Annotated in this window: 83 protein-coding genes and 1 pseudogene (1 of these 84 only partly in view); 29 read left to right on the plus strand and 55 right to left on the minus strand. The window is 62.7% G+C overall.

Going from position 1 to position 90,840, the window contains the following annotated elements:
* From ACTJKM_RS15900 to ACTJKM_RS15915, 4 genes are all read right to left on the minus strand, one after another.
* Positions 1 to 529, minus strand: partial view of a beta-N-acetylhexosaminidase gene (locus tag ACTJKM_RS15900; RefSeq protein WP_058326349.1) — the 5' end (the start) only. It extends 1,391 nt beyond the left edge of the window; 529 of the gene's 1,920 nt are visible here — the first part of the coding sequence; the start codon lies at positions 527 to 529; the stop codon falls past the left edge of the window.
* A 21-nt stretch (positions 530 to 550) separates the two neighbouring features.
* On the minus strand, positions 551 to 1,327 hold the full coding sequence (locus ACTJKM_RS15905; protein WP_058326350.1) for an SDR family oxidoreductase: 777 nt from the start codon (positions 1,325 to 1,327) through the stop codon (positions 551 to 553).
* Between the two features lie 21 nt (positions 1,328 to 1,348).
* The gene (locus ACTJKM_RS15910) at positions 1,349 to 2,212 is read right to left on the minus strand and encodes a MurR/RpiR family transcriptional regulator (protein WP_057249162.1); all 864 of its coding nucleotides are present in this window, start codon (positions 2,210 to 2,212) and stop codon (positions 1,349 to 1,351) included.
* An 87-nt stretch (positions 2,213 to 2,299) separates the two neighbouring features.
* On the minus strand, positions 2,300 to 2,689 hold the full coding sequence (locus tag ACTJKM_RS15915) for a RidA family protein (protein ID WP_058324990.1): 390 nt from the start codon (positions 2,687 to 2,689) through the stop codon (positions 2,300 to 2,302).
* Positions 2,690 to 2,802: 113 nt separating this feature from the next.
* On the opposite strand from ACTJKM_RS15915, the gene ACTJKM_RS15920 reads away from it, so the two are divergent.
* On the plus strand, positions 2,803 to 3,294 hold the full coding sequence (locus ACTJKM_RS15920) for a hypothetical protein (RefSeq protein WP_058325078.1): 492 nt from the start codon (positions 2,803 to 2,805) through the stop codon (positions 3,292 to 3,294).
* A gap of 26 nt (positions 3,295 to 3,320) precedes the next feature.
* A complete protein-coding gene (locus ACTJKM_RS15925) occupies positions 3,321 to 4,802 on the plus strand; it encodes a M81 family metallopeptidase (RefSeq protein WP_162764607.1) in 1,482 nt (493 codons plus the stop codon).
* A 109-nt stretch (positions 4,803 to 4,911) separates the two neighbouring features.
* On the opposite strand, the gene ACTJKM_RS15930 is transcribed toward ACTJKM_RS15925, so the two are convergent.
* From ACTJKM_RS15930 to osmF, 10 genes are all read right to left on the minus strand, one after another.
* The gene (locus ACTJKM_RS15930) at positions 4,912 to 6,045 is read right to left on the minus strand and encodes an ABC transporter ATP-binding protein (protein WP_058326351.1); all 1,134 of its coding nucleotides are present in this window, start codon (positions 6,043 to 6,045) and stop codon (positions 4,912 to 4,914) included.
* A gap of 95 nt (positions 6,046 to 6,140) precedes the next feature.
* Positions 6,141 to 7,370 (minus strand): ABC transporter substrate-binding protein, encoded by a 1,230-nt coding sequence (locus ACTJKM_RS15935; protein ID WP_058324992.1) that lies wholly within the window; start codon positions 7,368 to 7,370, stop codon positions 6,141 to 6,143.
* A gap of 37 nt (positions 7,371 to 7,407) precedes the next feature.
* Positions 7,408 to 8,265 (minus strand): carbohydrate ABC transporter permease, encoded by an 858-nt coding sequence (locus ACTJKM_RS15940; RefSeq protein WP_058324993.1) that lies wholly within the window; start codon positions 8,263 to 8,265, stop codon positions 7,408 to 7,410.
* A complete protein-coding gene (locus ACTJKM_RS15945; protein ID WP_058324994.1) occupies positions 8,262 to 9,146 on the minus strand; it encodes a carbohydrate ABC transporter permease in 885 nt (294 codons plus the stop codon). The genes ACTJKM_RS15940 and ACTJKM_RS15945 overlap by 4 nt, the downstream gene beginning before the upstream one ends.
* A gap of 12 nt (positions 9,147 to 9,158) precedes the next feature.
* Entirely contained in the window at positions 9,159 to 10,316 is a 1,158-nt protein-coding gene (locus ACTJKM_RS15950) for a Gfo/Idh/MocA family protein (RefSeq protein WP_058324995.1), read from the minus strand.
* 241 nt (positions 10,317 to 10,557) lie between these two features.
* On the minus strand, positions 10,558 to 11,370 hold the full coding sequence (locus tag ACTJKM_RS15955) for a pirin family protein (RefSeq protein ID WP_058326353.1): 813 nt from the start codon (positions 11,368 to 11,370) through the stop codon (positions 10,558 to 10,560).
* A gap of 77 nt (positions 11,371 to 11,447) precedes the next feature.
* Positions 11,448 to 12,185 carry an ABC transporter permease gene (locus ACTJKM_RS15960; RefSeq protein ID WP_058324997.1) on the minus strand — a complete coding sequence of 246 codons (738 nt, stop codon included), beginning with the start codon at positions 12,183 to 12,185 and terminating at the stop codon, positions 11,448 to 11,450.
* A complete protein-coding gene (locus ACTJKM_RS15965; protein ID WP_058324998.1) occupies positions 12,185 to 13,123 on the minus strand; it encodes an ABC transporter ATP-binding protein in 939 nt (312 codons plus the stop codon). The genes ACTJKM_RS15960 and ACTJKM_RS15965 overlap by 1 nt, the downstream gene beginning before the upstream one ends.
* Entirely contained in the window at positions 13,120 to 14,289 is a 1,170-nt protein-coding gene (locus ACTJKM_RS15970; RefSeq protein ID WP_440660592.1) for an ABC transporter permease, read from the minus strand. The genes ACTJKM_RS15965 and ACTJKM_RS15970 overlap by 4 nt, the downstream gene beginning before the upstream one ends.
* 98 nt (positions 14,290 to 14,387) lie before the next feature.
* Entirely contained in the window at positions 14,388 to 15,299 is a 912-nt protein-coding gene (osmF, locus tag ACTJKM_RS15975; RefSeq protein ID WP_058326355.1) for a glycine betaine ABC transporter substrate-binding protein OsmF, read from the minus strand.
* A gap of 338 nt (positions 15,300 to 15,637) precedes the next feature.
* Here osmF and ACTJKM_RS15980 point away from each other — a divergent pair, with 338 nt between their 5' ends.
* Positions 15,638 to 16,105, plus strand: a complete 468-nt coding sequence (locus ACTJKM_RS15980; RefSeq protein WP_058325001.1) for a hypothetical protein — start codon at positions 15,638 to 15,640, stop codon at positions 16,103 to 16,105.
* A complete protein-coding gene (locus ACTJKM_RS15985; RefSeq protein WP_440660593.1) occupies positions 16,102 to 17,478 on the plus strand; it encodes an FAD-containing oxidoreductase in 1,377 nt (458 codons plus the stop codon). The genes ACTJKM_RS15980 and ACTJKM_RS15985 overlap by 4 nt, the downstream gene beginning before the upstream one ends.
* 26 nt (positions 17,479 to 17,504) lie before the next feature.
* Here ACTJKM_RS15985 and ACTJKM_RS15990 read toward each other — a convergent pair whose 3' ends face one another.
* The 8 genes from ACTJKM_RS15990 to ACTJKM_RS16025 all read right to left on the minus strand — a co-directional run bounded on the left by ACTJKM_RS15990 (position 17,505) and on the right by ACTJKM_RS16025 (position 24,742).
* The gene (locus ACTJKM_RS15990) at positions 17,505 to 18,656 is read right to left on the minus strand and encodes a M20 aminoacylase family protein (protein WP_058326358.1); all 1,152 of its coding nucleotides are present in this window, start codon (positions 18,654 to 18,656) and stop codon (positions 17,505 to 17,507) included.
* Between the two features lie 10 nt (positions 18,657 to 18,666).
* Positions 18,667 to 19,431 (minus strand): ABC transporter ATP-binding protein, encoded by a 765-nt coding sequence (locus ACTJKM_RS15995; RefSeq protein WP_058326359.1) that lies wholly within the window; start codon positions 19,429 to 19,431, stop codon positions 18,667 to 18,669.
* Between the two features lie 15 nt (positions 19,432 to 19,446).
* Positions 19,447 to 20,148: an ABC transporter permease gene (locus ACTJKM_RS16000; RefSeq protein WP_057249177.1), complete on the minus strand. Its 702-nt coding sequence runs from the start codon at positions 20,146 to 20,148 to the stop codon at positions 19,447 to 19,449.
* Entirely contained in the window at positions 20,148 to 20,861 is a 714-nt protein-coding gene (locus ACTJKM_RS16005; protein WP_058326361.1) for an ABC transporter permease, read from the minus strand. The genes ACTJKM_RS16000 and ACTJKM_RS16005 overlap by 1 nt, the downstream gene beginning before the upstream one ends.
* A gap of 160 nt (positions 20,862 to 21,021) precedes the next feature.
* Positions 21,022 to 21,822, minus strand: coding sequence for a transporter substrate-binding domain-containing protein (locus ACTJKM_RS16010; protein ID WP_058325005.1), 801 nt, complete (start codon positions 21,820 to 21,822; stop codon positions 21,022 to 21,024).
* Positions 21,823 to 21,851: 29 nt separating this feature from the next.
* Positions 21,852 to 22,655, minus strand: a complete 804-nt coding sequence (locus ACTJKM_RS16015) for a dimethylarginine dimethylaminohydrolase family protein (RefSeq protein WP_058325006.1) — start codon at positions 22,653 to 22,655, stop codon at positions 21,852 to 21,854.
* 31 nt (positions 22,656 to 22,686) lie between these two features.
* The gene (gene ctlX, locus ACTJKM_RS16020) at positions 22,687 to 23,658 is read right to left on the minus strand and encodes a citrulline utilization hydrolase CtlX (protein WP_058326362.1); all 972 of its coding nucleotides are present in this window, start codon (positions 23,656 to 23,658) and stop codon (positions 22,687 to 22,689) included.
* A 1-nt stretch (position 23,659) separates the two neighbouring features.
* A complete protein-coding gene (locus ACTJKM_RS16025; protein ID WP_058326363.1) occupies positions 23,660 to 24,742 on the minus strand; it encodes an ornithine cyclodeaminase in 1,083 nt (360 codons plus the stop codon).
* 92 nt (positions 24,743 to 24,834) lie between these two features.
* Here ACTJKM_RS16025 and ACTJKM_RS16030 point away from each other — a divergent pair, with 92 nt between their 5' ends.
* The 5 genes from ACTJKM_RS16030 to ACTJKM_RS16050 all read left to right on the plus strand — a co-directional run bounded on the left by ACTJKM_RS16030 (position 24,835) and on the right by ACTJKM_RS16050 (position 28,289).
* Positions 24,835 to 25,260, plus strand: coding sequence for an Lrp/AsnC family transcriptional regulator (locus ACTJKM_RS16030; protein WP_057249183.1), 426 nt, complete (start codon positions 24,835 to 24,837; stop codon positions 25,258 to 25,260).
* Positions 25,261 to 25,314: 54 nt separating this feature from the next.
* Positions 25,315 to 25,836, plus strand: coding sequence for a hypothetical protein (locus ACTJKM_RS16035; RefSeq protein WP_058325009.1), 522 nt, complete (start codon positions 25,315 to 25,317; stop codon positions 25,834 to 25,836).
* Positions 25,837 to 26,058: 222 nt separating this feature from the next.
* Positions 26,059 to 26,415 carry a GNAT family N-acetyltransferase gene (locus tag ACTJKM_RS16040; RefSeq protein WP_440660627.1) on the plus strand — a complete coding sequence of 119 codons (357 nt, stop codon included), beginning with the start codon at positions 26,059 to 26,061 and terminating at the stop codon, positions 26,413 to 26,415.
* Positions 26,416 to 26,474: 59 nt separating this feature from the next.
* Complete coding sequence (locus tag ACTJKM_RS16045; RefSeq protein WP_058325010.1) at positions 26,475 to 26,870, plus strand: MarR family winged helix-turn-helix transcriptional regulator; 396 nt, start codon at positions 26,475 to 26,477, stop codon at positions 26,868 to 26,870.
* A gap of 123 nt (positions 26,871 to 26,993) precedes the next feature.
* Positions 26,994 to 28,289, plus strand: coding sequence for an MFS transporter (locus ACTJKM_RS16050; RefSeq protein ID WP_440660606.1), 1,296 nt, complete (start codon positions 26,994 to 26,996; stop codon positions 28,287 to 28,289).
* Positions 28,290 to 28,364: 75 nt separating this feature from the next.
* On the opposite strand, the gene ACTJKM_RS16055 is transcribed toward ACTJKM_RS16050, so the two are convergent.
* The 3 genes from ACTJKM_RS16055 to ACTJKM_RS16065 all read right to left on the minus strand — a co-directional run bounded on the left by ACTJKM_RS16055 (position 28,365) and on the right by ACTJKM_RS16065 (position 31,202).
* Positions 28,365 to 28,793 carry an OsmC family protein gene (locus ACTJKM_RS16055; protein ID WP_058326365.1) on the minus strand — a complete coding sequence of 143 codons (429 nt, stop codon included), beginning with the start codon at positions 28,791 to 28,793 and terminating at the stop codon, positions 28,365 to 28,367.
* A gap of 128 nt (positions 28,794 to 28,921) precedes the next feature.
* Positions 28,922 to 30,511: an ABC transporter substrate-binding protein gene (locus tag ACTJKM_RS16060; RefSeq protein WP_058326409.1), complete on the minus strand. Its 1,590-nt coding sequence runs from the start codon at positions 30,509 to 30,511 to the stop codon at positions 28,922 to 28,924.
* Between the two features lie 10 nt (positions 30,512 to 30,521).
* A complete protein-coding gene (locus ACTJKM_RS16065) occupies positions 30,522 to 31,202 on the minus strand; it encodes a helix-turn-helix domain-containing protein (protein WP_058325013.1) in 681 nt (226 codons plus the stop codon).
* Between the two features lie 115 nt (positions 31,203 to 31,317).
* Here ACTJKM_RS16065 and ACTJKM_RS16070 point away from each other — a divergent pair, with 115 nt between their 5' ends.
* From ACTJKM_RS16070 to ACTJKM_RS16090, 5 genes are all read left to right on the plus strand, one after another.
* Positions 31,318 to 32,391, plus strand: a complete 1,074-nt coding sequence (locus ACTJKM_RS16070) for an ABC transporter permease (RefSeq protein ID WP_440660609.1) — start codon at positions 31,318 to 31,320, stop codon at positions 32,389 to 32,391.
* A gap of 12 nt (positions 32,392 to 32,403) precedes the next feature.
* Positions 32,404 to 33,309, plus strand: a complete 906-nt coding sequence (locus tag ACTJKM_RS16075; RefSeq protein WP_058325015.1) for an ABC transporter permease — start codon at positions 32,404 to 32,406, stop codon at positions 33,307 to 33,309.
* Positions 33,309 to 34,142: an ABC transporter ATP-binding protein gene (locus tag ACTJKM_RS16080; protein WP_058325016.1), complete on the plus strand. Its 834-nt coding sequence runs from the start codon at positions 33,309 to 33,311 to the stop codon at positions 34,140 to 34,142. The genes ACTJKM_RS16075 and ACTJKM_RS16080 overlap by 1 nt, the downstream gene beginning before the upstream one ends.
* The gene (locus ACTJKM_RS16085) at positions 34,139 to 34,879 is read left to right on the plus strand and encodes an ABC transporter ATP-binding protein (protein ID WP_058326410.1); all 741 of its coding nucleotides are present in this window, start codon (positions 34,139 to 34,141) and stop codon (positions 34,877 to 34,879) included. The genes ACTJKM_RS16080 and ACTJKM_RS16085 overlap by 4 nt, the downstream gene beginning before the upstream one ends.
* A 75-nt stretch (positions 34,880 to 34,954) precedes the next feature.
* A complete protein-coding gene (locus ACTJKM_RS16090; protein WP_058325017.1) occupies positions 34,955 to 35,461 on the plus strand; it encodes a GAF domain-containing protein in 507 nt (168 codons plus the stop codon).
* Between the two features lie 44 nt (positions 35,462 to 35,505).
* Here ACTJKM_RS16090 and ACTJKM_RS16095 read toward each other — a convergent pair whose 3' ends face one another.
* From ACTJKM_RS16095 to ACTJKM_RS16165, 15 genes are all read right to left on the minus strand, one after another.
* Positions 35,506 to 36,597 carry an ABC transporter ATP-binding protein gene (locus ACTJKM_RS16095; RefSeq protein WP_440660610.1) on the minus strand — a complete coding sequence of 364 codons (1,092 nt, stop codon included), beginning with the start codon at positions 36,595 to 36,597 and terminating at the stop codon, positions 35,506 to 35,508.
* Positions 36,598 to 36,682: 85 nt separating this feature from the next.
* The gene (locus ACTJKM_RS16100; RefSeq protein WP_058325019.1) at positions 36,683 to 38,137 is read right to left on the minus strand and encodes an ABC transporter substrate-binding protein; all 1,455 of its coding nucleotides are present in this window, start codon (positions 38,135 to 38,137) and stop codon (positions 36,683 to 36,685) included.
* A gap of 41 nt (positions 38,138 to 38,178) precedes the next feature.
* Positions 38,179 to 39,207 (minus strand): carbohydrate ABC transporter permease, encoded by a 1,029-nt coding sequence (locus ACTJKM_RS16105; RefSeq protein WP_058325020.1) that lies wholly within the window; start codon positions 39,205 to 39,207, stop codon positions 38,179 to 38,181.
* Positions 39,204 to 40,079, minus strand: coding sequence for a carbohydrate ABC transporter permease (locus ACTJKM_RS16110; RefSeq protein ID WP_058325021.1), 876 nt, complete (start codon positions 40,077 to 40,079; stop codon positions 39,204 to 39,206). The genes ACTJKM_RS16105 and ACTJKM_RS16110 overlap by 4 nt, the downstream gene beginning before the upstream one ends.
* Complete coding sequence (rbsK, locus tag ACTJKM_RS16115) at positions 40,076 to 41,008, minus strand: ribokinase (RefSeq protein ID WP_058325022.1); 933 nt, start codon at positions 41,006 to 41,008, stop codon at positions 40,076 to 40,078. Before rbsK ends, ACTJKM_RS16110 begins: the two co-directional genes overlap by 4 nt.
* Positions 41,009 to 41,113: 105 nt before the next feature.
* Positions 41,114 to 41,566: an RbsD/FucU family protein gene (locus ACTJKM_RS16120; protein ID WP_058325023.1), complete on the minus strand. Its 453-nt coding sequence runs from the start codon at positions 41,564 to 41,566 to the stop codon at positions 41,114 to 41,116.
* A 134-nt stretch (positions 41,567 to 41,700) separates the two neighbouring features.
* On the minus strand, positions 41,701 to 44,085 hold the full coding sequence (locus tag ACTJKM_RS16125) for an aldehyde dehydrogenase family protein (RefSeq protein WP_440660612.1): 2,385 nt from the start codon (positions 44,083 to 44,085) through the stop codon (positions 41,701 to 41,703).
* Between the two features lie 5 nt (positions 44,086 to 44,090).
* A complete protein-coding gene (gene deoC, locus ACTJKM_RS16130) occupies positions 44,091 to 45,104 on the minus strand; it encodes a deoxyribose-phosphate aldolase (protein ID WP_110878876.1) in 1,014 nt (337 codons plus the stop codon).
* Positions 45,105 to 45,282: 178 nt separating this feature from the next.
* A complete protein-coding gene (locus ACTJKM_RS16135; RefSeq protein WP_113511546.1) occupies positions 45,283 to 46,014 on the minus strand; it encodes a DeoR family transcriptional regulator in 732 nt (243 codons plus the stop codon).
* Positions 46,015 to 46,245: 231 nt separating this feature from the next.
* Entirely contained in the window at positions 46,246 to 48,048 is a 1,803-nt protein-coding gene (locus tag ACTJKM_RS16140; RefSeq protein WP_113511544.1) for an aminopeptidase P family protein, read from the minus strand.
* 25 nt (positions 48,049 to 48,073) lie between these two features.
* On the minus strand, positions 48,074 to 49,090 hold the full coding sequence (locus ACTJKM_RS16145) for an ABC transporter ATP-binding protein (protein WP_058325028.1): 1,017 nt from the start codon (positions 49,088 to 49,090) through the stop codon (positions 48,074 to 48,076).
* Positions 49,087 to 50,100 (minus strand): ABC transporter ATP-binding protein, encoded by a 1,014-nt coding sequence (locus ACTJKM_RS16150; protein ID WP_058326373.1) that lies wholly within the window; start codon positions 50,098 to 50,100, stop codon positions 49,087 to 49,089. The genes ACTJKM_RS16145 and ACTJKM_RS16150 overlap by 4 nt, the downstream gene beginning before the upstream one ends.
* Position 50,101: 1 nt before the next feature.
* Positions 50,102 to 50,971: an ABC transporter permease gene (locus tag ACTJKM_RS16155; RefSeq protein ID WP_082663441.1), complete on the minus strand. Its 870-nt coding sequence runs from the start codon at positions 50,969 to 50,971 to the stop codon at positions 50,102 to 50,104.
* The gene (locus tag ACTJKM_RS16160; protein ID WP_440660614.1) at positions 50,968 to 51,909 is read right to left on the minus strand and encodes an ABC transporter permease; all 942 of its coding nucleotides are present in this window, start codon (positions 51,907 to 51,909) and stop codon (positions 50,968 to 50,970) included. The genes ACTJKM_RS16155 and ACTJKM_RS16160 overlap by 4 nt, the downstream gene beginning before the upstream one ends.
* A gap of 63 nt (positions 51,910 to 51,972) precedes the next feature.
* The gene (locus tag ACTJKM_RS16165; RefSeq protein WP_440660616.1) at positions 51,973 to 53,550 is read right to left on the minus strand and encodes an ABC transporter substrate-binding protein; all 1,578 of its coding nucleotides are present in this window, start codon (positions 53,548 to 53,550) and stop codon (positions 51,973 to 51,975) included.
* Positions 53,551 to 53,776: 226 nt separating this feature from the next.
* Between ACTJKM_RS16165 and ACTJKM_RS16170 the strand changes: the two genes are divergently transcribed.
* Positions 53,777 to 54,397 carry a helix-turn-helix domain-containing protein gene (locus tag ACTJKM_RS16170; RefSeq protein WP_058326375.1) on the plus strand — a complete coding sequence of 207 codons (621 nt, stop codon included), beginning with the start codon at positions 53,777 to 53,779 and terminating at the stop codon, positions 54,395 to 54,397.
* Positions 54,398 to 54,437: 40 nt separating this feature from the next.
* On the opposite strand, the gene ACTJKM_RS16175 is transcribed toward ACTJKM_RS16170, so the two are convergent.
* Positions 54,438 to 55,469: a trans-3-hydroxy-L-proline dehydratase gene (locus ACTJKM_RS16175; RefSeq protein ID WP_113511538.1), complete on the minus strand. Its 1,032-nt coding sequence runs from the start codon at positions 55,467 to 55,469 to the stop codon at positions 54,438 to 54,440.
* Positions 55,470 to 55,757: 288 nt separating this feature from the next.
* On the opposite strand from ACTJKM_RS16175, the gene ACTJKM_RS16180 reads away from it, so the two are divergent.
* The 5 genes from ACTJKM_RS16180 (at position 55,758) to hpaH (ending at position 65,251) form a co-directional block, all read left to right on the plus strand.
* Positions 55,758 to 56,423 carry a GntR family transcriptional regulator gene (locus ACTJKM_RS16180; RefSeq protein ID WP_058325998.1) on the plus strand — a complete coding sequence of 222 codons (666 nt, stop codon included), beginning with the start codon at positions 55,758 to 55,760 and terminating at the stop codon, positions 56,421 to 56,423.
* A gap of 211 nt (positions 56,424 to 56,634) precedes the next feature.
* On the plus strand, positions 56,635 to 62,091 hold the full coding sequence (locus tag ACTJKM_RS16185) for an MG2 domain-containing protein (protein WP_440660618.1): 5,457 nt from the start codon (positions 56,635 to 56,637) through the stop codon (positions 62,089 to 62,091).
* Positions 62,092 to 62,099: 8 nt separating this feature from the next.
* A complete protein-coding gene (gene pbpC / locus ACTJKM_RS16190) occupies positions 62,100 to 64,181 on the plus strand; it encodes a penicillin-binding protein 1C (RefSeq protein ID WP_440660620.1) in 2,082 nt (693 codons plus the stop codon).
* 53 nt (positions 64,182 to 64,234) lie between these two features.
* Positions 64,235 to 64,372 (plus strand): hypothetical protein, encoded by a 138-nt coding sequence (locus ACTJKM_RS16195; RefSeq protein ID WP_244495562.1) that lies wholly within the window; start codon positions 64,235 to 64,237, stop codon positions 64,370 to 64,372.
* A gap of 75 nt (positions 64,373 to 64,447) precedes the next feature.
* On the plus strand, positions 64,448 to 65,251 hold the full coding sequence (gene hpaH, locus ACTJKM_RS16200; protein WP_057249209.1) for a 2-oxo-hept-4-ene-1,7-dioate hydratase: 804 nt from the start codon (positions 64,448 to 64,450) through the stop codon (positions 65,249 to 65,251).
* A 32-nt stretch (positions 65,252 to 65,283) separates the two neighbouring features.
* Here the strand turns inward: hpaH and ACTJKM_RS16205 are convergent, their stop codons facing one another.
* The 4 genes from ACTJKM_RS16205 to gcl form a co-directional block, all read right to left on the minus strand.
* A complete protein-coding gene (locus ACTJKM_RS16205) occupies positions 65,284 to 66,552 on the minus strand; it encodes a glycerate kinase type-2 family protein (RefSeq protein WP_058325995.1) in 1,269 nt (422 codons plus the stop codon).
* A gap of 229 nt (positions 66,553 to 66,781) precedes the next feature.
* Positions 66,782 to 67,666: a 2-hydroxy-3-oxopropionate reductase gene (gene glxR, locus ACTJKM_RS16210; protein ID WP_113511533.1), complete on the minus strand. Its 885-nt coding sequence runs from the start codon at positions 67,664 to 67,666 to the stop codon at positions 66,782 to 66,784.
* Between the two features lie 5 nt (positions 67,667 to 67,671).
* Positions 67,672 to 68,487, minus strand: coding sequence for a hydroxypyruvate isomerase (hyi, locus tag ACTJKM_RS16215; protein WP_113511531.1), 816 nt, complete (start codon positions 68,485 to 68,487; stop codon positions 67,672 to 67,674).
* Positions 68,488 to 68,552: 65 nt separating this feature from the next.
* Positions 68,553 to 70,340, minus strand: coding sequence for a glyoxylate carboligase (gcl, locus tag ACTJKM_RS16220; RefSeq protein WP_058325993.1), 1,788 nt, complete (start codon positions 70,338 to 70,340; stop codon positions 68,553 to 68,555).
* A gap of 170 nt (positions 70,341 to 70,510) precedes the next feature.
* On the opposite strand from gcl, the gene ACTJKM_RS16225 reads away from it, so the two are divergent.
* Complete coding sequence (locus tag ACTJKM_RS16225; protein WP_058322583.1) at positions 70,511 to 71,332, plus strand: IclR family transcriptional regulator; 822 nt, start codon at positions 70,511 to 70,513, stop codon at positions 71,330 to 71,332.
* Between the two features lie 113 nt (positions 71,333 to 71,445).
* Here the strand turns inward: ACTJKM_RS16225 and guaD are convergent, their stop codons facing one another.
* On the minus strand, positions 71,446 to 72,798 hold the full coding sequence (gene guaD, locus ACTJKM_RS16230; RefSeq protein WP_113511529.1) for a guanine deaminase: 1,353 nt from the start codon (positions 72,796 to 72,798) through the stop codon (positions 71,446 to 71,448).
* A complete protein-coding gene (locus tag ACTJKM_RS16235) occupies positions 72,795 to 74,033 on the minus strand; it encodes a urate hydroxylase PuuD (protein ID WP_113511528.1) in 1,239 nt (412 codons plus the stop codon). The genes guaD and ACTJKM_RS16235 overlap by 4 nt, the downstream gene beginning before the upstream one ends.
* 147 nt (positions 74,034 to 74,180) lie before the next feature.
* On the opposite strand from ACTJKM_RS16235, the gene ACTJKM_RS16240 reads away from it, so the two are divergent.
* Positions 74,181 to 75,095: a LysR family transcriptional regulator gene (locus ACTJKM_RS16240; RefSeq protein WP_057249217.1), complete on the plus strand. Its 915-nt coding sequence runs from the start codon at positions 74,181 to 74,183 to the stop codon at positions 75,093 to 75,095.
* 3 nt (positions 75,096 to 75,098) lie between these two features.
* Here the strand turns inward: ACTJKM_RS16240 and ACTJKM_RS16245 are convergent, their stop codons facing one another.
* Positions 75,099 to 76,025 carry a LysR family transcriptional regulator gene (locus ACTJKM_RS16245; protein ID WP_058325989.1) on the minus strand — a complete coding sequence of 309 codons (927 nt, stop codon included), beginning with the start codon at positions 76,023 to 76,025 and terminating at the stop codon, positions 75,099 to 75,101.
* A 94-nt stretch (positions 76,026 to 76,119) separates the two neighbouring features.
* Here ACTJKM_RS16245 and ACTJKM_RS16250 point away from each other — a divergent pair, with 94 nt between their 5' ends.
* On the plus strand, positions 76,120 to 76,926 hold the full coding sequence (locus ACTJKM_RS16250; protein ID WP_058326139.1) for an NAD(P)H-dependent oxidoreductase: 807 nt from the start codon (positions 76,120 to 76,122) through the stop codon (positions 76,924 to 76,926).
* Positions 76,927 to 76,930: 4 nt separating this feature from the next.
* On the opposite strand, the gene xdhC is transcribed toward ACTJKM_RS16250, so the two are convergent.
* Genes xdhC through uraH form a run of 4 tightly spaced genes read right to left on the minus strand, consistent with a single transcriptional unit; the run spans position 76,931 to position 82,020 of the window.
* On the minus strand, positions 76,931 to 77,797 hold the full coding sequence (xdhC, locus tag ACTJKM_RS16255; RefSeq protein WP_440660628.1) for a xanthine dehydrogenase accessory protein XdhC: 867 nt from the start codon (positions 77,795 to 77,797) through the stop codon (positions 76,931 to 76,933).
* 18 nt (positions 77,798 to 77,815) lie between these two features.
* Positions 77,816 to 80,155: a xanthine dehydrogenase molybdopterin binding subunit gene (gene xdhB / locus ACTJKM_RS16260; protein ID WP_440660621.1), complete on the minus strand. Its 2,340-nt coding sequence runs from the start codon at positions 80,153 to 80,155 to the stop codon at positions 77,816 to 77,818.
* Between the two features lie 11 nt (positions 80,156 to 80,166).
* Entirely contained in the window at positions 80,167 to 81,645 is a 1,479-nt protein-coding gene (gene xdhA, locus ACTJKM_RS16265) for a xanthine dehydrogenase small subunit (protein WP_113511526.1), read from the minus strand.
* A 3-nt stretch (positions 81,646 to 81,648) separates the two neighbouring features.
* A complete protein-coding gene (gene uraH / locus ACTJKM_RS16270) occupies positions 81,649 to 82,020 on the minus strand; it encodes a hydroxyisourate hydrolase (protein WP_440660624.1) in 372 nt (123 codons plus the stop codon).
* A 172-nt stretch (positions 82,021 to 82,192) separates the two neighbouring features.
* Between uraH and puuE the strand changes: the two genes are divergently transcribed.
* The 3 genes from puuE (at position 82,193) to ACTJKM_RS16285 (ending at position 85,234) form a co-directional block, all read left to right on the plus strand.
* Positions 82,193 to 83,608 carry an allantoinase PuuE gene (gene puuE / locus ACTJKM_RS16275; protein WP_058325985.1) on the plus strand — a complete coding sequence of 472 codons (1,416 nt, stop codon included), beginning with the start codon at positions 82,193 to 82,195 and terminating at the stop codon, positions 83,606 to 83,608.
* A 10-nt stretch (positions 83,609 to 83,618) separates the two neighbouring features.
* A complete protein-coding gene (gene alc / locus ACTJKM_RS16280; RefSeq protein ID WP_058325984.1) occupies positions 83,619 to 84,641 on the plus strand; it encodes an allantoicase in 1,023 nt (340 codons plus the stop codon).
* 107 nt (positions 84,642 to 84,748) lie between these two features.
* Positions 84,749 to 85,234 (plus strand): ureidoglycolate lyase, encoded by a 486-nt coding sequence (locus tag ACTJKM_RS16285; RefSeq protein ID WP_058325983.1) that lies wholly within the window; start codon positions 84,749 to 84,751, stop codon positions 85,232 to 85,234.
* A gap of 98 nt (positions 85,235 to 85,332) precedes the next feature.
* On the opposite strand, the gene ACTJKM_RS16290 is transcribed toward ACTJKM_RS16285, so the two are convergent.
* Positions 85,333 to 86,181 (minus strand): helix-turn-helix transcriptional regulator, encoded by an 849-nt coding sequence (locus tag ACTJKM_RS16290; RefSeq protein ID WP_082663409.1) that lies wholly within the window; start codon positions 86,179 to 86,181, stop codon positions 85,333 to 85,335.
* A 112-nt stretch (positions 86,182 to 86,293) separates the two neighbouring features.
* On the opposite strand from ACTJKM_RS16290, the gene ACTJKM_RS16295 reads away from it, so the two are divergent.
* Complete coding sequence (locus tag ACTJKM_RS16295) at positions 86,294 to 87,547, plus strand: cytochrome P450 (RefSeq protein WP_058325982.1); 1,254 nt, start codon at positions 86,294 to 86,296, stop codon at positions 87,545 to 87,547.
* A gap of 39 nt (positions 87,548 to 87,586) precedes the next feature.
* Positions 87,587 to 87,907, plus strand: coding sequence for a 2Fe-2S iron-sulfur cluster-binding protein (locus ACTJKM_RS16300; protein ID WP_093232756.1), 321 nt, complete (start codon positions 87,587 to 87,589; stop codon positions 87,905 to 87,907).
* Positions 87,908 to 88,004: 97 nt separating this feature from the next.
* Here the strand turns inward: ACTJKM_RS16300 and ACTJKM_RS16305 are convergent, their stop codons facing one another.
* The gene (locus ACTJKM_RS16305; protein ID WP_113511524.1) at positions 88,005 to 89,297 is read right to left on the minus strand and encodes an NCS2 family permease; all 1,293 of its coding nucleotides are present in this window, start codon (positions 89,295 to 89,297) and stop codon (positions 88,005 to 88,007) included.
* A gap of 433 nt (positions 89,298 to 89,730) precedes the next feature.
* Here ACTJKM_RS16305 and ACTJKM_RS16310 point away from each other — a divergent pair, with 433 nt between their 5' ends.
* The gene (locus ACTJKM_RS16310) at positions 89,731 to 89,928 is read left to right on the plus strand and encodes a heavy-metal-associated domain-containing protein (RefSeq protein WP_058325980.1); all 198 of its coding nucleotides are present in this window, start codon (positions 89,731 to 89,733) and stop codon (positions 89,926 to 89,928) included.
* A gap of 571 nt (positions 89,929 to 90,499) precedes the next feature.
* Here ACTJKM_RS16310 and ACTJKM_RS16315 read toward each other — a convergent pair.
* Positions 90,500 to 90,840 (minus strand): annotated as a pseudogene (locus ACTJKM_RS16315) (LysR family transcriptional regulator); the annotation flags it as partial.

Below are 90,840 nucleotides of genomic sequence, written 5' to 3' on the forward strand. Positions count from 1 at the left end.
CCGCAATCTCGTCTTGCCCGGCCCCAGCGGCCGGATAGAGAACGACCGGAAAACCTGTTCCAGCCCGAAGCTCGAGCTTCGCCGGCCAAGGCTGCAGCGCATAGGGCTGGTCGAGTTCACCTTCCGGCAGCCGCACCGGCGGCGGCTCGCTGACGGCGTTCTCAAGAAGCAAATCCGAGACGGCGACCGGGACGTGGCGGCCATCGGCAAGCGTCAGATAGGCGGACTTGGCTCCGTCGGTGCAATGGCGTGCATTGCGATGCAGGCCGCTGACGGTGAAGGTCCAGCTTCCTCCGTTGTCGATCGTCAAACCCTCGGGCGGCGCAAACTCATGAAAATTGGCGTTGCGACGCAGGAACACCGCATTCTCGCAGGCCTTGGGATCAATGACCCGCGTCAGCGACGTATAGACGATCCTGAAACCGGACAGCGGCGAGCCGGAGAAATTGAACAGCGTGAAGGTGAACCGACCAAAGGGCCCGCCATCCGGCTGCCAAGACGCCTCGAGACGATAGGAAACCGGCTGCATGCTCTTCCTCCAAATGCAGTGTCAGTAGTGGCTTGATTGTGAAAACGTGCGGGCCAGTTCCGCCTGGCCGGCAGTGAGCCCGCAATCGACAGGCAGGCAGACGCCCGAAATGGCCGCAGCGAGCGGTCCCGCCAGGAAATGCACCGCATTGGCGACATCATCAGGGTTGACGATCCGCTGCAGCGGATACCAGCGACGTGCCTCCTCGAAGACATCCGGGTTTGACGCCGCCCTCGCCTCCCAGGCCTGGGTGCGCACTGTGCCGGGAGCAACGGCATTCGAGCGAATGCCGAACTTGCCGTATTCCACTGCGATGAGCCGCGTCAGATGCAGGAGGCCCGCTTTTGCCGCGCTATAGGCCGGGTGGCCGAAGACGTTCATGCCGTTGACCGAGGCAATATTGATCACCGATCCGCGGGTCTCTTTCAGCATATCCTCGACGGCGCGGAAGCACAGGAAGGCCGCTTCCAGATTCAGCGCATTGTCCATGCGCCAGATCTCCGGTGTCGTATCGTGCAGGCTGACGGCACGGGCCGCGCCGGCATTGTTGACGAGCGTGCGCACCGCTCCCCTTTCCTTTGCCGTCGCGGCCATCGCCGCAACGCTTGTCGCGTCGGTCACGTCGCAGGCAACGGCCACGAAGCGGTTGTCATCACCGAGCATGCGCGCCGCCCGTTCAGCGGCGTCCGCATCGATGTCGACGAGCAGGATCACATCGTGATCGTCGGAAAGCTTGCGCGCGATAGCGCGGCCGATATCGCCGGCTGCACCGGTTACGATCGCGAGGGATTGCGTCATACGCTGACCTTTCGCGGCACGTCAGTCTCCGAGAAGCTGGCGATCGTCACCGTCGCGGTGCGTGACCAGCTGCTGCTTGATGCGCCGAAGTGTGGTCGTCGCCTGGGGTTGCACCCGGTAGGCGACGAGGCTGGAGAGGATATCGAGCAGCGCCAGATAGGCGATGCGGGTGGATGTGGGGCGGTAGATGTTGTTGCCCTCGGGCAGATCGACCGGCACGGTGATGCTGGCGGCGGCCGCCACCGGACTGCCGCTCTGTGTCAGCGCGATGGTCGGCACCTTCAGTTCGCGGGCGAGCGTAAAAGCGCGCACGAGCTCGGCGTTGCGGCCGGAGAAGGACGAGCCGATGAGCACGTCGGTCGGCCGCGCCGCCGCCGTCATCATCAGCTGCATGCTGTGATCGGAGCTGGAGGTGATGCGAAGACCATAGCGGAACAGCCGGTTCTGCAACTCGCCGGCAATCATCGAGGAATTACCACCGGAACCGAAGGCGTAGATCATTTCCGCTGCGGCGATCCGCTCGACCGCCTGCTCGATCGCCGCCAGGTCAAGCGAGCGATGCAACAGAAACAACGCGTTCTGCGACTTGGTGATGATGTCCTGGGCGACGTCACCGGTCTCGCGGCTCTTCGGCTCCGGCTTCAGGTAGCGCATGCCGATATAGGCGGTGCGGGCAAGCTGCACCTTGAAATCGGAGAAGCTGTCGCAGCCGAGCCTTCGACAGAAGCGGGTGACGGTGGGCGGCGACACGTCCGCCTTGCTCGCCAATTCGATGATGGAGGCGTTCACCGCAAACTCGAAATCATTCAGGAGAATGTCGGCAATGCGGTTTTCCGATTGGGAGAGCCGCCCTTTTTCTTCCTGTAGTGTCGCGAAGATGTCCATCGCCTGCTTGCGCCTTGCTTCAGATCATGAATGGGAGCGGGATGCGGGCGGAAAACCGCATACACTTTTCCTCATCCCGCTCTAAGATCAGCCTTCCTTCGGCTTATAGGCGACGCAGTCGATCTCGACCTTGCAATCGACCATCATCGACGACTGGACGCAGGCCCGCGCCGGCGGATGAGCACCGAAATACTCTTGGTAGATCTTGTTGAATGTCCAGAAATCACGCGGATCGTCGAGCCAGACACCACAACGAACCACATGCTGCGGACCGTAGCCGGCTTCGGTCAGGATGGCCAGCACGTTGGCAATCGTCTTGTGGGTTTGCGGGATAATCCCACCCTCGATGATCTCGCCGTTTTCCATGGCAACCTGGCCGGAAACATAAAGCCAACCGTCCGCTTCGACCGCGCGTGCGAACGGCAAGGGCTTACCGCCAGCACCAACCTGTTCCGCACCATATCTCTTGATGGTCATGTCAGCCTTCGTGCAAATTATTTTCTTTGATCGTTGACAAGTGACCATAGAAAGCTGAATTTGACTAGCGAAAAACACCATTCATGAAAAGAATTTCAATCCAGGGCGCGAATATGCGGGATCCTTTCCTCAATCCATTCCCCTCCTCCGACACGGCACGCCACTCGATCTGGGAGATGCTCGTCTCGCGCGACATTACCGCCTTCCTGGCCGCAGACTGGTCGATGGTCGCAGGTGATTTCGTCGAGAACGGCTTCATCGGCATCGACGGCCGCCGCGAAACCAATCCCGACAATTGGCGGCTGACCTTCCCGTCGCTTGCGGCCTATCGCGAAGAGTGGCTGCGCCAGGCTAACGACTTTGCGACGCAGAGCTTCGCCGAAGATCCGCGCAATGCGATCTTCACGACGACGACTCTCGAAGACATCGAGATCAACGGCGACCAGGCGCTGGCGCGCAAGAAATTCGATGGCAGCCTCAAGAAGTCGGACGGCAGCGTCGACATCCTGAAATGGCAGACCGTCTATTATTGCCGCCTGCACGAGGGACGCTGGAAGATTGCCGGCTTCACCGGCTACCTGCCGAACCCGATGGGGCCGGCCTGAAAGACGCGATAGAAAAGGCAATGGCATTGCGGATCTTCACAGCGGCGCTTGCGACCGAAACCAACACCTTCTCCCCGATCTGCATCGACCGCCGGGCCTTTGAAGCCTCGCTCTACGCGCCGCCGGGAGAACACCCGGAAACACCGACGCTCTGCACCGCGCCGATCACGGTCGGCCGCCGCGTCGCCGCGGAGAAGGGCTGGCAACTGATCGAGGGCACCGCGACCTGGGCGGACCCGGCTGGCCTCGTCAACCGGGAGACATACGAAGGCCTGCGTGACGAAATTCTCGACCAGCTACGCGCTGCCATGCCCATCGACGCCGTAGTGCTCGGCCTGCATGGCGCCATGGTCGCGGACGGCTACGAAGATCCCGAGGGTGACCTGCTAACGCGCGTCCGGGAGATCGTTGGCCCCGACATCCTCGTCTGCGCCGAACTCGACCCCCATAGCCACCTGACGGCCAAGCGCGCAGCCGCCTCGAACTTCTTCGTCTACTTCAAGGAGTTTCCGCACACCGACTTCGTCGACCGTGCCGAAGATCTCTGGCGCATCGTCGTCGACACACTCGAAGGGCGTGTCACGCCCCTCATGTCGATCTTCGACTGCCGGATGATCGACGTATACCCGACCTCACGCGATCCGATGCGCTCCTTCGTCGACAAGCTGATGCGGATTGAAAGAGAAGACGCGGATGTTCTTTCGCTCTCCGTGATCCACGGCTTCATGGCGGGCGACGTTCCGGAAATGGGCACCAAGTTGCTTGCCGTCACCAACGGCAAAAGGGAGAAGGGCGCAAACCTCGCGCGGGAACTGGGTCTCGAACTCTTTTCCCACCGCGGAACCTTCATCATGCCGCAGATCGACGAGAAGCAGGCCGTTTCTGAGGCACTCGCTGCATCGAAGGGGCCTGTCGTGATTGCCGATGTCTGGGACAATCCAGGCGGCGGCACCGCCGGCGACGCAACGGTGCTTCTCGAAGAGCTTCTGGCGCGCGACGCAACCGACGTTGCGGTCGGGACGATCTGGGATCCGATGGCAGTGCAGATCTGCATGGCCGCCGGCGAAGGCGCCGAGATCCCGCTGCGCTTCGGCGCCAAGTCGGCTCCCGGAACCGGTCATCCGATCGATGGCACGGTCAAGGTGGTCAAGCTGGTGCGCGACGCCGAGATGCGCTTCGGTGAGAGTTTTGCCCCGTTCGGCGATGCCGCCCATATCGTCTTCAACGGCATCGACATCATCCTCAATTCGACGCGCGCGCAGAGCTTCGATCCAAGCCTCTTCTCGGTGATGGGCATCGACCCGAAGGCCAAGAAAATCCTGGTCATCAAGTCGACCAATCACTTCTACGCCTCGTTCTCGAAGATCGCGTCTGAGATCCTCTATTGCTCGGCCGGCACGCCCTATCCGAACAACCCTGCGAAGACCGAGTACAAGCGGGCACCGACGAACATCTGGCCGAAGGTCGCCGATCCGCACGCAGAAGGGAACGGCCTGAACCGCGCCTAGAGTGCGGCCATCGCGTCTCGCCGACACCGGTACGACGGGCTTAGTGCGAAGACAAAAAAGACCGCTGTCTTTCGCAAGACAGCGGTCTTTCTTCCTTGGTCCTGAATGATCAGGCAGCTGCCGGATCGAGCACGCCCAAGTCGATGTCGGTCAGTTCGACGCGACGTTCGAGCGCAAGGCCCGCCTCGTCGAACAGGTGGCAATCCGCAACCTTGATACCGGTCTGGATCGTCTCCTCCGGCCGGATCGCGGCCGTTCCCGGCAACATGGCGCAGAAGTTTTCGCCCTCGCCGCCGATCGCCGCATAGGCGACCGTATGGGCGCCGAGGCGTTCGATGACCGTTGGCGTGACCTTGAGGGTCAGGTCTCCGGTTCCCAGCGTGATATGCTCCGGCCGAACACCAAGCGTCAGTGTCCGCCCGGCAAGGCCGCTCTGCGGGTTGACGGGAATGACCACCGTCTGCCCCTTGTAGTCGACCTCGACGCCGGCGTCGCTGACACCTTTGCAGGTGACCGGCAGGAAGTTCATCTTCGGATTGCCGATGAAGCCGGCAACGAAGGTATTGGCTGGCTTATGATAGAGCTCGAGCGGGGCGCCCGTCTGGGCGATCTGCCCGGCATTGAGGACGACGATCCGGTCCGCCATCGTCATCGCCTCGACCTGGTCGTGCGTGACGTAGATCATCGTTGCCTGCAATTGCCGGTGCAGTTTCGCCAGTTCGATGCGCATGTCCGCCCGAAGCGCCGCGTCGAGGTTCGAAAGCGGCTCGTCGAAGAGGAAGATCTTCGGCTCGCGCACGATCGCCCGCCCGATCGCGACACGCTGACGCTGGCCTCCGGAAAGCATCCCGGGCTTCTGCTGCAGGCGCTGATCAAGGTGCAGGATGCGTGCTGCATGCTCCACCTTCGCCTTCAACTTCTCCTCGGCCATTTTTTCCACGCGAAGCGGAAAGGCGATGTTCTCGAAGACGGTCATGTGCGGATAGAGCGCGTAGGACTGGAAGACCATGGCGATACCACGCTTGACCGGCGGCAGGTCGTTGACGCGTTTGCCCTCGATCAGGATGTCCCCCGAGCTGGCCTCATCGAGACCGGCTATCATCCTGAGCAAGGTCGACTTGCCGCAACCGGAGGGTCCGACGAAAACGACGAACTCACCGTTCCTGACTTCGAGATCGATGCCTTTCAGCACCTCGAAAGTCCCGTAGAATTTCTGAATCCGATTGAGATTGAGCTGTCCCAAGAAACTGTCTCCGGCCACCGGCGAGAAGCGGCTCATTTATAGCAGAGTTAGGTGGGGCCGCGAACCGATCCCATCGGCGCGCGACCCCGGTGGCCTTACTTGTATTCTTCGAGGTCCGCGGCCGCCTTCTTCAAGGCGTCGGCCGGCTCGGCCTTGCCGGTCACGACCGACTGGACCATCTCGATGATGACGTTCTGGAAGCCCTTGTAGTCGGTAAAGAGCGGTTCCGGACCACCATAGGTGATGCCGTCGATGAACGGCTTCCAGTAGGGATCCTTCTTGACGAACTCGTCGACCATCGGCGACGGACGCAGCGGCGTCAGGCCGGCGCCACCCTGAAGCTCATATTCCCCTTGCGGACCGGGCGAGGTGATGAACTTGGCGAATTCGATCGCCTTCTCCTCGACGCCCGAGCCCTTGAAGATCGCCAGGCTGTCGGTGATGAGCAGCGTGCCCTCGCCCTTGGCCTCAGGACCGAGCGGCAGCGGCGCGACGCCCCAGTTGACCTTGGTTTCCTTCAGGCGCGTTGCAGCACCTGAGCCCGCCTGGATCATGCCGACCTTGCCATCGAGGAAGATGGCGCGGACCTCGTTCTGCTCGTAGGCGGTAGCGCCTTCAACGGAATAGGGCGTGATGTCCTTGTAAGCCTGAAGTGCTGCCAGCACCTGCGGGCTATCGATGACGACCTTGTCGCCGTCGATCACCTTGCCGTTGTTGGTGTACACCCAGTGCATGAACTGGTGCATCGTGTTGTCGAAGGTCTTGGCCGGAAGGCCGTAGCCAGCGATGCCGGTCTTCTCCTTGATCGCCTTGGCAAACTCGATTTCTTCAGCCCAAGTCTTCGGCGGCTTCTCCGGATCGAGACCGGCCTGCTTGAACAGGTCCTTGTTCCAGTAAAGCGCCTTGGTCGAGAATGCGATCGGAACGCCCCACTGGTTGTCGTCGAAGGTCACGGTGTCGACGATGTTGGGGTAGTAGGTCTTCTTCTCGTCTTCCGTCATCGGCACGGGAACGATGAGCTCGTTCTGCGCGAATTCCTTCAGCGTGCGCGAGCCGACATAGGCCATGGCAACGGGCGTGCCGGCGGCGGCGAGCGTCGTGGCTTTGTCCTGGCATTGGGCCCAGCCGACGACCTCAGGCGTGACTTTCCAGCCCGGATTCTTTTCTTCCCACTGCTTGATGTATTTCGCGTGTACCGCGTCCATGGTGTCGCCGCAGTAGATCCAGCTGATCTCCTGGTCGGCCGCCTTCGCGGTGACAGCGCCGAGCGCGGTCGACCCGAGCAGCGCCAGGGCAAGTACCCCTGTCTTGAAATGAATAGACACGTTTTATGCTCCCGTTCTCTGGTGGTTGACTTAAGTCTTATTGTTTCACCGCGCCCGCGGTCAGGCCGCTGACGAGATACCGTTGTAGGAGGAAGATCACGACGACAGCCGGCGCGATGCCGACGAAGCTCGCGGCCATGAGCTCGTTCCAGACCACCTCCTGGCGACCGAAATAGGCGAAGAGGCCGACCGGCAGCGGCATGTACTCGCTCTTGGAGTTGAAGGTCAGGGCATAGATGAACTGTTGGGCATAGGCGCCGATGAAGGTCGTGATCGCCACTACGGTGATACCCGGCATGGCGATCGGCAGGATCACCCGGCGCAGCGTATAGAAGTGGCTGGCGCCGTCGACGAAAGCGGCCTCGTCCAGTTCACGCGGGATGCGCGTCATGTAGGTGCGCAAGAGCCAGATCGCCGAGGGGATCAGGAAGGCAACGCCCGGCACGATCATCGCGAGATAGGTGTTGAGCACGCCCAAGGTGCGCATCAGACGGAACAGCGGGATGAGCAGCACTGCGCCCGAAAACATGTTGACAGCGAGGAAGGCACCGAGCAGCAGCCCGGCGCCGCGAAAATTGAAGCGGGCAAAGGCATAGGCCGCGGGGATCACCAGTATCAGCACGATGGCGGTCACGATGGTGGAGATGAAGAAGGAGTTGAAGATGTAGCGGGCAAAACCGGGCACGCTGACCCACATGGTCGAGTAGGCGGCAAACGAGCCGTTTTGCGGCCAGAAGCGATAGGGCGAGGAGAACAGCAGCCCGAGCGGCTTCAACGACACCAGGAACCCTTCGACGAAGGGCGCCAGAATGAAGCACAGGAAGACGAAGATACCGGCATAGATGCCAAGGAGCTCGTACCAGCGATAACGGTTGATCATGGCAGGCTGGCTCATTTCTGCTCCCCCGCGGCAAGACGGCTGGTGACCCGGAAATAGGCGAAGCAGAAGATCGACAGGAAGATGCAGATCAGCACGGCGCGCGCGGCGCCTTCACCGTATTTCTTCGACCCGATGGCGGTACGGTAGGTATCGATGATCATCGTGGTGGTCTCACCGTTGGGACCACCCTGGGTGAGGATCCAGATGATGTCGAAGGAATTGAAGGTCGCGATCAGCGACAGCATCGACATCGTGATCAGCGACGGAACCAAAAGCGGCAGCGTGATGCGGCGGAAGCGATAGAGGCGCCCTGCTCCGTCCGTCCAGGCGGCTTCATAGAGATCCTGCGGGATCGCCTGCATCGCCGCCAGCATATAGAGCGTCACCAGCGGCACGCCGATCCATACGTCGGTGATGATCGTCGCCCAGAAGGCGGTGGAACCGTGGGCAAGGAAGGCGATGGGCCCGTTGGACAGCCCCAGGTTCTGCAGCACGCCCGAGATCATGCCGAACTGCCCATTGTACATCCAGCCCCACATGAAAATGCCGATCGCCATCGGCACGATCCATGGCGGCATGGTGAGCAGGCGGAAGAGCGCACGGCCGGGCACGGCGGCGTTCAGCATCGTCGCGCCGAAGACGCCGATGATCATCTTGATCGAGACCGAGAAGAAGGTCCAGATGAAGGTCCGGAAGATGACTTCGGCGAAAGTCTCGTTGAAGATCTTATCGTAGTTGGCCCAGCCGACCCAGTTGGTCGTCTTCTTCAGCGACGCGTCCGTGAACGACAGGATGAAGGTGTCGACCAGTGGATAGGCGACGATCACCGTGACGTAGAGGACAGCCGGAAGAAGCAGGATCCAGGCGAAGATGACCGTGCTGCGTTGAACACTCATCCCCACCTCCCCTTACGCAGCGCGCGAATGCAGTGCTTCGTCGAAACGGTCCCAGATGGGCCGGAGATCTATGACGCTCTTCCTGCGTCGCGCCTCGTCCATCGAAAGCGCCAGGATACCCGCTTCAAGCGCATCGAGGGTCGAGACCGGCAGCGGCCGGCCGTCACGAACGTGGCCGATGATATCGGTCGCCATCTGCTCGTCGGCACCGTAGTGCTGCGACAGTTCCGTGGCGGCGTATTTGTTTTCGATGACCTTCTTACCGGTCAGCATCTCGTGAACGTCGAAATAGCCACGGATGAAATCGCCCTCGGCCATGCCACGCGAGCCCATGATGCAGAAGCGGCGGAATTGGTCCGGCACGTTGAGATTGGTGTGGAAGTTCATGCCGACGCCGTTAGCGTATTCGACGATCGCCACCTGGTAGTCGATGATGTCGCCGTCGCTGTCGAAGACCTTGTCGGAGCCCATCCAGCCGCTCGGTTTGCGATGGAAGAGTTCCAGGTCGTTGATACCTTCGCGTGCGGGATCGTTGGCGGGAATGAAGCTCTTGCGGCCGCCGAAGCTCGCGACCCGTTCCGGCCGCGCGCCGACGACACCATTGTAAAGATCAAGGTCATGGCAGCATTTTTCCAGCATGAAACTGCCGGAATAGCGCTCGTAGCGGCGCCAGTCGCGCATGAAGAAGGCGCCGTGATAGGGTTCGATATGCTCGGACGCCTCAATCGAGACGACCTGGCCGAGCGTGCCTTCGGCAAGCGCTGCGCGCAGGTCGCGATACATGGGCGCGTAACGCAACACCAGACCGACCATCAGGCGCTCATGGCCGAACTTCGCCATCAGCCCCGCGAGTTCGAGGCTCTCCTGGACCGTCGTGACGATCGGCTTCTCGCTGAACACCTTGAGACCGGCCTCGAGACCAATCCGGATATGATCGAGGTGCATGTGGTTCGGCGAGCCGATCATCAAGAGATCGAGCTTCTCGTTGGCGATCAGCTCTTCGGGGGTCGCGTAAGCCTTGCCGGCCGAGATGCCTTTTTCGGTGAGCGTGGACAGACCAGCCGGGTTCGGATCGACGTAGCCGGCGATCTCGAAGTTCTCGTCCATGGCTTTGAAGACATAGCCCAGATAACCCAAACGGAATCCGAGTCCGATGATGCCGACTTTCATGCTCGTCCTGTTCCCCTGCCTTTTGGCGTAATTTATTTTCGCAGACTGGGACAGTTTTTTCAGGCAGTCAACTCAAATCCGCATATTTTGTAAAATTGTGAAATTCATTTTCATACGACAGGCAAATGCCGAGAAAGCAGGCAATTCATGGACAACTAAAAAGGGTGCGTATCCCGCAACTCTACGGCAGGAAGAAAGCGGTCCAGACCACTGCACGTTGCGTGGTTGACTTCTGATCAGTTCAGCCCTTTCCGACCAGCCGGTTTCGCCAGTGCAGCAGCCGCAGTAAAGGTCGAGCCAGATAAGGTCGCGGTATCTTGGGATGGTCGCCAACCGTCCCCTGCCGTGCGGCGCGCGCGCTCGGCTCGATCAGGAACGCAACGATCAGCGAGCTGCGAGTGGCGTATAGCTCCAGGGCGTCGTCCGACAGGAATATCCCCTGATCCCCCTCACCGAAGGCGATATCTCCTACCTTTATCGAGCCCGAAAAGAGATAAAAGTAAAGGTGTCGCCCCTTCGCCCGCGGAAACGCAGTCTTTGTCTCAGCCTCGAGCCGGAGATCGAAAAAGTCGACTTTGTTGCGCACGAAAAACGGTGCTGTGCCACCTTCCGGCCCGACAAGATGCCTCCATTGATTGACAGGTGCCACTGCAATGGGGCCGTGCTGGATGGCCGGTGGGAGATCTAAACCGTGAGGGCGCACAAGGATCTGGAGCATCCGCAACGGTGGATCGCTCGGCAGGGTCTCCTCCGAATGCCAGAAGCTCTTTCCCGCGTTCATCACCATAAGGTGCCCGCTGTCCGTGACCAGTCTCCCGGTAGCGCGGTCATCGTGGCGCATGACACCCTCCGGCACCCATGAAAGGATTTCATCGTTCTGGTGCTCGTGCATGGCGATCAGCCTGCCCGGCTCCAGGATCGACTCAACAACCATTGCCAGAGGGCCGTAGCCGTGATCACGCGGCCGTGGCAGCAGCCAACCGGGCATGTTGAGCCTGGCCTTGAACCCGCCCATATCCCTGACAAGAGGACTTTTGGCGCCGCGGTAGAGCATGGGTCACTCTATCACCCGCCATCGGCATTTGGCACGGCCGTGAACACTTTCCGGGCTTCCCGCATTCCGACGGCACCTCACCGTCCCATTCGGGTAGCGAGTTTCCTTTCGGCCGCCTGCAATCCGTCGTGCAGCAGCACCGCAAGCGTCGCGACGATCAGGCCACCCTGAACGACGAAAGCCAGGTTGTTCGATTGCAGACCGGCAATGATCACTTCGCCGAGGGTTTTCGCCGCGACCGTTGATCCGATCGTGGCCGTTGCCAGGCTGACGACCACCGAAAGTCGGATGCCTGCAAGGATAACCGGCATCGCCAGCGGCAACTCCACCTTCAGGAGCCGCTGACCGCCTGTCATGCCGGCACCGCGCGCCGCCTCCATGACAGATGGAGGCAATGTCGTCAGCCCCGTCAGCGCGTTCTCGAAGATCGGCAGCAGGCCATAGAGAAAAAGCGCGATCAATGTCGGCTTCTCACCGAAACCGAAGATGGGAACGGCGAGCGCCAGAACGGCCACCGGCGGAAAGGTTTGGCCGATGTTGACCAGGCTGCGCGACAGCGGCAGGAATTCGGCCCCGGATTCGCGCGTCACCAATATTGCCAAAGCAAGCGCAACCAATGCCGCAGCAGACACTGCGATGGCGACGGTGCGCAGGTGCAATAGAGTAAGCTGCAACAGGCTGCCCTGATTGTAGATCACCGGCGCATTCGCTTGAACCAGGGGCCGCAGCAACGGTTCGAACCATTGCGGCTGCAGCAGGAAGGCGAGCAAAACCAGGAACACTCCCAAGCGAAAAAGCGTCGATAGTTTCGGCATCAGACTGGCCCGGCTGCCCGTTTCGCCAGCCCTTCGAGACTGACCTTGCCGATGATAGCCCCCGCGGCATCAGCCACCGGCAGCGCGCTCCGCCCGGACCAAAGCAGTTCGGCAAGCGCCTCCCTTTGGCTGAGCGTGCTCGATATGGCTGTGCCGTCTGCTGACCCTGGTTCGACGGCGCTCAAGACCGGCTCGATCGCGAGCAACCGATAAGGCCGTTCGCTGACCCCGATCAGGCTCTCGACGAACGGGGTCGCGGGCTTGATCAGCATTTCGGCGGGCGTCGCATATTGCACCACCTTGCCTTTGTCCATGACGGCAATGCGGTCCGCGAGCTGGAAGGCCTCCTCCATGTCATGGGTGACGAGAATGACCGTCGTCTCGAAGTGCTTCTGAATGGCGAGCAGATCATCCTGAGCCTTGGCGCGAATGATCGGGTCGAGTGCGCCGAAGGGCTCGTCCATCAGCAGGACTTTCGGTTCGGCAGCCAACGCCCGGGCGACGCCGACACGCTGTTGCTGACCGCCGGAAAGCTCATGCGGAAAGCGTGGACCGAAGGCGGCCGGATCGAGCTGGAACAGTTGGAGAAGTTCGTCCACCTTGGCGTCGATACGCGCGCGCTCCCAACCGAGCAGCGTCGGTACCGTGGCGATGTTCTGCGCGACGGTACGGTGCGGAAACAGGCCGTGGCCCTGGATCGCATATCCGATGCGGCGGCGCAGTTCATAGCCTGGCAGCGCACGGTTGTCCTCACCGTCGAGGCGGATCGTCCCCGAAGTCGGCTCCACCAGCCGATTGACCATCCGCAATAGCGTCGTCTTGCCAGAGCCGGAGGTACCGACGATGACGGTGACGGTACGCGGTGCGATCGTCAGGCTGACGTCGTCGACGACCGCCGTCTCGCCATAGCGCTTGGTGATGTTTTCGATTTCGATCATGCGGCCTCTGCCTGCCTGGTGTTGGGTGTGGCCATTTCGATCATCGCGTCGAGCACGATCGCCGCCGCAAAGGCGAGCACCACGGTCGGGACGGCGCCGAGCAGCACGAGATCCATCGCGGTCTGGCCAACGCCCTGAAAGACGAAGACGCCGAAGCCGCCGCCGCCGATGAGGGCAGCGATGGTCGCCAGGCCGATGTTCTGCACGAGCACGATGCGGATGCCGGTGAGGATCACCGGAAAGGCCAGTGGAAATTCGATGCCGACCAGCCGTTGCCAATCGGTCATGCCGATGCCGCGGGCTGCGTCATTCGCATCCCTCGGAACGCCGGCCAGACCGACGACGGTATTGGCAACCACCGGCAGCAGCGAATAGAGGAACAGCGCGACAAAGGCGGGTGCGACACCGATGCCACGGATGCCGATCGTGGCAGCGCCCGGAACGTTCGCGGCGATCCAGCCAAGCGGTGCAATGAGAATGCCGAACAGCGCGATCGACGGTATCGTCTGGATCGCGTTCAGAACGCCCAGCAAACCATCGCGCAATCGGGCGACGCGGTGACACAGTATACCGAGCGGAATGCCGACGATGGTCGCGGTCACAAGCGAGCCGAGCGCCAAGGTCACATGCTTGCGGGCTTCCGCCCAGAAGGTGTCCACCCGGCTCGCATATTCCCTAAGGATCGAGAGACCATCCCAGGTACCGGAAAGCAAAAGCATCCCGACAAAGGCGAGCACGGCGACGAGCACCACGATGCGCACGATGGGGGCCGGGCGCAATCGCGTCAGTGCATCGGCTGCCAGCAGCCCGAAAGCAAAGAGCATGACCCAGAAACCGGAAGCAGGCGACACGCGAGCATAGGTGTTGCCCTCAGGCGTCAGGTGGCCGGCCGCGACGCCGATGCCGAGCGCCAGCCCGGCCAGCGCTGCGAAAGCTGCGACAAGGCGCAGAGTGGCCGTCGAGCGCATGGCCGCCACGAGCACGCCGGCAAAGATCACCAGCAGCACTGCCGCGCTCCAGGGCTGCGGCAAGGCCTCGACGATCGTCTTTGCCTCGCCGGCGACGATGCGATTGGCACGAAACGTTGCAAAAGGCGCGATGAAGGCGCCGCCAAGCGCCAAGGCCGCGATGATCGCTCCGAGCTTGTCAAAGCGGAGTTGTCTCAAACCACATTCCCTCCCCGCCTGTGCCGGCGCGACTTCGGCACCTGCAGGCACACCCCGGAACGCCAGCCATCGGACCAGCGTTCCGGTTATCCGTCAACCTACTTCAGGAAGCCGTTCTTCTTCAGAAAATCCTCGGCAACCGCCTTGGCCGGTTCGCCGCCGACCTGCACGCGGCCGTTCAGGTCCTGAAGCGTTACGAGATCGAGCTTCTCGAACACCGGCTTCAACAGTTCCTCGATTTGCGGGTTTTCCTTGAGCACAGCCTCGCGAATAATCGGGGTCGGCTGGTAGACTGGCTGGACCGCCTTGTCATCTTCGAGCACGACGAGGCCAGAAGGTGCGATGCCGCCATCGGTGCCATAAACCATCGCCGCATTGGCGCCGTTCGTCTGGTTGGCAGCAGCCGCAATGGTCGCCGCGGTGTCACCGCCGGAAAGCGTGATCAGCTGATCCTGCTTCAAGGTGAAACCATAGGTCGTCTGGAAGGCCGGGAGAGCGGCGGCCGAATTCACGAACTCAGACGAAGCGGCCAGCACGACCTTGCCGCCACCGGCGACATATTTGCCGAAGTCGCTGAGCGTCTTCAGCTTGTTCTCATCCGCAACTTCCTTGCGAAGACCGATCGCCCAGGTGTTGTTGGCCGGCGACGGCGTCAGCCAGACGATCTTGTTGGCGTCGTAGTCGAGCTTCTTGGCGGTCTCGTAACCCTTGCCTGCGTCCTTCCAGACCGGATCGTCAGCCTTTTCGAAGAAGAAGGCGGCGTTACCGGTATACTCCGGGTAGATGTCGATCTCGCCGGCGGTAATCGCCTTGCGCACGACCGGCGTCGCGCCGAGCTGGACGCGATCGACGGTCTTGATGTTGTTGGCATTGAGCACGGCAAGGATGATGTTGCCGAGAACACCGCCTTCGGTGTCGATCTTCGAGGAGACGACGACATCGGCGCTGGCCGTGGCAGCAGTCAAAGTGAAGGCAAAGGCAGTTCCGATAAGCAATCTAGTCAGGCGCATGAGTTTGTTTCTCCCTCGAAATTCGCTCCGCAAGTTTGATCACGGAAAGTTCGCCGCGTCGGGGCAAGGCATTCCATATATGTCAGTCCCCGGCAAAAAATAGGGTTGCACGCAGAGACTGTGGCGGACGAAAAATTCCGACATCGATAAACACTATCGAAAGCGTAGATTTCTACGTCCGACCGCGTGCGATTGGCCGTTGCAATCAGGGGCGATGTCGGCCACTCTGACAGAGGCCCGCCAGAAACACCGCTTTCACTCTTGGTTGCGATGCCGCTCGACCCGAACCGCTTGGGGGCTGGTGGATTGGGTTCGCCCGGCGAACGTTCGGGGAATTCATGTCGATCTATCTCTTCACGCTGCTTATCGGCGTGGTTGCCGGTCTGCGCACCATGACCGCACCTGCCGCCGTCAGCATCGGCGCCGCTGCGGGCTGGTTGCCGCTCGGCGGTACATGGGCAGCCTTTATGGGTTTTCGCTTCACGCCCTATATCTTTGGCCTGCTGGCGCTGGTGGAATTCGTCACCGATCAGTTGCCGAGCACGCCGAGCCGCAAGGTTCCGCAGCAGTTCGGCGCACGCATCGTCTCGGGCGGCTTCTGCGGCGCCGTGCTCGGAACGGCCGCAGGTGCTATGCTGGCCGGGCTGGTCGCCGGCGTGATCGGTGCCGTCATCGGTACGCTCGGCGGCTACGAAGCCCGCAAGCGCCTCGTTGCGGCCATCGGCGGCAAGGATCTGCCGATCGCGCTTCTTGAGGATGTCGTTGCCGTTCTCCTCGCACTCTGGGTGGTGTCCTCGGTGTCATGACGAAACATTTCGACGCAATCATCATCGGCGCCGGCCAGGCCGGCCCTTCGCTGGCCAGCCGGCTGACATCAGCGGGAAAGACCGTCGCCTTCGTCGAGCGCAAGCACTTCGGCGGCACCTGCGTCAACACCGGCTGCATGCCGACCAAGGCGATGGTTGCGAGCGCCTATGCGGCGCACCTGGCGCGCCGGGGCGCCGACTATGGCGTCACGACCGGACCGATCACCATCGACTTCGCCCGCGTCATGGCGCGCAAGGACACGGTGCGGTTCAATTCGCGCAAGGGGGTCGAAGGCTGGCTGAAGGGCATGCCGAACATCACCGTCATCGAAGGCCATGCGCGCTTCGAAGGCCCGCACGAGGTGCGCGTCGGCGGTGAGTTGCTGTCGGCCGACCAGATCTTCCTGAACGTTGGCGGACGTGCGGCGACGCCGGACTTCCCTGGCGTCGAGGACGTGCCCTATCTGACCAACGTCTCGATCATGGATCTCGACACCCTGCCCCGCCACCTGATCGTCATCGGCGGCAGCTATATCGGGCTTGAGTTCGCACAGATGTTCCGCCGCTTCGGCTCCGAGGTCACGGTGATCGAGAAGGGCCCACGCCTGATCGGTCGCGAGGATGCGGACGTTTCCGTCGCCATTCTCGCGATTCTGGAGAAAGAGGGCATAAACTTCCGCTTGAACGCCGAATGCATCCGCTTCGCCAAGCGCGGCGACGAAGTCATCGCCGGCGTCGACTGCACCGCCGGCGCACCTGAGATCGTCGGCTCCCACCTGTTGCTTGCCACCGGGCGACGGCCGAATACGGATGATCTCGACCTCGATCGAGCCGGCGTGAAGACCGACGCGCGCGGCTATGTCGAAGTCGACGAAACGCTCAGGACCAATGTCCCGCACATTTTCGCCATGGGCGACTGCAACGGCCGCGGCGCCTTCACCCACACTGCCTATAACGACTTCGAGATCATCGCCGCGAATCTCATCGATGGCGAGGCACGAAAGGTCAGCGACCGGATTGCGACTTACGGCCTCTTCATCGATCCGCCGCTTGGCCGCGCCGGCATGACGGAAACCGAAGCGCGCAAATCAGGACGCAAGCTGCTCATCGGCACGCGACCGATGACCCGCGTCGGCCGCGCCGTCGAGAAGGGCGAGACCGAGGGCTTCATGAAAGTGATCGTGGACGCCGACAGCAAGGAAATCCTCGGCGCCTCGATCCTCGGCACGGGCGGCGACGAAGCGGTGCAGAGCATCCTCGACGTCATGTATGCCGGCAAACCCTACACGACGATCACCCACGCGGTGCACATTCACCCGACGGTGTCGGAGCTTATCCCGACGGTGTTTGGTGACCTGCACCCGGCCACCTGAGCGACCGGACGTTAGCGACCGCCCGGTTAGACGAGCGCTGCCCGCGCGAGATGGTAAAAATACGTAGCACCGCGTTCGAGGATGTCGTCGTTGAAATCGTAGCGGGTGGTGTGCAGCCCGCTGCTGTCGCCGTTGCCGATCAGCACATAGGCGCCCGGCACCTTCTCCAGCAGGAAGGAGAAGTCTTCACTGCCCATCAGCGGCTCGGGCAATTCGACATAGGCGTCGGTGCCAAAAGTCTCCGCGATCACCGCACGCGCATCTTCGACGGCATCGGCATCGTTGATCGTCGCGGGATAACCGACCTGCCAGTCGAAAGTCGCCTCAGCGTTGTAGCTTTCCGCCTGCAAGCGGGCAATCTGCTCGACACGTTCCTGGAGTTGCTTGCGCACGGCCGGATCCATCGCACGCATGCTGATTTCCAGCACTGCTTTATCCGGGATGATGTTGGAGGCGGAGCCGGACCGGAACGAACCGACCGTCAGCACCGACGGCTGGTGCGGCGATACATTGCGCGAGACCAGCGTCTGCAGCGCCATCACCACGCTGGAACCGACGACGACCGGGTCAACCGTCAGTTCCGGCTGGGCGCCGTGACCGCCCTTGCCCCTGATCGTTAGCGTCAGTACGTCGATCGATGCAGCCATCGCGCCGGCGCGGCTGGAGAACTGGCCGACCGGCAGGCCCGGCCAGTTGTGGAGCGCATAGACCCGCTCACAGGGGAAGCGTTCGAACAGGCCGTCCTCGATCATCAGCTTGCCGCCGCCGAAATTTTCTTCGGCCGGCTGGAAGATCAGGTGCACGGTGCCGTTGAAGCTCTCGTCCTTCGACAGAGCCCAGGCAGCGCCGAGCAGCATGCTGGTGTGACCGTCGTGGCCGCAGGCATGCATCGCGCCCGGATGTTTGCTCTGATAGGCAAGACCGGTTTCCTCCTGCATCGGCAGCGCGTCCATATCGGCACGAAAGCCGACGGCGCGGTTGCTGTTGCCGCGCTTCAGCGTCGCAACGATGCCTGTCGTCGCCAGACCGCGCGTCACTTCGAAGCCCCAGGATTGCAGCAATCCGGCGACGAATTCGGAGGTCTTCACCTCGGATAGGCCGATCTCGGGCATCTCGTGCAGCTTGTGACGGATCTCGACGAGTTCGGGCAGGAACTCAGAAAAATTGGCGTCGCGCATTGGGGCCTCCTCAAGCCATCTGCAAGAACTGGCGCAGCCGCGCCGATTGCGGGTCGCGCATCACCTGCGACGGCGCGCCGCGTTCTTCCACCAGTCCCTTGTGCAGGAAGATCACCTCACTGGAGATATCACGGGCGAGTGACATTTCGTGCGTGACCATGACCATGGTGCGCCCTTCTTCGGCGAGTTTCTTGATGACGAGCAGGACTTCGTTGACGAGTTCCGGGTCGAGCGCCGACGTAGGCTCGTCGAAGAGCATGACTTCCGGCTTCATCGCGAGAGCGCGCGCGATCGCCGCCCGCTGCTGCTGGCCGCCCGAAAGCTGGTTGGGATAGTGGTCGCGCTTCGGGGTGATGCCGACCTTTTCCATCAGCAATTCGGCCTCGCCGATCGCATCCTTGCGCGTCATGCCGAGCACATGGATCGGGCCCTCGATGATGTTTTCGAGGATGGTCTTGTGGGACCACAGATTGAAGCTCTGGAACACCATGCCAAGGCGCGTACGGATATGTTCGAGCTGCCGCTTGTCGGTGGCATGGAACTTGCCGTCCTTGCCCTTGACGGTGCGGATCACCTCGCCCGAGACCGCGATCTCGCCCTCATCGGGCGTCTCCAGATAGTTGATGCAGCGCAGCAAAGTGCTCTTGCCCGAACCACTGCTGCCGATCAGCGAGATGACGTCGCCGGACTTCGCCTCGAAGGAGACGCCTTTCAGCACCTCGACGGACCCGAAGCTCTTGTGAATGTTCTTCACGGAAAGCGCTGTTGCAGCCATGTCCGTTCCTCCTCGTTAGGCCTTCGCCGTGCGGTAGCGGGTGAGCCGCTTCTCGACCACGCCCATGACGCGCGTCAGGATGAAGACGACGGTGAAATAGATGATGCCGGCGGCGATCAGGGGTTCGAAGATCAACAGCGACTGGCGCTGCAGCATGCGGGCGGTGCCCATGACTTCGAGAATCGTGATCGTCGAGGCGAGCGACGTCGTCTTCAACAGGATGATCAGGTCACCCGTCAGCACCGGCAGGCAGGATCGGAACGCCTGCGGCAGGGTGATGCGGCGAAGGATCATCGAGGAGCGCATGCCGATCGATTTGGCCGCCTCGATCTGGCCGCGCGGGATCGCCTTGATCGCGCCGCGGATAACCTCGGCATTGTAGGAGGCCTGATTGAGGCTGAGCGCAAAGATCGCGTACCACAGGCCATCACGCAGATAAGGCCAGAGGAAGCTGTGGCGCACCCAGGTTCCGGGCAGGATTTGGCCGAGGCCGTAGTAGATCAGGTAGATCTGTACCAGGAGCGGCGTGCCGCGGAACGCAAAGGTAAAGACATAGGCCGGAACCGAGAGCACGCGACGGCCGGAAAGCCGGGCAAGCGCCACGAGGGTGCCGATGACCAGACCGAAGACGCCCGCCACCGCCGTCAAAAGCAGCGTCAGCGGGGTTGCTTTGATGAGCGCCGGCAGGAAGCCGATAACGTTGGAGATCGTTTCCATCAGTGGTGCCCCCGGTTGAGGCGGCGTTCGATTTGGGCGATCACCAGCACGGATACGAGCGTGATCGCCAGGAACAGGATGGCCGTCAGCCCGTAGAAGAAGATGTACTGCTTGGTACCGGCAGCAGCCCGGTAACCGGTGTAGAGCAATTCGCTGAAGGAGCCGAGCACGCTGATGATGGCGCTTTCCTTGGTGATCGACAGCCAGAGATTGCCCATGCCTGGAACCGCGTGGCGCATCATCTGCGGGAAGATAATGCGGGTGAAGACCTTGCGTCTCGGCATGCCGATCGAAACCGCCGCCTCGATCTGGCCGGGGGGCACGGAAAGGAAGGCCGAGCGCAGCACTTCAGTCATGAAGGCGCCGGAGACGAAAGCGAGTGCGATGATTGCTGCCCAGAACGAGCTGAACTGGAAGGTCTCGGCCACCAGACCGAAGTGCTTCAAGAGCCGCTCGGCACCGCTCGCGACGGAGAAATAGAGGAGCAGGATGACCAGCAGTTCGGGAAGCGAGCGAACGACCGTCGTGTAGATCTCGGCAAGGAAGCGCGGGACGCGGTGCTTCGACAGTTTGCCGGCCGCCCCGAGGAAGCCGAAGAGAACCGCAACCGCATAGGCGACCACGGACACCTGCAAGGTCATCACCAGGCCCCAGGCGAAATCGTCGCCCCAGCCCTCGCCGCCCCAGGCAAGCAATTGCCAGTAATAGTCCATCCGTCGTTACCTGTTCCTGATTGTCTCGTCAGCCCTCACGCCGCCCTCTGTCGGGCTGGATCGCTGTAGCGGTCGCTGCGAAGATGCCCCGGCGCTGCGGCCGGTTTGGCGATCGAGGGCGGCGCGAAACATAGGCTACACGCCGCCCTTGAAGAGCGATTTACTTCTTGCCGAAGATCCACTTGTCGACGAGCTTCTGGGTCGTGCCGTCCTTTTCCAGGGCAGCAAGGCCGGCATTGACCTTTTCGAGCGTCGCCGCATCGCCCTTGCGCACGGCATAGGCGACACCTTCACCGAGAACGACATTCTTCGGCACTTCGACCTTGACCTCGTAGTCGGCGCCCTCGGGCGACTTCAGGAAGGTCTGGATGTAGAGGTCGGGGATCAGCACGTAGTCGACGCGGCCGGCAATGAGGTCAGCGACCGAGTTGTCTGCGGTGTCGTAGCTCTTGGCTTCGGCACCCGTCAGATACTTGGCAACATAGGCCGACTGGACGCTGGAGGTCTGCACACCGATGATCTTGCCCTCGACGCTTGCCGGATCGATGATCTTGCCGGAACCATCCGCGGCGTCGGTCGTCTTGATCTCGCTCGTGTCAGCTTTGGCGCCGACGAAGGAGGTGCCTTCGGTGTAATAGGGCGTCGAGAAATCAACGACCTGGCGACGCTCATCCGTGATCGAGAAGGCGCCGATGATGAAATCGACCTTGTTTTCCTTCATCGACGGGATCAGTCCGTCCCAGGCCATCTGGTTGATGTCGCACTTCACGGCCATCTTTTCGCAGAGTGCGCGGGAGAGGTCGGCCTCGAGGCCCTCCCATTCGCCGCCGGCGTTCACCTGGGTGAAGGGCATGTAGGGCTCCGGCGTCATGCCGAGCCGCAGCGTGTCCTCGGCCAATGCGCTGCCAACAGCCATGGAAAGGGCGATCCCTGCGAACAGGGCGGTCTTCAACGTCTTCATTTTGTTTCCTCCTCGGGGATTGCGACGGATCAGAGCGTGTTGCTGAACCAGCGCAGCGACATGCAGGACAGGCCCGCGTCGATCTTGCCGATCTCCGTCGTCTTCATGGGCACGACCTTGTAGCCGAGCTTGTCGAGCATCTCGATCGTGCGCGGGAAGTCGGAGCCAACCATGACGACGTCATTGACGCGTAACGCATTGGCTGCCGGCTCTTCACCTTCGGGAATGATCACCTGCTTGAAACGCTCGAAGGCGCCGGATTCGGCAAGACGCGCCGTTGAAAGCACGGTCTCGTCGTCGAGCAGCGAGCAATCGGTCTTGAAGTGCAAAACACCTTCCGGGGTCGCGACGATCTCGCTTTTGCGGCCGAGCTTGGCAAGGCAGGCCTGCAGCGCTTCGGCGCCGACCTTGTTGGTGCGGGCCGAAAGGCCGATCATCACGCTTTCGCGCGTCGTCAGCACGTCACCGCCATCGGCAAAGCCGTTGCCGGGCAGGTCGAGAACGGTTTCGAACATGGCGCGCAGCGTCGGCTCGATCTCCGGCGTTTCCTTGACGCGGGTCTCGGCGCCCGGGCGCAGGAGGATCGCGCCTTCGGTGAAGACCAGCGCCGGATCCTCGACGAAGATCGAATCCGGGAAGGCTTCGAGCGCCGGCAGTACCGTCACCTTCACGCCTGCGTCCTTCATCGCCGCGATATAGGCGTCGTGCTCGGCCTTCACACCTTCGAAGGTGGGGTTGCCGCGATCGTCGGCGCGCAGACCGTTGACGACCGACTTCGAGGGCGTGCGAACGATGATGTTGTTGAACTGGTAGACGGGGCGTGACTGCGACATTTGTGGGACCTTTGGCTTGGATGAGGTGCTTCTATCGATCGGACGTGGCGGCGTAAAGCTTTTGCGTACCGGCCGGTTCTCTTCGTGACAAATGAACGCCGGCGAGCATGCAGCGCACGGAACCGCCGGCAAGCTCGATCGTCGGCACGTCGAAGGCAAGCACACGGGCGGAGATTTCGAGCGCCTTGATCTGATCGGGGCGGAGCGAAGCGAGCGCCCGCGCCGACATGACCACGACGCGGCCATCTGCGCCGTCGAGCTCGATCGCGTTGCCGGCGAAGTTTTCGATCTGGTCAAGCGTCAGGTCGATGACCTGGCGGCCGGTTTCCTCGAGCCGCGCGCAGATTTCCTGGCGGCGGGCGACATCCGGGATCATGCTCGCGCCGATCAGCGCAAACTCCGTGCCGATGCACATCAGAACGTTGGTGTGATAGATCGAGTTGCCCTGGCGATCGACGGCACCGAAGATCATCGGCTCGAAGTTGAAGTGGGTGCAGAAACGTTCGAGCGCCACTTCGTTGGTGCGGTTGGAACGCGCGGCATAGGCGACGCGGCCGATGTGGTCGAGCACCATGGCGCCGGTGCCCTCAAGATAGACCCCGTCCTTTTCGAGACCGGAATAGTCGATCACGTCTTGGACGCGGTATTCGTTCTTCAGCATCTCGATGATATCGACGCGGCGTTCGCTCTGGCGGCTTTCCGAATACATCGGATAGATCGCCACATGGCCGCCGGAATGGGTGGAGAACCAGTTGTTCGGAAAGACGGAGTCGGGGCGCGTCGTCGTTTCGTCTTCGAAGAGATGAACCGCGACACCGGCGTCGGTGAGGCCATCAGCCATACGGCTGACTTCGTCATAAGCGGCCTTGGAGATCGCCGTCGGCTGGCGTGCCGCGTCGGTCGCCTGGAAGGCGTTGTCCTCAGCGGTCATCGGGTTCGGGCCGAAATGGTGCGGACGGATCATCACGACGCCCTTCGGCGCCTGCACGGACAGTCTCTTCATGTTATGCAACGCTCCGCTCGGCAAAGGCCGCCGGCTGCTGCCGGAACAGGCCGTAGAGATCGCGCGGGTGGTCCGGCTGCGTCGTCAGGTCGAGTTCGGTGTAGAACGCCGTGCCCTGGATCTTGTCGCGCAGGAAGCGCAGTGCCGAGAAGTCCTCGGTGGCGAAACCGACGGAATCGAAGATGGTGATCTGCGCGTTGCTGCGGCGGCCTTCGGCCTCGCCGGCGATGACCTGCCAGAGTTCGGTGACCGGGAAATCCGGCGCCATCTGCTGGATTTCGCCTTCGATGCGGGTCTGCTCCGGATATTCGACGAAGACGTCGGCGCGGCGCAGGATGTCGCCCTGCAGTTCCGTCTTGCCGGGGCAGTCGCCGCCGACCGCATTGATATGCACGCCGGCGCCGACCATGTTGTCGGAGAGGATCGTGGCGTTGCGCTTGTCGGCCGTAACCGTCGTAATAATGTCGGCACCAGCAACGGCCTCTTCCGCCGTCGCAGCAACGACGATGTCGAAATCCATGTCCGAGAGGTTGTTGCAGAACTTCTCGGCCGCTTCGGGATCGATGTCGAAGACCTGCAGCCGCTTGACGCCGAGCAGGGCACGGAAGGCAAGCGCCTGGAATTCAGACTGCGCGCCGAGGCCGATGATTGCCATCGAACGGGCGTCAGTGCGAGCGAGGTACTTTGCGGCAAGCGCCGAAGTGGCCGCCGTGCGCAGACCGGTCATGATCGTCATTTCGGAGACGAGGCAGGGATAGCCGGTGCTGACATCGGAGAGAACACCGAAGGCTGTCACCGTCTGCAGGCCGACATTGGGGTTCTTCGGGTGGCCGTTGACATATTTGAAGCCGTAATGCTCACCATCAGAGGTCGGCATCAGCTCGATGACGCCGGTCTTCGAGTGGCTCGCGAGCCGCGGCGTTTTCTCGAATGCGTTCCACCGGCGGAAATCATCCTCGATGTATTCCGCAAGACCCACAAGGAACGTCTCAATACCGATCGATTTGACCAGCTCAATTACGTTGCCGACACCGACATACTGAACCACGTTTAAAACTCCATCGGAGAAATTCGATGAAGTCAGCCTAGGCTTGCAAGAAGTGAGTTGAAATTTTAAACCTGCCTAATATGCAAAACCTTATTGAGCATTTTGCGCAGTCGGATTATACAATTTTCATGCATATCTTCGACGACCTCGATCACCAGCTCATCTCGCTATTGCGAGAAGACGGCCGCGCGCCCTACTCAAAGATAGCCACCGTGCTCGGCATTTCCCGGGCCACGGTTCAAACGCGCATCGACCGGCTGCTCGAAAGCGGTGCCGTGCTCGGCTTCACGCTGCGCGTGCGGCAGGATTACGATGATCGCGCCATCCGTGCGATCATGATGATCGAGGTCAGCGGCCGCAACACCACCAAGGTCATCAAATATCTGCGCGGCCTGCCCGAGCTTTATGCGCTGCATACGACCAACGGCGGCTGGGATCTGGTCGCAGAAATTCGCGCCAACAGCCTCAGCGATTTCGACCGCATCCTGCGCGAAGTACGCGACGTCGATGGCGTATCGAACAGCGAAACAAGCATTCTGCTCAGCACCGTCTGATCCCCCACCATCACAAGCGCACCGCCCGCGCGCCATTCAAGACCGGTAAGACCCATGAGCCATATTCCCCAGATCGACTACGACACCGCTTCCGACGAAATCCGCGCCGCCCATGACGAGGAAGTGCGCGTGCGCGGACGCATGACCAACATGAAGCGCACGCTTTTGCATTCGCCGGTCGCCCATCGCATCTACGCGGAATGGTTCACGCTACGCGAAGAACTGCGCCCGGCGCTAAACGATCGGGAGATCTGGTTTCTCTCGCACGCGATCTCTGAAGCCATGCGCTCGCCGATCGCCATGGGCTTCTTCCGCCGCGCCTTCGCCAACTCGGGCATCGACTTCCACACGGTCGTGCCGACCGACGACGAACAGCGGCTGATCGCCTTCGGACGGGCGATCGTCGCCGACAGCAATGCTATCCCGGACGAGATCTGGGCGGGCCTGAAGGCACGCTACGACGCCAAGGCACTGGTCGATCTCGTCGCCTTCTCAGGCATCATGGTGGCGACTGCGCTTTTCAACAACGTCGTCGAGGTCGAATTCGACAAGGAACTGGAACCGTTCGTCGACTGAGGCGTCGACGAACCAAATGCTTCAGATTGCTGCCGCTTCAAAAGGAAAGGCGATGATCAGACCGGCCACGATCAAGGATGCGTCCAGCCTGGCGGCCATTAGCCTGGAGGTCTGGCTCAACACCTATATCCGCGATGGGTCAACGCGTTCTTTGCCGATTATACGCTGGCCCAATTTACCGCCTCGCGCTTTGAAGAGATCCTGGCCCAGGAGGATGAGGCCATCTGGGTTTCGCAGAATGCCGTCGGCATCGACGGCTTTCTGCGGATGTCGTCGAATTCACGGGCGCCGGTCGATATCGTTTCGGACCTTGAAATCGTGACGCTCTATGTGCAGCCCCGTCACCACGGCCGCGGCATCGGCAGGAAGCTTCTGAAAACGGGGCTTCAATACTGCTCGGACATTGGCAGGGCGAGCACCTGGCTGGCGGTGAACGCCGAAAATGAAAAGGCCACGGCCTTTTACATCGCGAGCGGCTTCGAGAAGGTCGGGGAGACCCACTTCAGGATAGGCGACCGGGCCTACCCGAACAACATCCTACATTTTCGCCTAAATCGGTCCGTCGCTGACAACGCTTAAAACGGTGCTTCCGCGATCGCGGACTTGACGTCGCGCATTTGCGTGTATATACACACATCATGTCTCGTTGCTACTGTGCCCTTTTACGCAAAGCCACCCGGAGAGTGACGTCGGTCTACGACGACGCGCTGCAGCCGATCGGTCTCAACCTCGCCCAGTTCAGCTTGCTTCGGCACATCGCGCGCGATGAGCCGATCTCAATGACCGAACTTGGCCGCAAGATCGAACTCGAACGCTCGACGGTCAGCCGCAACGTCAAGGTGCTGGAAGGAATGGGGTTGGCGGCAACCGGAAGCGGGAAAGATCAGAGGGAGGCCGTTGTCGAACTTACGGAAAACGGCCATCGGATTCTCATTGACGGCGCACCGCTCTGGCAGGCCGCACAGGACAAGATCGAGGCGCGACTGGGGACCGACGCGGCCGCCCAGCTAGAGGACCTGCTTCTGGCGCTCTAGACAATCTGGCCTGCCAGGAACCGTCAGCAAACTGCCAAACAACAATTCAACCTGCGACCTGCGCTCCGAAAGCCCGCGCAGCGCTCTCGCACACCCGAAAACACGGACGAAAGGAAGTCGACTATGCTCGGTCCGGCGCTTGCGCGTTATCTAGCCAAACGCAATATCCATTACGGCTGGGCTGTGGCCGCCGTCACCTTCCTGGTCATGCTGTCGACTGCGGGAGCGATGGGCTCGGCCGGCGTGCTCATCAAGCCGCTTGAAACCGAGTTCGGCTGGTCGAATGCCCAGATCTCGCTGGCGCTGGCGATCCGCCTTTGCCTGTTCGGTCTGCTCGGACCGTTCGCAGCATCGTTCATGAACCACTTCGGCGTGCGCCAGGTCGTCTCTGCGGCGCTGGTCCTGATCATCGCCGGCATCGCCGCCTCCTTCTACATGACGGAGCTCTGGCACCTGGTCGCGATCTGGGGCGTGGTGTTGGGCGTCGGCACCGGCATGACGGCGCTGGTTCTCGGCGCGACGGTCGCGACACGCTGGTTCGACAGGCGACGCGGGCTCGTCGTGGGACTGATGACTGCCAGCAACGCCACGGGGCAGCTGGTGTTCCTGCCGCTGCTCGCGTCTCTCACGGAAACGATCGGCTGGCGCTCGGCACTGACGCTGATCATCGTCATCCTCATGGCAGCCCTCACACTGGTCCTGTTGCTGATGCAGGATCGCCCTGGTGATCTCGGCCTCGCGCCCTTCGGCTCGAAACAGATGGTGCCGACGGCGGCGAAGGCAAAGAGCTTCGGGGCTCTGCTGATGGCACCGATCAGGGCGCTTTCCGACGCCGCGAAGACCAACACCTTCTGGGTGTTGTTCGCCACCTTCTTCGTCTGCGGTTTCAGCACCAACGGCCTGATCCAGACCCATTGGGTTTCGATCTGCGGTGATGTGGGTATTGCCGCCGTCGCCGCGGCCAGCCTCCTGGCGCTGATCGGCGTGTTCGATCTCATCGGGACCGTCGGCTCCGGCTGGCTTTCGGATCGCTACGACAACCGCTGGCTGCTCTTCTGGTTCTATGGCCTGCGTGGTCTCTCGCTGATGTTCCTGCCGTTCAGCGGCTTCAACATCTACACGCTGTCGATCTTCGCGATCTTCTACGGCCTGGACTGGGTCGCGACGGTTCCGCCGACCGTGAAGCTCTCGGCCGAACGCTTCGGCCCGGAACGGGCCGGTCTCGTCTTCGGCTGGGTTTTTACCGGCCATCAGCTCGGCGCCGCCAGTGCGACCTTCCTCGCTGGCGCAAGCCGGACGTCGCTCGAAACCTACGCGCCGGCGCTGATCGCCGCCGGAATGCTCTGCATCGTCGCCGCCCTGCTAGTCCTGACGATCGGCCGGCGCCAGCCGGAAGCGCTGGTGCCGCAGCCGGCCTGAGTTCTTCCCCATAGTTGTGCGCAAAAAGGGCGGGCTGCCGGTGGCACCCGCCCTTGATGTTTAGACCTTGGACCGTCAGTGACTGAACTCAGTCACGAATTCCGGATTGCCGCGAATGGTGTTGCTGACGGTGCAGATCTCGTTTTCGGCGGCTTCCGCGATCGCATGACGGACGGAGTCGTCGAAATCGCCTTTGATGTCGAAGACGATGTTGAACTTGGCAACGCGGGAGGGTTCGTCATGGGCCTTCTCGCCGGTCACCTTGGCACTTACCTCCGTCAGTCGGTCGAGCACGCCGTAGCGGCTGGCTGCAATGCGGGCGCTCAAGACCAGGCAGCTTGCGAGCGAGGCGTAAAGCAGATCGAGCGGGCCGTAACCCGCCTGCGACGGGCCGGTAACGATATCGAGTTCGCCGCCGGTTACCGAAGTCACATGCGGAAAGCCGGTTCTGCCGACCACGGCCGTCGCACCGGTTTCACGCGTTCTCACTTTCACATCCGCCATCTCGCAAACCTTCCCAGAATTCTCGGAACCGACACTATCGTTGTCGGCAGAAACACGTCGCCCCGGGCCGCAAGGCCCAGGGCGTTGATATGTGCGCCTTTGAAGAACGGCGCAAGAGCGATGCTCGATCAGTTCTTCTTGACGAGACGATAGAAGACGAAGTCCGAGGTGGCGCCGTTGACGTAGCCCTCGACCTTGTCCTTCATCGCGACCTGGGTCGCTGCCTGGAACATGATCACGATCGGCGACTTTTCCTGCACCTTGCGCTGCAGGTCGACATAGAGCCCGTCGCGCTTGGCCGGATCGGCTTCCTTGAGCGCTGCCTTGGTCGCTTCGTTGAGTTCCGCCGGCACGGCCCAGCCGTTACGCCACGTGGTCGTCGACTGATACTTGTCGTCGGCATTGTCTTCGTTATAGGCGAAGGCCTTGGCGTTCGAATGCGGGTCCATGAAGTCCGGGCCCCAATAGAGCAGCATGGCTTCGTGGGTGCGCGCACGGTACTTGGTGATCACCTGGCTGCCGGTGCCCGGGATGATCTCGAAGTTGATGCCGGCTTCCGCGAACGATGCCTGCAGCGACTGTGCCATGTCGGTAAACGGCGTCGAGTTGATGACGTCGAGGGTTACCTTGATCGGCGTCTTGATACCGGCGTCGGCGAGGATCTTCTTCGCCTTTTCGACGTCGTAGCTGTAGGGCGTTTCATCGAGCGAGCCCGGGAAGCCCTTCGGCCAGAAGGCCTGGTGAACTTCCATCTGACCCTTCAGGAAGCTGTCGGTCATGCCCTTGTAGTCCACGAGGTAGCGGGCGGCTTGCCAGACGGCTTCCGGCTGTAGTGCCGTGTTCTTCTGGTTGAACGACAGGAAGTGCACGGCGGCCTGCGGGTAGGACTCGACCTTCACGCCGTCCTTGCCTTCGAGACCCGAAACCTGGTCCGGCGTCAGGTTCTTGGCCATGTCGACGTCGCCGGTCTGCAGCATCAGCTGCTGGGTCGCGGCTTCAGCCACGTGACGGATGATGACGCCCTTGATCACAGGAGCGCCGCCGAAATAGTTCGGGTTGCTCTGGAGGTTCAGCAGTTCGCCGGCGCGGAAGGCCTTGAGCACGAAGGGACCGGTGCCGGCCGAATTGGCCTTGAGCCACGCATTGCCGAAGTCGCCACCGGCTTCATTCGCCTTGACGGTTTCCGCGTCGACGACCGATGCCGGACGGGCGGCGAGAACGTTGAGAACGAAAGCCGACGAGAAGTCGCCTTCATACTTGATCGTGACCTTGTTGCCGTCGGCGGTCACCATCTTGTCGATGTTTTCAGGCGTCCAGCCAAGCTGCGTCAGGATGAAGGCAGGCGCCTTGTTGAGAACGACGACGCGCTTGAAGGAATAGACGACGTCTTCGCCGCGCAGCGGGTTGCCGGAGGTGAAGGTGACACCATCGCGCAGCGTGAAGGTGATCGTCTTGGCGGCATCGTCGGCCGTCCATTCGGAGGCGAGGCCCGGCGCCAACTTCTTCACGTCGGGCGCATCGTACTGCACCAGGCGGTCATAGGTCTGGGTGACGTATTCGCCCGAAGAAAACTCGTAGGCTTCGGCCGGGTCGATGCTGACGATGTCGTCGATGTTCTGCGCCACGACCAGCACTTCCGCCGGCGTTTCGGCGAGTGCGGCCGGCGCTACGCTCATCATCAGGGACGCCGCGAACACCGCGGCCTTGAACATTCTCATCATCATTCTCCTATTTTCGATGAGGCTTGGTTTTTGTCATCGCCGGCTTCAGCGCCGATTTCGGCGTACCGGTCTCGTTGGATTGGGATGCGCGCAACCGGAAGAGCGGCAGCGTGCCGGTCCAGATCAGCCGCACGGGCGTGTCCGTCTTGTTCCACCAGTAGTGGGGCTGGATGCCGCGGAAATGCAGGCCGTCGCCGGGGGACAGCGTGGTCTCGTCGCCGTCGAGCCCGAACAGGATCTCCCCTTCGAGCATGTAGACGAGCTCCTCGCCCTCATGACTGAAGACCTCGGAACGGTGTCCCGGCGGAATGGTGATGACGAAGCTCGAAAGCTGGTTACCGGCAAAATCGGCGCCGATCCGCTCATAGGAAACCGGCGAGCCGCCGACCGAAAACACCATGCGCCCCTCGGCGCGCGAGAGGCCGGTATCGATCGCCGGGGCGAGGATGAAGTGGTTGAGCTCGGCGCCGAGCCCCTGGGCAATCTGGGCCAGCGTGCCAAGCGAGGGCATGGCGAGATCGCGCTCGATCTGGCTGAGATAACCGACGGAAACGCCCGCCGCATCGCTCAGCGCCTGCAGCGTCATATGCATCTGCCGCCGACGCGCGCGCACCAGCGCGCCTACCTTCGGCTGCCCTGCCCCGGTGCTTTTCCCGGACGTGGCTTCGTCATCCGACGGAACGCTCACGCTCTCCTCCCCCAGTAAAATTTTTTTGATTTAAGCAAACTTATTTATATACTCCAAGCGAATTTTTGCGCTATCGACAAGACAGACCGCAAGCGAAGAGGGATGGAATCGCCACGTGGCAAATGACAGCACCACAGCAGCAACGCCGGTACGCCGCCCCTCCAGACCTAGCCGGAGCCGGCAGCGCCTTAGCTCATTGGTGGGCTTCCTGGTTACGCTCGCGATAACCTTCCTTGGCCTGCTCGCGATCACCTTCTTCATCGGCCGCATCGTGCCGATCGACCCGGTTCTCGCTGTCGTCGGCGACCGCGCGCCCGTTGCGGTCTATGAGCGCGTCCGCCAGGAAATGGGGCTCGACCAGCCGCTGATCACCCAGTTCGTCAGCTATGTCGGCGATGTCGCCACCGGCAATTTTGGCACCTCGGTTTCCACCGGCAAGCCGGTTATCGAAGACCTTGCCCGCGTCTTCCCGGCGACGCTCGAGATGGCGACACTCGGCATCATCCTCGGCGTGCTGATCGGCGTCCCACTCGGCGTTTTTGCAGCCGCCCGCCGCGGCTCGTGGCTCGATCAGGGCATCCGCGTCATCGGCCTGCTCGGCTATTCGGTGCCCGCCTTCTGGCTCGGCCTTGTCGGCCTTGCCGTCTTTTATGCGCGGCTGAAATGGGTCGGCGGCCCGGGGCGGGTCGACATCTTCTATGACGGCATGGTGACGCCGATCACGGGGCTCATCCTTGTCGACAGCATCATCGCAGGCGAATGGGAGATCTTCCGCAACGCCGTCTGGCACCTGATCCTTCCGGCCTCCTGCCTCGGCTTCTTTTCGCTCGCCTATATCGCCCGCATGACCCGCTCCTTCATGCTCGACCAGTTGAGCCAGGAATATGTCACCACCGCGCGGGTCAAGGGCGTGCCGGAGCGCCTTGTCATCTGGCGCCACGCCTTCCGACCGATCCGCGTGCCGCTGATCACCGTCATCGGTCTTTCCTATGCCGGCCTGCTCGAAGGCTCCGTCATGATCGAGACGATCTTCTCCTGGCCGGGCATCGGCAACTACCTGACCGTCGCCCTGCTCAACGCCGACATGTCGGCGGTGCTCGGCTCGACCCTCGTCATCGGCGCGGTCTTCATCGGCATCAACAAGATTTCGGACGTGCTCTATCGCGTGCTCGATCCGCGTGCACGCTAAGAGGAGTCGGACATGACCACACTTCGCGACTGGCTGATCGACGACAGCCCTGCCTCGCCGATGCAGGCGCGCCTCGGACGTTTCTACCGCATCTTCGGCGCGCTGATGCGCAATCCGCTTGCCGTCGTCGGCGCTATCATCATCCTGGCCCTGGTGTTGACGGCTCTGTTCGCGCCTTGGCTCGCCACCCATGATCCGCTGCGCCAGTCGCTCGGCGAACGCCTGCTGCCGCCGAGTGGCGCCCACTGGATGGGAACCGACGAACTCGGCCGCGACATCTGGTCCCGCGTCGTCTACGGCGCGCGCATCACGCTTGCGATCGTCACGCTCGTTGCCGTGCTCGCAGCCCCCGCCGGCCTAGTGATCGGCGTTGCCGCCGGCTATTTCGGCGGCTGGGTCGATCGCATCCTCATGGGCATCACCGACATCTTCCTGTCGCTGCCGAAGCTGATCCTGGCACTGGCCTTCGTCGCCGCTCTTGGCCCCGGCATCGAAAATGCGATCATCGCCATCGCCATCACCTCCTGGCCGGGCTACGCCCGTGTCGCCCGTGCAGAGACGCTGACCTTCAAGAACTCCGAGTTCATTTCGGCGGTGCGGCTACTCGGCGCTTCGAGCCTGCGCGTCAATCTCGGCCACGTGCTGCCGCTCTGCACCTCGTCGATGATTGTCCGCGTCACGCTCGACATGGCCGGCATCATCCTGACGGCCGCCGGCCTCGGCTTCATCGGTCTTGGCGCCCAGCCGCCGCTTCCCGAATGGGGCGCTATGATCTCGCGTGGCCGTTCGTTCATTCTCGACCAGTGGTGGGTCGCAACCATGCCGGGCTTTGCCATCATTCTCGTCAGCCTCGGCTTCTGCTTCCTGGGCGATGGTCTGCGCGACGTGCTGGACCCGAAGAGCGGGGAGCAGCGCTGATGAGCAATCTTCTCGAAATCGAAAAGCTGCGCGTCACGTTTCCGACGCCCCGTGGCGACCTCGAAGTGGTACGCGGCATCTCCTTCACACTCGGCCGCGAGCGCTTGGGCATCGTCGGCGAAAGCGGCTCGGGAAAATCAATGACCGGCCGCTCGATCCTGCAGCTGATCCGGGCGCCGGGTCGCGTCACCGCCGACAAGCTCGTCTTCGACGGCATCGACCTCTTGAAACAGTCCGAACGGCAGATGCGCGCCATTCGCGGCGCCCGCATCTCCATGGTGATGCAGGACCCGAAGTTCTCGCTGAACCCTGTCATGACCATCGGCGAGCAGATTGCCGAAGCACTGCTGACGCACCAGAAGCTGCCGCGCCGTGAGGTCAACAACCGCATGCTCGCGATGCTGGAATCGGTGCGCATCGCCGATCCGGAACGCGTCGCCCGGCTCTATCCGCATGAAGTCTCGGGCGGCATGGGGCAACGGGTGATGATCGCGATGATGCTGATCCCCGAGCCGGACCTGCTCATCGCCGACGAGCCGACCTCGGCGCTCGACGTTTCCGTGCAGGCGCAGGTGCTCGACATCATCGACGAACTAGTCAAACGCAAGGGCATGGGGCTGATCTTTATCAGCCACGACCTGAACCTCGTCTCCAGCTATTGCGACCGCATCCTCGTGATGAACACCGGCGAGGTGGTCGAGGAGTGCAAGGCCGGCGAACTGATGGAGGCGAAACATCCCTATACGCGCGGGCTGATCGCCTCCATTCCGCGCCTCGACGAAACACGGGACGAGCTGCCGGTACTCGACCGCAGCGCATGGGCCAAGGCATGACCGCGCTTTCTCTCAAGAACCTCGACATCTCCTATGGCGACGTGCAGATCACCCACGACGTCAATCTCGACATCGCCGACGGCGAGAGCTTTGCCCTCGTCGGCGAAAGCGGCTCGGGCAAATCGACCGTATTGAAGGCGATAGCCGGCCTCGCGCCGGAGTGGACGGGCGAAATCACCGTGCTCGGCTCACCCCGCGGCCATGGCATCGACCGCGCCTTTTCGCGCCAGTGCCAGATGGTATTCCAGGACCCCTATGGCTCGCTGCACCCGCGCAAGACCGTCGATGCGACGCTCGGAGAAGCCTTGACCATCCATGGCATCGGCGACCGCAATGCGCGGATCGAGGAAGTCATGGCCTCCGTCGGGCTCGATCGCAAGTTCCGCTTCCGCTTCCCACACCAGCTCTCGGGCGGCCAGCGCCAGCGCGTGGCGATCGCCCGGGCACTCATGCTGAAGCCGAAGGTGCTGCTGCTCGACGAGCCGACCTCGGCGCTCGACGTCTCGGTCCAGGCCGAAATTCTCAATCTGCTGAAGCGCCTCAGGCGCGAGCAGAACCTCACCTTCCTGATGGTCACCCACAATCTGGCCGTCGTCTCGTTCCTTTGCGATCGGCTCGCCGTCATGCGGCAGGGCCGTATCGTCGAGGTGGCCGATGTCTCCGATCTCAAGCGCGGCGACCTCAAGGATCCCTATTCGCGTGAGCTGATGCAGATCAGCGCCGCGCATGCCAACTAGAGCGGGAAACTGAAAGTGCGGGCGGCCTTCGCCCGCATTCCGCTCTAAAATATCGAGTAGCCCCAAGGACATAGCATGAACAGTGAACAGATCGCTGCCGCGCTGGCGGAATTCGACGCGGCGATTGCCAAGACAACCGATGCCGATGCGGTATGGACCGCGCTGCAGACGCTTTGCCGCCAGGTGATCGGCGCCAAGCTTTTCACCATCATGACGGTCGACATGGTCAATGAAGTCGCCCGCCGCGCCTATACCTCGCACCCTGAGGAATACCCGACCTCCGGCACCAAGCCGATCCGCTACGACAGCTGGTTCGACATCGTGCACAAGGCACACCAGACCTTCGTCGCCAACACCATCGTCGACATCTCCAAGGTCTTCGGCGACCACGAAACCATCTGGTCGCTCGGCTGCGGTTCGGTTGCGAACATCCCGGTTGTTGTCGGCGGCGAACTGCTCGGCACGGTCAACTGCCTCGACGTCGAGCATCACTACACGCCTGAGCGCGTCGCGCTCTCCAAGCATCTGGAAATGCCGGCGAAACTCGCCTTCCTCGCCGCCGCGCGCGCCGAGCAGAAGTAATACGGCAGGCCGGGGGCGTCACCGCCTTCGGCCCCCCTTTCCGGTCAGCGGCCGATCGCTTTGCCAGTTTCCTTCAGAAAGAAGTGTATCTTCGCCGCCTCGATCGGCACCTCGATCTGGTCATCTGGGCCGATGCGTAACGCAGCGTGAACCTGCGCCGTGAAGGCGGCTTGGCCCACCTTGCCGAGCGCCAGCGTGTGAGGCCCAAGCGGCTCGACGTCGCGCACCGTCAGCTTCACGGTCGGCGCTCCAGCGTCCGCGGCCATCGTATGTTCCGGGCGGATGCCGAGGACGACGTCCTTGCCCGCAAAAGCGCCGAGCTTTCCGGCGCGGTGCTCCGGAACCTTGATGGCCACATCACCATCACCCTTGAACTGCAAACCGCCATCACCGCCTTCAAGCCGCCCTTCGATGAAATTCATGCTGGGCGCGCCGATGAAGGCGGCGACGAAGAGATTGGCGGGCGCCTCGTAAAGCGTGATCGGGTCGGCTGCCTGCTCGATACGCCCCTGGTTCATGACGACGACGCGATCGGCCATGGTCATGGCTTCCACCTGGTCGTGGGTGACGTAGACGGCGGTCGTCTGAAGACGCCGATGCAACAGTTTGATTTCGGTGCGCATTTCGATGCGCAGCTTGGCGTCGAGGTTGGACAACGGCTCGTCGAAAAGAAAGACATCGGGCTGGCGCACGATCGCCCGACCGATCGCCACGCGCTGGCGCTGGCCGCCCGATAACGCGCTCGGCTTGCGGCCAAGATAGGCACCGAGATTGAGGATGCGGGCGGCATCCGTCACCGCCTTATCGACCTCCGCCTTCGGCGTGCCGCGCACCTTCATGCCGTAGCCGATGTTTTCGGCGACCGTCATGTGCGGATAGAGCGCGTAGTTCTGGAACACCATGGAGCAATTGCGCAAGCCAGGGCGCAGATCCGTGACGTCGCGTTCGCCGATCCGGATCGAACCAGAGGTCGCGGTTTCAAGACCGGCGATCATCCTGAGGGTCGTTGTCTTGCCGCAGCCGGACGGCCCGACGAGCACGACGAACTCGCGATCCGCAATCTGAAGATCGAGCGGCGGAATGACGGTGACGTTCCCGAAGGACTTGGTGATCTGCTCCAGTCGGACCTGTGACATGCGGAAACCTTTGCTACTGTCGATACCCGGTCTTGCCCGGGCGCTTGAGGCCCGCCCCGATCGTCTCGGGGCGGGCGCAGTCTCGTTATTCCTGAGGCAGCCCCATCGAGGCGCGATAGGCGGCAAGCTGCTTGTCGCGGCCGAACTCGTCGGTCAGCTTGTTCCACTGCTCGGCGACGCTATCGAGCGCCTGTTGCGGCGTCACTTCGCCGGCAAGCGCCTTGGAAAGCTCGATCTCCAGCACCTCGGTGTAGGAGAAGTAGCCGGGCAGGCGCATGTCGAGCGCGATGTTCTTGGCGGTCACCGCGTCCTTCTGCGCGCCGAGATACTCCTTCGCTTCGCGCTCGGAGAAGATCTTCGACCAGAGATCGAGGTTCGTCGTGTGCGAGATGCGATAGGGATTGACACCTGTACCGCCGGTGATTGCCGCCTGGCCGGAAACGGCCGGGCTCGTCAGGTACTGGATATAGTTCCAGGCCGCCTCCTGCTTGGTCGAGGTTGCGGGAACCGCCGCCTGCCAGCCGCCGAAGGCCATGAAGGAGGTCTGGACGACATGGTCGAACTTGTCCCACTTCTTCGTCTTGTAGTTCCAGATCTCGTCCGATCCCGGCAGCGGTGCCGAGCCGACATTGCCGGCGACCTTAGACTGCTTCGGGTCGGCGCCGATGACGCCGGTATCGCCCCAGCCGATCGATTCCGCCACTTGCCCGCCGGCGAAGGCGGCGTTCACTTCACCGAAGGAGAAGTTCAGCGCGTTCGGCGGCGCGAGTTTCGAGGCGCGTATGTACTCCTCGAGGCCACGAACCCAGCCGGGATTGTTGACCTGGGCGTCCATCGTCTCCGGATTGAAGAACATGGCGCCGGGATTGTCCGGGTGGCTGGTATAGCCGGCAACGTGGCTGAACAGGAACCAGAACTGCTGGCCGCCGCGGCGGAAGGCTTCCGCCGTGCCCCAGAGGTTGTTGGTCGGCTGGTTGAAGTATTCGGCGATGTCGAGATACTGCTTCCAGGTCTTCGGCGGCGCCAGGTCGTAACCGTACTTGGCCTTGAAGGCCTTCTGGTTGTCGGCGTTCTCGAAGAGGTCGATGCGGTAGCTGTATGTATGGGCGTCGCCGTCCATCGTCTGCGACAAGACCTTGCCGTTCCAGACCATCAGCTGTTCACGATAGACAGGCGCGATATCCTCCCAGTCGGCGCCCTTGCGCATGTCGGCCGGCATTTCCGACAGGAAGTCGGTAAAGTCGGGCGCCCAGGCCGGGGCAAAGGCAATCACGTCGAAGGCGTCTTCGCCCGATGTCAGCGAGGTCACGATCTTCGGATAGAGTTCCGACCACGGGAACTCGACGACTTTAACCTTGCCGCAGGTCTTTTCTTCCCAGCCCTTGGCTGCAAGCTGCAGCGCCGAGGCGATGTATGGGCCGGTCTGTGTGGTCGCCGTCAATTCGACGCCGGTGTAATCCGGATCGCAGGCAAGCGCCGTTCCCGCGCTCCCCATCGCGAGTGTGGCAAGAGATACAGAAGCCAGTAGCAATTTCCTCATTCTATCCTCCCTGTGAATGAATGCATGCCAAAGCGGGTTGGTTACTTGATCGCTCCAAGAAGCAGGCCGGAGCGCATGAGCCGGCTCAAAAGTCCGGCCATGACCATCATCGGGATGATGGCAACGAGAGCGGCAGCGGAAATCGCCCACCATTCGTCGCCGCGCTGGCTGTTCTGGCCGGCGACGAGGATGGGCAGCGTCTGCCATTTGGAATTGGTCAGGAACAGCGCAAACAGAAACTCGTTCCAGACGAAGGCAAGCGTGATCATGAAGGTGGCGATCAGCCCCGGTTTCGACATCGGCAGCACGATGCCGAAGAAGATCCGCCAGGACGGCACGTTGTCGACCATCGCGGCTTCCTCAACCTCGACCGGCAGCGCCTCGAAGAAGTCACGCATCAGCCAGATGACGATCGGAAGCGAAAACGCGATATAGGCAAAGGTCAGGCCGATATAGCTGTCGACCAGCTTGAAGCCGAGTTTGCCCATCTCCGTGTACATCAGGTAGAGAGCGAAGGCCGCGACGATCGGCGGGAACATGCGCTGGCTGACGAACCAGAAGACGATGTCATTGTTGCCGAGCTCCGGCCCCGGCAGACGGAATCTGCTCGAGATCACCGCGAGTGCAAGTGCCGCGACAAAGGCATAGATCAGCGAGATGCCCTGACCGAAGCCCAGCACATGGCGGCCGAGAAGGAAGCCGCCGAAGGCGATCACAACGAAGATCAGCGCCGAGAGCAACCGGAAGCGGAAGGTGAAGCGCACCAGCGCATAGGCCGCCATGGCGCCGATGAAGGTCGCGGCAATCGATGCCGAAAGGCCGATGATCGTCGATGCCATGAAGGTGCTAAAGAACTGGCCGCGCTGGCCCGACAGAAGCTCGCTCCAGGCTGTAAAGCTCGGCTCGAAATCGACGAACGGCAGATAGGTCGGCCCGCCAACGACGGCGATCGGCGTCTTGAACGAGGTGATCAACACCCAGTAGAGCGGAAAGAAGGTGATGGCGAGCCAGATCAGGCAGCCGCCGAGCGCCAGCCAGCGCCGTTTTCCCTTGAGAGTGCGCACGCTCATTTGTGCTTCTCCAGATAGGGTTTCAGGACCGCCAGATAGACGAGGCCGATCACTGTAATGACGATCAGGAACAGGAAGGAAAGCGCCGAGGTGTAGCCGAGGTTGAACTTCTTGAAGCCTTCCTGATAGGCAAACAGCGTCAGCGTCTCCGTCGAAATCCCCGGCCCGCCGCCGGTCATGACGAAGACCGTGTCGATGATCTTGTAGCTCTCGATCAGGCGGATGAAGACGACGGCGACCGAGATCGGCAGCAGCATCGGAAAGGTGATGTCGCGAAACTGCTGCCAGGGCGTGGCGTTTTCGAGCGCGGCTGCCTCGTAGACATCATCCGGCAGGGTCTGCAACCCCGCAAGCAGCATGAGGATAACGAAGGGCGTCCATTGCCACACCTCGACGGCGATGATCGATCCGAGCGCCCAGCTCGTCTGGGTGAGGAACGGAAGATTGGGAAAGCCGAGCGCGGTCATTACCTCGTTGAGCGGCCCCATCGTCGGATTGAGCACCTGGCGGGCGATCAGCGCGACGGCAACTGGTGCCACCAGCATCGGCAACAGGAAGCTCACGCGAAAGATGCCCTCGCCCGGCACCCGTGAATTCAGCGCCAGCGCCACCGAAAGGCCGATCACATATTGCAGCCCGACGGAGATGAAGGCGATCAGCGTCGTCGTTCCCGCCACGTGCCAGAAGCGTGGGTTCTGAAGCAGATCCAGGTAATTGCCGAAACCGACGAAGCGCGATGGCGTCGGCGGCACGAGCCGCATGCTCATGAAACTGGTGGTCAGCGAATAGACCAGCGGGAAGATGGAGATCAGCAGGACGATGATGAGGGCGGGCCAAATGAAGAAATGCTTGATTGGGTCGTTGCGCGTCATGCGGCCGCCCCTCTCGCCAGCAGCGCCTCGATCTCGGCAAGCGTCGGCATGGCCGGCGCCGTGCCACGACGGGTGACCGCGATGCCGGCGGTCGCGCAACCGAAGCGCACCGCCTCGACCGGCGCGAGCCCACGCGCCAGCGCTGCAGAAAAGCCGCCGACGAAGGCATCCCCTGCCCCGGTCGTGTCGATCACCGGTCCGCTGGCGATCGCGGGCACCAGCACGGACTGGTCGTGGTTGTGGTAGAGCACGCCGCGTTCGCCGAGCGTGATCAGTGCCGTCTTGGCGCCCTTCTTCAGGATCGCGTCGCCGGCGCGGCGAACATCATCCCCCGAGGACAGCGCAAAGCCGACGATGGCTGCAGCCTCGGTCTCGTTCGGCACGAGGTAGTCGCAGAGCGGGTAGATCGCATCCGGGAAAGGTTCGGCGGGCGCCGGGTTGAAGACAGTGGTGACGCCGGCGGCATGGGCGATCTCGAGTGCGCGTTGCGCTGCGGCAACCGGTTGCTCCAGCTGAGTGACGAAGACGCGCGATCCCTCGATCGTCTCGCGGGCAGCCTCGACATCATCGATACTGATCGAGCCGGCAGCACCCGGATACACGATGATGGCGTTCTCGCCGTTCTGGTCGTTGACGTAGATGAAGGCGGCACCCGTCGGCAGATCGTCCATCTGCACGATCTTCGGCGTCACGCCGGCTTCGACATAGGTGCGCAGCGCCATCTCGCCGAAGGTGTCGCGACCGAGCTTGGAGATGAAGGACACCGGACTGCCGGCCCGCGCTGCAGCTACCGCCTGGTTCGAACCCTTGCCGCCTGGTCCGACGGAAAAGCCGCTGCCGGTAATCGTTTCACCGACAACCGGCATGCGCCGCGCCAGATAGGCCGTATCGGCCACGAAGATACCAAGGATCGAAACACCAACCTTCATTCAAGCCTCCCCCTGCGACCGCACCGCAGAAAACGGTGTGCCCAGGCAATCTCTCGCGATTTCATGTGTCATCTAGCACCGCGCGGAGACCGCGCAGGCGGTCCGTCAGGTCTTGGGCGGGATCACGCCCTTGGTGAAGAGAAAGCAGCCATAGAACCGCGTCTCGCCCGTGGTGATGACGCAATAGGCCTTCTTGGCTTCCTCGTAGAAGGCGAAACGTTCGATGCCGTACATGGGCGCCGACTTGCCTTCAGCGCGATTGATCGCCGACTGGACTTCCTGCTGCACCGGCAGGACTTCATCTGGCGCTCCCATCACCTCCATACGGCCGGCCGAAGGCTGCAGCGGCGTGTCGAGGGGCAGCACGGAAAGCACCGCTTCGACCGCACGCGCCGCCGAGACATTGTCGATGCGCAGCAGCGTGCCGAGCGTCGTCTTGCGGGCAATGGCGTCGGACGGGAAATTGGTGTCGGAAATGACGACCGTGTCGCCGTGCCCCATGGATCTCAACGCGTGCAACACGTCGGCATTAAGGGCCGGGTCGATATTCTTGAGCATACAGTCCTCCTCCAGGCGCCATGCCGTCGCGGCCGCCCCATATGCGTTTCCCGTTCAGGACAAACGCGTCTCCCCAACTGTTCACATTTCCATCGCGCGAGCCGGCTCCCTCCGCCCCGCGCGTGGCGCCCCCCCTACTCGCCGTAGGGGATCCAGATGTTCTTGACGTCGGTCGCGCGGCGCAGATAGGCCGGGCCTTCCGCGGCGTCACGGTCGAGCCAGTTCGTCACCTTGCCGTAATCGACGAAGGTCCGCTTCAGGTTGCCGGACGAGAGTTTCTCGACCAGCGTCGAAAGGTCAGGCGTGCCGAAAGCCCAGAGGGCGTCGACGTCGTTGTGGCTTGCAAGCGTCTTTGCCAGCTCGATCGCCGACCCGGTGACGATGTTGACGGCGCCAGCCGGAACGTCGGACGTTTCCAGAACGGTGTAGAAATCGGTCGCCGCCAGCGGATGCGGCTCGCTCGGCACGACGACGACCCGGTTGCCGGTGGCGATCAACGGCGCGACGAGGCTGATCATACCGAGAAGCGGTGCTTCCGGCGGGCAGATCACGCCGACGACGCCGATCGCCTCGGGCATGGCAAGTGCGACACCGCGAAGCGGCGGCTGGTGCACCGCACCTTCGTACTTGTCGGCCCAAGCGCCGTAGGTAAACAGGCGCGCGATCGAGGCTTCGACCTCCGCCTTGGCATTGGCGGCCGAAGCACCGGTCATGTCGGCAATGCGATCGGCGAATTCCTCGGCACGGCCGCTGAGGTTTTCGGCAATGTAGTAGAGGATCTGGGCGCGGTTGTGCGTCGTTGCGGAGGACCAGGCGGATGCCGCTTGCGCCGCGACGACGGCGTTGCGGATATCCTTGCGATTGCCCTCGCCAACCTCGCCGAGCACCTTGCCCTTGGGCGAAAGAACGTTGCGATTGTAATTGCCGTCCGGCCGCGCCTGCTTGCCGCCGATATAGAGCTTGGCGGTGCGGTCGACGGTCGGCAGGGCGAAATCACCAGCGACCGGTTTCAGCGCCGGTTCGGCAACTGCCGCCCTGAGCTTGCGGCCAAGCCATGCCTTCGGCTTCAGATATTCATAGCAGCCCTCGCGACCGCCCTCGCGGCCGAAGCCGGACTCGCGCTTGCCGCCGAAACCGGCGGACGCGTCGAAGAGATTGGTGGCGTTGACCCAGACGACGCCGGCGGCGAGCTTTGCCGCGACGTGCAGCGCCAGGCCGATGGTCTCGCTCCAGACGCTGGCGGCAAGGCCGTAGCGCGTGTGGTTGGCAAGCTGGATCGCCTCTTCCGGGGTGCGGAAGGTCATCGAGACGGCGACCGGCCCGAAGATCTCTTCGGTCGCGACGATCGAGGTTGGCTGCACGCCGGTCAGCAAGGTCGGCGGATAGAAGCTGCCGCCCTTCGGCAGTTCGATCGACGGCTGATGCAGAGCGGCCCCTTCGGCGACGCCCTTGGCAACCAGGCTTTCGATCCGCTGCAACTGCACCGGCGCGACGATCGCCGCCATGTCGATTGCCTTGTCGAGCGGGTGGCCGACACGCAGCGTCTGCATGCGGCGCTTCAAACGCCCGTAGAAGAGCGGCGCCACGCCTTCCTGCACGAGGATGCGCGAACCGGCGCAGCAAACCTGGCCCTGGTTGAACCAAATGGCGTCCACCACACCCTCAACGGCGCCGTCGATGTCGGCATCGTCAAAGACGATGAAAGGCGATTTGCCGCCGAGTTCCAGCGTCAGCGACTTGCCGGTGCCGGCGGTGCGTTCGCGAATGAGCCGGCCGACCTCCGTCGAGCCTGTAAAGGCGATCTTGTCGATATCCGAATGCTCGACGATCAGCGCGCCGGTTTCGCCCTCGCCGGTCACGACGTTCAGCACACCGGCCGGCAGACCGGCAGCGGCAGCAAGTTCAGCGAAGAGCAACGCCGTTAGCGGCGTGAATTCCGCCGGCTTCAGGATGACGGTATTGCCGAGCGCCAGAGCCGGCGCGACCTTCCAGGCGAGCATCAGGAACGGGAAGTTCCAGGGGATGACCTGGCCGACGACGCCGACCGGCACCTGATCGGCGAATTCGGTTTCCTGCAGCTGCGCCCAGCCGGCGTGATGATAAAAGTGGCGGGCGGCAAGCGGGATATCGATGTCGCGGGTTTCGCGGATCGGCTTGCCATTGTCGATCGCCTCGACGACGGCGATCAGACGCGCATGGCGCTGGATCATGCGGGCGAGTGCATAGAGATGCCGCGCCCGGGCATGACCCGGAAGCTTCGCCCAGGGTCCTTGCGCCTTGCGGGCGGCGGCAACCGCATCGTCGACGTCCTTGGAGCCGCCGAGCGCAATTTTCGCCAGGAGCTTGCCCGTGGCCGGCTCGTTCGTGTCGAAAGACTTGCCGGTAGCAGACGCGACAAAAGCGCCGTTGATGAAGTGGCCGAACTCGCCCTTGTGGCGCGCCAGCCACTGGCGGGCTTCGGTGTCGGCTTCGAGCGCGGGGCCGTAGGACATTTCGTCAAAATACCTTGCGACAGTCATCGGGATCATCCAATCGGGTGTCGGTTGAGGGCCGAATAGGCGCCGGTCACGTGGTGCTCGAGCTGACGCTCAATATCGGCAAGCAGGCTCGATGCGCCGATGCGGAAGAGATCCGGCTCGAGCCATTCACGGCCGAGTTCGTCCTTCATCAGGAACTGGTAGTTCAGGATGTCCTTGGCCGCGGAAATGCCGCCGGCGGGCTTGTAGCCGACCTTGAGGCCGGTCTGTTCCTGATAGGCACGGATCATGCGCAGCATGACAAGCGTCACCAACAGGGTGGCGTTGACGCCTTCCTTGCCGGTCGAGGTCTTGATGAAATCGGCACCGGCCATCATGCAGACGAGCGAAGCGCGCGCGACGTTGCGCAGCGTCTTCAGGTCGCCGGTGGCGAGGATCGCCTTCACATGGGCGTCGCCGCAGGCGGCGCGGAAGTCACGCATCTCGTCATAGAGCGCCTGCCAGTTGCCAGTGAGAACATGCTCGCGGGTAATGACGATGTCGATTTCCCTGGCGCCATCGGCAACCGAGGCCTCGATCTCGCGCAGCTTCACATCGTGCGGGATAAGACCGGCCGGAAAGCCGGTGGAAACCGCGGCGACGGGAATGCCCGAACCGTCAAGCGCCTCGACGGCGGTCGAAACGAAACGATGATAGACGCAGACAGCACCGGTCGTGATACCGCGACCGCCCATGCCAAGCGCGTCGAGCAGATCCTGGCGCACGGGCTGCCGCGCCTTGGCGCAGAGACGCTTGACGCGCTCGGTCGTATCGTCGCCGTTGAGGGTGGTGAGGTCGATGCAGGTGACGGCCTTCAGCAGCCAGGCGGCCTGGGCGTCCTTCTTGACCGTCCGACGGCCGGGCAGCGTCGCAACGCGGCGCTCGGCGGCAGACAGGTTGACGCGCTGGTCCAGCACCCAGCCGAGGTCGAGATCCATGCCGTTGTTGCGCGGCCAGTTATGGCCCGCCGCCGGCGATTGCGCGGCTTTCGTCGCGCCTGACTTCACAGCTAGGTCTTCCAAGCGATGGCTCCTTGAACTCCCTGTCACGGCACAACTCTACACCCGGGGCGCAGCCGTGGAGATCGTCAATTTTGTTATTTTTCTACCGATTTTTTGTGACTATTCCATCAAATACTGAGGGTGTCAAGCGAAGCGTCCGGATTTTGATGAATGCGTAATATTTTTGATCCAGTCGCGATTACTGCCCCGGGACCAGGGTTTCGCCCTCTTCGGTAATGACAGAGCGAAAGACGTGAAGAGGCGCGAAAAACGCCGGCTTCAGCTTGCCGATCTTGCTGAGATCGATGACGAGATGGTTCTCGCGGGCAAGCGAAATGACCTTCTGCTTTACCGACACCTCGTGGAAATGCACGCAGGTCGCCCCTCGGCCCGGATCAACGCCCGCCGCCGAAAGGAAGGCAACGTTGATGCCGAGCGAATCGAGCGTTTCCAGCCCGGAATTGCCGGAGAAGGATGCCGATGACGGGTGATAGACGCCGCCCAGCATGACGATGCGGACATTGGGCTTGCGCGTCAGCTTCTCCGCCACGTTGAGCGAATAACACACTGCCGTTATTGAATAATCCTCCGGAATGAGATCGACGAGGTATTCCAAGGTGGTGCCGCAATCGATGAAGATCGTCTCGTCCGGCCGGATATGGCGGGCGGCGTGGACACAGGCCTCGCGCTTGGCGGCCGCATGGCTGTCGGCTTCGCGCGCAAGCTCATAGGGCGCATCGGGCTCAATCTCTCCCGCCGGCACGATATGCCCTCCGAGAAAGGCGAACTGGCCGGGATTGTCGGCAACGTCGCGGCGGATCGTCATTTCCGAGACGCCAAGCAGGGCCGCAGCATCGCGCAGATGCAGAACTCTCCGCCCCGAAAGCGCGTCGGCGAGCTGGATGATGCGGGCTGTCTTGCGGCTGACCATGATTTCTTCCGTGTCAGAAAAGTCCTGCAGCTTTGCGCGGCCCGAACAATCTTTGTGAAAAATATCACAAACGGTACCGTGCGAGCAAGGGGTCACATTTGAATGAAAGGCACCGCACACGACCGCCGAGCGACCGCCCATCAGAAAGAGAATAGCGGCGGACCAATCGGCCCGCCGCCACAATACTGTCCGTCATGCAAGGCCGCGAAGGGAAAGACGGCCAAAAAGCGATCACGCGCCGACCGGCGCTGTCCGTTCGGCCAGCCAGCCGACCGTCTCCTGATCGAGCAGCCCGTCCAATTCCTGTACGACCCGGCCATGATAGGCATCGATCCACGTCCGCTCGGCTGCGGTCAGCAAATCCATGTCGGCGAGCCGCAGGTCGATCGGCACCAGCGTCAGGCTGCGGAAGCTCAGGAAACCGTCACCATCGTCCACCACCTCCACCTGGTTCTCGATGCGGATGCCGTAGGCGCCGGCCTTGTAGTAGCCGGGCTCTATCGTCGTCACCATGCCGGGCTTCAACTCGATCTCGTTGACGCGGCGATCGAAGCGCTGGGGCTGTTCATGGACCGAAAGGAAGTGGCCAACGCCGTGACCAGTCCCGTGGTCATAGTCGAGCCCGAGATCCCACAGGGGACGACGGGCGAAGGCGTCGAGCTGGTGGCCGTAGGTTCCCTTGGGAAACTTCAGCGTTACCATGGAGATCAGCCCCTTGAGCACGGCGGTGTAGGCACGCCTGATCTCGTCGCTGACCGGACCTATCGCGGTCGTGCGGGTCGCGTCGGTGGTGCCCGTCAGATACTGACCGCCACTGTCGAGCAGGTAGACCCCGCCCCTCTTGATCGGCGCGCTGGTCTCATGCGTCGCCGCGTAATGGCACATTGCCGCGTGGCCGTCGGCCGCCGAGATCGACCGGAAGCTTGGCTCGACGAAGCTTTCCTCCATCTGCCGGTAACCGAGGATGCGCTCCTCCGCCTCGAGTTCGCTCACCGGCCGGCCGCTCGCATCCCGATCGGCGGCATTTTGTTCAAGCCAGGCGAAAAAGCGGATCCAGGCCGCGCCATCGAGACGGTGGCAATCGCGAAAGCCGGCAAGCTCGGTCGCGTTCTTGTGCATCTTGGCAAGCGTGATTGGGCTTCGCACCAGTTGCACTGTTCCGCCAGCGGTCCGCGTCGCATGCGCCGCCGCAGACGGGGCAAAACCCGGGTCGATCAACGCCGTGCGCCCGGCCGCCATCGCCTTGACGCGCTCAAGTAGTTTCCCGGGTTCGGCAATCGCGACATCGTCAAGCTCGAAATCCGAGAGGTCGTTCGGCAGCTTGCGATGATCGACAAGCCATTCGGTTTGCCCGGCGCGATCGAAGATCAGGAAGGACTGCGGCATCGGGTTGAAGGCAACGTCACGACCGCGAACGTTGAGGAACCAGGCGATATTGTCCGGCTGCGCCTCGATCAGCAGGTCCGCCCCCTGCTCCGCCAGCATGGCGGCGATGCGGCGCTTCTTCTCGGCGACGCTTTCGCCGGAATAGGCAACCGGAAGGGCCATGATCTTGCCGAGCGGCTTTTCCGGCTGATCGGCCCAGATCGCGTCGACAAGATCCTCGTCGACGGGCGTCCAAAAGCCGCCCGCAGCCTTCACCGACCGGCCGCAATCCACGTCCCAGGTCGACGGCAGCAGCATGGGATTGAAGCCGACGCGCTCGCCCTTGCGCAGGTTGTTCCTCAGCCACTCCTTGAGCGGCGCATCGTAAAAGTGCTCGATCGCAAAGGTGTCGAGATCCACTTCGTCGCGCACCTGCACCTGGTAGCGGCCATCGACGAAGATGGCGGCGCGGTCGCGCATGACGATCGCCACGCCGGCGGAACCGGTGAACCCGGTGACGAAAGCCAGGCGATTGTCGTGCGGCGCGCAATATTCGCCCTGATGCTCATCGAAGCGCGGCACGACGTAGCCGTCGAGCCCGGTTTCCGCAAGCTTGCGCCGCAGGGCGCCGATCCGGCCGGAGATATCCGGCCTTGCTCTCGTATCCATGATGTCTTCCTTATCGAATTGAGTTTCAGGCGTCGCCGATCGTCTCGGCGAAATGGCAGGCGGTCATGCCGGCACCGACCGGACGCAGCACCGGCTTTTCGCGACGGCAGAGCTCGGTCGCGTGCGGACAGCGCACGTGGAACGGACAACCAGGCGGGATGGCGAGCGGGCTCGGCAACTCGCCTGATAGCGCGGGGGCGCGACGTCTTGCGTCGGGATCGAGCGAAGGCGCAGCAGCAAGCAACCCCTTGGAATAGGGATGCATCGGCCTCGAAAACAGCGCCTCCGACGGGCCGATCTCGACGATCGCGCCAAGATAGATGACGGCGACGCGGTGCGAGACGTGGCGCACGAGCCGAAGATCATGCGCCACGAACAGCACCGTCAAGCCCAGCTCGTCCTGAAGCTCGATCAACAGATTGACGACCTGCGCCTGCACCGAAACGTCGAGCGCCGAAACCAGTTCATCGGCCACAAGGCAGATAGGCTCCAGCGAGAGCGCACGAGCGATTCCGATGCGCTGGCGCTGGCCGCCCGAGAATTCATGCGGATATTTGTCGGCGGCCCCTTCGGGCAGCCGGACAAGGTCCAGCAGCTCGTCGACGCGCTGGTCGATCGCAGCCCCTTCACGCATGCGATGCACGGATATCGCTTCCCGCAGTGTATCACGCACGGTCATGCGCGGATTGAGCGAGGTATAAGGATCCTGAAACATCATCTGGACGCGCCTGTTATAGGCCCGCCGCCGCGCCCCCTTGAGGCCTACGGCGCTTTCGCCCTCAAACAGGATATCGCCGGCGGTTGGGCGGTGCAGTCCGGCGATCAGGCGCGCGAGCGTGGACTTGCCACAACCGGATTCCCCGACGATGCCCAGCGTCTCACCCGGCATCACGTCGAGATCGATGCCATTGACCGCCGAGACGACCTGTTGCGGACGTCGGGCAAGCGTGTCGGAAAGCGAGCGTCGCTTCTCGAACTGGATCGACAGCGCGCGAAGCGAAAGCAAGGGCGTCGTGCCTACCGAAGTCGGAATGATCGTCATTGCGCCGCCTCCCGTGGTCCGAAATGCGTTTGTGCGTCTGCAAGGTGATGACAGGCGACCAGCCGCGACGCGCCGATCACTTCGAGTTTGGGCCGAAGGTCTGGGCATTCGCGACCGGCGACCGGACAGCGGGCGCTGAAGGCGCAGCCTGGCGGCAGCGCGTTCAGAGCGGGCGGTGCGCCGGGGATGGAATAGAGTGGCGATCGCGGCGCCACATCCCGCGGGATCGAGCGCAACAGCCCCAGCGAATAGGGATGACGCGCATCGGCAATCACGTCCGTCGTCGTCCCTATCTCGCAAAGCCTGCCGCCATACATGACGGCGACGCGGTCGCAGGTTTCGGCAACGACGCCCATGTCATGGGTCACAAGGATCACTGCCATGCCGAGGTCGCGGCTCAGCGACTGGATCAGCCTGAGGATCTGGTCCTGGATCGTGACATCTAGCGCTGTCGTCGGCTCGTCGGCCAACAGCAGCTTCGGGTTTGAGGCAAGAGCGATGGCGATCATCACCCGCTGGCGCATGCCACCGGAGAACTCGTGCGGGAAGTCGTCGAGACGATTGCGCGCGGCGGGGATGCCGACGAGATCGAGGAGTTCGATCGCCCGCGCTCTTCTCTGCCTGGCGTCGAGGTCCGTATGGGCGACGAGGTTCTCCGAAATCTGCAGGCCGACCGTCAGCAGCGGGTTGAGTGACGACATCGGCTCCTGAAAGATCATTGCGATCTCGCGGCCGCGGATACGCCGGAGCCGAGCCTCGTCAAGCGCGACCAGATCCTGACCGTTCCACAGGATCTCGCCAGCGACACGTCCGCGTGGGCGGACAATGCCGAGGATCGAACGCAGCGTGATGCTTTTGCCCGAGCCGGATTCGCCGACGAGGCCGAGGATTTCACCCTGCCCTACCTGGAACGAAACGTCATCGACAGCGACCAGCGGCCGTTCATGCGTGCCGAACTCGGTGCGCAGATGCTTGACGTCGAGCACCACCGTTCCTTCTTGTGTTCCCATCTCAGCGTCCCTTCGGCCGGAGCAGATCGGCAAGTGCGTCGCCGACGAGGCTGAAGCCGAGGCCGGTCAACACGATGGCAATGCCCGGCATCAGGCTCATCCACCAGGCCGTCATCAGGAAGTTGCGCCCCTCGGCGATCAATACGCCCCATTCGGCAGCCGGCGGCTGGGCGCCGAGGCCGAGATAACCGAGCGACGACCCGAGCAGAATCGCGAGCGCCATGTCGGTCATCCAGTAGACGATGATCGGCGAAATCGCGTTCGGCAAGAGATGGCGGAAGATGATCCGGCGATCGGAATAGCCGAGCACCCGGCCGGCGGCAGCATAGTCGTTGGCCTTCTGCGCCATGATTTCGGCGCGGGTCAGCCGGGCGTAATAGACCCAGTTCACCGCGGTGATCGCCACATACATGTTGACGAGGCCAGGGCCGAGCACAGCGACGATCGCGATCACCAGAACCAGGAAGGGAAAGGTGATGATGGCATCGACGCAGCGACCGAAGATCACGTCGGCAATGCCGCCGTAGTAGCCGACGAATGCCCCGACCGTGAGGCCGATCAAAAGCGCGAAGATCGTCGCAAAGAAAGCCATCTGCATGTCGACACGATAGGCCCAGATGACGCGCGAGAGCACATCGCGGCCGAAATTGTCGGTGCCGAAAGGATGAGCAAGGCTCGGTCCCTGCTGGATCGCCTGGAGATCGAAGGCAAGCGGATCGTAGGGTGCAAAGTTCTGAGGGAACAGAGCAAGCGCAAGCGACAGACCGAGGATGGCGATGCCGATCACGAAGGACGGGCGGGCGAAGGCGCGCGCCAGAAAGGCGGCGAGCCGTCCCCGCGTCCGCGAATGGGAATGCGTGATAGCGCTCATGATTGGCGAAGCCTCGGATCGAGCCAGGATTGCACGACGTCCGTCAGCAGGAAGACGACGGAGACGAGCACGGCGAAGGTCAGCGTCAGGCCCTGGATCAGCGGATAATCGCGGGCAAAGATCGCCTCCAGCATCAGCCGGCCGACGCCGGGAATGGCAAAGACCGTCTCGGTCACCAGCGTGCCGCTCATCAGGTTGCCGATCGACAGGCCCAGCAGGGTCACGGTGGAGACCAGAGCGTTGCGCAGCACATGGCGGGTCATGATGATGCGCGGCGAAAGGCCCTTGGCGCGAGCGAACTGGACGTAATCGGCGTCGAGCACCTCGATCAGCGAGGCGCGCAGATTGCGCAGGATGATCGCCGACGTATAGAGCGCGACGCTCAGCGCCGGCAGGATCAGATGGTAGAGATTGGCGAGGAAGGTCTTGCCGTAGCCGCCGACCGGAAACCAGCGCAATTGCGCGGCCAGCACCGTCAAAAGCAGAAGCCCGATGTAGAACACGGGCATGGAAAGCCCGACCTGAAAGACGCTGCGGATGGCGACATCGACGGAGGTGTTGACCCGCGCCGCCGCGAGAAACGCGAGCGGACCGGCGAGGAAGATGGCAAGCACGACCGAATAGAGCGCCAGGAAGATCGTTGTCGGCAGGCGACTAAGAATGATCTCCATCACCGGCGCCTTCAGCATGATCGAGCGGCCGAGGTCACCCGTCAGCGTATTCTTGACGAAGACGAGGAACTGCACCGGCAGCGGCTGGTCGAGACCGAGATTGTGCCGCATCTGCTCAAGTTGGGCATCGGTCGCCTTGGCTTCGGCCATGGCGATCGCCGGGTCGCCCGGCAAGAGGCGCACGAGCAGGAAGATGAAGATCATCACCAACAGGAACGTCGGGATGATCTGCAGCAGCCGCGCCACGAGATAGGAAAGTGAGGGCATGGTTCCAACCTTCAACGGAAGACCGGGCGGATTTCCACCCGGCCTTCGCAGATCGTTCCGCAATCAGTCGGCGCGCCAGGCTTCGGAGAAGTCATTGGCGCCGAGCGGCGTCTGCACGTAACCTTCGATCGACTTGGAGACGGCGACGGCAAACGGCGTTTCGAACAGGAAGAGCAGTGGCGCTTCCGCCGCATAGATCTCCTGCATGCGCTTGTATTCATCCTTGCGCTTGGCCGGATCGGTTTCGAAGTTGGAGGCTTCAAAGAGCGTGTTGAATTCCTGGTTGTTCCAGCCCGTGCCGACGGCCTGGCGCTGCTTGTAGTAGCCGAGCCAGCCGGTCACCTGCGCCGGATCGTTGACGTCGTTGGCCCAGCCATAGGTGTGGATGTCGAAGTCGCCGGAGCGGTTCTTCTCGCCGCGTGTCGGGTTGTCGACCTGCTCCACCTTGAGGTTGACGCCGAGCGGCGCCCACATCTGCTGGAGGGCGGTAAACAGCGTCGCGTCGTCGGCGCTGCCGGCAAGCGTCGTGAGCTTCACTTCGAAACCGCCACTGAGGCCGGCATCGGCAAGCAGCTGCTTGGCCTTTTCCGGGTCATACGGGTAGAGCGGCTCGGGGCCATAGTGAAGCTGCGTTGCCGCCGACATCAGCGAGGTCATCGGCTTGCCGGTGTCGAAAGTCACGAGCTTGATCAGCACGTTCTTGTCGGTCGCATAGTTCAGCGCCTGACGCACCTTGATATCGGCAAGCGGGTTCTTCGAGCCGTCCTTCTTCGCCTCGCGCGTGTTGATCGGCGCGTAGACGATACGGGTCGACGGGAAGAGCTCCATCTTCAGGTTCGGATCGGCGCCGAGTTCGCCGACGCGGGCGAAGGGAATGAACTCGGCCGCATCGACTTCGCCGGCCTGAAGCTTGAGAATGCGGGTGGCGTCATCGGGAATGACGAGGAATTCGACCCGGTCGAGATAGGGCAGCGGCTTGCCGTCTTCACCCTGGCGCCAGTAGTTCGGGTTGCGCTCGAAGCTCATGCTCGAGCCCTGCACGTGGCTCTTCATGACAAAGGGGCCTGACGTCACCGGTCCGGCCGCAAAGAAGGCGCGCGCCTTTTCCTGGTCCGTTGCACCGGCCGCCTTCTCGAAGGCCGCCTTCGGCATGATGCCGGTGTTGAAGGTCGCCAGAATCGAGATGATCGTCGGATCGGGGTTCTTCAGCGACACGGTGATCTTGTTGCCGTCGGCCGTCACCTTGTCGACGGCACCGAGCAGCCCGGCCCATGGACCGAGATCGGCATTGCGCGCCCTGTCGAGCGAGAAGACGACGTCGGCGCCGGTCAGATCAGAGCCGTCGGAGAATTTCAGGCCAGTTCGGAGCGCCAGTGTGATGGTCTTGCCGTCGGCGGAGACCTCATGGGTTTCGGCAAGCCCCGGCACGATCGAACCGTTGGCGCCGTTGCGCAGCAGCGTCTCATAGAGACCGTTCACCATCCAGAGGTCGGGATTGCGGTCCGCATAAACAGGATCGATGACGGTCGAGTCGTCATAGCGTGCGAATGTCATCGCGCCACCGCGTTCGATGGCAAATGCCGAGGTGGCCGAAAGCAGCCCGAGCGTCGCACCGAGCATGATAGGCAATATACGTTTCATCTCACTCCTCCTTTGACTGCAGCCAGCATCGATCGCGCGCTCAACACGTTCAATTGGATATTGGATCCAATTTTTCTTAATGTTTTTAGACGCCGACGGATTGCCGCGAAGACGTTCTTGTAGTTCCCCTTTTCAAGAAGGCCGGCATGCGATCTGATCGCTTGCCGAACCAACTTTAGCTGGACTAAAGTACATCGATAGACGTGAGTCAAGCGGAAAGAAAATCATGCCCCTGAAGATCGAAGAGGCGCCAGAAGCAGCCAGTGGCGCCTCCCTCCCCGCAACCTCGGCGCCCACGTCGCTCGGCCAGATGCTGCGCGCCCGCCGCAAGGAAATCGGCAAGACCATGAAGGACGTGGCACGCGAGGCCGGTCTGACGGAGGGCTTTATCAGCCAGATCGAGCGCGGCATCTCCACCCCGTCGCTGATCTCGCTTTATAACGTCGCCAACGCGCTTGGCACCAGTGTCGACACCTTCCTATCGCAACCGCCGCAGCACGGGCATTCCATGGTGTCGCATGCCGGCGAACGGCCCGGTTATAATGTCGAGACCAAGGAGCGCGTCTACGAGCTAATCGAACGCGGCTTTCCGGGCGCCGCGCTCAATGGCTGCATCACCCATATGCCCAAGGGTTACGCCTCCGAACTGACGAGCCACGAAGGCGAGGACTTCCTCTACCTGATCGATGGCGAGATGCTCTACGAGATCAATGGCAAGGAATATCTGTTGAAGGCCGGCGACACGCTGCACTTCCCAGCCTCGTTGCCCCATCGCGCCCGCAATGTCGGCGCCGGGCCGGCCCGGGAACTCTGGGTCGGCACCACCCGGATCATCAAGGACGACTAGGGCGGCAACGCCAAACCGAAAGGNCCCGCTCCGATATCGCTTACTGCTTGCGCGGCCAGGTATCGGCAAGCCGATAGCCGGCCGGCCACGGATCGGCCGGGTCGAGCATCACCTGGTGCGTGCCGGTGATCCAGGCCCGGCCGGAGATTTCCGGCACGATCGCCGGGCGTCCTCCGACCGTCGTCTCGCCGGCGATGCGGCAATCGAACGTCGAATCGATGATGGAATGGCCGCTGAACCGCTGGCCGACCTTCATCACGCCGCGGGCATGCAATACCGCCATGCGTGCCGAACAACCGGTGCCGGTCGGCGAACGGTCGAGCTTGGCCGGCTGAATCACCACGGTGTTGCGACCGTGCAGAACGCCGTCCTTTTCCTCGACCGGCAGCGTGAGCTGGCAGAAGGAGATGTGTGCCCATTCCGGATTTTCCGGATGGGTGAAACCGAGCTGTTCATTGGCCGCGCGGGTGATCTTGATGCCGGTCTCCGCAAGCTCGCGCGCCTCGTCCGGCGTGACCGAAAACCCGAGCGCGCGGGCGTCGGTGATGACGAAGCTGTCGCCGCCATAGGCCGTGTCGACGGTCAGTGTGCCCAGGCCCTCGACCTCGAGCTTGGCATCGAGCTTGTCGGCGAAGGACGGAACGTTGGTGACGGTGATGCGCTCGGCCTTGCCGTTGCGGCACTGGGCCACGACGTTCACCAGCCCACCCGGCGCTTCCAGCACCATGTGGGTTTCCGGCTCCTGCATCGGCACAATGCCGCTGTCGAGCAGCACGGTGGAAACGCAGATGGAGTTGGAGCCGGACATCGGCGGCGTGTCCTCGGGCTCCATGATGATGAAGCCCATCGTCGCGCGCGGATCCTTCGGCGGCACGAGCAGGTTGATATGACGGAAGACGCCGCCGCGTGGCTCGTTGAGCACGAAATTGCGCAGCGTCTGGTCTTCAGCGATGAAGCGGCGCTGTTCCCAGAGCGTATTTCCGGGCGGGGGTGCGACGCCGCCGACGATGACGTCGCCGACTTCCCCTTCCGCGTGGCAGGATACGATATGGACGACCTTGTTGCTGCGCATGCCTCTTCTCCTTGCAAGCGGTGGACGGGCGCCACCTGGGCGACCGACGCCCTGCGCATCGGCCGTACTCCCGCATTTTGCCGGGATGATACGCGACAGCGCTGAGCCCGGTGAAACGACTCATAGAAATATTGGATCCAATATACAATCTGAAATATTCGAAATCACCTCCTGAGCCACAAGGCTCTGTTGCCCGGCGTCCGGATTGGACCTATGACCATTGACCAACAACGCTAAAACGCTTCCGGATCCGCCAAGCCCGACGCTTGGCCAGTAGGTTTGAACACGATGAAACTCGATGCCGTCGATGTCAGGCAAGCCGCCTCAGCCGCCGATATCGTCTATGAAGCCTTGCGCAAGGCGATCATCGAAGGTGACCTCGCCGAGGGCGAGAACCTGCGCCAGGACCACATCGCCCAGATGTTCAACACCAGCCGCATTCCGGTGCGCGAGGCGCTTTCACGTCTTGAGCAGCATGGCCTGATCACCACGGAGCGCTACAAGGGCGCGGTCGTCGCCGGGCTTTCGATCGAAGAAATCGAAGAGATTTTCGAGTTCCGCGCGCTCATCGAGGCCGAAGTCATTCGTCTGGCCGTGCCCAATCTCGACCGTCGCACACTCGAGCTTGCACGCCAGCATTGCGAGGAGTTCGAACGCGAGGAGAATGCGGATCGCTGGGGCGAGATCAACCGCAACTTCCACTACAGTCTCTACGAGGCGGCGCGGCGGCCCTATTACCTCCAGATCGTCCGCGCCTCGCTCGACCGTATCGATCGCTACCTTCGTGCGCAGTTGACGCTCACGTCAGGCGTTGCCCGGGCGCGTCGCGAGCACAAGGCGATCCTGGATGCCTGTATGGCACGCGACGCCGAGCGGGCTTGTGCGTTGACGCGCGACCATATCCTTGATGCCGGTCGCTCGTTGACCATCTTCCTCAGAGAACAAAGAGGCTAGCGGCGCAGCTTTCCCGCCACTCTGGCCAACCGTCATAATAGTTTGATTTACATATCGTTTTATCTTGTTTCATTCCGGATCGATTCTTGACTCTTCACACTAGGACTCCCGCTGAAATTGCACCGGAGCTTGATCTCTCCTCGGTTGACAAGCGACGCGGAAGCCTGAAAAGTGAAGCCTCTATCGAGACCGGCAGCGTTGGGAGGACTTGATGTCTGTGCGCGCGTTTTTCGGCCTTTCCACCCTACTTTTGTCTCTTTTGACCATCGGAAGTCCCGCCGCTGCGCAGGAGACCGGTCGCCAAGTCGAGATAACGCAGGATGGCGACTACTTCGGTTTCGATCTCAGGACCGAGCAAAACGTCTCGCTCGACGAGTGCCAGCAGACCTGTATCGCCGATCAGTCCTGCCGCGCCTTCACCTACAATCCCAAGGTGAAGTGGTGCTTCCTCAAGTCTGATTACAATCAGCTGAATTCCTTCCCGGGCGCGATCGCCGGCAAGATCGTCCAGCCGCAGGCCGCCGAAGCCGATATTGGTGCGCCGCCGCGGCTGAAATTCCTGTCGGACCAGATCCTGCAGGACGCCCGCAACACCAAGGCCAATCTCGCCCTTGCCGACGACCAGCAGGGAATGGGCATCAATACGCTCCTCGACATGGCGCGTGGCCAGGCCGGCATGGGCAATATCGAGAACGCCCTGAAGGCCTTCCAGGGTGCGCTAGCGATCACGCCCGACGACGCCGAGCTTTGGCTTGAGACAGCCCGCACGGCCAACCGCATCACCAACAATTCGGCCGTGTCGATGCAAGCGGCGATCGCCACGATCAACGGCTACGAGTTGACCCGCACGACCGAGAGCCGGGCGCATGCGCTCGCCGTCATGGCGAAATCGCTCGAAGGCGCTGAAAATTACCGCGCCGCACTGGACGCCTACAAGGCGAGCCTGGAGCTGGTGAAGGCGAAATCCGTCGAGGCGGCCTATCTCGATCTCAAGCAGCGCAAGGGCTTCCGCGTGGTCGAGCATACGATCGACTCGGACGCAGCAACGCCCCGCGCCTGCGTGCAGTTCTCCGAACAGCTTCTGAAGAGCGGCGCCGACTATGCCTCCTTCGTCACCGTCAACGGTGCGGCGCCAAAAGCGCTTGAAGCCAAGGGCGACCAGATCTGCGTCGAAGGACTTTCGCATGGCGAGCGTTACAAACTGACGCTCAGGACCGGCCTGCCATCCACGGTCGACGAGGTGCTGGAAGCGCCTGTCACCCTCGACATCTATGTCGCGGACCGCGCTCAGATGGTGCGCTTCACCGGCGACAGCTTCGTGCTGCCCTCGACCGCACGCCGCGGCATCCCCCTCGTATCAGTCAATACCGACAGCGCCAAACTCAAGCTCTACCGCGTCGGCGACCGCAGCATCGCCCAGGTGCTGCAGAGCTCGCAGTTCCTGACCCAGCTCGACGGCTACAGCGCCCAGCGGATCGAGGACGAAAGCGGCGAACTCGTCTGGCAGGGCACGATCGACATCGCGCGTGACGTCAACAAGGAGGTCGTTACCAGCTTCCCGGTCGACGAGGCGCTGCCTGAGCGCAAGCCCGGCGTCTACGTTCTAACCGCAGCCCCGACCACCGGCGTCAGCCAGGAATGGGATGCGCGCGCGACGCAATGGTTCGTCGTTTCCGATATCGGCGTTTCCACCTATGCCGGCACCGACGGGCTGAACGTCTTCGTTCGCTCGCTCGCCTCGGCGGAACCGATCGAAGGCGTTAAACTGCAGCTCGTCGCCAAGAACAACGAGATTCTTGGCACGGCGACCAGCGATAGCGATGGCCGCGTCACATTCACGGCGGGTCTGATCCGCGGCACGGCCGGACTGACCCCTGCGGTCATCACCGCCAAGAAGGGCGAAGACGATTACGTCTTCCTCGACATGAGCCGCGCCGGCTTCGACCTCTCCGACCGCGGTGTCACCGGCCGCGCCGCGCCCGGCGCCATCGACATACTCGCCTGGACCGAGCGCGGCATCTATCGTGCCGGCGAAACGGTGCATGCGGCGGCGCTTGCGCGCGACGTCGACGGCATGGCGATCGAGAACCTGCCGCTGACCTTCGTCTTCCTGCGCCCGGACGGCGTCGAGTATCGCCGCATGACCAGCCCCGGTGGTAAGCTCGGCGGCCATACGCTCGATCTCGACACCCAGGCCAACACAATGCGCGGCACCTGGACGATGCAGATCTTCACCGATCCGAAATCCCCGGCGATCGGCGAAAAGCAATTCCTGGTCGACGACTTCGTGCCCGATCGTACCGAATTCGACCTGACGAGCGACGCCAAGGAAATCGCTGTCGGCGAGACGGCAAGCGTCGCTGTCGACGGGCGCTATCTCTACGGCGCGCCCGCGGCCGGCCTCGAGCTCGAAGGCGAAGTGACGATCAAGCCGACGCGCGAAAGTGCCGCCTTCAAGGGCTATTCCTTCGGCCTCGCCGACGAAGAGGCGAGCGAAGACACGCGCCTGCCGCTTGAGGAACTTTCACCGCTCGACGAGGAAGGTAAATCCAGCTTCGACATCCTCATCGATGAAGTGCCCTCGACCACGCAACTGCTCGACGCGACCGTCACCGTCCGCATGCGCGAGGCCGGCGGCCGCGCCGTCGAACGTTCGCTGAAACTGCCCGTGCGCGCCGAGGGCCCGATGCTCGGGATCAAGCCGGAATTCGAAGGCGAACTCGCCGAAAATTCCGTCGGCAAGTTCCGTGTCATCGCCGTCGATCCGAGCGGCAGCAAGATCGCCATGCCCGGGGCCTTGTGGAAACTCATAAGCGTCGAGCGCAATTATCACTGGTACCGTGACGGCAGCGCCTGGAAATACGAGCCTGTCGTCACCACCAAGCAGGTGGCAAACGGCAGCGTCGACCTGACGGAAGACGGCGGCGAAATCGCCGTGCCGGTTGGTTGGGCGCGCTATCGCCTGGAGGTCGAGACAGCCTCGATCGACGGTCCGACGTCGAGCGTCGAGTTCGACGCCGGCTGGTATGTCGCTGCCACCTCCACCGAAACGCCCGACGGCCTGGAGATCGCGCTCGACAAGGAGAAATACGCGGTCGGAGACACGGCCAAGCTCAAGGTCTCGCCGCGCTTTGCCGGTGAACTGCTGGTCACTGTCGGCACGGAGAACCTGATCACCACCCAGACCGCATCGATTGCCGCGGAAGGCGGCGAAGTCGAGCTGCCGGTTACCGAAGCCTGGGGCGCCGGCGCCTATGTGACGGCGACGCTCTACCGGCCGGGCGATGCGCAGGAAAGCCGCATGCCGATGCGCTCGATCGGCATCAAATGGCTCTCGGTCGATCCGGCCGAGCGCAAGCTCGCGGTCACACTCGATGCACCGGAAAAGATGGAACCGCGCAAGGCACTCGACATCAGCCTTCAGGTTGCCGGTGCCGGTGCCAACGAGGAAGCCTATGTGACGATCGCCGCGGTCGACGTCGGCATCCTCAATCTCACGCGTTACGAGGCGCCAGATCCGGAAGCCTGGTACTTCGGCCAGCGGCAGCTCGGCCTCGAGATCCGCGACCTCTACGGCCGCCTGATCGACGGCTCGCTTGGCGCCACCGGGCGGTTGCGCACCGGCGGTGACGGCGGACAGGTCGCTCTTCAGGGCAGCCCGCCCACGGAAAAGCTGGTCGCCTTCTTCGAAGGGCCGGTACAGCTCGACAGCGACGGCAAGGCGACCGTCAGCTTCGACATCCCGCAGTTCAACGGCACAGCGCGGCTGATGGCCGTTGCCTGGACGAAATCCGGCGTCGGCCACGCCATGCGCGACGTGGTGATCCGCGATCCGGTCGTCGTCACCGCCAGCCTGCCGCGGTTCCTGGCGCCGGGAGACCGGTCGGAACTGAGGCTCGACATCGCTAACACCGATGCACCGGCCGGCGACTACCAGATCCATGTCACGACCAGTGGTCCTGCCACAGTCGAACAACCGGGCACCGGCAACACGGTGACCCTGGACCAGGGCGGCCGTTCCTCCATCACCTTGCCGGTGGTCGGGCAATACCCCGGCAACGGCGTCGTTACGGTGGCGCTGACCGGTGCCAACGGACTTTCACTGGAACAATCGCTCGATCTGCTTGTGCGTCCGGCAACCCTGCCGGTGACCCAGCGGCAGGTCGTCGCAATCGCGCCCGGAAGCAGCCTGACGGTCGACGGGCAGTTGCTCGCCGACAGCATTCTGCAGGGCGCCTCGGTCAACCTCAGCGTCACGCGTTCGGCCGCCTTCGATATGCCGGCGCTGCTGATGACGCTCGATCGCTACCCCTATGGCTGCGCCGAACAGACGACGAGCCGCGCGCTGCCGCTGCTCTACCTCAGCGAGCTCGCCAAGCAGTCCGGTCTCACCGACGACGAAGGCGTGACGAAACGGGTGCAGGAGGCGATCTATCGCGTACTTTCCTATCAATCGTCGTCGGGCAGTTTCGGCCTCTGGGGCCCGGGTTATGGCGATCTCTGGCTCGACGCCTATGTCACCGATTTCCTCACCCGCGCCCGCGAACAGAAGTACGACGTGCCGGAGGCCGCGATGGTCCAGGCGCTTGAAAACCTGCAGAACGGCGTCAGCTACGACACCAATGCCAAGGACCGCGGCAACGAGATCGCCTATGCGCTCTACGTGCTCGCCCGCAATCGCAAGGCGGCGATCAACGACCTGCGCTACTACGCCAACACGCTGATCGACGACTTCCCCACGCCGCTCGCCAAGGCGCATATCGCCGCGGCGCTGGCACTCTATGGCGACGCCCAGGGGTCGCAGGATACCTTTGCCAAGGCGGCGAACATGTCGACCGGCCTCATCAATGTCAGCCTGTCGCGCTCCGATTACGGCTCGTCGCTGCGTGACAACGCGGCGGTGCTGGCGCTCGCCGCCGAAAGCCGCCCGGTTCCGCCGATCGTTCCCGAGTTGTCGAAGATCGTCGCGCGCGAATGGGAGCAGAAGACTTACACCAGCACCCAGGAACAGGCCTGGATGCTGCTTGCCGCCCGCGCCATCCAGAACGGCGATGAGGACATGGCACTGGAGGTCAATGGCGCATCGAAGACCGGCAGCTACGCCGCCCAGATGACCGGCGACGCGCTTACGACCCATCCGATCGTGATCCGCAACCAGGGCGCCGATCCGGTCTCGGCCGTCGTCACCACGGTTGCCGCACCCGCCCAACCGCTTTCGGCCGGCGGCGACGGTTTCACCATCGAGCGCACCTACTACACGCTCGACGGCGCCGAGGCGAACGTCATGGAAGCCCGACAGAACGAGCGCTATGTCGTCGTACTGAAAGTGACGGAAGCCAACGACTGGCCGTCGCGCGTGCTCGTCACCGACCTGTTGCCGGCCGGCTTCCAGATCGACAATCCGAGCCTCGTCGACAGCGCCCAGCTCGGCAACTTCGAGTGGCTCGGCGAGATCACTGCGACGCATACGGAGTTCCGCAACGACCGCTTCGTCGCGGCGCTGGACCGCAGCATCGGGGCCGGGCGCGAAGTCACGCTCGCCTATGTGGTGCGTGCCGTGACCCCGGGCGTTTACGACCATCCGGCTGCCTCCGTCGAGGATATGTACCGGCCGCAGCTTTCGGCCCGCACTGCCACCGGGCGCATGGAGGTTCAGGCGGCACAATAGGCACGACCATGTCGATTGGGCGCAAACTGCTGATCGCCTTGCCCGTCTGCCTGCTGCTGACGGGGCTGACGGGCTTTGCGATCGAGAAGGCCGACGAGGCCTTCCCGCCCCCACTTGCGGAGGCTGCCGTCGTCTCACGTGAGGTGGACGACGCCAGCGGTCAATTGTTGCGCGCCTTCGCAACACCGGAAGGTCTCTGGCGGTTGAAGACGACGGTCGACGATGTTGATCCGCAGTTCCTCAAGATGCTGATCGCCTATGAGGACCAGCGCTTCCAGGAGCATTCGGGCGTCGATTTCCTCGCGCTCGGCCGCGCTGCTCTGCAATTCGTCAGCAACGGCCGGATCGTCTCAGGCGCCTCGACACTCTCGATGCAAGTCGCACGCCTGATCGAGCCGCGCGCGCAGCGCTCCGTCACCGCCAAGCTCCTGCAGATCGCCCGCGCTATCCAGATCGAAAGGCGCCTATCGAAGGACCAGATCCTCAACCTCTACCTCACCCACGCGCCCTATGGCGGAAACATCGAGGGTGTGCGCGCCGCAAGTCTCGCCTGGCTCGGCAAGGAGCCGAAGCGGCTGACGGCCGGTGAGGCAGCGCTGCTCGTCGCCCTGCCGCAATTGCCGGAAAAGCGCCGGCCGGATCGCAATCATGCCGCGGCAGTCGCTGCCCGCGAGCGGGTGCTGACCCGTCTCGCCGTCGCTGACGTCATCGGGGACGGCGAAGCCGAGCGCGCAATCGCGACATCTGTCCCCTCGCGCCGCCTACAGCTGCCGTCCTATGGCGCCCATCTCGCCGAGCGCGCGTTGCGCAAGGACGCGCACGCGGCCCAGCATCAGACGACCTTGCGCCTCGCCGTCCAGCGTAACCTCGAGGCCGTGGCAAAGGAGGGCGCTGCCAAGCTGGGGCCGAAGGTTTCGGTCGCCATGATGATGGCCGATGCCAAAACCGGCGAGATCGTCGCTTCGGTCGGATCTGCCGACTATTTTGATGCGAGCCGCTCCGGTTGGATCGACATGACCCGTATCACGCGCTCGCCGGGTTCCACCCTCAAGCCGTTCATCTACGGCCTCGCCTTCGAAGAGGGGCTCGTCAGCCAGGAAACGATCATCGAGGATCGGCCGGCGGACTTCTTCGGCTATCGGCCGCGCAACTTCGACATGAGCTATCAGGGCGATGTCAGCGTGCGCGAGGCGCTGCAACTCTCCTTGAACGTGCCGGCGATCCGCCTTCTCGATGCGGTCGGCCCGGCTGAGCTGATGATGCGCTTCCGCCGCGCCGAGGTGAAACCGGGGCTGCCGGCAGGCGAAGCGCCCGGACTTGCCATTGGCCTTGGCGGCGTCGGACTTTCGCTGCGCGATCTCGTCCAGCTTTATGCAGCACTTGCCAATCGCGGCTTCCCCCTTCGTCTTGGCGACGGCATCGATGGCAAGGCCGGCCTGATCGAGGCCGAACCCTTACTTTCCCCCGTCGCCGTCTGGAATGTTTCCGATGCGCTCTCGGGCGTGTTGCCGCCGACGGGCAGCCGCCAGCGCGGCATCGCCTACAAGACCGGCACCAGCTACGGCTACCGCGACGCCTGGTCGGTCGGCTATGACGGCCGCCACGTGCTCGGTGTCTGGGTCGGCCGTCCCGACAACGGTGCCGTACCAGGCCTCACCGGCTATGGCAGTGCCGCCCCCATTCTCTTCGAAGGCTTCGCCAAGTCAGGCTTCGGCATAACGCCGCTACCGGATGCTCCTGCCGGCGCGATCCGCATTTCGCAAGCGGAACTGCCGATCAGCCAGCGCCGCTTCTCGCTGACCGCTAGCGGCCTCGTCAACGCTTCAGCGCGCGAACCGGCGCCGCAGATCGTCTTCCCGCCCGAAGGCTCGCGCGTCGAACTTGGGATGGATCATCAGGCAATTTCGCCGCTGACGCTCAAGCTGCAAGGCGGACGAGCGCCATTCCGCTGGCTCGCCAATGGCCGGCCTCTCCCTGAGCTGACCCGGCGCCGCGTGACACAATGGCAGCCGGATGGCGTCGGCTATTCGACACTCACCGTCATCGACGCGGTCGGCCGCGCCGCCAGCGTGCGCGTCTTTATCGAGTAGCGGCGCTCCGTTCACGCACGCCATCCTGGGGATTTGCAGCCAGTACTGCCGCGGTGGCCGATGTCGCCGCCGTGTTCCTCGCTTCCTTCACGCTCGGGCGGCTGGCTGGTGGCGCCGGCCACCTGGTGCCCCGCGCTTGCGGCTCGATCCTCATCGGCCTTGGCCTGATGCTGGCGAGCCAGCCGATCTGACTATCACAAGACGACCGGTGCCCGCGTGGCTACCTTGGTGTATCGTGAGACACGCTGGAGTGGAGGGGCCGGACCATGCTGAATGCAACCGAGATCGCCAAGGCTGCCGAAAGCCTGCATCAGGCAGAGCAGGATCGAAAACAGATCGGGCTTCTGTCGCTCAAACATCCCGACATGACTGTCGACGACGCCTATGCGATCCAGGCGGCCTTGGTCAGGCGCAAGCGCGACGACGGCCACCGCATCATCGGCTGGAAAATCGGCCTGACGTCCAATGCCATGCAGCAGGCACTCGGCATCGACACGCCGGATTCCGGCGTACTCTTCGACAACATGCTGTTCGATGATGGCGCAAGCATTCCGGCCGACCGCTTCATTCAGCCACGGGTCGAAGCCGAGATCGCCTTCGTGATGAAGGCCGGGCTGAAGGGTCCGCGCGTCAATATCGTCCAGGTGCTGAACGCCACGGACTATGTGATGCCGGCGCTGGAAATCCTCGACAGCCGCATCGTCCGCACGGATCCGAAAAGCAAGAAGGCGCGAACCCTCGTCGATGCGATCTCTGACAATGCCGCCAATGGCGGCCTCATCCTCGGCGGTCGCGCCGTACGTCCGGATAGGGTCGACATGCGCTGGATGGGCGCTATCGTCTCGCGCAATGCGGTGATCGAGGAGACGGGGCTTGCGGCCGGCGTCCTCAACCATCCGGCCCGCGGCATCGCCTGGCTTGCCAACCGGCTTGCGCAATGCGGCGATGCAATCGAGCCCGGTCAGATCGTCCTCTCAGGCTCCTTCATCCGCACGCTCGAGGCCAAGAGCGGCGACACGATCGTCGCCGATTTCGGTGCCTATGGCTCGGTGAGCTGCCACTTCGCGTAGCGCGAACGTGGCTGGCTACGCACACGCCCGTTTCACTGCACCAGGATGGCGCGGAAATCATTCACATTGGTGCCGGTCGGCCCCGGCTTGAAGAGATCGCCGAGCGCATCGAACGCCGTCCAACTGTCGTTCTTCTGCAGCAGCGCTGCCGCATCGAGCCGTTGGGCGACGAGCCGGGCGATGGTCGTATCATCGGCAAAGGCGCCGGCATTGTCCTCCGACCCGTCGATGCCATCGGTGTCGGCGGCAAGCGCCGAGACACCCTTGGCGCCATCGATGCCGAGCGCCAACGCCAGCAGGAATTCGCTGTTGCGTCCTCCCTTGCCCTTCCCGCGGATCGTCACCGTCGTCTCTCCACCCGAGAGTACCACGACAGGCTTGGCGAACGGCCGGCCGCGGCCGGCGACCTCACGGGCGATCGCCGCGTGCACGCCGCCAACATCGCGCGCCTCGCCCTCGATTGCATCGGAAAGAATGATGGCTTCAATGCCCGCGGCACGCGCCTCGGTAGCCGCAGCCTCGAGCGAGACGGACGCGGACGCGATGAGCCGGACTTCGTTTCGGGCAAAGCGCAGATCGTCAGGCGACGGCGCGGCGCTATTCGGGCTTTTTATCCAAGCCATGACATTGGCCGGCAAATCCAGGCTGTAGCGCTCGATGAGCGTCAGCGCATCCTCGCGAGTACTCGCATCGGCAAGCGTAGGGCCGGAAGCGACCAGCGCCGGATCGTCGCCTGGAATATCGGAGACGATCAGCGAGACGACCTTTGCCGGATAGGCGGCGGCGGCAAGCCTGCCGCCCTTGATCATCGAGACGTGCTTGCGCACGGCGTTCATGGCGCTGATCGGCGCACCGGAGGCAAGCAGTGCCCGGTTGACGGCAATCTCGTCTTCCAGCGCCAGGCCGGGCGGAGGCGAAGGCAGAAGCGCCGAGCCACCGCCGCAGACGAGCGCCACGACGAGGTCGTCCTCCGTCAGCCCGCTGACTTCGGTGAGCAAACGCTTCGAGGCAAGTAGACCGTTCTCATCGGGGAGTGGATGCGATGCTTCAAGCACCTCGATCTTCTCGCAAGGGGCAGCGTAGCCATAGCGGGTGACGACCACGCCAGAAAGCGGGCCATCCCAATGGCGCTCGAAGGCGGCCGCCATCTGCGCCGCGCCCTTGCCGGCGCCGACGACCACCGTGCGCCCCTTCGGCCGCTCCGGCAGATTGGCCGCAATCACCTTTTCCGGGTCAGCCGCGGCAACGGCCGAGGTGAACAGCGTTTCCAGGAAGCGGCGTGGGTCGGTGATGGCTGGCATTTGTCTCCCCTTAGAGCACTTACGCAATTTCCGGGCGGAAAACCGCTTCACACTTTTCCTGGAATTGCTTGATGATGTCTCGGGCGGCGGTTCCTCCAACCGCCGCCCGGACACATGACCGGCCCGGCACAATGGGACGCCAGACGGATCATGTGCATTTCATGCCTTGCGCTCTTGAAGCGGCGCAATTCCGAACGGAAAACCGCTTCACACTTTTCCGGGAATTGCGCTAGGCGACCTGGTGGTTCGCCATGCGCTCCAGCGCGCGCACGAGACCCGAGTGATCGAGACCGCTGTCGCCGTTGGCGGCGCAGTTGTTGAAGAGCTCCTGCGTTGCTGCGGTGTTTGGCAGCGAGATGCCGAGCGACTTTGCGCCCTGGAGAGCCAGGTTCAGGTCCTTCTGGTGCAGCGAGATGCGGAAGCCCGGGTCGAAGGTGCGCTTGATCATGCGCTCGCCGTGTACCTCGAGAATACGCGAGGAAGCAAAACCGCCCATCAGCGCCTCGCGAACACGTGCCGGGTCGGCGCCGGCCTTGGACGCGAAGACGAGCGCTTCCGAAACCGCTTCGATCGTCAGCGCGACGATGATCTGGTTGGCAACCTTGGTGACCTGGCCGTCGCCGCAGTCACCAACGAGGGTGATGTTCTTGCCCATCAGCTGCAGGAGCGGCAGGGCGCGGTCGAAGCTTTCCTGGGCGCCGCCGGCCATGATCGAGAGCGAGGCGTTCTTGGCGCCGACTTCACCGCCGGAGACCGGAGCGTCGATATATTCGGCGCCGGTTTCGCGAACCTTCTTGGCAAATTCCTTCGTCTCGATCGGCGAGATCGAGCTCATGTCGATGACGAGCTTGCCCTTGGAAAGGCCGTAAGCAACGCCGTTTTCGCCGAAGAGGACGTCCTTGACCTCAGGGGTGTCCGGCAGCATCAGGATGATCGTGTCGACGGTCTCGGCGAGCGCCTTCGGCGTGTCGACGAACTTGAGGCCCTTGTCGAGCAGTTCCTGGCGCGGCGGAATGACGAACTTCGAGGTGACGATGGTGTGGCCGGCATCCTGCAGGTGGCGCGCCATCGGCGTGCCCATGATACCCAGTCCAATGAAACCGATTGTTGCCATGGTGCTTAGCTCCTGATCTTGATGATGTCTGCGGATTGGGTGCGCTGGCGCTCGGTGCCGAGCCAGCCAAGGCCATCGGCCGTGGTGGTGCGCGGCTTGTATTCGCAACCGATCCAGCCGTCATAGCCGGCCCCTTCCAGCGCGTCGAAAACGAAGGGATAGTTGATCTCGCCGGTGCCCGGCTCGTTCCGGCCGGGATTATCGGCAAGCTGAACATGGGCGATGCGGTTGGCAAAGCGCTTGTAGGTGCCGACCAGTTCACCCTCGGTGCGCTGCTGGTGGTAGAGGTCGTACTGGATGAAGAGGTTGTCGCTGCCGACTTCCTCGATGATCGAAGCGGCCTGGCCCACCGTGTTCAGGTAGAAGCCCGGAATGTCGAAGCGGTTGATCGGCTCGATCAGCAGGCGAATGCCATGCTTGCCGAGTTCAGCCGCGGCGAGCTTCAGGTTCGCAACGAGCGTCGTGCGCAGGATGCTGTCGGACACGCCATCCGGTGCGATACCGACCAGGCAGTTGACCTGCTTGCAGTCGAGCGCCGTCGCGTAGTCGATGGCGCTTGCGACACCCTTGCGGAATTCGTCAACCCGGTCGGGCAGGATGGCGATGCCGCGTTCGCCGCGGGCCCAATCGCCAGCCGGCAGGTTGTGCAGAACCTGGGTCAGGCCGTGGCGCTGAAGCTCGGCGCGCAGGCTCACCTTCTCGAATTCGTAGGGAAACAGATATTCCACGCCTTCGAAGCCGGCCTTGGCAGCAAGGGCGAAACGATCGAGGAACGGCACCTCGTTGAACAGCATTGTCAGGTTCGCAGCGAACTTCGCCATGCGATGTCTCCTCCTTGTGTTTGTCTTTGGAGCGGAATGCGGGCGGAAAACCGCCCGCATTTTGCTCAGTCGAGCAGGGCGGCCGTGATCGCGGTCGGCACGTCTTCGCCGCGGATCGCCAATTCCTCGAACTCGACGACGGCATTGATGTCTGCGCCCATGGAGATGTTGGTGACGCGCTCGAGGATGAACTCGATGACGACGGGAACCTGGTGCTCGTCCATCAGCGCCCGTGCCCGATCAAAGGCCTCCTGGAACTCGTTCGGGCTGCGCACCCGGATCGCCTTGCAGCCGAGGCCCTCGGCAACCGCGACGTGGTCGACGCCGTACCCCTTCTCCGCATCGCCCGAGGCATTGATGTTGTCGAAGGCAAGGCTGACCTCGAAGTCCATGTTGAAGCCGCGCTGCGCCTGGCGGATGAGGCCGAGATAGGAATTGTTCACGACCACATGCAGGTAAGGCAGCTTGTGCTGGGCGCCGACGGCCAGTTCCTCGATCAGGAACTGGAAGTCGTAGTCGCCGGAAAGCGCAACGATCGGCCGGTCCGGATCAGCGGCGCGAACGCCGAGAGCCGCTGGCAAAGTCCAGCCGAGCGGGCCGGCCTGGCCGCAGTTGATCCAGTTACGCGGCTTGTAGACGTGCAGGAACTGCGCGCCGGCGATCTGGCTGAGACCGATGGTCGAGACGTAGCAGGTGTCGCGACCGAAGGCCTTGTTCATCTCCTCGTAAACGCGCTGGGGCTTGAGCGGCGTTTGGTCGAAATGGGTCTTGCGCAGCATGGTGCGCTTGCGCTCGCGGCACTCTTCCGCCCAGGCGGACCAATCGCGCAGCTTGCCGGCCGTCTTCCACTCCGTCGCGACGTCGAGGAAGAGTTTCAGCGCAGCGCCGGCATCCGAGACGATACCGAAATCAGGCGCGAAGACACGACCGATCTGGGTCGGCTCGATATCGACGTGAACGAACTTGCGGCCTTCCGTATAGGTCGGAACGTTGCCGGTGTGGCGGTTGGCCCAACGGTTGCCGACACCGAGAACGAAGTCGGAAGCGAGCATGTTGGCGTTGCCGTAGCGGTGCGAGGTCTGCAGGCCGCACATGCCGGCCATCAGCGGATGGTCGTCCGGGATGGTGCCCCAGCCCATCAACGTCGGGATGACCGGAATGCCGGTGATCTCGGCGAATTCGGTCAAGAGGTCCGAAGCGTCGGCGTTGATGATGCCGCCCCCGGCGACGATCAGCGGACGCTCCGCCTCGTTCAGCATCGCGATCGCCTTTTCGGCCTGGGCACGCGTCGCCTTCGGCTTATAGGGCTCAAGCGGCTGATAGGTGTCCGGATCGAACTCGATCTCGGCGAGCTGGACGTCGACCGGCAGGTCGATCAGCACCGGGCCGGGACGGCCGGAGCGCATGATGTGGAAAGCCTTCTGGAAGACGAAGGGAACCAGCGCCGGCTCCATGACGGTAACCGCCCACTTGGTGACGGGTGCGGCGATCTTCGCAATATCGACCGCCTGGAAGTCTTCCTTGTCGAGACGGGCGCGCGGCGCCTGGCCGGTGATGCAGAGGATCGGGATCGAATCCGCAGAAGCCGAATAGAGGCCGGTGATCATGTCGGTGCCAGCCGGGCCCGACGTGCCGATGCAGACGCCGATATTGCCATGCTTGGCGCGGGTATAACCTTCGGCCATATGCGAGGCACCCTCGACGTGGCGGGCGAGAATGTGGCGGACGGAACCGCGAGCCTTCAGAGCCGAATAGAACGGGTTGATGGCGGCGCCAGGTACGCCGAAGGCACAGTCGATGCCTTCCTTCTCCAGAACATAAACAGCCGCGTCAACGGCACGCATCTTAGCCATGGGAACTCCTCCTATTTCCTGAAAACATAATCCATAATTTTCGATACGCAACACATAAATGGAAATCATTTCCATCATGTGGAAATAAAGATTTTCAACAATTCGGAGAAAATCCCTCCGTGGCCTGATAGAGGATGATGGCGAGAGACGTGATTTGCAGAGAGGCTTCGATGGACGGCAACGGCAGGGGAAAACGCGGACGCAAGGCGGGCGAGAATGCAGCACCGTCATCCGTACAGGTGCTCGATCGCAGCCTTGCTCTTCTGACGGTCGTCGCCCAGGAGGACGGCTCGACCTTGACCCAGCTTGCCGACCAGACCGGCATGGCGCCATCCACAGTGCATCGTCTGCTGACGACGCTGGCCGGCCACGGCATGGTGATGAACGACCCGGACACCGGCGCCTGGACCGTCGGCCTCAAGGCATTCGAGATCGGCAACGCCTATCTGCGGTTCCGCAAGCTCGGAACGATCAGCCGCCCCTTCCTCAAGGGCCTCATGGAGGAAAGCGGCGAGACGGCGAATATCGGCATCGAGGAAGGCGGCGACGTCGTCTTCATCTCGCAGGTCGAAAGCCACGCGCCGATGCGCGCCTTCTTCCGCCCCGGCCGCCGCGGTCCGGTTCATGCCTCCGGCATCGGCAAGGCGATCCTTTCGACCTGGTCGGACAAGGAGATCGCCCAGCTGCTCGGTGGCCGCGAACTCGCGCATTTCACCGACAAGACCCGCGACACGCTGCCGGCGCTCCTGAAGGACATCCAGGAAATCCGTCACCGCGGCTGGTCCGTCGACGACGAGGAGCACACGCTCGGCATGCGCTGTGTCGCAGCACCAATCTTCAACGAATATGGCGAAACCATCGCCGGCATTTCGATCTCCGGCCCGTCCGTCCGCGTCAGCGACCAGAAGCTTTCGACCTTCGGCCCCATCGTGCGCGAACGCGCCGACGCCCTGACGAGGGCAATGGGTGGCAAACGACCGGAAGACCTGTAACGGCCCAGACGAAAGCGCCGCGCATCGATCAAGACGCGCGGCGCTGGGAGATTCTGCTTTGAGCACCAATCGGTGTCCGGCCGACGGCGAATGAGGCGCAGTCGGCGTCCGCCCTATGCGGTCTCGAAGCTTCTCGTCACCGCGTTCGCGGTATCCTTGGTCGCGGTCGCAACACCCTTCATCGGCTTGCCCCCAACATAGGTTTCGGCCACCGACCGGTCGTCGCCCATCGTCTGCAGGATGAAGAGCTCTTCCGCCAGCGAACCGGCGACCCGCATGCGCAGTTCCATCGATGGTTTGGCGCGACTGTCGAGCACGACGATATCGGCATCGGCGCCGACATGCAGCGAGCCGATGCGATCATCCAGCTCAAGCGCCCGGGCATTGCCGAGCGTCATGCGGTAGAAGGAGTTGAACGGCGTCAGCCGCTGGCCCTGCAGGTGCAACACCTTATAGGCCTCGTCCATCGTCTCCAGCATCGAGAAGCTGGTACCAGCACCGACGTCGGTCGCGACCGACCAGCGCGCGCCGAGCTTGTCGAAGCGATCCCTGTCAAAGAGACCGGAGCCGAGGAACAGGTTCGAGGTCGGGCAGAAGGTGCCGACCGCGCCTGTCTCGGCGAGAACCGAGATCTCGCGATCGCTCAAATAAATGCAGTGGCCGAGCAAGGTCTTGCGTGTCAGAAGGTCGTAGCGCGCGTAGATATCGGTGTAGTCCTTGGCCTCCGGATAGAGCGAGGTCGCGAAAGCGATCTCATCCTTGTTCTCGGAAAGATGCGTCTGGACGTAGCACTCCGGGTGCTCGGCGACGAGCGTGCGGCTCGCCTCCATCTGCTCCGGCGTGGAAGTGATGGCAAAGCGCGGGCTGATGGCGTAATGCGCACGGCCGCGGCCGTGCCACTTGGCGATCAGCGCCTTGGTCTCGTCATAGCCCAGTTGCGGCGTATCGCGCAGCGCGTCGGGCGCATTGCGGTCCATCATCACCTTGCCGCCGATCATCAGCATGCCGCGGGCTTCCGCGGCGCTGAAATAGGCGTCGACGCTTTCCGGATGCACCGAGCAATAGGCAACGGCCGTCGTCGTACCGTTGGACAGGAGTTCATCCATGAAGCGGCCGGCGATGTAGTCGGCATGTTCCGGCTTCCGGAACTTCTGCTCCTCGACAAAGATGTAGGTGTTCAGCCATTCGAGAAGCTGCGCGCCGTAGGAGGCGATCGCCTGCGTCTGCGGGAAGTGCAGGTGCGTGTCGATCAGGCCTGGCAGCACGAGATTGGGGCGATGGTCGGCCACCTTGACGCCGGGGCCGGCGCGACGAGCGACCTCGGCATGCTCGCCGATATCGGCAACCTTGCCGCCCCGCACCAGTACGGCGCCGTCCTCGAAATAGCGATAGGAAGCCGTGTCGTCGATGCCCCTGGGCTCCTCGACGAAAGTCAGCACGCGGCCGCGGATCAGCAAATCGGTCATTGGGTCTTTCCTCCATTCACGACGGACTCGTACCAGGCGACGAGCAGCTGCCGCTCTTCGTCCGATACGCCGGTGACGTTGGCCGGCGGCATCGCGTGCGAACGGCCGGCCTGCAGATAGATTTCACGCGCGTGGTTGGCGATCTCGGTGTCGGTCTCGAGCGTCACGCCCTTCGGCGGTACGACCAAGCCTTCCCAGCCCGGTTCCTTGGCATGGCACATGGAGCAGCGGCCGAGCACCGTGTCGCGCACCTTCGGAAAAGCTTCCGCAGTGACGAAGGGTTGCTGCACTGCGGAGATCTTTTCCTCTTCGCCACCGGCCAGGATCTTCGGCACAGTCGAGAGCCACATGATCGCGACGAAGAGCAGCGCGGTCACGAGCCAGGTCCAGGTCGGGTTGCCCTTGTCGGCGTGACGGGTGTTGAAATAGTGACGAATGGTCACGCCCATCAGGAAGACCAGCGAGGCGATGATCCAGTTGAACTGGGTGCCGAACGCCAGCGGGTAGTGGTTCGACAGCATCAGGAACAGAACCGGCAGCGTCAGGTAGTTGTTGTGGGTCGAGCGCTGCTTGGCGATCACGCCGTACTTCGGATCCGGCGTGCGACCGGCGATCAGATCGCCGACGACAACCTTCTGGTTCGGAATGATGATGAAGAACACGTTGGCCGACATGATCGTCGCGGTGAAGGCGCCGAGATGCAGGAAGGCAGCGCGGCCGGTGAAGAGCTGCGTGTAACCCCAGGCCATGCCGACAAGGATGAAGTACAGAAGCACCATCAGCCTGGTGTTGTCGCGGCCGAAGGGCGACTTGCAGATCGTGTCATAGGCGAGCCAGCCGAAGGCGATCGAGCCCAGCGAGATGGCGATCGCCACCGGCTTCGAAACGTCGAGCACATTCGGATCGATCAGGTAGAGGTCGGCACCGGCATAGTAGACCATGCACAGCATGCCGAAACCGGAAAGCCAGGTGACGTAGGATTCCCATTTGAACCAGATCAGGTGCTCCGGCATGTTGGCCGGCGCCACCAGATACTTCTGGATGTGGTAAAAGCCGCCACCGTGCACCTGCCACTCTTCGCCATAGGCACCGACCGGAAGGTCCGGTCGCTTCTTCAGGCCAAGGTCAAGCGCAACGAAATAAAATGACGAACCGATCCACGCGATACCCGTGATGACGTGCAGCCATCTCATGGCAAAGGTGAGCCAATCCCAGGCTATGGCATACTCGTACATGCAATTCTCCCATTTCTCCTCGGGCCATTATGTGTCATTGCTGGAGGTCGCGGGAACGTCGCTGCTTCACCAACACTTTCAAAAAAATCTATAAAATAGCGACGCAATGGATAGGCTAGAGAGAAGCCGGAGGAGTGGGACGGAGGCATGTCTTATCTGGACAATGTGCGCGTCTTCGTGCGCGTCGTAGAGCTTGGAACCCTGTCGGCGGCCGGTCGCGACCAGCGCGTGACGCCGGCGGTTGCCAGCAATAGAATCAAAGAGTTGGAACGCCATATGGGTGTTCGCCTGTTCAATCGGACGACGCGCAAGCTGACCCCGACGGAGCATGGTCGCGTCTTCTACGACGGCGCGGTAAAGATCCTCGAAGCGGTCAACGAGGCCGAAAACGCGATCGCCGATCTCTCGCGAAATCCGAAGGGGGCGCTGAAGATTACCGCTCCCTTGGGGATAGGTCGGCGCCTGATTGCGTCGGGCATTCCCGAATTCCATGACAAGTATCCCGACATCGAGGTGCGGCTTCGTCTGTCGGACCACAATGTCGACATCCTCTCCGAAGGCGTCGACGTCGCGTTCAAGCTCGGCATCCTTGAAGATTCGAACCTGCGCATGCGAGGCATCATGAACTGCGAGCGCGTGGTCTGCGGGTCGCCCGACTATTTCGAGAAGCGCGGCGTGCCCCAAACCCCTGACGCGTTGATCGCCGACAAGCACGACTGTCTGCTGCTGCGCTATCCTGGTTCGAAGGAGTATTTCTGGACGCTCCAGACCATGGAAGGCATGCGCAAACTCGAGGTGACCGGCCCTTACGATTCGGACGACGGCGACGTGCTCACCCAATGGGCGCTCGACGGCCGCGGCATCATCAACAAGCCTCTCTTCGAAGTGAAGAGCCACATCAATTCCGGCGCGCTCGTGCCGATTCTGGTCGACACGCCGCCGCTCAGCGTGCAGCTGGCGGCGATCTATCCACACAAGCGCTTCCAGGATCCGAAAGTCAGGCTGATGATCGACTACATGGCCGAGCGTTGTCAGCGCTTGATCGGCAAGGCGCTGGAGTAGCGTCTAGCCTCTCGTCTTCTCAATACCGGCAATACCGCTGACCTGCTCGACGAGAAAGTCGACCAGCAGGCGGACCCGGGCGATGCCTGCGCGCTCGGGCACGATCAGCAGGCTGAGCGGAACCGAAGACAACCTGTAGCCCGGCAGGATCGGCACGAGCCGACCACTCGCCAGGAGATCGTCGACGAGCCATTGGTGTGTCGGTGCGATGCCGCGCCCGGCGACAAGCGCCTCGCGGGCGGCAAGCCCGTGGTCGACGAGGAAACGCCCGCCAAAGGGTACCGCGTGGCTGCGGCCGTCTGCTCCTTCCAGCGAGATCAGGTCACTGCCTGCGACGTTCGACATGCGGATTCCCTCATGGGCTGTGAGGTCGCGCGGGGTGTTTGGGCGTCCACGCACCTCCAGGTAGGAGGGGGCAGCGACGAACAACCGACGGCTTTCGCCAAGCACCCGGAGCTTCATGGAGCTGTCAGTGAGCGGCCCGAGACGCAGCGCGAGATCGACCCCTTCCCGCACCAGGTCGATGCGCTCATCGGTCAGGCTGAGATCGACCTCGATATCAGGATAACGATCCTGAAAGGCGAAGATCAGGCGGGTTGCGTGCAGGACACCGAAGGCGGCGGTGCAGGACACCCGGATGATCCCGGCCGAGGCGCCGCGGGTGCTGCGCGCCTCGTCGCCTGCCTGGTCGACTAGGCGTAGGATCTGGATGCTGTTGGCATAGTAACGACTGCCTTCGTCGGTCAATGTGACGCGCCGGGTGGTGCGGCTGAGCAGCGGCACGCCGACGGCTTCCTCCAGCTCCCGCAGATGCCGCGTAACGCTCGACTGGCCGATGCCGAGTTCGCGCGCGACGGCCGACAGGCTGCCGCGCTCGGCGACGCGCACGAAGCTCCGCATGCGTTCCAGCGTCACATCCGATTTATCCATTTTTCGGCACAATCATATCCATATTGGATATCTACCGCATGAACAAACGGCGGTCTACCTAAAGTCTCAGTTCACGACTGAAGGATTGCCGACCATGAAAGTTCTGCTTGTCTATGCCCATCCCGAACCGCGTTCGCTGAACGGGACGCTGCGCGATGTCGCCGTCAAGGCGTTGGAAGCCGAGGGACACGAGGTGCGCGTCACCGACCTCTATGCCGAGGGATGGAAATCCGAGATCGACCGCGCCGACTTCCCCGCGCTCATTCCGGATGCCCGGTTCAAGCCAAGCCGTGCCTCGAAGGAAGCCTTCGCGACCAATACCCTGACCGCTGATGTCAGGGCCGAGCAGGAAAAGCTGCTATGGGCCGATACCCTTATCCTGCAGTTTCCGCTGTGGTGGTACTCGATGCCGGCGATCCTGAAAGGCTGGGTCGATCGCGTCTATGCCTACGGCTTCGCCTATGGGGTCGGCGAACACAGCGACAAATACTGGGGCAAGCGGTTTGGCGAGGGAACGCTCGCAGGAAAACGCGCCATGCTGGTGGTGACAACAGGTGGCTGGGAAGAACACTACTCACCGCGCGGGGTCAACGGACCGATCGACGACCTCCTGTTCCCGATCAATCACGGCGTTCTCTATTATCCCGGCTACGACGTGCTTCCGCCTTTTGTCGCCTACCGCGTCGACGGTCTTGACGAAGCCGATTTCGAAGCGACGGCCGAACGGCTGAGGCAAAGGATGCGCACGCTAACAACCACTACGCCTATTCCCTATCGCCGGCAGAATGGCGGCGACTACCTGATCCCGACCCTTGAACTGCGTCCAGATATCGAAGCCGCAGACGCGCGCGGCTTTGCGCTTCACCTGAACGGTGCGATACACCAGGGCAATAGCGCCTGAGCCTTTAGCGTGCAAACTTCGCGACAGCCGGACGACGCGGGCTATCGGGTTGGGCCGGCTGCCGGAAATTCAGCGCCGCCGCCATGACTTCCGCGGCGGCGAGCGCGGCGATGACGGCCGGCCGCTTGTCCTTAACCGTCGTGCCGCCAATCGGGCAGACGAGCCGGTCGAAAAGATCCGGGCGGCCGATCTCACGCGACAGCCAGTTCTTGAAGGTCCCGCGTTTCGTCTTCGAGCCGATCATGCCGACATAGGATGCGTCGTCGCGGCGAAGCGCCTCGGCGGCGATCAGGAAGTCGAGCGCGTGGTCGTGCGTCAGGATCACGAAGGCGCTGCCGGGAGGCGCGTCGCGCACGACCGCCTCCGGCATGGCCGTCAAGCAAGTCTCGATGCCGGGATTGTCGGCGACAGCCGAAAGCTCGTTCTCGCGGGTATCGACGAGCACGGTGCGGACCGGAACCAGGGACAGCGCCATGGCCAGCGCATCGCCGACATGGCCGGCGCCGAAGACATAGACATGCGGCCGGCTGGCGATTTCCAGGTCGTTGCGTTCAATCAGCATGGCGGCTTTCTCCCGATCGATGCGTGTGAAGGCGAGTGCCACGCGCCCGCCGCAACACTGGCCGATCTCCGGACCAAGCGGGATGGTCATCGCCTCCGGCGCGTCGCCGCGCTTTAGCGCCCGCCGGCCATGGTCGATCGCCATGTATTCGAGCTGGCCGCCGCCGATCGTGCCGAAGAGGCTATCGGTGGCGACGAGCATCCAGGCATCGGTGTCGCGCGGCGTCGAGCCGGCCGCACCCGTCACTTCCACGAGCACGCAATCCGGCTCGCGTCGGAGAAAGTCCCTGATATCCTCGCGGCTCGCCACCATGACAATCAGCCCCTGTTACCCCTTCTGCCTCGCGGCCGCCCGCAGCCGCTCGATCGCCATCAGTACCCGTTCCGGCGTCGCCGGCGCATCAAGGCGCGGTGCTATACGATACTCCGCAACACTGGCCGCCGCCATCGACAAGGCCTCCAGAACGGAAATGCCGAGCATGAACGGCGGTTCCCCGACCGCCTTCGACCGACGGATGGTTTCCTCACGGTTGACCGACCATTCGGCAAGCCGCGTGTTGAAGACGCGCGGGCGATCCGATGCGAGCGGGATCTTGTAGGTCGAAGGCGCATGCGTGCGCAGCCGACCCTTGGCATCCCACCAGAGTTCTTCCGTCGTCAACCAGCCCATGCCCTGAACGAAGGCGCCCTCCACCTGACCGAGGTCGAGCGCCGGGTTCAGCGACCGGCCGACATCGTGCAGGATATCCGTGCGGTCCACCTGGTATTCGCCGGTCAACGTATCGACGCTGACCTCCGAGCAGGAGGCGCCGTAGGCGTAGTAGAAGAAGGGACGGCCCCGGCCTTCCGCGCGGTTCCAGTGGATCTTCGGCGTCTTGTAGAAACCGGCAGCCGAAAGCTGGATGCGGGCGCCATAGGCGATCTTGATGAACTCGTTGAAACCAAGGCGTTCGGCGCCGATGCGAACCGTGTTCGGCTCGAAAGCGACGTCGGCCTCAGCAACGTTCCAGCGCTCGGCGGCAAAGCGCACGAGCCTCTCCTTGATCTGCTGGGCGGCGTTGGCGGCCGCCATGCCGTTGAGGTCGGAACCGGAGGAGGCAGCCGTCGCCGAGGTGTTCGGCACCTTGCCGGTCGTGGTCGCCGTCACCTTGATCCGGTCGAGGTTCACCTGGAACTCGTCGGCGACCACCTGGGCGACCTTGGTGTAGAGCCCCTGCCCCATCTCGGTGCCGCCGTGGTTCAGATGGATCGAGCCATCCGTATAGACGTGCACCAGCGCGCCGGCCTGGTTGTATTCGGTCTTGGTGAAGGAGATGCCGAACTTCACCGGTGTCAGCGCGATGCCGCGCTTGACCGCATGGTTTTCGCGGTTGAAGGCGATCACCGCCTCACGACGCTTGGCATAGTCGGCCGAGGTTTCCAGTTCCTCGATGATCCGGCCGATGATGTTGTCTTCCACGGTCTGGTGATAGGGCGTGAGGTTTCGCCCCTCGCCGCCGTAGAAGTTCAGCTTGCGGATTTCGAGCGGATCCTTGCCGACGGCATAGGCGATCTCCTCGATCATGCGTTCGCCGCCGACCATGCCCTGCGGACCGCCGAAACCGCGGAATGCAGTGTTGGAAACGGTATTGGTCTTCAGCGGCCGCGAGCGCAAGCGCACGTTCGGATAGAAGTAGCAATTGTCGGCGTGGAACAGGGCGCGGTCGGTGACCGGACCGGAGAGATCGGCCGAATAGCCGCAGCGCGCCGAAAAGACCGCGTCCACCGCCTCGATACGACCTTCGTCATCGAAACCGAGCTTGTAGTCCACATGGAAGTCGTGACGCTTGCCGGTCGCGCTCATGTCGTCGTCGCGATCGGGCCTGACCTTGACCGGGCAGCGGTATTTCTTGGCAGCAACCGCTGCAACGGCGGCGAAAATGTTGGCCTGGGTTTCCTTGCCGCCGAAGCCACCGCCCATGCGGCGCACGTTGACGGTGACCGCATTCGATGGCACGCCGAGCACGGTCGCGACCATGTGCTGCGTCTCAGCCGGATGCTGCGTTGAGGAGTAGACGAGAACTTCGTCGTCCTCGCCGGGGATGGCGAAAGAGATCTGCCCTTCCAGATAGAAGTGATCCTGGCCACCGATACGCATCTCGCCTTCGAGGATGTTCTTCGCCTTGGCGAAGCCGGCTTCGATGTCGCCCCGCTCGAGCTTGAGCGGATCGATGACCAGCGGATAGTTGGCGGCCGCCGCTTCCAGCACGTCGGTCACATGCGGCAGGTCGCGGTACTCGATCTTGACCTTGGCCGCCGCGCGGCGGGCCGCCTCACGGGAGGTGGCGATGACGGCAAAGATCGGCTGGCCGTGGAACTCCACCTTGTCGGTGACGAAGATCGGCTCATCGTGCGTGTGGGCCGGGCTGATGTCGTTTTCGCCAGGAATGTCGGCCGCCGTCAGCACCCCGATCACGCCTTCGCTGCTATTTATCGCTTCGAAGTCGATCGAGAGGATATCAGCATGCGCGCGCTGCGACAGGCCAAGATAGCCGTGCAGCGTGCCCTGGGGTTCCGGGATGTCGTCGATATATTCGGCCGTACCCGACACATGCTTGTGGCCGGATTCGTGCCGTTCCTTTTCGTGCACGCCGCCGCGGATGCGGTCGATGGGCTGCATCACGTTCATAGCTTCCTCCCTTAAACCGCGACAGCAATGGTGCGATCGAGGCGGATCTGGCCGCTCGACTGCGTTTCGAGATAGAAGCGGCGAAGCAGGTTCTTCGCCACCAGCTGGCGGTACTCGGCCGAGGCACGCCAGTCGGTGAGCGGCGTGAAATCCTCGTCAAACGCCGCTACCGCGCGCTCGATCGTGTCCTCGTTCCACTCCGCGCCCTTGAGTGCGGCCTCGACATTGGAGGCTCGCTTCGGCGTCCCGGCCATGCCGCCGAAGGCAATGATCGCGTCGGTAACCCGACCGGTGTCGAATGCGATGTTGAAGCCGCCGCAAACGGCAGTGATGTCCTCGTCCAGACGCTTCGTCACTTTGTAGACGGCGACACGGGCATTTTCGGAAACAAACGGGATGCGCACGCTTTCGACGAACTCGCCGGGCTCGCGGTCCTGCTTGCCATAGGCGATGAAGAAATCTTCAAGCGCGACGGTGCGACGGCGCGCGCCCTTGCGCAGCGTGATCGACGCGCCGAGCGCGATCAGCGCCGGCGGCGTATCACCGATCGGCGAGCCGTTTGCGATGTTGCCGCCGACGGTGCCCATGTTGCGCACCTGTTGGCCGCCGATACGGTCCCACAGCTCCGTCAACTGCGGGAAATGCTCGACGATGACAGGATAGGCCTCGGCATAGCTCACACCGGCGCCAAGGGTGACGCCATCCGCATCGACTGTGATGCGGCGCAACTCTTCAAGGTGGGTCAGGTGAATGACCGGCGAGATGTCGCGCATGAACTTCGTCACCCAGAGCCCGACATCGGTCGAACCGGCGACGATCGTCGCCTTGGGGTTGGCTTCGAACACGGCGGCGAAATCATCGACCGAACCCGGCAGGATGAAGCGCTCCAACTCAGTGCCGATCTCGACGCGGCGGCCATCCTGCAGGGCAGCCAATTCTTTGGCGATCCGATCGCGTTCGGCGACCAGCGGATCCTTGCCGACGTCGCCGACCGTCGAGATCGCTTCGGCGGCGCGGATAATCGCGGCATAGCCGGTGCAGCGACAAAGATTGCCCTGAAGCGCCTTTTCGATTTCGGCGATGGACGGCTTCGGGTTTTCCATCCAAAGGCCATAGAGCGACATCACGAAGCCCGGCGTGCAGAAGCCGCACTGCGAGGCATGGGTATCAACCATCGCCTGCTGCACCGGGTGCAGCGGACCGACTGGCTGTGCCAAAGAATCCACCGTGACGATATGACAGCCATCGAGCGAGCCGACGAAGCGGATGCAGGCATTGACCGACTCGTATTTGAGCTTGCCGTCGAGCAGGCGGCCGACGAGCACCGTGCAGGCGCCGCAGTCGCCCTCGGCGCAGCCTTCCTTGGTGCCCTTCAGATTGCGGTCGATGCGCAGGAAATCTAACAGGGTCTCGACCGGTGAGACGTCCGCTAGCTCAACCAGGCGGTGGTTCAAGAGGAAACGAATGGTGTTGCGGATCTGGATCGTCATCACTCAGCTCCCGCGGTAGGTGGAGTAGCCATAGGGCGAAAGCAGCAGCGGCACGTGGTAGTGCGCACCCTGGTTATCGATGCCGAAGCGGATCGGGATCACGTCGAGGAACGGGTTCTCGCCGCGCTTGCTCTGACCGCCGAGATAGTTGCCGGCGTGGAAATGCAGCTCGTAGGTGCCCGTCTCCATGCGCTCGCCGCTGAGCAGCGGCTCGTCGCAGCGGCCGTCGTCGTTGGTCTTGACCGATTTGATGTGCGTCTGGCGATCGCCATCGACCCGGTAGAGCTCGATGCGCAGCCCCTCGGCCGGCTTGCCGCTTGCCGTATCCAACACGTGCGTCGTCAGGCGACCGGCGTTTCCACCATGAGATTGCATTCTTTTCGCTCCTCCCGAAGTCAGCTTTCCACCTCGCAGTATTCCGGCATTCCGGCCCGCTTGGTAGCGAGCGGATCATTCGAGACTTTCAAAATTTTTGGGGGGAATGGCTCGAAACAAATGCGGCTAGAAATTTGCTGCAGAGACGAAAATGTCTGGAGGAGCTGCTTTGATGAGATATCCCCGCGATCTTCACGGCCACGGCCCGAACTTCAAGATCACATGGCCCGACGGCGCGCGCATAGCCCTACAATTCGTCATCAACTACGAGGAAGGCGGAGAGAACTGCGTGCTGCATGGCGACGCGGCCTCCGAAGCATTCCTGTCGGAAATCGTCGGCGCGCAGGCCTGGCAGGGCCAGCGCCACTGGAACATGGAATCGATCTACGAATATGGCGCGCGGGCCGGATTCTGGCGGCTGCACCGCATGTTCACCGAACGCGGCGTGCCGGCGACCGTTTATGGCGTCGCCACCGCGCTGAAGCGCTCGCCGGAACAGGTCGCCGCCATGCAGGATGCCGGCTGGGAAATCGCCTCGCACGGCCTCAAGTGGATCGAGCACAAGGATTTTTCGCCGGAGCGCGAGCGCCAGGAGATCGCCGAGGCGATCCGGCTGCACACGATCGTTACCGGCGAGCGACCGCGCGGCTGGTACACCGGCCGCTGCTCCGACAACACGCTCGATCTCGTCACCGAAGCTGGTGGCTTCGACTATGTTTCCGACGCCTATGCGGACGATCTGCCCTACTGGCATGAGCATGCCGGGCGCCATCAGCTCGTCATCCCCTATACGCTCGACAGCAACGATATGCGTTTTGCCACGCCACAAGGCTTCAACAGCGGCGACCAGTTCTTCAGCTACCTCAAGGATAGCTTCGACGTGCTCTATGCCGAAGGCACCGCCGGTGCGCCGAAGATGCTGAGCATCGGGCTGCACTGCCGCCTCGTCGGCCGTCCCGGCCGCGCCGCAGCACTGGCCCGTTTCCTCGACTATGTGCAGAGCCATGAAAAGGTCTGGCTTGCAAAGCGCGTCGACATCGCTCGCTACTGGACAGAGACCTATCCGTTCAAGGCCTGGGACGATCGCCCGTCGCGGCTTAGCGAAGAGGCCTTTGTCACCAAATTCGGCGGCGTCTTCGAACATTCGAAGTGGATCGCTAAGCGCGCCGTCCAGGGCGAGCTTTCACCCGCCAACGACACGGCGCTCGGTCTTACAGCCGCACTCTCCGCCGTCTTCCGCGAAGCCTCCGCCGAGGAGCGGCTTGCCGTTCTGATCGCCCATCCGGATCTCGCCGGCAAGCTGGCGCAGGCGAAACGCCTCACCGAAAGCTCGACCAACGAGCAGGCTTCCGCGGGACTCGATGCGCTGACCGACGCGGAGCGCGAGCGCTTCACCACGCTCAACACAGCCTATGTCGAGAAGTTCGGCTTCCCGTTCATCCTGGCGGTCAAGGGACGCACCAAGGGCGAAATCCTTGCTGCCTTCGAAAGCCGGGTTGAAAACGATCGCGAGACGGAGTTCGAGACGGCGTGCCGGCAGGTGGAGCGGATCGCCTATCTGCGCCTCAAGGACATGTTGCCGAGCTGAGGGCCTCGCGATGACGACCGACGGCGTGAGCCCGCCCGAATTCGCGCTTAACGCGATCAACCTCGCCTCCGCCGCTCTCGGCGCGCGGCCGGTCTTCGCAACCGACGAGTTCTTCGCGCCGCTCGAGCGCATGCTTCAGGACGCGCCGCCGGTCTATCATCCCGGTGTCTATGACGAGAACGGTAAGTGGATGGACGGCTGGGAGACGCGGCGTCGCCGCGGCCCCGGCAACGATCATGCCATCATCGCGCTTGCCGCAAACGGTCGTATCCGCGGCTTCGAGGTCGATACGGCGCATTTCACCGGCAACTATCCGAGCGCCTGCGCCATCGACGCCTGTCTGGCGCCCGATGGACCGGATGAGCACACGGCCTGGACGGAACTTGTCTGCGCGCGGCCGCTCGGGCCGAGTGCGCTTCATCATTTCGAGGCCAGGTCGGAAGCGGTCTGGAGCCATGTCCGCCTGCGCATCTATCCCGATGGCGGCATCGCCCGCCTCAAGGTTTACGGCACGCCCGCCCTGGACCGGGCGGCGATCGGCGACACGGCAGTCGATCTCGCCTCGTCGCTGCTCGGCGGCCGCATCATCGCGTATTCGAACGGGCACTACGGCCACCAGCGGCTGCTTGCGCCCGGACGCGGCATCAACATGGGCGATGGCTGGGAGACGCGCCGCCGGCGCGAGCCCGGCAACGACTGGATCGTGGTGAAACTTGCCGCGCGCGGTGCGGTCGAGCGGATCGTGGTCGACACCGCCCACTTCAAGGGAAACTACCCGGATGCCTGCTCGCTGCAGGCAGCCGACCTCAGCGCAGCCACGTGCGAGCTGGCTGCCTCGATCACCGCATCGTCGATGTTCTGGCGCGAGGTTCTGCCGCAGCAGAAGCTCTCGGCCGACAGCCTGCACACCTACGGAGCAAACGAGTTCAAAGCGCCGGGCCCTGTAACCCATGTGCGTTTCAACATCTTCCCCGATGGCGGCATCAGCCGGCTGCGTGTCTTCGGGCGTATTGCGAAAGCCGGCAGCCCCTAGATCGTTTCGCAGAGGAAACGAAATGATCGGACCTGAACCGCAAGTTCCAGGGAAGCGCTTTCCCCGGAATTGCTGCCATCGATCAACATTGCACGGAGGAGCGTCGCATGAAGGAGATCGTCATACAGCCACTGACCCGGGAGGCCTTTGCGCCCTACGGCGACGTAATCGAAACGGAGAACGCCCACAATTTCCCCATCAACGGCGGCAAATGCACCCGCTATCACGATCTCGCCAAGATCGAAACGACGGGCGAGAAGGCCCGGCCGATGATCAGCCTGGTGCGCAGCGAACCCTATCCGCTGCCGCTCAAGCTCACCATGGTCGAGCGACATCCGCTCGGCAGCCAGGCTTTCATTCCCTTGAGCGACAATCCGTTCCTCGTCGTCGTCTCCCGGGAAACCGACGAAGGCCCGAGTGAACCGATCGCCTTCAAGACCACACCGGGCCAAGGCGTGAACATCGCCCGCAATGTCTGGCACGGCATCCTGACACCACTCGAAGATGTCTCGGATTTCGCGGTTGTCGACCGCGGCGGCGAAGGCGTCAATCTGGAGGAACACTTCTTCAAGGAGCCGTTCCTGATTGTATGAATGAACGAATGGCCCGGTCAACTGACCGGGTCATCGGTGCGTGGGTCACGGGGCGTACCGTAGGGCTCAACTGTTTTCCTGATGCCCATCAATCGACATCAGTAGCCGCCGTCCCGACGGAACTTCGTCGGCGTGTATCCCGTCACCCGGCGGAAATCGCGCGAGAAATGATAGGGATCGGGATAGCCGCATATCGCCGCCACCGCGGAAACCTTCACATCGCGGCCGACCAGCAGGCGCTTCGCCTGGTTGATGCGCTCGTGGCGCAGCCAGTCCATCGGCGTCGTGCCCACCATATCGCGAAAGCGGCGAAAGAGTTGCGACTGGCTAAGCCGCGCTAGGACCGCGAGATCATCGATCGCCCAGGCGCGGGCGAGATCGTCACGCATCGCTGAAAGAACAGCCAACAAACGATCCTCGCCCGATGCATCCTCGCCCGGCTCACTGCCGGTCAGACGCGGACCGATCATGTCCACGATCAGCCCGGAGATAGCCGCACTCGCCAAGGCATCGGTCGCAGGCGAGCGTTCCGCAAGAAACCCGCTCACGGCCTCAAAGGCAGCGCGTGCCGTCTGCGTATCCCTCGGCGCGAACAATGGCGACTGCTGGACACCCAGGAACTGGTAGAGCGCATCGAGACCGTGCCCCTCGATCCCCATCCAGAGATAGCGCCAGTTTTCGCTGTCGGGCGCGCAGCTGTGCGCATAGGCCTGCGCGGTATCGAGCCAGGCGACATTGCCCGTTTCGGCCAGGAACCGTTGACCGCGCACCTCTATCAGCCCGCGGCCGCCGGTGGTGTAGACAAAGACATGCTGGTGGAACCGCTTGCGGATCGGCGCTTCCTCAGGACGGGCGGTCCGGCTTCCGGCCACCAGCGCCAGATAGGGAAACGCATCGGCAAATTTGGCCGGCGTATGGAAATGGATCTCTTCGTTTTCAGACAGCATCCGCGTTTTTTGTCAGTCAATGCGAGTTTTGTCCATCATCTTGCGACAGCGTACCATTCCCAATGAGACCGTGGCGACGCTATCATGCAGCTTGATGCACGGAGTATTGCCCATGACCGAAGCCACGCCGCACGGCGAAGCCGCAAAGCTGACCTTCGCGCCGCTGTCCCCGGATTTCGCCCACGATCCCTATCCGACCTACCGCGCCCTGCGTGAGAAGGAAGGGCTGCATTTCTTCGCGGATTTCGACATCTGGCTGGCCTCACGCTTCGAGGACGTTTCGGCGATCGTCATGGACAAGCGCATGGTGCGCTCGCTCGAGGACATTGCGACCACCGAGGAGCTTGCGAAACTACAGCGCGCCGCCAATTGGCACGACATGCCGCACCATGCGCGCTTCGTGCAGTTCAGCCTGCTCGACAGCGACGGTGCCGTGCACGACCGGCTGCGCAAGCAGGTGTTCAAGCTGTTCACGCCTGCCATGATCGCCAAGCTGCGCGACCAGATCCAGGCCTATGTCGACCGCCTGATCGACAGCCTTGCCGATCGCGGCGAGATCGATTTCGTCGACGACCTCGCCGCCCACGTGCCCGGTCATATCATCGGCCGCCTGCTCGGCGTCCCGGACGAGGACTGTCCGCAGCTGCGCATCTGGTCGGAAAACATCGTGCAGTTCTTCGACGTCGATCGCTCCGACGCACGCAAGCAGATCGCCGAAGACAACACTATCGAGTTCTACGAGTATCTGACGGCATTGAAGGCCGAGCGCGAGCGCGCGCCGAAAGATGATCTCATATCGGTGCTGATCGAGGCTGAGCGCTCCGGCGCAATGAACTTCGACGAATTCATCTCGACCTGCATGCTGATCCTCATGGCGGGCCACGGCTCGACGATCGACGTGCTCGGCAGCGGCATGCATGCGCTCTTGCGCTTTCCCGAGCAGATGGCGCGGCTGAGGAACGAACCCGGCCTGATCCAGACCGGTGTCCAGGAGATGTTCCGGTACGAATCCCCGCTTCCCTTCTTCCACCGCCATTGCGTCGAGGACGTCGAGATCTGCGGCCGGCGCTTCGAGCGCGGCACCAAGTTCGGCCTGCTCTACGGTGCGGCCAACCGCGACCCCAAGCAATTCGAGAACGCCGACACCTTCGACATCGGACGCACGCCCAACCGGCACCTCGCCTTCGGCGGCGGCGTGCACTTCTGTCTCGGCAACCACCTCGCGCGGCTCGACATGGATATCATCTTCAGCACCCTGCTTCGCCGCTTCCCGACCATCGAACTCGTGGACCGGGAACCGGAATACAAGCGCGGCCTTTCGGTGCGCGGCCCCAAGGGGCTGAAGATTGCCATCCGGCAAGCCTGACCCGCACTGAAACCGACTTCTAAGAACCGGAGAATACCCATGCCCAAGATCGTCTTCATCGACGCGGACGGCACGACCAAAGAAGTGCAGGCGGAGGTCGGCCAATCGCTGATGTCCGCGGCGGTGCAGAACGGCATCGACGCGATTGCCGCCGAATGCGGCGGCTCCTGCGCCTGCGGCACCTGTCACTGTTACATCGACGGCGAATGGGCCGAGCGATTGCCGGCGCCCGATTTTCAAGAACAGGACATGATCGAGTGCGTGGTCAATCCGAACGAGCGCAGCCGCCTGAGCTGTCAGATCACCGTCTCGGCCGATCTGGATGGCCTGGTGGTGCATCTGCCGGCCGGACAATACTGAGATCAGAAAAAGGCCGGGGCAACATTTTCGTTGCTCCGGCCAGCACTTACGGGGAAGTTCTCATTGGCCGAGGCGACGATGCCCCGGCCAAATTTCGCTACTCGGCGAAGAACGCGAAGCGCACGATGAACAATGCGGCGACGATCTGGGTGGCCGGGTGGATGACGTTCCACTTGCCGGTGCAGACCTTCAAGACGACATAGCTCACGAAGCCGAAGGCGAGGCCGTTGGCGATCGAGTAGGTGAAGGGCATGGCGAGCGCCGTGAGCGCAGCGGGTGCCGCTTCCGTCAGGTCGTCCCAGTCGACTTCGGTCAGTTCGCGCATCATCAGGCCGGCGACATAGAGCAGAGCCGGAGCCGTCGCATAGGACGGAACGGCAGCTGCAAGCGGCGAGAAGAACAGCGCTGCCAGGAAGAGCACGCAGATGGTGAGTGCGGTCAGACCGGTGCGGCCGCCGGCCTGAACGCCCGAGGCGCTTTCGACATAGGCGGTGGTGCTGCTGGTGCCGATCAGCGAGCCGGCGACGATCGCGGTGCTATCAGCCAAAAGCGCGCGGCCGAGACGGTTCGGCTTGCCCTCTTCGACTAGCTTGGCGCGCTTGGCAACACCGATCAGGGTGCCGGTTGCGTCGAACACTTCGACGAGCACGAAGACGAGGATGACATGCAGCAGGCCGCCATGCAGAGCGCCCATGATGTCGAGCTGCAGGAAGGTCGGCGCGATGCTCGGCGGTGCCGAGACGATCCCCTTGAACTCGCTGACGCCGAGGATCATCGATAGCACGGTGACGACGAGAATGCCGATCAGGATCGAGCCGCGAACCTTCAGCGCATCGAGCACGGCGATCACGAAGAAGCCGAGGATGGCGAGCAGCGGTCCGGTCTGCTTGAGATCGCCGAGGCCCACGAGCGTTGCCGGATTGTCAACGACGATGCCGGCGTTCTTCAAGGCGATGATGCCGAGGAAGAGGCCGATACCGGTGGCAATCGCGCTTCTCAGTGAATGCGGAATGCCGGCGATCAGCCAGCTTCGCACACCGGTCACGGTGAGAATCAGGAAGATCACGCCCGAAATGAAGACCGCACCAAGCGCCTGTTGCCAGGTGAAGCCGAGGGCCGCGACGACGGTGAAGGCGAAAAAGGCGTTGAGGCCCATGCCGGGCGCCATGCCGATCGGCCAGTTGGCTACGAGCGCCATAACGGCGGAGCCGAGTGCGGCGGCAATACAGGTTGCGACGAAGACGGCATCCCTATCCATGCCCGTGCTCGACAGGATGTCGGGGTTGACGAAGATGATGTAGGACATCGTCAGGAATGTCGTGATACCGGCGATCACCTCGGTGCGCGCCGTCGTCTGATGCTCTTTCAGCTTGAATAGTCGTTCAAACATATTTCCTCCCTTGGCGGCGTCACCACGACGCAGCCGAACGACAGTGACCGGGAAACCGTCTCCTCCAGTTCCCGACCAGTGCATTTCGAACGCCCGGAGGTCCCGGGACGATCGCTTCACGAAACCGATTTAGGGCTCCGCGCCGGCTGGCGATCGTCCGCCCTCTTTCGGACGACGCGAATGCCTCTTGCACAGCCTTGGGATTGTGCGACTTCCGAAGCCGGACCGCTAGCCGTCCATTCCCGGGATCGATGAGGAAAGACTTTCAAAATTTTCGGAGCATTTGTCGGCGCCGAAACGGCGCCTTTCGCGTGTTCGCCACCATACAAAGGGCCCGGAGGAATCCCTCGAAAAAATATGTTGAAAGGCCCTCTTGACCTTCCAACGCTGGGAACCGCCATGTTTCTCTCACACCGAAACGAAGGAGACAAGCATGCAGACCTACAAGATCGACAACATGACCTGCGGCCACTGCGCCGGTGCCGTCCAGAAAGCGATCCTGAGCGTCGACCCGCAGGCGACGATCAAGGTCGATCTCGGCAACAGGGAAGTCAGCGTCGAGACCGTTGCCGGCGCGGGCCCGATCGCCGACGCCTTGAGGGCCGCCGGCTACGAAAGCCGCGCACTCTAGACGATGGGCCGCGCAGGAAACGACCTTCCTGCAGGCATCAGTCATGGGCCGGGGACCATCCACGGCCCCAACCGGGTGGATCCATGTCGCGCAAGCCGGACTCGGCCGCCTCGGAGGGAGCATTTTCTGGATCGTCGGGCCCACGAAGCTGGGCGTTCGGGTCCACCGCCGTCGTCGTCTCCATTGCGCTCGCCGCGCCATCGGAACTGATGTCAGTTTCTGAAACACCGTCTTGAACAAAACTGGCCGCCGAGACTTTCGCCCGAGGAGCAAATGGTGCCCGCGTGATGTCGGAGACGCCTACAGGAAAAAACGGTCACGTACCGATCACGTGCTTGCGCGGCAGAAATGGAGAAAGCGATGATTTCTGCCGTATCGGACTTGCCGGGAATCTCTTTCTTGAACTCCTAAGCGGTTTCACGACGCCCGCGGCGTCAAGCGGATACCGACCTGCATTCGATCCACGGATTGAACTTGAATTCGCTCGAACGAACCTACGCCGTCCTCGCAATCGAGGTCGTCCCGTCACAGATCCGCAATGCGGTTGCCGGTTCGCATGGGCGCAATCCGGCTAAACACCCCAAACCACGGCCTGTTCATGTCGATGGATGAGATGCTGAAGCTGGTCGAAGCTGTGGCGGATATGTTCCGAGAATTTTTCGATGGCCGGGGTATGCGCCGAGGTCGCACGTCTCAGAAGCCCAAGGGCACGTTCCGGGTGCGGGACGGAAACCGGAAGTGCTGTGATCGATTTTTCGTTGCGTAGCGCGAAGACGACGCTGTGCGGAAGCACAGTCAAGGCGTCGATACCCTTCAGATAGTTGACGAGGCTCATGAGTGAGCCGCCCGTGTAGCGTATCTTGATCTCGGTAGCCCCGAAGGAGAGCAGCAGGCTATGAAGATCCGCAAGCA

The sequence above is a fragment of the Ensifer sp. 22460 genome, assembly GCF_052044935.1.
Lineage (GTDB): Bacteria > Pseudomonadota > Alphaproteobacteria > Rhizobiales > Rhizobiaceae > Ensifer.

Bases quoted from the DNA above. Each gene is read 5' to 3' on its own strand.
- ACTJKM_RS15905 (WP_058326350.1), bottom strand. From the start codon at position 1,327: ATGACGCAATCCCTCGCGATCGTAACCGGTGCAGCCGGCGATATCGGC.
- ACTJKM_RS15910 (WP_057249162.1), bottom strand. From the start codon at position 2,212: ATGGACATCTTCGCGACACTACAGGAAGAAAAAGGGCGGCTCTCCCAA.
- ACTJKM_RS15915 (WP_058324990.1), bottom strand. From the start codon at position 2,689: ATGACCATCAAGAGATATGGTGCGGAACAGGTTGGTGCTGGCGGTAAG.
- ACTJKM_RS15920 (WP_058325078.1), top strand. From the start codon at position 2,803: ATGCGGGATCCTTTCCTCAATCCATTCCCCTCCTCCGACACGGCACGC.
- ACTJKM_RS15940 (WP_058324993.1), bottom strand. From the start codon at position 8,265: ATGAGCCAGCCTGCCATGATCAACCGTTATCGCTGGTACGAGCTCCTT.
- ACTJKM_RS15945 (WP_058324994.1), bottom strand. From the start codon at position 9,146: ATGAGTGTTCAACGCAGCACGGTCATCTTCGCCTGGATCCTGCTTCTT.
- ACTJKM_RS15950 (WP_058324995.1), bottom strand. From the start codon at position 10,316: ATGAAAGTCGGCATCATCGGACTCGGATTCCGTTTGGGTTATCTGGGC.
- ACTJKM_RS15955 (WP_058326353.1), bottom strand. From the start codon at position 11,370: ATGCTCTACCGCGGCGCCAAAAGTCCTCTTGTCAGGGATATGGGCGGG.
- ACTJKM_RS15960 (WP_058324997.1), bottom strand. From the start codon at position 12,185: ATGCCGAAACTATCGACGCTTTTTCGCTTGGGAGTGTTCCTGGTTTTG.
- ACTJKM_RS15965 (WP_058324998.1), bottom strand. From the start codon at position 13,123: ATGATCGAAATCGAAAACATCACCAAGCGCTATGGCGAGACGGCGGTC.
- osmF (WP_058326355.1), bottom strand. From the start codon at position 15,299: ATGCGCCTGACTAGATTGCTTATCGGAACTGCCTTTGCCTTCACTTTG.
- ACTJKM_RS15980 (WP_058325001.1), top strand. From the start codon at position 15,638: ATGTCGATCTATCTCTTCACGCTGCTTATCGGCGTGGTTGCCGGTCTG.
- ACTJKM_RS15985 (WP_440660593.1), top strand. From the start codon at position 16,102: ATGACGAAACATTTCGACGCAATCATCATCGGCGCCGGCCAGGCCGGC.
- ACTJKM_RS15990 (WP_058326358.1), bottom strand. From the start codon at position 18,656: ATGCGCGACGCCAATTTTTCTGAGTTCCTGCCCGAACTCGTCGAGATC.
- ACTJKM_RS15995 (WP_058326359.1), bottom strand. From the start codon at position 19,431: ATGGCTGCAACAGCGCTTTCCGTGAAGAACATTCACAAGAGCTTCGGG.
- ACTJKM_RS16000 (WP_057249177.1), bottom strand. From the start codon at position 20,148: ATGGAAACGATCTCCAACGTTATCGGCTTCCTGCCGGCGCTCATCAAA.
- ACTJKM_RS16005 (WP_058326361.1), bottom strand. From the start codon at position 20,861: ATGGACTATTACTGGCAATTGCTTGCCTGGGGCGGCGAGGGCTGGGGC.
- ACTJKM_RS16010 (WP_058325005.1), bottom strand. From the start codon at position 21,822: ATGAAGACGTTGAAGACCGCCCTGTTCGCAGGGATCGCCCTTTCCATG.
- ACTJKM_RS16015 (WP_058325006.1), bottom strand. From the start codon at position 22,655: ATGTCGCAGTCACGCCCCGTCTACCAGTTCAACAACATCATCGTTCGC.
- ctlX (WP_058326362.1), bottom strand. From the start codon at position 23,658: ATGAAGAGACTGTCCGTGCAGGCGCCGAAGGGCGTCGTGATGATCCGT.
- ACTJKM_RS16030 (WP_057249183.1), top strand. From the start codon at position 24,835: ATGCATATCTTCGACGACCTCGATCACCAGCTCATCTCGCTATTGCGA.
- ACTJKM_RS16035 (WP_058325009.1), top strand. From the start codon at position 25,315: ATGAGCCATATTCCCCAGATCGACTACGACACCGCTTCCGACGAAATC.
- ACTJKM_RS16045 (WP_058325010.1), top strand. From the start codon at position 26,475: ATGTCTCGTTGCTACTGTGCCCTTTTACGCAAAGCCACCCGGAGAGTG.
- ACTJKM_RS16050 (WP_440660606.1), top strand. From the start codon at position 26,994: ATGCTCGGTCCGGCGCTTGCGCGTTATCTAGCCAAACGCAATATCCAT.
- ACTJKM_RS16055 (WP_058326365.1), bottom strand. From the start codon at position 28,793: ATGGCGGATGTGAAAGTGAGAACGCGTGAAACCGGTGCGACGGCCGTG.
- ACTJKM_RS16060 (WP_058326409.1), bottom strand. From the start codon at position 30,511: ATGAGAATGTTCAAGGCCGCGGTGTTCGCGGCGTCCCTGATGATGAGC.
- ACTJKM_RS16075 (WP_058325015.1), top strand. From the start codon at position 32,404: ATGACCACACTTCGCGACTGGCTGATCGACGACAGCCCTGCCTCGCCG.
- ACTJKM_RS16080 (WP_058325016.1), top strand. From the start codon at position 33,309: ATGAGCAATCTTCTCGAAATCGAAAAGCTGCGCGTCACGTTTCCGACG.
- ACTJKM_RS16085 (WP_058326410.1), top strand. From the start codon at position 34,139: ATGACCGCGCTTTCTCTCAAGAACCTCGACATCTCCTATGGCGACGTG.
- ACTJKM_RS16090 (WP_058325017.1), top strand. From the start codon at position 34,955: ATGAACAGTGAACAGATCGCTGCCGCGCTGGCGGAATTCGACGCGGCG.
- ACTJKM_RS16095 (WP_440660610.1), bottom strand. From the start codon at position 36,597: ATGTCACAGGTCCGACTGGAGCAGATCACCAAGTCCTTCGGGAACGTC.
- ACTJKM_RS16100 (WP_058325019.1), bottom strand. From the start codon at position 38,137: ATGAGGAAATTGCTACTGGCTTCTGTATCTCTTGCCACACTCGCGATG.
- ACTJKM_RS16105 (WP_058325020.1), bottom strand. From the start codon at position 39,207: ATGAGCGTGCGCACTCTCAAGGGAAAACGGCGCTGGCTGGCGCTCGGC.
- ACTJKM_RS16110 (WP_058325021.1), bottom strand. From the start codon at position 40,079: ATGACGCGCAACGACCCAATCAAGCATTTCTTCATTTGGCCCGCCCTC.
- rbsK (WP_058325022.1), bottom strand. From the start codon at position 41,008: ATGAAGGTTGGTGTTTCGATCCTTGGTATCTTCGTGGCCGATACGGCC.
- ACTJKM_RS16120 (WP_058325023.1), bottom strand. From the start codon at position 41,566: ATGCTCAAGAATATCGACCCGGCCCTTAATGCCGACGTGTTGCACGCG.
- ACTJKM_RS16125 (WP_440660612.1), bottom strand. From the start codon at position 44,085: ATGACTGTCGCAAGGTATTTTGACGAAATGTCCTACGGCCCCGCGCTC.
- ACTJKM_RS16135 (WP_113511546.1), bottom strand. From the start codon at position 46,014: ATGGTCAGCCGCAAGACAGCCCGCATCATCCAGCTCGCCGACGCGCTT.
- ACTJKM_RS16140 (WP_113511544.1), bottom strand. From the start codon at position 48,048: ATGGATACGAGAGCAAGGCCGGATATCTCCGGCCGGATCGGCGCCCTG.
- ACTJKM_RS16145 (WP_058325028.1), bottom strand. From the start codon at position 49,090: ATGACGATCATTCCGACTTCGGTAGGCACGACGCCCTTGCTTTCGCTT.
- ACTJKM_RS16150 (WP_058326373.1), bottom strand. From the start codon at position 50,100: ATGGGAACACAAGAAGGAACGGTGGTGCTCGACGTCAAGCATCTGCGC.
- ACTJKM_RS16155 (WP_082663441.1), bottom strand. From the start codon at position 50,971: ATGAGCGCTATCACGCATTCCCATTCGCGGACGCGGGGACGGCTCGCC.
- ACTJKM_RS16160 (WP_440660614.1), bottom strand. From the start codon at position 51,909: ATGCCCTCACTTTCCTATCTCGTGGCGCGGCTGCTGCAGATCATCCCG.
- ACTJKM_RS16165 (WP_440660616.1), bottom strand. From the start codon at position 53,550: ATGAAACGTATATTGCCTATCATGCTCGGTGCGACGCTCGGGCTGCTT.
- ACTJKM_RS16170 (WP_058326375.1), top strand. From the start codon at position 53,777: ATGCCCCTGAAGATCGAAGAGGCGCCAGAAGCAGCCAGTGGCGCCTCC.
- ACTJKM_RS16175 (WP_113511538.1), bottom strand. From the start codon at position 55,469: ATGCGCAGCAACAAGGTCGTCCATATCGTATCCTGCCACGCGGAAGGG.
- ACTJKM_RS16180 (WP_058325998.1), top strand. From the start codon at position 55,758: ATGAAACTCGATGCCGTCGATGTCAGGCAAGCCGCCTCAGCCGCCGAT.
- ACTJKM_RS16185 (WP_440660618.1), top strand. From the start codon at position 56,635: ATGTCTGTGCGCGCGTTTTTCGGCCTTTCCACCCTACTTTTGTCTCTT.
- pbpC (WP_440660620.1), top strand. From the start codon at position 62,100: ATGTCGATTGGGCGCAAACTGCTGATCGCCTTGCCCGTCTGCCTGCTG.
- hpaH (WP_057249209.1), top strand. From the start codon at position 64,448: ATGCTGAATGCAACCGAGATCGCCAAGGCTGCCGAAAGCCTGCATCAG.
- ACTJKM_RS16205 (WP_058325995.1), bottom strand. From the start codon at position 66,552: ATGCCAGCCATCACCGACCCACGCCGCTTCCTGGAAACGCTGTTCACC.
- glxR (WP_113511533.1), bottom strand. From the start codon at position 67,666: ATGGCAACAATCGGTTTCATTGGACTGGGTATCATGGGCACGCCGATG.
- hyi (WP_113511531.1), bottom strand. From the start codon at position 68,487: ATGGCGAAGTTCGCTGCGAACCTGACAATGCTGTTCAACGAGGTGCCG.
- gcl (WP_058325993.1), bottom strand. From the start codon at position 70,340: ATGGCTAAGATGCGTGCCGTTGACGCGGCTGTTTATGTTCTGGAGAAG.
- ACTJKM_RS16225 (WP_058322583.1), top strand. From the start codon at position 70,511: ATGGACGGCAACGGCAGGGGAAAACGCGGACGCAAGGCGGGCGAGAAT.
- guaD (WP_113511529.1), bottom strand. From the start codon at position 72,798: ATGACCGATTTGCTGATCCGCGGCCGCGTGCTGACTTTCGTCGAGGAG.
- ACTJKM_RS16235 (WP_113511528.1), bottom strand. From the start codon at position 74,033: ATGTACGAGTATGCCATAGCCTGGGATTGGCTCACCTTTGCCATGAGA.
- ACTJKM_RS16240 (WP_057249217.1), top strand. From the start codon at position 74,181: ATGTCTTATCTGGACAATGTGCGCGTCTTCGTGCGCGTCGTAGAGCTT.
- ACTJKM_RS16245 (WP_058325989.1), bottom strand. From the start codon at position 76,025: ATGGATAAATCGGATGTGACGCTGGAACGCATGCGGAGCTTCGTGCGC.
- ACTJKM_RS16250 (WP_058326139.1), top strand. From the start codon at position 76,120: ATGAAAGTTCTGCTTGTCTATGCCCATCCCGAACCGCGTTCGCTGAAC.
- xdhB (WP_440660621.1), bottom strand. From the start codon at position 80,155: ATGAACGTGATGCAGCCCATCGACCGCATCCGCGGCGGCGTGCACGAA.
- xdhA (WP_113511526.1), bottom strand. From the start codon at position 81,645: ATGACGATCCAGATCCGCAACACCATTCGTTTCCTCTTGAACCACCGC.
- uraH (WP_440660624.1), bottom strand. From the start codon at position 82,020: ATGCAATCTCATGGTGGAAACGCCGGTCGCCTGACGACGCACGTGTTG.
- puuE (WP_058325985.1), top strand. From the start codon at position 82,193: ATGAGATATCCCCGCGATCTTCACGGCCACGGCCCGAACTTCAAGATC.
- alc (WP_058325984.1), top strand. From the start codon at position 83,619: ATGACGACCGACGGCGTGAGCCCGCCCGAATTCGCGCTTAACGCGATC.
- ACTJKM_RS16285 (WP_058325983.1), top strand. From the start codon at position 84,749: ATGAAGGAGATCGTCATACAGCCACTGACCCGGGAGGCCTTTGCGCCC.
- ACTJKM_RS16290 (WP_082663409.1), bottom strand. From the start codon at position 86,181: ATGCTGTCTGAAAACGAAGAGATCCATTTCCATACGCCGGCCAAATTT.
- ACTJKM_RS16295 (WP_058325982.1), top strand. From the start codon at position 86,294: ATGACCGAAGCCACGCCGCACGGCGAAGCCGCAAAGCTGACCTTCGCG.
- ACTJKM_RS16300 (WP_093232756.1), top strand. From the start codon at position 87,587: ATGCCCAAGATCGTCTTCATCGACGCGGACGGCACGACCAAAGAAGTG.
- ACTJKM_RS16305 (WP_113511524.1), bottom strand. From the start codon at position 89,297: ATGTTTGAACGACTATTCAAGCTGAAAGAGCATCAGACGACGGCGCGC.
- ACTJKM_RS16310 (WP_058325980.1), top strand. From the start codon at position 89,731: ATGCAGACCTACAAGATCGACAACATGACCTGCGGCCACTGCGCCGGT.